Source organism: Streptomyces aureocirculatus (assembly GCF_000720475.1).
In the GTDB taxonomy this organism is placed as follows: Bacteria; Actinomycetota; Actinomycetes; order Streptomycetales; family Streptomycetaceae; genus Streptomyces; species Streptomyces aureocirculatus.
Genome location: NZ_JOAP01000007.1, coordinates 173015 through 288041, shown reverse-complemented (window position 1 = coordinate 288041; position 115027 = coordinate 173015). Strand labels below are relative to the sequence as shown.

At 72.9% G+C, this 115027-nt stretch carries 99 protein-coding genes and 4 pseudogenes (2 of these 103 cut by a window edge); 72 read left to right on the top strand and 31 right to left on the bottom strand.

The genetic code is table 11. The annotated features are described in order from the left end of the window. The 4 genes from IG78_RS0109340 to IG78_RS0109325 form a co-directional block, all read right to left on the bottom strand. Positions 1-580: the start of a protein meaA gene (locus IG78_RS0109340; RefSeq protein WP_030561048.1), read on the bottom strand. The gene continues 1472 nt to the left of window position 1, outside the view; the window shows 580 of its 2052 coding nt (coding positions 1-580); it begins with the start codon at positions 578-580; its stop codon lies beyond the left edge, outside the window. Positions 581-597: 17 nt separating this feature from the next. Then, positions 598-1935, bottom strand: coding sequence for a crotonyl-CoA carboxylase/reductase (ccrA, locus tag IG78_RS0109335; protein ID WP_030561046.1), 1338 nt, complete (start codon positions 1933-1935; stop codon positions 598-600). Positions 1936-2474: 539 nt separating this feature from the next. Further along, positions 2475-3299, bottom strand: coding sequence for a TetR family transcriptional regulator (locus tag IG78_RS0109330; protein WP_199813216.1), 825 nt, complete (start codon positions 3297-3299; stop codon positions 2475-2477). A gap of 118 nt (positions 3300-3417) precedes the next feature. Then, a complete protein-coding gene (locus tag IG78_RS0109325; RefSeq protein WP_030561042.1) occupies positions 3418-5208 on the bottom strand; it encodes a 3-hydroxyacyl-CoA dehydrogenase family protein in 1791 nt (596 codons plus the stop codon). A gap of 381 nt (positions 5209-5589) precedes the next feature. On the opposite strand from IG78_RS0109325, the gene IG78_RS0109320 reads away from it, so the two are divergent. Further along, on the top strand, positions 5590-6183 hold the full coding sequence (locus tag IG78_RS0109320) for a HEAT repeat domain-containing protein (RefSeq protein ID WP_030561040.1): 594 nt from the start codon (positions 5590-5592) through the stop codon (positions 6181-6183). A gap of 90 nt (positions 6184-6273) precedes the next feature. Here IG78_RS0109320 and IG78_RS0109315 read toward each other — a convergent pair whose 3' ends face one another. From IG78_RS0109315 to IG78_RS0109305, 3 genes are all read right to left on the bottom strand, one after another. Further along, positions 6274-6672, bottom strand: a complete 399-nt coding sequence (locus tag IG78_RS0109315) for a RidA family protein (RefSeq protein ID WP_030561038.1) — start codon at positions 6670-6672, stop codon at positions 6274-6276. Between the two features lie 148 nt (positions 6673-6820). Continuing rightward, positions 6821-8419, bottom strand: a complete 1599-nt coding sequence (locus IG78_RS0109310; protein WP_030561036.1) for an alpha/beta hydrolase — start codon at positions 8417-8419, stop codon at positions 6821-6823. 160 nt (positions 8420-8579) lie between these two features. Continuing rightward, complete coding sequence (locus tag IG78_RS0109305) at positions 8580-9611, bottom strand: Rv2578c family radical SAM protein (protein WP_030561034.1); 1032 nt, start codon at positions 9609-9611, stop codon at positions 8580-8582. 175 nt (positions 9612-9786) lie between these two features. Between IG78_RS0109305 and IG78_RS0109300 the strand changes: the two genes are divergently transcribed. The 3 genes from IG78_RS0109300 to IG78_RS0109290 all read left to right on the top strand — a co-directional run bounded on the left by IG78_RS0109300 (position 9787) and on the right by IG78_RS0109290 (position 15709). Continuing rightward, complete coding sequence (locus IG78_RS0109300; protein ID WP_030561032.1) at positions 9787-10230, top strand: SRPBCC family protein; 444 nt, start codon at positions 9787-9789, stop codon at positions 10228-10230. 304 nt (positions 10231-10534) lie between these two features. Beyond that, a complete protein-coding gene (locus tag IG78_RS0109295; protein ID WP_404827649.1) occupies positions 10535-13012 on the top strand; it encodes an MFS transporter in 2478 nt (825 codons plus the stop codon). A gap of 189 nt (positions 13013-13201) precedes the next feature. Continuing rightward, on the top strand, positions 13202-15709 hold the full coding sequence (locus tag IG78_RS0109290) for a SpoIIE family protein phosphatase (protein ID WP_030561027.1): 2508 nt from the start codon (positions 13202-13204) through the stop codon (positions 15707-15709). Positions 15710-15767: 58 nt separating this feature from the next. Here IG78_RS0109290 and IG78_RS0109285 read toward each other — a convergent pair whose 3' ends face one another. After that, on the bottom strand, positions 15768-16700 hold the full coding sequence (locus IG78_RS0109285) for an alpha/beta fold hydrolase (RefSeq protein WP_030561024.1): 933 nt from the start codon (positions 16698-16700) through the stop codon (positions 15768-15770). A 211-nt stretch (positions 16701-16911) separates the two neighbouring features. Between IG78_RS0109285 and IG78_RS0109280 the strand changes: the two genes are divergently transcribed. The 13 genes from IG78_RS0109280 (at position 16912) to IG78_RS0109220 (ending at position 32577) form a co-directional block, all read left to right on the top strand. After that, entirely contained in the window at positions 16912-17523 is a 612-nt protein-coding gene (locus IG78_RS0109280) for a TetR/AcrR family transcriptional regulator (RefSeq protein ID WP_030561022.1), read from the top strand. Positions 17524-17813: 290 nt separating this feature from the next. Beyond that, entirely contained in the window at positions 17814-18536 is a 723-nt protein-coding gene (locus IG78_RS0109275) for a class I SAM-dependent methyltransferase (protein WP_030561020.1), read from the top strand. Positions 18537-19048: 512 nt separating this feature from the next. Next, positions 19049-19738 carry a thioesterase II family protein gene (locus IG78_RS41840; protein WP_078964734.1) on the top strand — a complete coding sequence of 230 codons (690 nt, stop codon included), beginning with the start codon at positions 19049-19051 and terminating at the stop codon, positions 19736-19738. Then, positions 19735-21321, top strand: a complete 1587-nt coding sequence (locus tag IG78_RS0109265; protein WP_051852456.1) for an MFS transporter — start codon at positions 19735-19737, stop codon at positions 21319-21321. Before IG78_RS41840 ends, IG78_RS0109265 begins: the two co-directional genes overlap by 4 nt. Before the next feature lie 69 nt (positions 21322-21390). Further along, positions 21391-22224 (top strand): M55 family metallopeptidase, encoded by an 834-nt coding sequence (locus IG78_RS0109260; RefSeq protein WP_030561016.1) that lies wholly within the window; start codon positions 21391-21393, stop codon positions 22222-22224. Further along, positions 22217-23542 carry a M20/M25/M40 family metallo-hydrolase gene (locus tag IG78_RS0109255; RefSeq protein WP_030561014.1) on the top strand — a complete coding sequence of 442 codons (1326 nt, stop codon included), beginning with the start codon at positions 22217-22219 and terminating at the stop codon, positions 23540-23542. The genes IG78_RS0109260 and IG78_RS0109255 overlap by 8 nt, the downstream gene beginning before the upstream one ends. Before the next feature lie 38 nt (positions 23543-23580). Further along, on the top strand, positions 23581-25641 hold the full coding sequence (locus IG78_RS0109250; protein WP_030561013.1) for an LpqB family beta-propeller domain-containing protein: 2061 nt from the start codon (positions 23581-23583) through the stop codon (positions 25639-25641). After that, positions 25638-26582 (top strand): S66 peptidase family protein, encoded by a 945-nt coding sequence (locus IG78_RS0109245; RefSeq protein ID WP_030561011.1) that lies wholly within the window; start codon positions 25638-25640, stop codon positions 26580-26582. Before IG78_RS0109250 ends, IG78_RS0109245 begins: the two co-directional genes overlap by 4 nt. A gap of 95 nt (positions 26583-26677) precedes the next feature. Beyond that, positions 26678-28513 carry a CocE/NonD family hydrolase gene (locus tag IG78_RS0109240; RefSeq protein WP_225881930.1) on the top strand — a complete coding sequence of 612 codons (1836 nt, stop codon included), beginning with the start codon at positions 26678-26680 and terminating at the stop codon, positions 28511-28513. 216 nt (positions 28514-28729) lie between these two features. Continuing rightward, positions 28730-28990: a LapA family protein gene (locus IG78_RS0109235; RefSeq protein WP_030561007.1), complete on the top strand. Its 261-nt coding sequence runs from the start codon at positions 28730-28732 to the stop codon at positions 28988-28990. Between the two features lie 58 nt (positions 28991-29048). Then, positions 29049-29618 (top strand): GNAT family N-acetyltransferase, encoded by a 570-nt coding sequence (locus IG78_RS0109230; protein WP_030561006.1) that lies wholly within the window; start codon positions 29049-29051, stop codon positions 29616-29618. Between the two features lie 32 nt (positions 29619-29650). Beyond that, positions 29651-30547 carry an arginase family protein gene (locus IG78_RS0109225; RefSeq protein WP_030561004.1) on the top strand — a complete coding sequence of 299 codons (897 nt, stop codon included), beginning with the start codon at positions 29651-29653 and terminating at the stop codon, positions 30545-30547. Between the two features lie 71 nt (positions 30548-30618). Beyond that, complete coding sequence (locus IG78_RS0109220; protein WP_030561002.1) at positions 30619-32577, top strand: DUF5107 domain-containing protein; 1959 nt, start codon at positions 30619-30621, stop codon at positions 32575-32577. 92 nt (positions 32578-32669) lie between these two features. On the opposite strand, the gene IG78_RS0109215 is transcribed toward IG78_RS0109220, so the two are convergent. After that, a complete protein-coding gene (locus tag IG78_RS0109215) occupies positions 32670-33029 on the bottom strand; it encodes a VOC family protein (RefSeq protein ID WP_030561000.1) in 360 nt (119 codons plus the stop codon). 151 nt (positions 33030-33180) lie between these two features. Here IG78_RS0109215 and IG78_RS0109210 point away from each other — a divergent pair, with 151 nt between their 5' ends. Next, positions 33181-33816, top strand: coding sequence for a phage holin family protein (locus IG78_RS0109210; protein WP_051852455.1), 636 nt, complete (start codon positions 33181-33183; stop codon positions 33814-33816). A gap of 24 nt (positions 33817-33840) precedes the next feature. On the opposite strand, the gene IG78_RS0109205 is transcribed toward IG78_RS0109210, so the two are convergent. Then, entirely contained in the window at positions 33841-34452 is a 612-nt protein-coding gene (locus tag IG78_RS0109205) for an AAA family ATPase (protein ID WP_225881929.1), read from the bottom strand. A gap of 30 nt (positions 34453-34482) precedes the next feature. Further along, the gene (locus IG78_RS0109200) at positions 34483-35586 is read right to left on the bottom strand and encodes an enolase C-terminal domain-like protein (protein WP_030560994.1); all 1104 of its coding nucleotides are present in this window, start codon (positions 35584-35586) and stop codon (positions 34483-34485) included. Between the two features lie 332 nt (positions 35587-35918). On the opposite strand from IG78_RS0109200, the gene IG78_RS0109195 reads away from it, so the two are divergent. The 13 genes from IG78_RS0109195 to IG78_RS0109135 all read left to right on the top strand — a co-directional run bounded on the left by IG78_RS0109195 (position 35919) and on the right by IG78_RS0109135 (position 46268). Next, on the top strand, positions 35919-37370 hold the full coding sequence (locus tag IG78_RS0109195; RefSeq protein ID WP_051852473.1) for an NAD(P)/FAD-dependent oxidoreductase: 1452 nt from the start codon (positions 35919-35921) through the stop codon (positions 37368-37370). A 2-nt stretch (positions 37371-37372) separates the two neighbouring features. Then, positions 37373-39289, top strand: a complete 1917-nt coding sequence (locus IG78_RS0109190; protein ID WP_078964733.1) for a transketolase — start codon at positions 37373-37375, stop codon at positions 39287-39289. A gap of 19 nt (positions 39290-39308) precedes the next feature. Continuing rightward, a complete protein-coding gene (ligD, locus tag IG78_RS0109185) occupies positions 39309-40268 on the top strand; it encodes a non-homologous end-joining DNA ligase (RefSeq protein ID WP_030560989.1) in 960 nt (319 codons plus the stop codon). Between the two features lie 57 nt (positions 40269-40325). Then, positions 40326-40646: a gas vesicle protein GvpO gene (locus IG78_RS41835; protein WP_063760720.1), complete on the top strand. Its 321-nt coding sequence runs from the start codon at positions 40326-40328 to the stop codon at positions 40644-40646. 163 nt (positions 40647-40809) lie between these two features. After that, the gene (locus IG78_RS0109175) at positions 40810-41250 is read left to right on the top strand and encodes a gas vesicle structural protein GvpA (RefSeq protein ID WP_030560984.1); all 441 of its coding nucleotides are present in this window, start codon (positions 40810-40812) and stop codon (positions 41248-41250) included. Then, complete coding sequence (locus IG78_RS0109170; RefSeq protein WP_030560982.1) at positions 41247-42014, top strand: GvpL/GvpF family gas vesicle protein; 768 nt, start codon at positions 41247-41249, stop codon at positions 42012-42014. Before IG78_RS0109175 ends, IG78_RS0109170 begins: the two co-directional genes overlap by 4 nt. A 41-nt stretch (positions 42015-42055) precedes the next feature. After that, complete coding sequence (locus tag IG78_RS0109165; RefSeq protein ID WP_030560980.1) at positions 42056-42343, top strand: gas vesicle protein GvpG; 288 nt, start codon at positions 42056-42058, stop codon at positions 42341-42343. Then, on the top strand, positions 42340-43047 hold the full coding sequence (locus IG78_RS0109160) for a hypothetical protein (RefSeq protein WP_030560979.1): 708 nt from the start codon (positions 42340-42342) through the stop codon (positions 43045-43047). The genes IG78_RS0109165 and IG78_RS0109160 overlap by 4 nt, the downstream gene beginning before the upstream one ends. Beyond that, positions 43040-44383, top strand: a complete 1344-nt coding sequence (locus IG78_RS0109155; RefSeq protein WP_030560976.1) for an SRPBCC family protein — start codon at positions 43040-43042, stop codon at positions 44381-44383. Before IG78_RS0109160 ends, IG78_RS0109155 begins: the two co-directional genes overlap by 8 nt. Continuing rightward, complete coding sequence (locus tag IG78_RS0109150) at positions 44380-44784, top strand: gas vesicle protein (RefSeq protein ID WP_030560975.1); 405 nt, start codon at positions 44380-44382, stop codon at positions 44782-44784. The genes IG78_RS0109155 and IG78_RS0109150 overlap by 4 nt, the downstream gene beginning before the upstream one ends. Further along, positions 44774-45649 (top strand): GvpL/GvpF family gas vesicle protein, encoded by an 876-nt coding sequence (locus tag IG78_RS0109145; RefSeq protein ID WP_078964732.1) that lies wholly within the window; start codon positions 44774-44776, stop codon positions 45647-45649. Before IG78_RS0109150 ends, IG78_RS0109145 begins: the two co-directional genes overlap by 11 nt. Then, on the top strand, positions 45646-45906 hold the full coding sequence (locus IG78_RS0109140) for a gas vesicle protein (protein ID WP_051852453.1): 261 nt from the start codon (positions 45646-45648) through the stop codon (positions 45904-45906). Before IG78_RS0109145 ends, IG78_RS0109140 begins: the two co-directional genes overlap by 4 nt. A 98-nt stretch (positions 45907-46004) precedes the next feature. Next, complete coding sequence (locus IG78_RS0109135) at positions 46005-46268, top strand: gas vesicle protein K (RefSeq protein ID WP_030560969.1); 264 nt, start codon at positions 46005-46007, stop codon at positions 46266-46268. A 52-nt stretch (positions 46269-46320) separates the two neighbouring features. On the opposite strand, the gene IG78_RS0109130 is transcribed toward IG78_RS0109135, so the two are convergent. Beyond that, positions 46321-47145, bottom strand: a complete 825-nt coding sequence (locus tag IG78_RS0109130; RefSeq protein WP_030560967.1) for a methyltransferase domain-containing protein — start codon at positions 47143-47145, stop codon at positions 46321-46323. A gap of 97 nt (positions 47146-47242) precedes the next feature. Then, positions 47243-48673: a bifunctional phosphatase PAP2/diacylglycerol kinase family protein gene (locus IG78_RS0109125; protein WP_107054843.1), complete on the bottom strand. Its 1431-nt coding sequence runs from the start codon at positions 48671-48673 to the stop codon at positions 47243-47245. 274 nt (positions 48674-48947) lie between these two features. On the opposite strand from IG78_RS0109125, the gene IG78_RS0109120 reads away from it, so the two are divergent. Both IG78_RS0109120 and IG78_RS0109115 read left to right on the top strand, forming a co-directional pair. Next, entirely contained in the window at positions 48948-50594 is a 1647-nt protein-coding gene (locus IG78_RS0109120; RefSeq protein WP_030560963.1) for an ABC-F family ATP-binding cassette domain-containing protein, read from the top strand. Positions 50595-50711: 117 nt separating this feature from the next. Beyond that, positions 50712-51644, top strand: coding sequence for an AraC family transcriptional regulator (locus IG78_RS0109115; protein ID WP_051852452.1), 933 nt, complete (start codon positions 50712-50714; stop codon positions 51642-51644). 330 nt (positions 51645-51974) lie between these two features. On the opposite strand, the gene IG78_RS0109110 is transcribed toward IG78_RS0109115, so the two are convergent. The 4 genes from IG78_RS0109110 to IG78_RS0109095 are packed head-to-tail and all read right to left on the bottom strand — an operon-like array spanning position 51975 to position 55439. Continuing rightward, a complete protein-coding gene (locus tag IG78_RS0109110; RefSeq protein WP_030560959.1) occupies positions 51975-52553 on the bottom strand; it encodes a TIGR03086 family metal-binding protein in 579 nt (192 codons plus the stop codon). 42 nt (positions 52554-52595) lie between these two features. Continuing rightward, positions 52596-53141, bottom strand: a complete 546-nt coding sequence (locus tag IG78_RS0109105) for a type 1 glutamine amidotransferase domain-containing protein (protein WP_030560957.1) — start codon at positions 53139-53141, stop codon at positions 52596-52598. Positions 53142-53156: 15 nt separating this feature from the next. After that, a complete protein-coding gene (locus IG78_RS0109100; protein ID WP_030560956.1) occupies positions 53157-53588 on the bottom strand; it encodes a CBS domain-containing protein in 432 nt (143 codons plus the stop codon). Between the two features lie 51 nt (positions 53589-53639). Next, entirely contained in the window at positions 53640-55439 is a 1800-nt protein-coding gene (locus tag IG78_RS0109095) for a thiamine pyrophosphate-requiring protein (protein WP_030560954.1), read from the bottom strand. Between the two features lie 331 nt (positions 55440-55770). On the opposite strand from IG78_RS0109095, the gene IG78_RS0109090 reads away from it, so the two are divergent. Next, positions 55771-56811, top strand: coding sequence for an RNA polymerase sigma factor SigF (locus IG78_RS0109090; protein WP_078964730.1), 1041 nt, complete (start codon positions 55771-55773; stop codon positions 56809-56811). Here the strand turns inward: IG78_RS0109090 and IG78_RS0109085 are convergent. Beyond that, the gene (locus tag IG78_RS0109085; RefSeq protein ID WP_030560949.1) at positions 56792-57913 is read right to left on the bottom strand and encodes a PAS domain-containing protein; all 1122 of its coding nucleotides are present in this window, start codon (positions 57911-57913) and stop codon (positions 56792-56794) included. The two genes, IG78_RS0109090 and IG78_RS0109085, sit on opposite strands and share 20 nt — an antisense overlap. Positions 57914-58078: 165 nt before the next feature. On the opposite strand from IG78_RS0109085, the gene IG78_RS0109080 reads away from it, so the two are divergent. The 3 genes from IG78_RS0109080 to IG78_RS0109070 all read left to right on the top strand — a co-directional run bounded on the left by IG78_RS0109080 (position 58079) and on the right by IG78_RS0109070 (position 61154). Further along, the gene (locus IG78_RS0109080; RefSeq protein ID WP_030560947.1) at positions 58079-58780 is read left to right on the top strand and encodes an ANTAR domain-containing response regulator; all 702 of its coding nucleotides are present in this window, start codon (positions 58079-58081) and stop codon (positions 58778-58780) included. Positions 58781-58864: 84 nt separating this feature from the next. Beyond that, the gene (locus IG78_RS43930) at positions 58865-59797 is read left to right on the top strand and encodes a hypothetical protein (RefSeq protein ID WP_051852451.1); all 933 of its coding nucleotides are present in this window, start codon (positions 58865-58867) and stop codon (positions 59795-59797) included. 127 nt (positions 59798-59924) lie between these two features. After that, positions 59925-61154, top strand: coding sequence for an aminotransferase class I/II-fold pyridoxal phosphate-dependent enzyme (locus IG78_RS0109070; protein WP_030560943.1), 1230 nt, complete (start codon positions 59925-59927; stop codon positions 61152-61154). 67 nt (positions 61155-61221) lie between these two features. Here the strand turns inward: IG78_RS0109070 and IG78_RS0109065 are convergent, their stop codons facing one another. Next, positions 61222-61857 (bottom strand): DedA family protein, encoded by a 636-nt coding sequence (locus IG78_RS0109065; RefSeq protein WP_030560941.1) that lies wholly within the window; start codon positions 61855-61857, stop codon positions 61222-61224. Further along, on the bottom strand, positions 61854-62654 hold the full coding sequence (locus tag IG78_RS0109060; protein WP_030560939.1) for an MBL fold metallo-hydrolase: 801 nt from the start codon (positions 62652-62654) through the stop codon (positions 61854-61856). The genes IG78_RS0109065 and IG78_RS0109060 overlap by 4 nt, the downstream gene beginning before the upstream one ends. 99 nt (positions 62655-62753) lie before the next feature. Between IG78_RS0109060 and IG78_RS0109055 the strand changes: the two genes are divergently transcribed. The 5 genes from IG78_RS0109055 (at position 62754) to dnaK (ending at position 69956) form a co-directional block, all read left to right on the top strand. Beyond that, entirely contained in the window at positions 62754-63182 is a 429-nt protein-coding gene (locus tag IG78_RS0109055; protein ID WP_030560938.1) for a hypothetical protein, read from the top strand. Positions 63183-63406: 224 nt separating this feature from the next. Beyond that, positions 63407-65647, top strand: coding sequence for a phage holin family protein (locus IG78_RS0109050; RefSeq protein WP_030560936.1), 2241 nt, complete (start codon positions 63407-63409; stop codon positions 65645-65647). A gap of 88 nt (positions 65648-65735) precedes the next feature. Continuing rightward, positions 65736-67199 carry an amino acid permease gene (locus tag IG78_RS0109045; protein ID WP_030560934.1) on the top strand — a complete coding sequence of 488 codons (1464 nt, stop codon included), beginning with the start codon at positions 65736-65738 and terminating at the stop codon, positions 67197-67199. A gap of 79 nt (positions 67200-67278) precedes the next feature. Then, on the top strand, positions 67279-67704 hold the full coding sequence (locus tag IG78_RS0109040) for an OsmC family peroxiredoxin (RefSeq protein WP_030560932.1): 426 nt from the start codon (positions 67279-67281) through the stop codon (positions 67702-67704). 194 nt (positions 67705-67898) lie between these two features. Beyond that, complete coding sequence (gene dnaK, locus IG78_RS0109035; RefSeq protein WP_051852450.1) at positions 67899-69956, top strand: molecular chaperone DnaK; 2058 nt, start codon at positions 67899-67901, stop codon at positions 69954-69956. A gap of 25 nt (positions 69957-69981) precedes the next feature. On the opposite strand, the gene IG78_RS0109030 is transcribed toward dnaK, so the two are convergent. Beyond that, entirely contained in the window at positions 69982-70815 is an 834-nt protein-coding gene (locus IG78_RS0109030; protein ID WP_030560927.1) for a helix-turn-helix domain-containing protein, read from the bottom strand. 51 nt (positions 70816-70866) lie between these two features. Between IG78_RS0109030 and IG78_RS0109025 the strand changes: the two genes are divergently transcribed. The 4 genes from IG78_RS0109025 (at position 70867) to IG78_RS0109010 (ending at position 74377) form a co-directional block, all read left to right on the top strand. After that, positions 70867-71964: an ADP-ribosylglycohydrolase family protein gene (locus IG78_RS0109025; protein ID WP_030560926.1), complete on the top strand. Its 1098-nt coding sequence runs from the start codon at positions 70867-70869 to the stop codon at positions 71962-71964. A gap of 104 nt (positions 71965-72068) precedes the next feature. After that, positions 72069-72449 (top strand): 4a-hydroxytetrahydrobiopterin dehydratase, encoded by a 381-nt coding sequence (locus tag IG78_RS0109020; RefSeq protein ID WP_030560924.1) that lies wholly within the window; start codon positions 72069-72071, stop codon positions 72447-72449. Positions 72450-72498: 49 nt separating this feature from the next. Then, positions 72499-73245 carry a class I SAM-dependent methyltransferase gene (locus tag IG78_RS0109015; protein ID WP_030560922.1) on the top strand — a complete coding sequence of 249 codons (747 nt, stop codon included), beginning with the start codon at positions 72499-72501 and terminating at the stop codon, positions 73243-73245. A gap of 94 nt (positions 73246-73339) precedes the next feature. Then, positions 73340-74377, top strand: a complete 1038-nt coding sequence (locus IG78_RS0109010; RefSeq protein ID WP_078964729.1) for a class I SAM-dependent methyltransferase — start codon at positions 73340-73342, stop codon at positions 74375-74377. A gap of 21 nt (positions 74378-74398) precedes the next feature. Here the strand turns inward: IG78_RS0109010 and IG78_RS0109005 are convergent, their stop codons facing one another. Both IG78_RS0109005 and IG78_RS0109000 read right to left on the bottom strand, forming a co-directional pair. Then, positions 74399-75100 (bottom strand): bleomycin resistance protein, encoded by a 702-nt coding sequence (locus IG78_RS0109005; protein WP_030560917.1) that lies wholly within the window; start codon positions 75098-75100, stop codon positions 74399-74401. 148 nt (positions 75101-75248) lie between these two features. Next, positions 75249-76031 carry an aldo/keto reductase gene (locus IG78_RS0109000; protein WP_051852470.1) on the bottom strand — a complete coding sequence of 261 codons (783 nt, stop codon included), beginning with the start codon at positions 76029-76031 and terminating at the stop codon, positions 75249-75251. Positions 76032-76364: 333 nt separating this feature from the next. Between IG78_RS0109000 and pqqA the strand changes: the two genes are divergently transcribed. The 7 genes from pqqA to IG78_RS0108965 all read left to right on the top strand — a co-directional run bounded on the left by pqqA (position 76365) and on the right by IG78_RS0108965 (position 81865). Further along, positions 76365-76514, top strand: coding sequence for a pyrroloquinoline quinone precursor peptide PqqA (gene pqqA / locus IG78_RS47785; protein WP_107054842.1), 150 nt, complete (start codon positions 76365-76367; stop codon positions 76512-76514). 9 nt (positions 76515-76523) lie between these two features. After that, on the top strand, positions 76524-77435 hold the full coding sequence (gene pqqB, locus IG78_RS47780) for a pyrroloquinoline quinone biosynthesis protein PqqB (protein WP_030560913.1): 912 nt from the start codon (positions 76524-76526) through the stop codon (positions 77433-77435). Continuing rightward, the gene (gene pqqC, locus IG78_RS47775; protein WP_030560911.1) at positions 77432-78154 is read left to right on the top strand and encodes a pyrroloquinoline-quinone synthase PqqC; all 723 of its coding nucleotides are present in this window, start codon (positions 77432-77434) and stop codon (positions 78152-78154) included. Before pqqB ends, pqqC begins: the two co-directional genes overlap by 4 nt. Continuing rightward, on the top strand, positions 78147-78476 hold the full coding sequence (pqqD, locus tag IG78_RS0108980) for a pyrroloquinoline quinone biosynthesis peptide chaperone PqqD (protein WP_078964728.1): 330 nt from the start codon (positions 78147-78149) through the stop codon (positions 78474-78476). Before pqqC ends, pqqD begins: the two co-directional genes overlap by 8 nt. Positions 78477-78682: 206 nt before the next feature. Further along, a complete protein-coding gene (pqqE, locus tag IG78_RS0108975) occupies positions 78683-79822 on the top strand; it encodes a pyrroloquinoline quinone biosynthesis protein PqqE (RefSeq protein ID WP_030560907.1) in 1140 nt (379 codons plus the stop codon). Then, the gene (locus IG78_RS0108970; protein WP_030560905.1) at positions 79822-80670 is read left to right on the top strand and encodes a polysaccharide lyase family protein; all 849 of its coding nucleotides are present in this window, start codon (positions 79822-79824) and stop codon (positions 80668-80670) included. Before pqqE ends, IG78_RS0108970 begins: the two co-directional genes overlap by 1 nt. 79 nt (positions 80671-80749) lie before the next feature. Then, on the top strand, positions 80750-81865 hold the full coding sequence (locus IG78_RS0108965) for a PQQ-dependent sugar dehydrogenase (protein WP_030560903.1): 1116 nt from the start codon (positions 80750-80752) through the stop codon (positions 81863-81865). A gap of 153 nt (positions 81866-82018) precedes the next feature. Here the strand turns inward: IG78_RS0108965 and IG78_RS45430 are convergent. Beyond that, positions 82019-82120, bottom strand: a pseudogene (locus IG78_RS45430) (ABC transporter ATP-binding protein C-terminal domain-containing protein); the annotation flags it as partial. Between the two features lie 84 nt (positions 82121-82204). Between IG78_RS45430 and IG78_RS50515 the strand changes: the two are divergent. Then, positions 82205-82441, top strand: a complete 237-nt coding sequence (locus tag IG78_RS50515; protein ID WP_157855771.1) for a hypothetical protein — start codon at positions 82205-82207, stop codon at positions 82439-82441. Here the strand turns inward: IG78_RS50515 and IG78_RS0108955 are convergent. Together IG78_RS0108955 and IG78_RS0108950 are read right to left on the bottom strand one after the other, a co-directional pair. Then, positions 82429-84252: an AMP-dependent synthetase/ligase gene (locus IG78_RS0108955; protein WP_030560900.1), complete on the bottom strand. Its 1824-nt coding sequence runs from the start codon at positions 84250-84252 to the stop codon at positions 82429-82431. The genes IG78_RS50515 and IG78_RS0108955 overlap by 13 nt on opposite strands. A gap of 204 nt (positions 84253-84456) precedes the next feature. Next, positions 84457-85953 carry an MFS transporter gene (locus IG78_RS0108950; protein WP_030560899.1) on the bottom strand — a complete coding sequence of 499 codons (1497 nt, stop codon included), beginning with the start codon at positions 85951-85953 and terminating at the stop codon, positions 84457-84459. Between the two features lie 183 nt (positions 85954-86136). Here IG78_RS0108950 and IG78_RS0108945 point away from each other — a divergent pair, with 183 nt between their 5' ends. Next, positions 86137-87120, top strand: coding sequence for an Lrp/AsnC family transcriptional regulator (locus IG78_RS0108945; RefSeq protein WP_030560897.1), 984 nt, complete (start codon positions 86137-86139; stop codon positions 87118-87120). 158 nt (positions 87121-87278) lie between these two features. Here IG78_RS0108945 and IG78_RS0108940 read toward each other — a convergent pair whose 3' ends face one another. Then, positions 87279-88148, bottom strand: coding sequence for a LysR substrate-binding domain-containing protein (locus IG78_RS0108940; RefSeq protein ID WP_030560895.1), 870 nt, complete (start codon positions 88146-88148; stop codon positions 87279-87281). A 180-nt stretch (positions 88149-88328) separates the two neighbouring features. Here IG78_RS0108940 and IG78_RS0108935 point away from each other — a divergent pair, with 180 nt between their 5' ends. After that, a complete protein-coding gene (locus IG78_RS0108935) occupies positions 88329-89414 on the top strand; it encodes a bile acid:sodium symporter family protein (RefSeq protein WP_030560893.1) in 1086 nt (361 codons plus the stop codon). On the opposite strand, the gene IG78_RS0108930 is transcribed toward IG78_RS0108935, so the two are convergent. From IG78_RS0108930 to IG78_RS45425, 4 genes and pseudogenes are all read right to left on the bottom strand, one after another. Next, on the bottom strand, positions 89350-90612 hold the full coding sequence (locus IG78_RS0108930) for a DUF5005 domain-containing protein (protein WP_030560891.1): 1263 nt from the start codon (positions 90610-90612) through the stop codon (positions 89350-89352). The genes IG78_RS0108935 and IG78_RS0108930 overlap by 65 nt on opposite strands. A gap of 70 nt (positions 90613-90682) precedes the next feature. Then, positions 90683-92653: a sialidase family protein gene (locus tag IG78_RS0108925; protein ID WP_051852469.1), complete on the bottom strand. Its 1971-nt coding sequence runs from the start codon at positions 92651-92653 to the stop codon at positions 90683-90685. A gap of 325 nt (positions 92654-92978) precedes the next feature. Then, positions 92979-93848: a formate dehydrogenase accessory sulfurtransferase FdhD gene (fdhD, locus tag IG78_RS0108920; RefSeq protein ID WP_030560887.1), complete on the bottom strand. Its 870-nt coding sequence runs from the start codon at positions 93846-93848 to the stop codon at positions 92979-92981. Positions 93849-93853: 5 nt separating this feature from the next. Beyond that, positions 93854-93979 (bottom strand): annotated as a pseudogene (locus tag IG78_RS45425) (2Fe-2S iron-sulfur cluster-binding protein); the annotation flags it as partial. Positions 93980-94087: 108 nt separating this feature from the next. On the opposite strand from IG78_RS45425, the gene IG78_RS0108910 reads away from it, so the two are divergent. The 16 genes and pseudogenes from IG78_RS0108910 to IG78_RS0108835 form a co-directional block, all read left to right on the top strand. Continuing rightward, entirely contained in the window at positions 94088-95503 is a 1416-nt protein-coding gene (locus IG78_RS0108910) for an OFA family MFS transporter (protein WP_030560885.1), read from the top strand. Next, positions 95475-95624 carry an MFS transporter small subunit gene (locus tag IG78_RS50075; protein WP_169749680.1) on the top strand — a complete coding sequence of 50 codons (150 nt, stop codon included), beginning with the start codon at positions 95475-95477 and terminating at the stop codon, positions 95622-95624. The genes IG78_RS0108910 and IG78_RS50075 overlap by 29 nt, the downstream gene beginning before the upstream one ends. Positions 95625-95746: 122 nt before the next feature. Next, positions 95747-96694 carry a beta-ketoacyl-ACP synthase III gene (locus IG78_RS0108900; RefSeq protein WP_030560883.1) on the top strand — a complete coding sequence of 316 codons (948 nt, stop codon included), beginning with the start codon at positions 95747-95749 and terminating at the stop codon, positions 96692-96694. Positions 96695-96798: 104 nt separating this feature from the next. Further along, positions 96799-97476, top strand: a complete 678-nt coding sequence (locus tag IG78_RS0108895; RefSeq protein ID WP_030560880.1) for a GntR family transcriptional regulator — start codon at positions 96799-96801, stop codon at positions 97474-97476. A gap of 290 nt (positions 97477-97766) precedes the next feature. Next, positions 97767-98948: an ROK family transcriptional regulator gene (locus IG78_RS0108890; RefSeq protein WP_030560878.1), complete on the top strand. Its 1182-nt coding sequence runs from the start codon at positions 97767-97769 to the stop codon at positions 98946-98948. 116 nt (positions 98949-99064) lie between these two features. Continuing rightward, a complete protein-coding gene (locus IG78_RS0108885) occupies positions 99065-100735 on the top strand; it encodes a sugar ABC transporter ATP-binding protein (protein WP_404827647.1) in 1671 nt (556 codons plus the stop codon). Beyond that, positions 100732-101751 carry an ABC transporter permease gene (locus IG78_RS0108880; protein ID WP_030560874.1) on the top strand — a complete coding sequence of 340 codons (1020 nt, stop codon included), beginning with the start codon at positions 100732-100734 and terminating at the stop codon, positions 101749-101751. Before IG78_RS0108885 ends, IG78_RS0108880 begins: the two co-directional genes overlap by 4 nt. Before the next feature lie 84 nt (positions 101752-101835). Further along, positions 101836-102885: a substrate-binding domain-containing protein gene (locus tag IG78_RS0108875; RefSeq protein WP_030560872.1), complete on the top strand. Its 1050-nt coding sequence runs from the start codon at positions 101836-101838 to the stop codon at positions 102883-102885. 681 nt (positions 102886-103566) lie between these two features. After that, positions 103567-104898: a Gfo/Idh/MocA family protein gene (locus tag IG78_RS0108870; protein WP_225881936.1), complete on the top strand. Its 1332-nt coding sequence runs from the start codon at positions 103567-103569 to the stop codon at positions 104896-104898. Between the two features lie 12 nt (positions 104899-104910). Continuing rightward, positions 104911-105933, top strand: a complete 1023-nt coding sequence (locus IG78_RS0108865) for a sugar phosphate isomerase/epimerase family protein (protein WP_030560867.1) — start codon at positions 104911-104913, stop codon at positions 105931-105933. 315 nt (positions 105934-106248) lie between these two features. After that, a complete protein-coding gene (locus IG78_RS0108860; protein WP_030560865.1) occupies positions 106249-108732 on the top strand; it encodes a PQQ-dependent sugar dehydrogenase in 2484 nt (827 codons plus the stop codon). A gap of 15 nt (positions 108733-108747) precedes the next feature. Beyond that, positions 108748-110214, top strand: coding sequence for a ThuA domain-containing protein (locus tag IG78_RS0108855; RefSeq protein WP_030560863.1), 1467 nt, complete (start codon positions 108748-108750; stop codon positions 110212-110214). Between the two features lie 103 nt (positions 110215-110317). Continuing rightward, positions 110318-111487 carry an inositol-3-phosphate synthase gene (locus IG78_RS0108850; protein ID WP_051852449.1) on the top strand — a complete coding sequence of 390 codons (1170 nt, stop codon included), beginning with the start codon at positions 110318-110320 and terminating at the stop codon, positions 111485-111487. Between the two features lie 685 nt (positions 111488-112172). After that, positions 112173-112614 (top strand): annotated as a pseudogene (locus IG78_RS51145) (UbiA family prenyltransferase); the annotation flags it as partial. A gap of 1072 nt (positions 112615-113686) precedes the next feature. Beyond that, complete coding sequence (locus IG78_RS0108840) at positions 113687-114766, top strand: sugar phosphate isomerase/epimerase family protein (protein WP_225881925.1); 1080 nt, start codon at positions 113687-113689, stop codon at positions 114764-114766. Beyond that, positions 114763-115027 (top strand): annotated as a pseudogene (locus IG78_RS0108835) (EboA domain-containing protein); its annotated part runs 377 nt beyond the window's last position; the annotation flags it as partial. The gene IG78_RS0108840 and the pseudogene IG78_RS0108835, both read left to right, overlap by 4 nt.

Genomic DNA, 115027 nt, shown 5'->3' with positions numbered 1-115027 from the left:
CGAGCACCGCGACCGCCGTGCTCATCGCGTACGCGATCTCCTGCACCGGCGTGGCCCCGGCCTCCTGCAGGTGATAGCTGCAGATGTTGATCGGGTTCCACTTGGGGATGTGCGCCACCGTGTACGTGATCATGTCGGTGGTCAGGCGCAGGCTCGGTCCTGGCGGGAAGACGTGGGTGCCGCGCGACAGGTACTCCTTGACGATGTCGTTCTGCGTCGTCCCCTGGAGCCCGGCGATGTCGGCGCCCTGCTCCTCGGCGACGACCTGGTACAGCGCGAGCAGCCACATGGCGGTCGCGTTGATCGTCATGGAGGTGTTCATCTGCTCCAGGGGGATGTCCTGGAACAGCCGCCGCATGTCGCCGAGATGGGACACCGGGACGCCGACCCGGCCCACCTCTCCGCGCGCGAGGATGTGGTCCGGGTCGTACCCGGTCTGCGTCGGCAGGTCGAACGCGACCGAGAGACCGGTCTGCCCCTTGGCCAGGTTGCGCCGGTAGAGCTCGTTGGACGCCTCGGCCGTGGAGTGACCGGCATAGGTGCGCATCAGCCACGGCCGGTCCTTCTGACGCTCGGTCATGTGTGGGTCCCCGCCCCTCAGATGTCGCGGAACCGGTTGATGGCGTCGATGTGGAGGGCGCGCTTGTCGTGGTCGCGCACCCCGAGGCCCTCCTCGGGCGCGAGCGCGAGCACGCCGACCTTGCCCTGGTGCAGATTGCGGTGCACGTCGTAGGCGGCCTGCCCGGTGTCCTCAAGGGAGTACACCTTGGAGAGCGTCGGGTGGATCCTGCCCTTGGCGATCAGGCGGTTGGCCTCCCAGGCCTCGCGGTAGTTGGCGAAGTGCGAGCCGATGATGCGCTTCAGGGACATCCACAGATAGCGGTTGTCGTACTCGTGCATATAGCCCGAGGTCGAGGCACAGGTGGTGATGGTGCCGCCCTTGCGGGTGACGTACACGGAGGCGCCGAAGGTCTCGCGGCCGGGGTGTTCGAAGACGATGTCGATGTCCTCGCCGCCGGTGAGTTCGCGGATGCGCTTGCCGAAGCGCTTCCACTCCTTCGGGTCCTGGGTGCGCTCGTCCTTCCAGAACTTGTAGCCTTCGGCGTTGCGGTCGATGATCGCGTCGGCGCCCATGGCCCGGCAGATGTCGGCCTTCTGGGGGCTGCTCACCACACAGATGGGGTTGGCGCCGCCCGCGAGCGCGAACTGCGTGGCGTACGAACCGAGTCCGCCGCTCGCGCCCCAGATGAGCACGTTGTCGCCCTGCTTCATGCCGGCGCCGTTGCGGGAGACGAGCTGCCGGTAGGCGGTGGAGTTCACCAGGCCGGGAGCCGCCGCCTCCTCCCAGCTCAGGTGGTCCGGCTTCGGCATCAACTGGTTGGACTTCACCAGGGCGATCTCCGCGAGCCCGCCGAAGTTGGTCTCGAAGCCCCAGATGCGCTGCTCGGGGTCGAGCATCGTGTCGTTGTGGCCGTCGGAGGACTCGAGCTCCACCGAGAGGCAGTGCGCGACGACCTCGTCACCGGGGTGCCAGGCGTTCACGCCGGGGCCGGTGCGCAGCACGACGCCCGCGAGGTCGGAGCCGATGATGTGGTACGGCAGGTCGTGGCGCTTGGTGAGGTCGCTGAGCTTGCCGTAGCGCTCCAGGAAGCCGAAGGTCGACATCGGCTCGAAGATCGACGTCCACACCGAGTTGTAGTTCACGGAGGACGCCATCACGGCCACCAGGGCCTCGCCCGGGCCCAGTTCGGGCACCGGGACGTCGTCCAGGTGCAGCGACTTGCGCGGGTCCTTGTCGCGGGTGGGGAGCCCGGCGAACAGTTCCGTCTCGTCCTTGTGCACGGTCGCCGCGCGGTACGACTCGGGCAGCGGCAGTGCGGCGAAGTCGGCGGCCGAGGTGTCCGGCGACTGGATCGCGTCCAGGATTTCCTGCATGGGGTGCCTCCGGCGAAGGGCGCTTTCGGGGAGCGCTCTGAGGGGTACGTCGGGTGGTCCTTGAAGGGGGGTGTGCCGTCGGTTCGGCGGAGGTGGTGCTGTGGCGGCGCCGTGGTGGGGCGCGGGGTGCCTGTGACGCAGGCGTCCGGGCGCGCTTGCCTGAGGCTTGCGGGGACAGCCGGTGGGGGGAGGTTCTCCACCCGTCGGCCGCTCGGACAACATCAACGTATGACACCGCGTGCCAGTCGGCAAGACACTCAGTGCCAAGAGTTTGTCTCAGTTGTCAGTGGGGGGCTTCATCTGAGCGATGATCGATCATTGCAGGTCAGATGGGGTGCGGGTGCCCGTCCCTCGCGGGGCGCCCCAGACCCGCCCCTTCCCGAACCAGGGGCGCTGCGCCCCCTGGACCCCCGCTTCAACGGCGCTGCGCGCCTCGTCCTCAAGCGCCGGACGGGCTATTTAGAGCCCGTCCGGCGCTTGAGGACGAGGCGCGCAGCGCCGATATGGGGGAGAGGGGCGGGTGGGCGGGGGAGAGAAAGTCAGGCGCGGGTGCGGAGGGCCTTTTCGATGGTGCGCATGACTTCGTCGAGGGGCGCGTCGGTGCGGGCCACGGTCACGAGGACCTCACCCCCGTCGGAGACGGCCGCCGCCGAGGAGGACGCCGTGTCCCGCCCGGCGGGAATGCCGGTGCCGAAGGTCCGCCGGACGATGCCGAAGGCGTGGTCCAGGTGGGCCTCCACGTCCCCCTGCCCGCCGGCGCGCAGCCACCGCCGCAGGACGTGGTTGTGCGCCGTCACCACGGCGGACGCCGCCACCTCCGCGAGCAGCGGATCGTCGTTGCCGTGGTGGTGCGCCTGCTCGTCGAAGTGGCCGAGGAGATAGCGGGTGAAGAGCCGTTCGTAGCGCGCCACGGAGGCGATCTCGCGCTCGCGCAGCGTCGGGACCTCCCGCGTCAGGCGGTACCGCTCCACGGAGACGGCGGGCGAGGCCGCGTACATCTTCATGACTTCCTTGATGCCCCGGCACACGGTGTCGAGCGGGTGCTCGTGCGCGGGTGCCGCGTTCAGGACCGCCTCGGCGCGGATCAAGGTGTCGTCGTGGTCGGGGAAAATCGCCTCTTCCTTGGAGCGGAAGTGGCGGAAGAAGGTCCGCCGGGCCACCCCGGCCGCCGCGGCGATCTCGTCGACCGTCGTCGCCTCGTAGCCCTTGGAGGCGAACAGCTCCATGGCGGAGGCCGCCAGCTCGCGGCGCATCTTGAGCCTTTGGGCTGCGGCGCGGCTGCCCGCGGCGCTCTCCGGAGCGTCGGGCGTAGCTGTCGTACGAGAGGTCTTGGCGGCCTTGGGCATGCCCTGAACGTACTGCATGTGCGCAGGCGAGTGCGGATGCGGGACGGGGCCGCCCGAGGGTTCGAGCAGCCCGCCCCAGTCCGCGCGCTCGGCGCGCACCGCATCCTGTGCTCTGGGCCCGGGGTCCGCGCGCCGGTCAGCGCCGGGCATATTCGCGGAAGCCACGGCCCGTCTTGCGGCCGAGGCAGCCCGCGGCCACCAGGTGTTCGAGCAGCGGCGCGGGCGCGAGACCCGGCTCGCGGAACTCGCGGTGCAGCACCTTCTCGATGGCGAGGGAGACATCGAGACCGACGACGTCCAGGAGCTCGAAGGGGCCCATGGGGTAGCCGCCGCCCAGCTTCATCGCGGCGTCGATGTCGTCGAGGGACGCGTAGTGCTCCTCGACCATCTTGATCGCGTTGTTCAGGTACGGGAAGAGCAGCGCGTTCACGATGAACCCGGCCCGGTCGCCGCAGTCCACCGGGTGCTTCTTGATGGACGCGCACACCTCGCGGGCCGTGGCGTGCACATCGTCCTCGGTCAGGACCGTGCGCACGACCTCGACGAGCTTCATCGCCGGGGCCGGGTTGAAGAAGTGCAGGCCGATCACGTCGCCGGGCCGTGAGGTGGCGCGGGCGCAGGCGACGACCGGCAGCGAGGACGTGGTGGTGGCGAGGACCGCGCCCGGCTTGCAGACCTTGTCGAGCGTCGTGAAGAGCTGCCGCTTGACCTCCAGGTCCTCCGCGACCGCCTCCAGGGCGAGATCGACGTCGGCGAACGCCTCGTACGACCCGCTCGGCCGGACCCGGTCCAGGGTCTTGGCCGCCGCCTGTGACGTCATGCGCCCCTTGTCGACCGAGCGCGAGAGGGACTTGGCGATCCGGGCCCTGGCCGCCGCGGCCTTCTCCTCGCTGCGGGCGACGAGCACCACGTCGTACCCGGCCTTGGCGAAGACCTCCGCGATGCCGGACGCCATGGTGCCGGACCCGGCGACACCGACGGAGCGGACCTCGCGCCCGCGCGCCTGCCGCGTGCCCTCAAGGGGTGTCGCGGAGTCCCGCACCACCTCGCCGCCGCCCGACTCCGCGTACGTGTAGAAGCCGCGGCCCGACTTGCGCCCCGTCAGGCCCGCCTCGCTGAGCTGCTTGAGGATCGGGGCGGGCGCGTGCAGCCGGTCCCGCGACTCGGCGTACATCGCGTCGAGGACCGTACGGGCGGTGTCGACACCGATCAGGTCGAGCAGCGCGAGCGGGCCCATCGGCAGACCGCAGCCGAGCCGCATCGCGGCGTCGATGTCCTCCCGGCTCGCGTACTTCGCCTCGTACATCGCCGCCGCCTGGTTGAGGTAGCCGAAGAGCAGCCCGTCGGCGACGAAACCGGGGCGGTCGCCGACGGCCACGGGCTCCTTGCCGAGCGCGTGCGCCAGATCCGTGACGGCGGCGACCGCGGTCGGCGCGGTGAGCACGGACGAGACGACCTCGACGAGCTTCATCGCCGGGGCCGGGTTGAAGAAGTGCATGCCCAACACCCGCTCGGGGTGGGCCGATTCGGCCGCGAGGCGGGTCACCGAGAGCGCGTTGGTGCCGGTGGCGAGGATCGTGTCGGCCCTGACCACACCGTCGAGCTCACGGAAGATCTGCTGCTTGATCTCGTAGGACTCCGGGACGACCTCGACGACCAGGTCGGCATCGGCCGCGGCGCGCAGATCGGTGCAGGTGCGGAAGCGGGCGAGCGCGTCGTCGCGCTCGCGCTCGGTGAGGCGCTCCCGGCGCACGGCGCGCGCCGTGGAGGCCTCCAGGGAGGCGACGGCGTGGGCGGCGGCCCGCTCGCTGATGTCGATGCCGATGACCTCGCGGCCCGCACGGGCGAGGACTTCGGCGATACCCGTGCCCATCGTGCCCAGACCGACGACGGCGACCGTGTTGATGGGGTTGAGGGGAGCGTCCATGGGTGGACTCCAGGAAGTGAGTGACGACTGAGGGGCGCACGCGCACGGCGCGTGGCGAGGAGCACGCCGGGCACGGGACGCCCCGCTCGGGCGTGGTGACCACGCAAGCGGGCGTGAAGTGGCATACGGCGTGCGGAATGTGTGCGCAATGCGCACGAAGGAAGAACCGGCGGGCCCTGTCCCGGAGCCACACCGTCCTGCGGTACATGCGTACCGAACCGACAACACTCGCGACGGCTGCGTCACCAGGCCGTCATGAGTCGAGATGCTGAAAGCGAACTGCGTACGGGGAGTGTGCCCCGCTCACATGAGATTAACCCGTGAGTAACGAGCGCGCCAGCCCCCGGTGTCTGTGACCTCCGTCGCGACTAGGCTCACCGCATGGATGCGGAGTTGCGGACGGTGACGGATCGCTTACGACGCGAGGCAGCCGCGTCGGGAGCGCTGGATCTGTACGGGAGACTGCTGGCAGTCGGTGAGCCGGACGAGCTCGCGGAGGTCCTGCACGCTCCCGGACAGCCGCTGTGGGCGCGGGAGTTGGCGGCGGTCAGGCTGGGGCTCCTGGGGGACCGCAGGGCCTTCGAATCCCTTGTACTCCTGCTCAACCACCGGGATCCGCCGCGCTGCGCCGCCGCCGCGTACGCCCTGGCGCGCCTCGGCGATCCGCGTACCGCGCGCGCGGCGGCCGCCCTCGCGACGAACGAGCTGCGGGTCGCCTACGCCCTGCACCCGGTGCGGCTGCTCACGGAGCTGCGGGCCCCGGAGTCGGCGCCCGCGCTGATCGTCACGCTCCAGCGCCGCCTCACGCCCAACGACCCCTACGGCAAGGTCGCCCTCGCGTGCGTGGAAGGGCTCGGGGCGCTCGGGGACGCGCGGGCCATACCGGTGCTCACGGCCGCGTCCTCCAACCCCCGGCTCGCGGCGGCGGCCGCGGCGGCACTGGCGCGGGTGACGGTGCGGGCGCAGGGGTCCTGAGGGCGGCGCCGGGTTCCGCGTGCGGGGCGCAGGGGTTCAGGAGCGGCGCGGGCGGGCTGGGGTGCCGACCGGGGGCCGGTCCGGCGGGCGCTACTCGGGGACCACCGCCAACGCCTCTATCTCCATCAGGAATTCGGGCGACACCAGACCCGCGACCTGGACGGCCGAGGCGGCGGGCAGGCGGCCGGGGTCGAGGAAGGCGTCCCGTGCCGCACGGACCGCCGGCATGTACGCCGTGTCCGTGACGAAGTACGTCAGCTTGATCACGTCTTCGAAGCCCGCGCCCGCGGCGGCCAGACAGCGCCGCAGGTTCTCGAAGACCTGGCGTGCCTGCGCCGCCGGGTCGCCCGCGCCGACCAGCTCGCCCCGCTCGTCGAGGGCGAGCTGCCCGGAGACGGCGACGAGGCGGCCCGAGCCCGTCACCACGTGGGTGTACGCCGTCGCGGGGGCGACTCCGTCGGGGGCGTGGATGTGTGTCAGTCGGCTCATGATCCCCATGGTGGACCATGGCACTGACAACGCCCCCGGCGGAGCCCGCGGTCAGGGCCGGGGTCGCCTGACGTGGCGCCCGGGCCCGGACCGCGTACGTGCGGTGTCAGACCGCGTACGTGCCGTGTCAGACCGCGTACGTGCGGTGTCAGCCGCGGAACCCCACCAGGCCGTGCAGCTCCGTGCCCGGGCCGCCGCCCCGCGCACCCCGTGCCGCGCCCTTCGGCTCGGGCACGGGCAGCCGCTCGCACACCGCGTCGGCCTCGCCGGTCCCACCGGATCGGCGCGGCACCTCGCCGGACGTCAGATACGTCGCCAGATGCCGGTCGAGGCAGGCGTTCCCGCTGAGGGCGACGCCGTGGTTGCCGCCGCCCTGCTCCACGACCAGGCTCGATCCGCGCAGCTTCCGGTGCATGGTGACCGCACCCCCGTAGGGGGTCGCCGCGTCGTCGGTCGCCTGGAGCAGCAGCACCGGCGGCAGGGCGCGGTTCGACACGTCCACCGGGTCGAGCGAAGGCACCCGCCAGAACGCGCACGGAGCGTTGTACCAGGCGTTGTTCCAGGTCATGAAGGGTGACTTCGCGTGCGTCTGCCAGTTGTCACGGCTCCACCGCGCCCAGTCGCGCGGCCAGCCCGCGTCCCGGCAGGCCACGGCGGTGTAGACCGAGTAGCTGTTCTCGCCCGCGGCGTCCTGCGCGCCGGCCTTCTCGTACGCCCGCACGAGCGGAGTCGTCTTCTTGCCGTGCGCGTACGCCGAGAACACCTCGGCCAGGATCGGCCAGTAGCCGTCGAAGTAGGCGCCCGGCAGGAAGGTGTCCTCCAGCTCGGCCGCGCCGACCTTCCCGCCGGCCGGCTTCTCGGCGAGGGCGGCGCGCATGGCGTACCACTCCGACTCCACCCGCGCCGGGTCCGAGCCGAGCCGGTACTTCGCGTGGTGCTTGGCCGTCCAGGCCAGGAAGGCCTGGTGGCGGGCCTGGAAGGCGTGGTCCTGGCTGAGGTTGGCGTCGTACCAGACCTGGTGCGGGTCGACCACGGAGTCCAGGGCCATGCGGCGGACCCGCTCGGGGAACAGCTTCGCGTACACGGCGCCCAGGTAGGTGCCGTACGAGTACCCGAAGTAGCTGATCCGCCGCTCGCCGAGGCGTGCGCGGATCACGTCCAGGTCCCTGGCCGCGCTGACCGTGTCGATGAACGGCAGCACGTCCGCGTACTTGGAAGCGCACGCTCGGGCGAACGACCGCGCGCGGTCGACGTTGGCCCTCTCCAGGGAGTACGTGTACGGCACCGAGGCGGGCCGTACCGGGGTGAAGTGGCCGGGCCGGCAGTTCAGGGCGGGCTTGCTCCGGCCGACGCCGCGCGGGTCGAAGCCGATGACGTCGTAGCCGGCGGCCACCTTCTTGGGGAGCGACTTGGCGACGAAGCCGGCCATGGTCAGACCGCTGCCGCCGGGGCCGCCGGGGTTCACGAGGAGCGGGCCCCGGTAGTGCTTCGCGGTGTGCGGGATCCGCGAAAGGGCCAGCGTGATCTTCTTGCCGTGCGGCCGGTCGTGATCGAGTGGTACCTGTACGGACGCGCACTGGAGCTTGGGGTGGTTCTTCGTCGCGCACTTCTTCCACGCCAGGTGGGGCGGGGTGTGCGCGGCGCGGGGGGTGGCCACCGCGGTGGTGCCCGCGGCGGACGGGACCGCCGCGACCAGACCGGTCACCAGGACGGCGGCGCCGCACAGCGAGACGGCGGTTGCTCTCATCGAGCCTCCCAGGGTGGAGGGTTCGGGGCCGCGAGGCCCACGACCCCCGCGGCATCGTTCCGGAAAGCCCGCCCGGAAGACGCTGATCCATGGAGCAATAACCTGAAAGGAGCATGGCGAAGCCCGCGATGGCCCAGTGCCCCCTGTCGGCACCGGCACGTCACAGCAGCGTGAGCTGGGTGCCTTCCGGCGCGGGCGGTGCCTGCTTTGGCTCGGGTACGCGGCGTGCCGCGCCCGCGCGGGCGGGGCCGATGCCGAACTCGCGGGCCAGTTCGTGCACGTGGCGGGTGATCCGGCGCTGGTACCACTTCGGGGCGTAGGCGCCGTCGGCGTACAGGCGTTCGTACCGCCGCACCAGGTGCGGGTGTTCCTGGGCGAGCCAAGCCATGAACCACTCGCGTGCGCCGGGCCGCAGGTGCAGCGCGAGCGGTGTCACGGATGTCGCCCCGGCCTCGGCGATCGCCCGCACCGTGGCGCGCAACTGGTCCGGGTGGTCACCGAGGAACGGGATCACCGGTGCCATCAGGACACCGCAGCCGATGCCGTGCTCGCTCAGGGTGCGCACGACCTCCAGGCGGCGACCCGGTGCGGGGGTACCGGGCTCGACCGTGCGCCAGAGCTGTTCGTCCACGAAGCCGACGGACACCGAGATGCCCACGTCCGTGACGGCGGCGGCCTGCCGCAGCAGATCGAGGTCGCGCAGGATCAGCGTGCCCTTGGTGAGGATCGAGAACGGGTTGGCGTGGTCGCGCAGCGCCTCGATGATGCCCGGCATCAGCGCGTACCTGCCCTCCGCGCGCTGGTAGCAGTCGACGTTGGTGCCCATCGCGATGTGCTCGCCGTGCCAGCGGGGCGAGGCGAGCCGGTGGCGCAGCAGCTCGGGAGCGTTGACCTTGACCACGATCTGACTGTCGAAACCCAGGCCGGTGTCCAGGTCCAGATAGCTGTGTGTCTTGCGGGCGAAGCAGTACACGCACGCGTGCGTGCAGCCGCGGTAGGGGTTGACCGTCCACTCGAAGGGCATGCGCGAGGCCCCCGGCACCCGGTTCACGATCGACTTCGCCCGGATCTCGTGGAAGGTGATTCCGCGGAACCCGGGGGTGTCGGTCCGGGTGGTCACCGCGTCGGCGCCGAACAGCGCGGCGTCCGCTGCGGCCCCTCGCGGGCCGTCGGACAGATTCTCCCAGCGCATGGCGCTCCTTTCATGACAGCGACGAGCACCAGTGACGAGCACCCAGCACAGAATAGAACACATGTTCCCTTGATCGTGCGAACGTGGTCCGGACCCCGATTTGGGGCGCCGGTGTGCGGGGTGGTTGGCTGACCGTCCCACCCGCGAGACACCTACAACTGCTGGAGGAAACGCAATGGCGCAGGTCGAGGCGGTCACGGAGCGCATCATCGCGGCACGGCCGGAGGACGTCTTCGATGCGCTGGCCGACTACAGCGGCACCCGCGCGAAGATCCTTTCGGAGCACTTCAGTGAGTACGAGGTGCGCGAGGGCGGCGACGGCGAGGGCACGCTCGTCCACTGGAAGCTCCAGGCCACCAGCAAGCGGATCCGCGACTGTCTGCTCGACGTGAGCGAGCCCACCGACGGTGAGCTCGTCGAGAAGGACCGCAACTCGTCCATGGTGACCACCTGGCGGGTGACCCCGGCCGGCGAGGGCGCCGCGCGCGTCGTCGTCACCACGGTGTGGAACGGCGCGGGCGGCATCGGCGGCTTCTTCGAGAAGACCTTCGCGCCCAAGGGCCTCGCCCGGATCTACGACGCGGTGCTCGGCAGGCTCGCCGCCGAAGTCGAGAAGTAGCCCCACGCGGCGGGCCGGACGCTCCCGGCCCGCCGACTCGCGGCGCCTGGAGTGCTCCCGCTCGCCGAATCGCGGCGGGACGGGAACGCTCGGCCCGCCAACTCCCGTAACCCCTCAGGGTTGTTGTCACGCTCACCGTTTCGAGTGGTTTTCGCAACGGCCCAGTTGTCCACCGCAGGGCTCCCACCGGCGCGAACGCGCGCCGGTGCGCGCCCGGTGCGACTCGTCGCGCTTGCGCGCTTACTTCTATGTTGGCGCGTAATGCGAGAAATGGGCGGCGCGGGCGCGACGAGGGGAGCACCAGGTGGGCGGGACGACGCTGGCGACGGGCGCCGGGCACGGTGAACGGGGGGCCGCTCACCCCCCGGCGGGGGCACCGGGGCAGGACCTGTCGCGACAGCCGCCGTCACCGCCACCGGACGCCGCGCCGCAGACCCCGCAGGGGCTCAGCCCCGCCCGGGTCCGTATGGTCTTCTTCGCGCTGATGCTGGCCCTGCTGCTCGCCGCGCTCGAGCAGATGATCGTCGCCACCGCGCTGCCGAAGATCGTCGGCGAGCTGCACGGCCTGGACAAGATGTCCTGGGCGATCACCGCCTACCTGCTGACCTCGACCGTCGGCCTGCCCGTCTACGGCAAGCTCGGCGATCTCTACGGACGCAAGGGCGTCTTCCAGTTCGCCATCGTCGTCTTCGTCGTCGGCTCCGCGCTCGCCGGCTGGTCCCGCACGATGGACCAGCTCATCGCCTTCCGCGCCCTACAGGGCGTCGGCGCGGGCGGCCTCATGATCGGCGTCCAGGCGATCATCGCCGACATCGTGCCGCCGCGCGCGCGAGGCCGCTACATGGGCATGATCGGCGCCTCCTTCGGCCTGGCCTCCGTCGCCGGACCGCTGCTCGGCGGCTTCTTCACCGACCATGTCTCCTGGCGCTGGTGCTTCTACTTCAACGTGCCCTTCGGCCTGGTCACGCTCCTCGTCGTCGCCCTCGTCCTGAAGCTCCCGAAGCCCGCCGCCCGCGGCAGGTTCGACGTCCTCGGCGCGCTGCTCCTCGTCGCCGCCTCCACCTGCCTGGTCCTGCTGACCAGTTGGGGCGGCACCGAGTACGCCTGGGGTTCGCGCGTGGTCCTCGGGCTCGCCGCGGGCGCCGTCGTGTCCTGCCTGTTCTTCCTCCTCGTCGAACGCTTCGCGGCAGAACCGATCATCCCGCTGCGCCTGTTCCGTGATTCGGTCTTCAACATCACAGGTCTAGTAGGCTTCGTGGTGGGCGTCGCCCTCTTCGGAGCCGCCAGTTACCTGCCGACCTACCTACAGATGGTCGACGGGGCGAGCGCCACGGAGTCCGGCCTCCTGATGCTCCCGATGATGGGCGGAGTCGTCGGCGCGTCGATCATCGCGGGGCAACTCATCAGCCACACCGGTCGCTACCGGATCTACCCGGTCCTCGGCAGCGCCCTCTCCGTGGTCGGCATGTATCTCCTCTCCCGGCTCGAAGCGGACACGCCACGGCTGCAGTACAGCATCTGGATGGCCCTCCTCGGCGCCGGTGTCGGCCTGGTCATGCCGGTGCTCGTCCTCGCCGTGCAGAACGCCGCACCGCCCGCCGACCTCGGCACCGCGACCAGCGCCAACAACTACTTCCGGCAGGTCGGCGGAAGCGTCGGCGCCGCGGTCTTCGGCACCCTCTTCGCCGACCGCCTCACCGACGCCCTCGACGGGCGGCTGCCCGCGGGCGCCGAGCTGCCCGACGCCGAATCGATCACCCCGCAACTCGTCCACGCGCTGCCCGCCCCGCTGCGCGAGGGCTACATCCAGGCGTACGCGGACGCGATGCCGCGGATCTTCCTCTACCTGGTCCCCGTCCTCGTCCTCGGCCTGCTGCTCGCCTGCTTCCTCAAGGAGACCCCCCTCGTGTCCAGCGCCGTGTCGTCCACGACCCCGCAGCCGCCGCCGTCCCCGCACGCCCCGGGCACCGCGCGCGTGCCCTTCACCGAGGCCGCCGTCCCGCCCGCGCGCTCCGCGTACGCCGCAGGACTGCCCGTCTGCGGCACCGTGCAGCACCCGGACGGCACCGTCGTACCGCGCGCCGCCCTGACGCTCATCGACGTCACGGGCCGCCAGATCGGACGCGGCGCGAGCGGCGACGACGGGCGGTACGCCCTTTCGACGCCGGGGGCCGGGTCGTTCGTCCTGATCGCCGCGGCGGGCGGCCACCAGCCGCAGGCCGTCACGGTCACCGTCGGCGAACGCCCCGTGGAGCTCGACGTGGTCCTCGGCGGCGCGGGGCGGCTCGCGGGCAGCGTCGTCACCGCCGACGGCACGCCCGTGCGCGACGCCGCCGTGACCCTCACCGATGTGCGTGGCGAGGTCGTCGCCGCCACCCGCAGCGGGCGCGAGGGCGGCTATGTGATCACGGACCTGGTGGCGGGCGAGTACACCCTGGCCGCCAGCGCGCCCGCCTTCCGCCCGGCCGCGCTGCCCGTCAGCGTGCAGGCGTCACGGGAGACCCGCCAGGACATCGAACTCGCCGGGGGAGCGGTGCTGCGCGGCACCGTGCGCGCCGGGGGTGGACGGCCCGTCGAGGACGCGCGCGTGACGCTCCTGGACGCCGCGGGCAACGTCGTGGACACCCTCACCACCGGCCCCGAAGGCACCTTCCGCTTCATCGACCTGTCGTCCGGCGAGTACACCGTGATCGCGGCCGGATACCCGCCGGTCGCCACGGTCCTCCAGGTGGCGGGCGGCGGCAGGACGGAGCGGGACCTGCAACTGGGGCACGAGGACTGAAGATCCGGCGGAGCGGGAGGCGGCCGCCACGCGGAGGCGGGGTGCGGAGTCACGCTCCGGCGGCGCCCCGCCCCGGGGAATTCCCGGATAGCGCCGCACGGCAGGCCGCGATCGCCGTACGGTGGTCGGGGACGGACGGTGGCTGGGGACGACGCAGGTCTTGCCGCGCCGCGGGAAGGAGCCGAAGCCATGGAGCGTGGGAGCCCGGACGGTGGACCGGCCGCGCACAGCGGTGTGTCCGGCCGCGTCCCCCTGGCCGTGGTCGTCATCGACGGCGGTGGCCTGGTGTCCCACTGGAGCACCGGCGCGCGCCGCCTCTTCGGGTACGCCAAGGAGGAGGCCGTGGGCCGCCCCGCGGGCGACCTGCTGCCCGTCTCCGGAGCACTCCCGCAGGACGACGCCGCCTACGGGGACTACGACGACCTCGGCCCCGACCTCGGCAGCTCCCTGGACGGCCGCGTCTCCTACCCCGCCGCGGGCCGCGCCCGGCTGACCCCCGCACCGCACGGGCAGGGGCGCATCGACGTCCTGTGGTGGGCCTACCCCCTCGTGGGGCCGGGGCCCGAGCGGCTGCTCGTCCTCGCCGCCGACGCCGCCCGGCTGACCGCGGCGGGCGAGGCCGATGGCGCCCCCGCCGACCACATGGAGCGCATAGCGCCCGGCTTCGCACTGCACACCGACTTCCCCGGCGCCGACGAACTCGCCCACCGCCTCCCGGACATCCTGCCGAGCATGAGCGTCGGCGAGAGCGCCCGCATCGTCGCGCAAGTCCTCGAACTCGGCTATCCAGTCCTGGAGTTCAGCCAGCACGACCGCGTACCCGTCACCCCCGACTGGGGCGTGCCGCGGCGCGCCGAACGCCAGGCCCGCAAGCGGCGCGCCGAAGCCGCGGCCGCCGCCGGACTCGCCCCCGCCTCGGGCGCCCCTGCCCCGGGCGCCCTCGCACCGGACGCCCGCGGCGCGGACGACGAGGCCGAGGACGACGAGGGCGAGGACCTCGAATACGCGGCGGTCCGCGAGCACCTCGAATTCCTCAACGAGGTGAGCGGCCGCATCGGTTCCTCGCTCGACCTGGCCCGCACCATCCAGGAGGTCAGCAAGGCCGTCGTACCGCGCTTCACGGACGTCGCGGGCACCTATCTGCGCGAACAGGTCGTCGCGGGCGAGGGCTTCCCCGACGGGGTGCCCGACGAGACCACGATGTGGCACCGCGTCGCCGTCGAGCACACCGACGAGCCGGGCCGCTGGGACGACGTGGTGCCGGTCGGCGAGTCCATGCCGTTCCCCGCGCACACCCCGTTCTTCCAGTGCATGACCTCCGGCGACCCCGTCCTCGTACCGCGCATCACGGAGGAGATGGGCAACGCCATCGCCTCCCAGTTCGAGAAGCGCGACATCCGGCCGCTGATCAACCACCGGTCGATGCTGGTCGTGCCCCTGAAGGCACGCAACGTCGTCCTCGGCTTCATGATCCTGCTGCGCCACCGGGAGCGGCCCGTCTTCAACGACATGGACCGTGTCACCGGCGCCGAACTGGCCGCCCGCGCGGGCCTCGTCCTGGACAACGCCCGCATGTACACCTACCAGGAGTCGGTCGCCGACACCCTCCAGGACAGCATGCTGCCGCACATCGAACCCCGCATGTCAGGATGCGACATCGCCACCCGCTACCTCCCGGGCACCCTCCTCGGCCGGGTCGGCGGCGACTGGTTCGACTCGGTGAAACTGCCGGGGGCGCGCACCGCCCTGGTTGTCGGCGACGTCATGGGGCACGGCCTCAACTCCGCCGCGATGATGGGCCAGTTGCGTACGGCCGTACAGACCATGGCGGCCCTCGACCTGCCGCCCGCCCAGCTCCTGCGCAACCTCGACGACCTGGCACAGCGACTCGGCGAGCATTATCTGGCGACCTGTCTGTACGCGGTGTACGACCCGATCGCCGGTGAATTGCACCTGGCCAACGCGGGCCACATCCCGCCCGTCCTGGTACGCGCCCTGGACGGCCGCAGCGAACTGCTCCACCTGCCCACCGGAGCGCCCATCGGCGTCGGCGGCGTGCCGTTCGAGTCCGTACGGGTCCGGGTCGCCCCCGGTGACCGGCTCCTGATGTGCACCGACGGCCTGGTCGAGGTGCGCGGCGAGGACATCGGGGTCGGCCTCGCCACCCTCGTCGAGTCGGCGGCCCACCCGGCGGCGTCCATGGACGACGCCTGCGACACCATCATCCGGGCCCTCGCCGCGACCTTCTCCGAAGCAGGTCGCGGCGGCCGCAAGGACGACGTGGCCCTCCTGATGGCCAGGCTCAACGGCGTGGCCTCCACGGACGTCGGGCACTGGCGGCTCGCCCCCGACCCCAGCGAGGTCAGCAGGGCCCGCGACCTGGTCCGCGCCCAACTGCGGGACTGGGGCCTCGACGACCTCGCCGACACCACGGTGCTGCTCGTCGGCGAACTCGTCACCAATGCCGTACGGCACACGCACGGCGGCCGCATCGGGCTGCGTCTGGTGCGCTCCGGGCGCCTCCTGTGCGAGGTCGAGGACGACGACGCGACGCTGCCCACGCTGCTCAGCGCGGGGCCCGGCGACGAGTTCGGGCGCGGCCTGCGCATCGTCACCAGCCTCGCCAAGGAGTGGGGCACCAGCAGGACCACCGGCGGCAAGACCGTGTGGTTCGAACTGCCGCTGCCACGCCGCTAGGGCGATCCCGTCGGGGATCGGACGGACGAGTACGCAGACCGCGCAGGCATGGCCGGGGTCAGTCGCTTGCGGCGATGAAAGCGGCTACGGCGGCGGCGACGGCGGCGGGTTGTTCGTCCGGGATGAAGTGGCCCGCGTCCGGCACGACGACCCCGGTGATGTCGTCGGCCCACGGCCTGATGGAAGCCGCCATGTCACGGATGGAACCGTGGCTGCTGGAGATCCCGAGAACGGGTACCGTCAGGTGGCGCTGTTCAAGGGCCTCGTGGTTCTTCCGCGCCGATTCGGGGGCGTCCCGGTAGTAGGCCAGGGAAGCGCGGAGTCCGCCGTCAACGGCAACGGCCGCGGCGTACTGCTCGATCTCGGCGTCGTCAAAGGTGTCGGGAGCAAGGGCCTTGGCCTTCAGGAACCAGCCGACGTACTCGCGTTCACGGCCTGCGAGCAGTGTTTCGGGCAGGTCGGGCACGAGATGGAAGGCGAAGTGCCAAGTCTTCCACGCCACTTCGGGGTCCGTCGGGACGGCGTCGGGGAGGGTGATGCCCGGGATGCCGGCGTCGAGCAGTACGAGGCCGTGCAACCGGCTCTCGTACTTCAGGGCGAGGGAGAAGGCGACCCAGGCACCGATGTCGTGGGCGGCCAGCCAGTATGTCGACACCCCGAGCGCTTGCACCGCGGCGTGGACGTACGCGGCGACCGTGTGCGTGTCGTAGCCGCCGTCCGGGCGTTCGGAGTGGCCCTGGCCCGGCAGGTCGATCGCGATGACGCGGAACCGGTCGGCCAGGCCGGGCATCACCTCTCGCCATGCCCACCAGGTCTGCGGGAAGCCGGCGAGCAGCACGACGGCCGGGCCGTTCGGCCGACCGCCCTCGACCGCGTGCAGCCGGACACCGCACGCGTCGACCCAGCGGTGGGTGAATCCGGCCAGGTCCCGCAGTGGCAGGTCGCGGACCGGGCTGCCGGGGACGCGGACGGTGGTTCCCGGGTCAGTCATGGTCTTCCTCCATCGATACCGGGCGTACTGGTTCGGCATGCCGGCCGGGGCGGGACCCGCGAGCGCGGTGGACGCGACGGGAGCGGCGCCCGTGTGCACGCTTCCGAGCCCACGCTAACCATCCTGGATCGATCGGTCAAAGATAGATTGACCGATCGATCCAGGATGCGGGTAGGCTCACAGCGGGGACGTACAGAAGGAGGTGGGCGCTGTGTCCGGCCGGAAGCAGTTCGACATCAGCGCGGCCCTGGACCAGGCCATGAGGGTGTTCTGGCAGCGCGGCTATGCGGACGCCTCACTCGATGCTCTCGGTTCGGCCACCGGCCTCGGCCGCGGCTCCCTCTACGGCACCTTCGGCAACAAGGAGACCCTGTTCGGCAAGTGCCTGGACCGCTACGCGTCGATCTACGGTACGCAGTACGAGCAGGCGCTCGCGGCACACCCCGGTGACCCGGCGCGGGCCGTCGAGGCCTTCTTCGACGTCGCCCTCCGCCGTATCGCCGACCCCTCGGTCCCCGTGGGGTGCCTCGTCGCCCAGTCCGCCGCGCAGTCACCGACGCTGAAGGAGGAGAACGGCATGCAGGTGCGTGGCCTGCTCGACCTGCAGCGCCAGCGGGTACGTGCGGCACTTGCGGGCTCCTCGGCCGACAGCCGCACGCTCGACGAACTCGCCACGTTCGTCGTCGCCGTTAACCAGTCGCTGGCCGTACTGAGCCGTGCCGGCACCTCGGACGCCGAACTGCGCTCCGTGGCCCGACTCGCATGCACAACGGTGGCGGACACCATCGCCCGGGCGGCATCCGAAGACGTCGGCCAAGGCTGACGGACACCAACCGCGCCGGGACTCGCCTTCTGCCACCCGGCATGCCCACGGGTACTGCTGCCGATGCCATGCCATGCCATGCCATGCCATGCCATGCCGAGACGGTCGGCGTTCGCGCGGACGGAGTGCTCAAGGGGCGACAGACCCTGGGCCACGCGCGCGCCGGGCGAGCGCGGGTCGAAAGCGCGGTGAAGGTGTGCGCCGGGTGACTTGTCGGGCGCCCCCGCGAGCGGTAGACCGATCTTGTCGCCGGCCTCGGCGACGCCAGTCGCATCTCCGGGGAGTTGGGCATGGGCGTCACTAGTCGGTACCAGGAGGCGTGGGAGGGGTTCTGGAGCGAGGCGCCCCCGGAGGCGGGCGCCGTCTTCTGGGACTCCGAGCCCGCCCTCGCCGCGGGCCGCCACCTGGCCCTGTTCAAGCCGTACATGACCGCCCCGGGGCTGCCCCTGGTGGACCTCGGCTGTGGCAACGGCACCCAGACCCGCTTCCTTGCCGACCGCTTCCCGCGGGTGCTCGGCGTGGACCTGTCGGCCGCCGCCGTCGCCCACGCCAGGGCGGCGGACCCGGCGGGTCAGGCCGAGTTCCGCCAGCTCGACGCCGCCGAGCGGAGCGAGGTCGAGCAGTTGCACGCCGAACTGGGCGACGTGAACGTGTACATGCGCGGCGTCCTGCACCAGTGCGAGCCCGCCGACCGGCAGCCGCTCCTGGACTGCATCGCGGTGCTCCTCGGCGAGCGCGGCCGGGCCTGCGCCGTGGAACTCGCCGAGGCCGCGGGCCCCGTCCTGCGCGGCCTGGTCCAGGGCGCCGGGGGACCGCCGCCCAAGCTGGTCCCCGTCTTCGCCCACGGCCTCACGCCGGGCGAAGTGGCCGACGCGGACGTCCCCGCGTTCGTCCGCGAGGCGGGCCTGACGGTGTTCGCGAGCGGTGAGCTGCCGCTCCTGACGACCGAGTTCGCGGCGGACGGCAGCCGCATCGAGCTGCCGTCCAGGTGGCTGGTCACAGGGCGGTCATAGGGCGGTCATAGGGCACCACCAGTGACAGCACCGAGGCTGGTCCGGGGGTGTCGGAGAACAGTGACTGGTCAGCGCTGACAGCAGTACGGCGTGCGTGCGGTACGGCGTGCGTGCGTCACGCGGCGCGTGCGGTACGACGTGCGTGCGGTACGACGTGCATGTGTCACGGCGTGCGTGCGTCACGACGTGCATACGGCCGAGACCATCTGGCCGACCGGGTTCACTCCTTGTGCTTCGCCTCTCCGCGTTCCGCTCTTGCAGGATCGATCCTGCACAGGCGTGGTGCGCAAGCTGGCTGCCGTCGTGTGTCCAGCAGAGCTCGCGCGGCGGGCCCTGCCCAGGATCGGCCGTACGACCACCCCCTGACCTCACCCCTGCCCCCTGCACGAACGACCTTTCGAGGAGAGTCATGACCGCGACACTCATCGACCCGGCAGGACCGGCGCTGACGGTGCTCGCGCCCAGGCCGGCGGCGCCGGTCAGGCTGTACTGCTTCCCGCCCGCCGGCCGGGGTGCCGGTTACTACACACCCTGGGTTCCGCTGCTGCCGGACGACGTGGAGCTGTGCGCCGTGCAACTGCCGGGGGCGAGGCCCGCTGGCTCAGCAACCCGCGCTCACCGATCCCGCCGCGCTGTTCGCCGCGCTGGCCGCGCTGGTGGCCACCGAGAACGACGGGCGTCCGTACGCGTTCTTCGGGCACTCCTTCGGTGCGCTCTGTGCCTTCGAGACCGCGCGCGTGCTGCGCCGGGGGGAGGAGACGCTCCCGGCCCTGCTGGGCATCTCGGCAGCCGCGGCACCGCAGACCTCAGCCTTCCGGGAGCTGGTCGGGGTGGGCATGGCGGCAGGGCCCGAGGCGCTGACGATGATCACCGGGCCGATCTCGGAGAAGTTGTTGCGAGACCCGCTGCTGCTCGCCGACGCCTACACCCCCTTGCTGGCCGACCTCGTCGCGATGCTCCAGTACCGGCACGGCCACGAACCCGCCCTCCAGGTCCCCGTCGCCGTCTTCGGCGGTGACGCCGACGCGGTGGCGAGCGCCGGGCAACTGGCGCAGTGGGGCGAGCTGTTGGCCGAGCCCCGCACACCCCGGCTGTTCCCCGGCGACCACCACTACGTCGTGGCACGCCCCGAACCCGTGGTCGAGGAGCTCATGACGGCGTTGCGCGCCGCGCTGCCGAGCACCGCTGTGCGGGCTTCGTGACGCGCGGACGGGTTCAGGGCACCGCTCCGCACGGGCCCTGGGCGGCGACCGCCGTGGTGTGCCTGGGTCTCTTCCTGCTCGGCATGGACCTCACCGTCCTCAACGTCGCCGTGCCAGGACTGCAGAGCCAACTGTCCGCCTCCATCACGGAAATCCACTGGATCGTCGACGGCTACGCACTCGTCCTCGGCGGCACCGTGCTGGCCTCCGGCTCGGCCACGGACCGCATGGGCAGGCGACGGGCGTTCACCTGCGGTCTCGCGGTCTGCGCGGCCGCATCGGTGCTCGGCGGGCTCGCACAGACGCCTTGGCAGGTGATCGCCTCCCGCTGCGGCATGGGCGCGGGCGCCGCGCTGCTCATGCCCGCCACGCTCTCGCTCATCAGCAACCTCTTCCCCGAGCCACGGCTGCGGCGGCGCGCGATCGCCGCGTGGACCGCCGTCGCGGGCGCGGGAGGGCTGACGGGCCCCGTCATCGGCGGCCTCCTGGTAGAGCACTTCTCCTGGCGCGCCGCCTTCTGGCTCAACCTCCCCCTGGCCGCCCTCACGATCGCCCTCGCCTTCCTCCTGGTACCCGAGTCCCGCGCGCCGCAGACCGAGAAGACCGACGTACGCGGAGCCTGCCTGTCGGCAGTTGGGCTGCTCACCCTGGTGTGGGCGATCATCGAGGGCCCCGCCAGGGGCTGGACGAGCCGGCCCGTACTGGGCGCGTTCGCTCTCGCGGGCCTGCTGCTCGCGCTGTTCGCACTCCAGCAGCGCCACTGCCCCCACCCGATGCTGCCGCTGAGGTTGCTGCGCGACGCCCGTGTCCCCATGGGCGCCGTCGCGCTGGCACTGACGTCCTTCGCCCTGTTCGGCACGCTGTTCGTGCTCACCCTCTACTTGCAGGGCGTCCTCGGCCACACGCCCTGGGAGGCGGGGGTACGCACGCTGCCGCTGCCCGCGGCGCTGGCGGCCGGCGCGGGAGCGGGGCAGTTCCTCACCGGCACCAAAGGGGAAAAAGCAACGATCGTGCTCGGCCTCGGACTGCTCACGGCCGCCTTCCTCTTCCTCACCAGCACCGAGCCCGGCTCGGACTACGCACACCTCGTCGTCTTCCAGGTCGCCGCGGGCGTGGGCGCGGGGATGGTGGCCCTCGCGGGAACGGTGGCCGTCATGGACGCCATGCCCGCCGCACGCGCCGGTCTCGGCTCGGCCGTCAACGACGCGACCCGGCAGGTCGGTTCCGCGCTGGGCGTCGCGGTACAGGGATCGCTGCTGGCCACCGTCTACACCGACAGGTTCCGCGACTCGCTCGTGGGGGTCGGACTGCCCGCGCGGCTGCGCGAAGCCGGGCAGGACAACGTGCTGGCAGCAGCGGCTCTCGCGCCACGGGTGCCCCCTGTCCAGCGGGCCCGGCTGACGGCGGCCGTCGAGGACGCGTTCGTCAGCGGCATGACGTGCACGGCGTTCGTCTCCGCCGGGGTGATGCTGGGCACGGCGGCGGCCGTGTGCCGCTGGTTCCCGGGCCGCGTTTCCGCCCGCCCGGCGGACCGCCCGGCGGACAGTGCACGGACCCTGGGCGCCCCGGCTCTGCGGCGGTGAGGCCTGCGGGAGTACGACCCGTGAAACCGCGAGGCTAGAGTGAACCTGCCTGCTGGTAGGGAGAGACACGTGAAGATCCTGATCAGCGCCGACATGGAGGGCGCCACCGGTGTGACCTGGCCGGCCGACGTGCTGCCGGGCACACCGCAGTGGGAGCGGTGCCGGTCGATGTTCACCTCCGACGTGAACGCCGCCGTGCTCGGCTTCTTCGACGGGGGCGCCGACGAGGTGCTCATCAACGAGGCGCACTGGACCATGCGCAATCTGCTCCTCGAACAGCTCGACGAGCGGGCCGAGATGCTCACCGGGCGGCACAAGTCGCTCTCCATGGTCGAGGGCGCGCAGCACGCGGACGTCGACGGCATCGCCTTCGTCGGCTACCACGCGGGCGCCGGCATGGAGGGCGTCCTCGCGCACACCTATCTCGCCAACCAGATCACCGGTGTGTGGCTCAACGGTGTCCGGGCCAGCGAGGGGCTTCTGAACTCCCATGTCGTCGCGGAGTACGGGGTGCCCGTCGTCCTCGTCACCGGCGACGACCTGGCCTGCGAGGACGCCCTGGGCTACGCGCCCGGCGCCCTGAAGGTCGCCGTCAAGGACCATGTGTCGCGGTACGCGGCGATCTGCCGCACCCCGGCCCGCACGGCGGCCGGCATCCGGGCCGCCGCCAGGGACGCGGCGGCCCTCGCCGTGCGGCACGAACCGGTGGCCGGCGGGCCCTTCACGGTGGAGGTCGAGTTCGACGCGGAGCACCTGTCGATGGCGGTGACGGTCGTCCCGGGCGTGCGGCGCGTGGCGGAGCGGAAGGTCGCGTACACGAGCGACACCATGTACGAAGGCATTCGCACGTTCAAGGCGGTCACCACGATCGCCTGCGCCGCCGTCGAGGAGCAGTATGGCTGACCAGATCGACCAGCGAGCACTGGACGAAGTCGTCCGGTTCACCTCCGAGCTCATCCGCATCGACACCACCAACCACGGTGACGGCGCCTGTCGCGAACGCCCCGCCGCCGAGTACGCCGCGGCACGGCTCGTCGAGGCCGGTCTCGCACCGAAGCTCCTGGAACGCACCCCGGGCCGCACCAACGTCGTCGCCCGCATAGAGGGCACCGACCCCGGCGCGGACGCGCTCCTGGTCCACGGCCACCTCGACGTCGTCCCCGCCGAGCCCGCCGACTGGAGCGTGCACCCCCTGTCCGGGGAGATCCGCGACGGCGTCGTGTGGGGGCGCGGCGCCATCGACATGAAGAACATGGACGCGATGATCCTCGCGGTCGTCCGGAGCTGGGCGCGGGCCGCAGTGCGGCCACGCCGGGACATCGTGATCGCGTTCACCGCCGACGAGGAGGCCAGCGCGCTAGACGGCTCCGGCTTCCTCGCCGACAAGCACGCCGAGCTGTTCGATGGCTGCACGGAAGGCATCAGCGAGTCCGGCGCTTTCACCTTCCACGACGGTCGCGGCAACCAGCTCTACCCGATCGCGGCGGGCGAGCGCGGCACCGGCTGGCTCAAGCTCACCGCCCGCGGCACGGCGGGACACGGCTCGAAGGTGAACCGCGCCAACGCGGTCAGCCGGATCGCCGCCGCCGTCGCCCGCATCGGCGAACACCGCTGGCCGGTGCGGCTCACCCCGACGGTACGTGCGGCCCTGGTCGCACTCGCCGAACTGTACGGTCTGGAGGCGGACCCGGAGGCGCCCGGCTTCGACGTCGACGCCTTCATGGAGAAGCTCGGCCCCACCGCCGCGCTCGTCGAGCCCACGGTCCGCAACAGCGCCAACCCGACCATGCTGACGTCCGGCTACAAGGTCAACGTGGTCCCGGGGGAGGCCACCGCCTATGTGGACGGCCGATATCTGCCGGGCGGCGAGGAAGAGTTCCGCATCACCCTTGACCGGCTCACCGGACCGGACGTCGACTGGGAGTTCCATCACCGGGAGGTGGCCCTTCAGGCGCCGGTGGACACGCCCACGTTCGCCGGGATGCGGGCGGCCGTCCAGGAGTTCGCGCCGGAGGGCCACGTCCTTCCGTACTGCATGTCGGGAGGCACCGACGCCAAGCAGTTCTCGCGGCTCGGCATCCGCGGCTACGGCTTCTCGCCGCTGCGGACGCCCGAGGGCTTCGACTACCAGGCGCTCTTCCACGGCGTCGACGAGCGGGTGCCGGTGGCAGCGCTGCACTTCGGCACCCGCGTACTCGACCGTTTTCTGCGTACGGCTTGACCGCGTTCAGCGCACGGCCCGACCGACCCCTGGGGGAGATGGACGACATGGCTCAGACCAAGCCCTACGGCTCGTGGCTGTCCCCGATCGACGCCGCGCTCGCCGCGGCCCACGACGGCAGTCCCGCATTCGTCGGTTTCGTGGGGGACGAGGCGTGGTGGACGGAGCCACGCCCCACCGAGGGCGGCCGGCGGGCCCTGGTGCGGCGCCGCCCCGACGGCCGCGAGGAGTCGGTGCTCCCCGCCCCGTGGGACGTCCGCAGCCGTGTCATCGAGTACGGCGGCCTGCCCTGGGCGGCGGACGCCCGCGCGGGCGATGCGCGCGGGCCGCTGCTCGTCTTCGCCGACTACGCCGACCAGCGCCTCTACGCGTACGAACCGGACGTACCCGAGAGCGAACCCAGACCCCTGACGCCGCTGTCCGCCATCGGTGGGGGGCTGCGCTTCGCCGATCTGCGCCTGCACGGGGACCGCGGCGAAGTGTGGTGCGTCCTGGAGGAGTTCACCGGTGAGCGGCCTACGGACGTCCGCCGGGTGGTGGCCGCCGTGCCCCTCGACGGCTCGGCCGCCGACGACCGGCCGGCCGTGCGGGAGCTGTCCGACGGTCGGCACCGCTTCGTCACGGGACCGCGGCTCGCACCGGACGGGACCCGGGTCGCCTGGATCGCCTGGGACCATCCCCGGATGCCGTGGGACGGCACGGAACTCCTGGTCGCCGACGTCCGCGGGGACGGCACCTTCGACACCCCCCGGGTGCTCGCGGGCGGCCCCGAGGAGTCCGTCGTCCAGGCCGAATGGGACCGGCAGGGACGGCTGTTGTTCGTCAGCGACCGCACCGGCTGGTGGAACCTGTACCGCGCGGCACCCGACGGCGCGGCGCCCCACAGCGCGGCGCCCCACAGCGCGGCACCCGACAGCGCGGCACCCGACGGCACGGCGCTCGCGCTGTGCCCGCGCGAGGAGGAGTTCGGCGGACCGCTGTGGCAGCTCGGCCTGAGCTGGTTCGCGCCCCTGGACAGCGGCCTGATCGCCGTCGTGCACGGCACCGGCGCCACCGCGCTCGGCATACTCGACCCCGAGACCGGCGAGGTCGTCGACGCGGCCGGGCCCTGGTCGGAGTGGTCGGCCTCGCTCGCCGCCCACGGCACCCGGGTCGCCGGGATCGCCGCGAGCCCCCGCAGCGCCTACGAGGTCGTGGAGCTGGACACCCGCACCGGGCGGGCCCGCGTCATCGGCGCCGCACACGACGATCCCGTCGACCCCACGTACTACCCCGAACCGCAGATCCGCACCTTCCTCGGCCCCGAAGGACGCGAGATCCACGCCCACATCTACCCGCCGCACCACCCCGGCCACCTCGCGCCCGGCGACGAACTGCCGCCGTACGTGGTGTGGGCGCACGGCGGCCCCACCGGCCGCGCCCCCCTCGTCCTCGACCTGGCCATCGCGTACTTCACCTCACGCGGCATCGGCGTCGCCGAGGTCAACTACGGCGGCTCCACGGGATACGGCCGCGCCTACCGCAACCGGCTCCGGGAGCAGTGGGGCGTCGTCGACGTCGACGACTGCGCGGCCGTCGCGCTCGCCCTGGCCGACGAGGGCACCGCCGACCGCGCGCGGCTCGCGATCCGCGGGGGCAGCGCGGGCGGCTGGACGAGCGCGGCGTCGCTGGCGACCACGGACGTGTACGCCTGCGGCACGATCCTCTATCCCGTCCTCGACCTGGACTCCTGGCGCGACGGGGGCACCCACGACTTCGAGTCGCAGTATCCGGAGACCCTCATCGGCCCCTACGCCGAGGTGCCGAGCCGGTACGAGGAGCGGTCGCCCGCCCGCCACGCCGACCGGATCACCGCTCCGTTCCTGCTGCTCCAGGGCCTGGACGACGTGATCTGTCCGCCCGCCCAGTGCGAGCTGCTCCTGGAGCGCATGGAGCGGCGCGGCGTGCCGCACGCGTACATCGCCTTCGAGGGGGAGGGGCACGGATTCCGGCGGGCGGAGACCGTCATCCGGGTCCTGGAGGCGGAGCTGTCCCTGTACGCGCAGGTGTTCCGCCTCGACCCGGCGGGCGGGACGCCGACGCTGGAGCTGGCCAAGTGAACAACGCCGCCCCCACGGCCCCCCTGGCCCGGCCCCCGCGTCTCCTGCCGGGCGCGCGGGTCGCGGTCGTCGCCCCGAGCGGGCCCGTACCCGAGGACCGGCTACAGGCGGGGCTCGACCTCCTGCGCGGCTGGGACCTGGACCCGGTCGTCGCCCCGCACGTCCTGGACCCGCACCCGGAGTTCGGCTACCTCGCGGGCACCGACGCCGACCGGGCCCGGGACCTGGAGCGGGCCTGGTGCGACCCGTCGGTGTCGGCGGTGTTCTGCGCGCGCGGCGGATACGGCGCCGCGCGGATGGTGGAGCTCGTGGACTGGAACGCCCTGCGCGCGGCCGGGCCCAAGGTGTTCCTCGGGTTCAGCGACGTCACCACGCTGCACGAGGCGTTCGCGCTCCGGCTCGGCCTCGTGACCCTGCACGGGCCGATGGTCGCGGGCGCCGACTTCCTCAAGAACGCGCAGGCCCAGGAACACCTGCGCCGCACGCTTTTCGAACCCGAGGCGGTCCAGGTCATCGCCTCCCCCGGCCGCACCCTGGTGGGCGGCAGGGCACGCGGGGTCACACTCGGCGGCTGCCTCTCGCTGCTCTCTGCCGACTTGGGGGTGCCCGCGGCGCGGCGGTCCGCGCGGGGCGGGCTGCTGTTCATCGAGGACACGGGGGAGGAGCCGTACCGGCTCGACCGCTGTGTGACGCAGCTCCTTCGCGCCGGATGGCTGGAGGGGGTCGCGGGGATCGCCCTCGGCTCCTGGGAGGAGTGCGGTCCGTACGACGCCGTGCGCGCCGTCCTGCTCGACCGGCTCGGCGATCTGGGCGTACCGCTCGTGGAGGACTTCGGCTTCGGGCACTGCGACGGGGCGCTCACGGTGCCGTTCGGCGTGCCGGGCGAGCTGGACGCGGACACGGGAATGCTCCGACTGGACGTGCCCGCGCTCGCCGCGTGAGCCCCGAGCCGACACCTACCCGGCGGTAGGCGGTTGTCCTCTGCGTGAAGGTCCTCGCATTCCGTGTATCCCGAGCAACCCGAGCGATTCCCGGGGTGGGCCCGACCCGCCGCAGGTGGCGTGCCCTGCGCCGCGGGCTCACCGCACTGGCCGGGGCAGCGCTGCTCGCACCGCTCGTGCTCGCCGCCCCCGTCGCCGGGGCCCACGAGGACGGGCGGACCGCCGCACGGACGGGCACCGGCGGGTACAGCGTCACGCCGCTGAGGTTCACCGTCCCCGCCGGTGGCCGGAACTGCACCGTCGACGCCGACCTGTACCGGCCCGCGGGCGTCGACCGCGCCCACCCCGCGCCCGCCGTCCTCGCGACCAACGGGTTCGGCGGCAACAAGTCGGACGTCCCCACCGCCGCCCTCGGCAAGGCGGTCGCCGGACAGGGTTACGTCGGACTCGTCTACTCCGGGCTCGGCTTCGGCGCCTCGGGGTGCCTGATCTCCCTGGACGACCCGGAGATCGACGGCCGCGCGGCCTCCGGGCTGCTCGACTTCCTCGCCGGAGCACGCGCCGCCGACGACGGCACCGTGGCCGACTTCGTCACCCGGGACGGCCGGGGCGACCCGCGCGTCGGCATGCTCGGCGCGTCCTACGGCGGAGCCGTCCAACTGGCCACGGCCGCCGTGGACCACCGCGTCGACGCCCTGGTCCCGCTGATCACCTGGCACGACCTGGCGTACTCGCTCGCGCCCAACAGCGCCGTCGAGCCCGCGGGGGCGGGCCGGGAGGCACCGGGGGCGGCGAAGTGGCAGTGGATCAACGGCTTCCACGCGACGGGCGAGGGCCAGCCGCTCGCCGTGCCGGGCCTGGACCCGACCCGTTTCAACGCCCTTGACTGCCTCCACTTCGTCACCCAGGCGTGCACGGCCTTCCGCACCCTCAACTCCGGCCGCTACCCGGCAGCCGAGACCCGCCGCGTGCTGGACTACTTGCGCAGCGTGTCACCCGTCTCCTACCTGCCGAAGGTCGAGGCCCCCACCCTGCTCGTCCAGGGCCAGGCCGACACGCTCTTCAACCTCAACGAGGCCGCGGCGACGTACCGGACCCTCAAGCGGCAGGGCACCCCCGCCAAGATGATCTGGCAGGCCTGGGGCCACAGCCGCGGCATGGACACACCACCGGCAGGGGAACTCGACCTCGGCGACGGCACCCTCGACACGAGCTACGTCGGCAGGCGCATCCTCGCCTGGTTCGAGAGGTACCTGCGCCACGACCGGCGCGCCGGCACCGGCCCCGACTTCGCCTACCACCAGGACTGGATCGACGACCCGGCCCGCACCTACGCCACCGCGCCCGCCGTCCCCACGCCCACAAGGACCCTGCACCTGTCCGGCGACGGCAAGCTCGTGGACCGTCCCGGCGATGTGGTTCCCGGCAGCCGCACATACCGCAACCTGCCGATGCCCACCAGTCACTCGGAGAGTTCGCTCGCAGGCCTGATCGGTCTGACCGACCCGCCGCCGCACGACACCACGAACACCTACTTGAGCTGGACGACCGCGCCGCTGACCGCACCCCTCGACGTCGTCGGCGCGCCCCGCGCGACACTCCGGGTCCACTCACCGGCGACCCAACGCGTGCAGGGCTCGACGGACGCCGCCGACAGACTGGTCCTCTTCGCCAAGCTGTACGACGTCGCACCGAACGGCGCCAGGACGCTGGTGCGACGCCTCGTCGCCCCGGTGCGGGTGCCCGATGTGCGCGAGGCATTCACGCTGACGCTGCCCGGGACGGTGCACCGGTACGACACGGGGCACCGGCTGCAGTTCGTGATCGCGGCCGGCGACGCGGCGTACATCGGGAACCGGGGCGTGAAGCCGGTGACGGTGACGAACGGACGGGGGGAGCCGGGCGAGCTGCGGCTGCCCGTCGTGCGGTGAGCCGGAGCGGCGGACCGCCATCCGGACGGCCTGCGATGGACCGTCACCCGGACGGCCTGCGATGGGCCGTCACCCGGACGCCCCGGGGCGGGCCGTCACCCGGACGGCCCACCACGCCCCGCGTCCGGCGACACCCACCGCGCGGGATCCCGTACGGCTGCCCATGCTGGACCCGGGGGTGCGGCCGGCGCTCCGACGGAACGGAAGGGTCCACACATGAGCCCCAAGAGCTCCAAGGGCGGTTCGCAGGGGCCGTCCACGGCACGGCAGGGCGGCATCGGCGAGCTGATGACGCCAGGCCGGGTGGCCGTCGCGGTGATCGCGGTCCTCACTCTGGTCTTCATCTTCGAGAACACCCGCAGCACCAAGATCCGGCTGCTCATCCCCGAAGTCACCATGCCGCTGTGGATGGCGCTCCTCGGCACCGGCCTGATCGGCGCCCTGTGCGGGGCGTTCTTCCTCAACCGCCGCCGGTGACCGCGGTCACGCGCGGGCGACCGGCGTGAGGGCCCGCACCGACGGGTAGCGTGGCCGGATGCTGCGCATGCACCCCGTCATCCTCGCCGAAGGACCCCGCGTGGGCATACGCCCGTACACCCGCGCCGACGGCGTCGAGTTCACCCGGCGGGCACGGGAGAGCCGCGCCCTGCACCGGCCCTGGCTGTTCCCGCCGACCACCGTCGAGAAGTACGCCGTCTACGCGGACGGGCTCATCGAGGACCCCGCCAAGGCCGGGTTCCTCGTGTATGAACGGGCGGGCGGCGCCCTCGCGGGGTTCATCAACATCAACAACATCGTCGAGGGCGGCTTCCGCAGCGGCGCCCTCGGCTACGGCGCCTTCGCGCACGCCGCCGGGCGCGGCTTCATGCGGGAAGGGCTCGGGCTCGTGGTGCGGTACGCGTTCGGGGAGCTGCGGCTGCACCGTCTGGAAATCAACGTGCAGCCGGGCAACGCCGCCTCCATCGCGCTCGCCCGCGGCGCCGGGTTCCGTCTTGAGGGCTTCTCACCCGAGTTCCTCTTCATCGACGGCGCGTGGCGCGACCACCAGCGGTGGGCTCTCACCACCGGGATGACGGCCCGCCAGGCGGCCGGGAAAGGGCGTTGAGGGAGCCGGTGCCGGTCGCGGAGGATGGCGGCATGCGAAACACCGTGCTCATCGACGCCCCCTCCAATCTGGGCCTGCGCCCGCCCGCCCCCGGAACCGTCCCCGGCTGCTACAAACTCGCAGGCGCCCTGCGCGAACGGGGCATCCTGCGCCGTCTGAACGCCGTGGAGGGCGGCGTCGTGGTGCCGCCGCGCTACGACCGCGGCGACTGGAAGGAGGGCGACGGCGTCTTCAACGCGGCCGCCATCGCCGCCTACACACCGCGCATCGCCGACCGCGTCGAACGGCATGTGCGCGCCGGTGACCTGCCCGTCGTCCTCGGCGGCGACTGCTCCATCCAGCTTGGCGCGTCCCTGGCGCTGCGCCGCATCGGACGGTACGGGCTCGCCGCGATCGACGCGTCCGCCGACTTCCGCCACCCGGGCAACTCCGAGCACGTGGGCGCCGCGGGCGGCGAGGAGCTGGCACTCGCCACCGGGCGCGGCCAGGACGACCTCACCGACATCGAAGGCCTGCGCCCCTACCTGCGCGACGAGGACGTGCGCCTCTTCGGGATGCGCGACGAGGACGAGGACCGGGGTGAGCTCGGCGCCCTGCGGATACCCACGGTCACGGTCGGCGAACTGCGCCAGTGGGGTGCCGCCGACGTGGCCCGCGAAGCGCTCAAGAGCCTGGAGCACACCGCCCTCGACGGCTTCTGGGTGCACCTCGACGCCGATGTCCTCGACCCCTCCGTGATGCCGGCCGTCGACAGCCCCGACGCGGACGGCCTGCACCCCGACGAACTCCTCGCACTGCTGCGCCCGCTGGTGCGCTCCCCGCGCTGCGTCGGCCTCAACGTCACGATCTACGACCCCGACCTCGACCCTGACGGCGCCGCGGGCGACGTGCTCACCGACGTCGTCGTGGCGGCCTTCGCACCGTCCTGACCGGCAGGCGGCCTGGCCGGGGCGGCGCCGAACGTGTTCCATGGCACCATCCGTGAACCGAGGAGGGCGCCTTGGCGACGACCGTACGCCGTGACGTACTGACCCTGCCGGCAGCCCGGTTGGGGGCGGACAACCCGCTGCCGCCGCTGAAGCCGCCTGCCCGGGTGCACCGCGTCGACGACCGGGAGAGGGAGGCGCTGCCGCGCGACATGGCGCGGCAGCTCGCGTACGAACCGCTGCGGTCCGTGCTGCCCGCACGCATACGCGACGGCTACGGCCGCGAGCGCACCCCCACGGACTTCGAGACGATCGTCATCGAGAACGAGCGGCTGCGCGTCACCGTGCTCCCCGGCCTCGGCGGCCGGATCCACTCCCTCTTCCACAAGGCGACAGGGCGCGAACTGTTCTACCGCAACCCGGTGTTCCAGCCGGCGCACTTCGCGCTCAACGGCGCCTGGTACTCCGGCGGCGTCGAGTGGAACATCGGCGCCACCGGCCACACCGCGCTGTCCTGCGCACCGCTGCACGCCGCCAGGGTGAGCGCGCCCGACGGCGGCGAGATGGTGCGCCTGTGGGAGTGGGAGCGGCTGCGGGACACCCCCTTCCAGGTCGACCTGTGGCTGCCCGCGGACTCCGACTTCCTGTACGTCGGCGTGCGGATCCGCAATCCGCACGAGAAGCCGGTGCCCGTCTACTGGTGGTCCAACACCGCCGTGCCCGAGGACCGCAGGGTGCTCGCTCCCGCCGACGAGGCCTGGCACTACGGCTACGCGCACACCCTGCGCAAGGTTCCGGTCCCCGAGCACGAAGGCGTGGACCGCACCCATCCCACGCGCGGCGAGTTCTCCGCCGACTACTTCTACGACGTGCCCGAGGGGACGCGCCCCTGGATCGCCGCCGTCGGCGCGGACGGACACGGCCTCGTGCAGACGTCCACGCCCCTGCTGCGCGGACGCAAGCTCTTCGTGTGGGGGAGCGGACCCGGCGGGCGGCGCTGGCAGGAGTGGCTGACCGAGCCGGGCACCGGCGGCTACGCCGAGATCCAGGCCGGTCTCGCCCGCACCCAGCAGGAGCATGTACGGCTCGACGCGGAGAGCGAGTTCGCGTGGATCGAGGCGTACGGCCCGCTGTCCGTGGCACCGGACACCGCGTACGGCGACGACTGGGCGGCGGCCAGGAGCGAGGTGGGCGCCCGGCTCGCCGAAGCTCTGCCCGCGCGGACGGTGGCCACCGCGTACGAGCGGTGGCGGCCGTACGCCGACACCGAACCCGGCGAAGTCCTCGCCACCGGCTCGGGCTGGGGCGCACTCGAAGTGCTGCGCGCCCGGTACGAGCTGCCCGGCACACCGTTCCCCGAGGCCACGCTCGGGCCCGAGCAGGAGCCGTGGCTCGAACTGCTGCACAGCGGCGCCGTGCCCGAGCCCCGGCGGGTCGCGCCACCGGGCCCCACCCTCGTCGCCCGGCACTGGCGGGACATGCTGGAGACCGCGCCCGCACAGCCGCACGCCGAGTACCACCTCGGTGTGGCGCAGTGGCACGCCGGGGACCTGGGGCAGGCGGTGCGCAGTTGGGAGCGCGGGCTCGCGCTCGCGCCGTCCCGCTGGCCGCTGCTGCGCTGCCTGGCCGTCGCGGACCGGGAGTCCGGGAACGGGGAGCGGGCCGCCGACCGGTACGCGGAGGCCTTCGACGACCTGTGTGCGGAGCGGCGTGACGACGGGGCCGTGTGGGTCGCGGCGACCGCGGCGCTCGGCCGTGAGGCCCTCGACGCGCTCCTCGCCGTGGGGCGCCACGAGGCGGCCCGCGCCGTGTGGGCACGGCTGCACCCCGGCACGCGGGCGACGGGGCGCTTCCGCCTCATCGAGGCGCGGCTGCTGCTCGCGGAGGGTGAGGCCGCCGCGGCGCTCGCCGTCTTCACCGACGGCTTCGAGATCGCGGACCTGCGGGAGGGCGAGGAGACCATCGGCCAGGTGTGGGCGGCCCTGTCGGACGACCCGCTGCCGGGCAGGTACGACTTCCGCAGGCGCCCCTAGGGCCCATCGGGAGGTCCCATCGGGAGGTCCCATCGGGTCCCGGGCACGCCCGGCGACCCGCCCCCGGGCGGGGCGGGTCGCCGGGCGGGAGGTCAGGGCGTCGGGGTCACGTTGCGGTCGACGTACTCGAAGACGGCGCCGTCGGGGTGCATCGCGATGAGGTTGCGCCCGGCGGGCGTGGGCACGGGCCCGGCGACGATGTGCGCCCCGGACGCGCTGAGCGTCGCGAGCGCCTCGTCGACGTCCTTGACGGCGATCGTCGCGGCGACCTTGCGCAGGACTTCGAGCTCCGCCTCGGGTCCGCTCATGAGCAGAAAACAGCCGACCGAGGCCACGGACACGCCGCCCCGCTCGAAACGCATCGCTGTGCTGCCCGTCAGCCGTTCGTAGAACGCGACGGACGCCTCCAAGTCCCTGACGCAGACACGCAGCACGGTTCCCAGGATCTCCATGAGGACGAGCCTAGTTGGCGTCGCGGCACCAGGAGATCCATTCCGCCCACCTCGCGCCGGCCGCGACAGCGGGGCGGGCGCCACCCGTTACGCACCGCAAGCGGCGGGTACTCGGGGGGTCTTGACAGCTCCGTACAGGAAGGACGAGAACATGCCGGTCCAGGACCAGAACGTACCGCTGCAGGACAGGACGTTGGGCGACGTGCTGTCGCAGGTCGTCCGCGACGCGGTGCACGAGTCCCTGCGCCAGACGCTGCGTGACGAACTCCGCGACGAGCTGCGCGCGGAGCTGTCCCACGCCGCGGCCAAACAGCGCCGCAAGGCCGCGCTGTACGCCACCTCCGGCGCCCTCACCCTGTACGCCGGTGCCGCGGCCGCCCTAACCGTCGGCCTGGCGCTCGCGCTCGGCCTGCCCAACTGGGCCGCCGCGCTGATCGTGACCGTGCTGCTCGCCGGTGCCGCCGTGCTGACGCGCAACGCGGCCCGGCCGTCCCCGAAGGGCTCCCGGGCGACCGCACCGCCGGTCCCGGCCGGAGACCCGGCGGCCACCCACGGCACACCCGCTGCTCCTCCCGTGCCCGCGGCGCCCATGCCCGCCGCGACCGCCGCGACGGCGGCAGCTCCCGCGATGCCCGCGACTCCCGCCGCTCCCGTGACCCCTGCGGCTCCCGCGGCTCCCGCGACGCCTCCCGCCGCCGCCCCCACCGGCGGCATCGCGGGCTTCCCCTCGGTGCCGTCGGACGGCGCCCCGCAGCAGCCCGACTCCTCCGGCACGCGGACACGGTGACGCGGACGCGCAACGCGGCGCCGGTCAGGGCGTGAAGCCCGCCCGCGCGATCACCTCGGCCGCGATGTCACCCACCGGTCTGCCGTCCGTCGGCACCCGGTGGGTGCCGGGCGTCACCGAGGCGTCGAGGTGCCGGGCCATATACGCGCTGCGGCGAAGCTGCTGATCGAGTTCCGAGCCCAACTCGCGGCCCCTGAGGCGCTGTTCGACGGTGGCGTCGGTGGCCGTGAGCAGTACCCGGACCAGTCGGGGGCGGCCGAGGGCCTCGGTGAACAGCCACTCCTCGGACGGCAGGACGGCGGCGGTGTTGGTGTAGACGAGGCGGCGGCAGCCGAGGGCCGCGTAGTTCGCCCAGAGCGCGGCGAGGTTGCGGCAGGTGAGCAGGGAACGGTGCGGATCGTCCGGTGGCGCCGGGTGCACGGTGTCGAGCAGATCGCCCTCGATCAGGGCGTGCCCCAGGTCGGCGGCCCGCAGTCGCGCCGAAATCTCCCAGCCCACCGATGACTTGCCCACGCCCGAGCGCCCGCCGATCAGGAGGACGTCGGGTGGGTGTCCGTCGTCAGGGACGTCGGCGTGCTCGGTGTGACTGGCGTGCTCGGTGTGACTGGCGCGCTCGGCGCGACGGTTGGCTTCCATGGTGTGCGAGCGTGCCGGGACCGGGCCCATTCACGCGACCCGATATTCCTTCACGTCCGACGTGCGCAGCACCAGGCCGTGGCCCGTGCCGCCGTCCGGACGGACGGTGCCGCCGGTGGGGTCGAGGGCGCCGTCGAAGAACATCGACTCGATCCGGACGTGGTCGTGGAACCACTCCACGTGCCGCAGGTTCGGCACACACGCGGCGACCGCGACATGTGCGTGCGGTGCGCCGCGGGCCGAAAGCTCCAGGCCGTGCGCCTGGGCGAGCGCGGCGGCGCGCAGCCAGCCGGTGAGGCCGCCGCAGCGCGTCGCGTCGGCCTGGAGGCAGTCGACGGCCGGGACCGTGCGGGCGAAGTACGGCAGGTCGGAGCCGCGTCCGCCCGCCACCACGTCACTGACGAGCGCGTCGCGCACCAGCGTCAGTCCGTGCAGGTCGTCCGCCGCCACCGGCTCCTCGAACCAGCCCACGCCGTGCTCGGCGAGCACCCGCCCGACCCGCACGGCCTGCTTGCGCGTGTACGCGCCGCCCGCGTCGACGTACAGTTCGGCCTGTCTGCCGACGACCTCACGCGCCGTGCGCACCCGGGCCACGTCACGGGCGGCGGCCCGCCCCCAGCCCTCCCCGATCTTGATCTTGACGCGCGGGATGCGCTGCCCGTGCACCCAGCCGTTGAGCTGGGCCGCGAGATGGGTGTCGTGGTACGTGGTGAAGCCGCCGCTGCCGTAGACGGGGACCTCATCGCGGGCCGCGCCGACGAGACGTACCAGCGGCACTTCGAGCAGCCGGGCCTTGAGGTCCCACAGGGCGATGTCGAGTGCCGATATCGCCCGGCACGCGAGGCCCTGGGGGCCGGTGTCGCGCACCGCCTTGACCAGCGCGTCGTGCGCCGCGGGGATGGCGAAGGCGTCACGGCCCCTGAGCACGGGGGAGAGGACTTCCTGGACCAGGCCGACGGTGGCGGCGGGCGCGTACGTCCAGCCGGTGCCGGTGGCGCCGCCTCCGGTCACCTCCACCACGACGATCGTCGTGGCGTCCCACGCGAACGTGCCGTCGGCCTCCGGCGCGTCCGCCGGGATCGTGTACGCCGACACGGCGGGGGCCTCCACGCGGACGGGTCCGGAGTCGGGCATGGGCGGCCTTTCGCCTGGAGCTGCCTGGGGCTGGCTGGGGCTGAACCGGGATTGACCTTGGGCCGAACTGGAATTGGCTGGGGTGAACTGGGACTGACCTGGGACTGGGGGTGCGCAAGGGGTCGGCCGGGTCCCGGCGAGACCTCCGCGGCCTCGCGGGGACGGCCTACCACCCGGGTAGCCCGAAGGCGTGGCGGCAAACGGCGGTGTGTTTCACAGCCGTGCACCAGGGCACGCGGGAAGCTCGCGCCGGAGCACACCGGACGTACCGGACAACGCCGGAGGACTTTGTGAGCCGAACTTTCAGTCGCACCGCGGGCCGCCCCCACGTCGTGATCGTCGGCGCCGGGTTCGCGGGGTTCCAGGCCGCCCGCACCCTGTCCCGGCTGACCCGACGCCGCGTCGACATCACCTTGCTCAACCCCACCGACTACTTCCTGTACCTGCCGCTGCTTCCCCAGGTCGCCGCCGGTGTCCTCGAACCGCGCCGGGTCACCGTGTCGCTCGCCGGGACCCTGCGCCACGTACGCCTGGTGCTCGGTGAGGCCGATGGCATCGACCTGGACCGGCGCACCGTGCGCTACACCGGACCCGAGGGCGACGCCGACGAGCTGAGCTACGACCGGCTCGTCCTCGCCGTGGGCAGTGTCAACAAGCTCCTTCCGGTGCCGGGTGTCGCCGAGAACGCCCACGGCTTCCGCGGGCTGCCCGAGGCGCTGTATCTGCGCGACCATGTGACCCGGCAGATCGAACTCGCCGCGGCCGCGGACGACGCCGAGACCTGCCGCTCGCGCTGCACGTTCGTGGTGGTGGGCGCCGGTTACACCGGCGTCGAAGTCGCCGCGCACGGCCAGTTGTTCACCCAGTCCCTGGTGCGCCGCCAACCCTTGCGGGCGGGCATCCGGCCCCGCTGGGTGCTGCTCGACATCGCCGAGCGCGTGCTGCCCGAGCTCGACCGGCGGCTTTCCGACACCGCGGACCGCGTGTTGCGGCGGCGCGGTGTGGACGTCCGTACCGGCACGTCCGTGAAGGAGGCCACGCGCGACGGCGTCCTGCTCGACGACGGCGACTTCGTGCCCACCCGCACCCTCGTGTGGTGCGTGGGCGTGCGGCCCGACCCGCTGGTCGCGTCGGTCGGCAAGCCGCTGGAGCGGGGCCGCCTCGTCGTCGACCCGTTCCTGAATGTGCCTGAGCACCCGGAGGTGTTCGCGTGCGGCGACGCGGCCGCCGTGCCCGACCTCGCCAAGCCGGGCCAGTACACGGCGATGACCGCCCAGCACGCCTGGCGGCAGGGCAAGGTCGCGGGCACCAACGTCGCCGCCTCGCTCGGTATCGGCGAGCGCCGCTCCTACCGCCACCACGACCTCGGCTTCACCGTCGACCTGGGCGGCGTGAGCGGCGCCGCCAACCCCCTTGGCGTACCGCTGTCCGGGCCGCTCGCCGGGGCCGTGACCCGCGGGTACCACCTGGCCGCGATGCCGGGGAACCGGGTGCGGGTCGCCGCCGACTGGCTCCTGGACGCGGCCCTGCCCCGCCAGGGCGTGCAACTGGGCCTCGTGCGGTCCTGGTCCGTGCCGCTCGAATCGTCGTCCCCGGAACTCGCCCGCGTACCGGCGCCGGACAAGGACACGGCGAAGAACCAGAAAGACCAGAAGGACGCGAAGGACCAGAAGGACGCGAAGGGAGCGCAGGGCGCGAAGGGAGCGCAGGGCGCGCAGGACACGAAGGACTCAAAGGACACGAAGGACCCGAAAGACCCGAAAGACCCGAAGAACGAGGAGTGACGATGGCGGACAGCTCGACCTACGGCGGCGATCCGGAAGGACCCGGAGGCGCGGAGACCCGTGTGACCGCCACCGACCCCGACGAGCAGCTCCACGAGCTGGCACAGCAACTGCGCGTCGACTCCGTGCGGGCCGCGGCCGCCGCGAACTCCGGACACCCGACCTCGTCCATGTCGGCGGCCGACGTGATGGCGGTGCTGCTCGCCCGGCACTTCCAGTACGACTTCGCCCGCCCCGACCACCCCGCCAACGACCGCTTCGTCCTGTCCAAGGGGCATGCCTCGCCGCTGCTCTACGCCGCGTACAAGGCGGCCGGCGCCCTCACCGACGAGGAACTGCTCACCTACCGCGCCCAGGGCAGTCGCCTGGAGGGCCACCCCACGCCCCGGCGGCTCCCATGGGTGGAGGTCGCCACCGGTTCGCTCGGGCAGGGCCTCGGGATCGGCGTCGGCATGGCGCTGTCCGGCAAGCGGCTCGACCGGAACCCGTACCGGGTGTGGGTGCTGTGCGGCGACAGCGAGCTGGCCGAGGGCTCGGTGTGGGAGGCCGCCGAGCAGGCCTCGTACGAACGGCTCGACAACCTCACTCTCGTCGTCGACGTGAACCGGCTCGGCCAGCGCGGACCCACCCGCCACGAGTGGGACCTCGACGCCTACGAACGCCGCTTCGCCGCCTTCGGCTGGCACGTCGTCCAGGCCGACGGACACGACATCCAGGCCGTCGACGACGCCTGCAAGGAGGCCCGCGCCACCACCGGACGGCCCACCGTGATCCTCGCCCGCACCGTCAAGGGCAAGGGCGTCGCCGCCGCCGAGAACCGCGAGGGACTGCACGGCAAGCCCCTGTCCGACGCGGAGGCGGCGGTGCGCGAACTCGGCGGCAGCAGGCGGCTGCGCGTCGACGTCAAGGCGCCCCCGGCGGCCCGCTCCCCACGCGCCGTGCGCAGCGGGCACCTGGAGCTGCCCCGCTACGCCGTCGGCGACGAGGTCGCGACGCGGGACGCCTTCGGCCAGGCGCTGACCGCGCTCGGCTCGGCGCGCGGCGACGTGGTGGTCCTGGACGGCGAGGTCGGCGACTCCACCCGCGCCGAGTACTTCGCGAAGGAGCACCCTGAGCGGTACGTCGAGTGCTACATCGCCGAGCAGCAGCTCGTCGGTGCCGCCGTCGGGTTCGCGGCCCGCGGCTGGGTGCCGTACGCGTCGTCGTTCGCGGCGTTCCTCACCCGCGCCCACGACTTCGTGCGGATGGCGGCGGTGAGCGGCGCGGACATCAACCTCGTCGGCTCGCACGCCGGAGTCGCCATCGGCCAGGACGGGCCCTCCCAGATGGGCCTGGAGGACCTCGCGATGTTCCGGGCCGTGCACGGCTCGACGGTCCTCCATCCGTGCGACGCCCCACAGACCGCGCGCCTCGTCGCCGCCATGGCCGACCTGGACGGCGTGCGCTACCTGCGGACCTCGCGCGGCGCCACGCCCGTCCTGTACGGGCCCGACGAGGAGTTCCCGGTCGGCGGGTCCAAGGTCCTGCGGTCCTCCGACGCCGACCAGCTCACCGTGGTCGCCGCCGGGATCACCGTGCACGAGGCCCTGACCGCCGCGGACACCCTCGCGCGGGCGGGCATCCCCGTCCGCGTGATCGACCTGTACTCCGTCAAACCCGTCGACCGGCGCACCCTGCGCGAGGCCGCCGAGAGCACCGGCTGTCTCCTCACCGTCGAGGACCACCGCCAGGAGGGCGGCATCGGCGACGCCGTCCTCGACGCGTTCTGCGACGGCGGCCCCGTGCCCCGTCTGGCGCGGCTCGCCGTGACCACCATGCCCGGCTCGGCGTCGCCCGCCGAGCAGTTGCGTGCCGCCGGCATCGACGCGGAGTCCATCGCCGCGGCGGTGCGGCTCCTCGTCGAGCACGTGGTGCGCTGAGAGCGAGTCAGGAGACGTCATGGCCACCACGACACGCAAGGTGCGCGCCGGTCGGCGCACGGTGGAGGTGCACCGGCCCGAGAAGGTGCTGCTGCCCCTGAACGGGGGCGAAGGGGGCGGGGACGGAGGGCCCGGCATCACCAAGGGCGACCTCGTCGACTACTACCGGTCCGTCGCCCCCTTCATGCTGCCCCATCTGCGGGGCCGGCCGCTGATGCTGGAGCGGCACCCCGACGGCGTACCGGGCCCCATGTTCATGCAGAAGGACACCCCCGACCACTACCCGGACTGGATCACCCGTGCCGAGGTCGCCAAGGAGGACGGGACGGTCACGCACACCGTGTGCGACGACAGCGCCACCCTGGTCTACCTCGCCGACCAGGCCTGCGTGACCCTGCACCGGTGGCTGTCCCGCGCCGACCGCCCCGAGCGGCCCGACCGCCTCGTGTTCGACCTGGACCCGCCCAAGGACGGCGGTCCCGCGGACGTGTTCGGCACGGTGCGCGATGCGGCCCGGCAGTTGGGCGACGTCCTCGATCAGGTGGGCCTGCCGTCGGCCCTGATGACGACCGGGTCGCGCGGCCTGCATGTGATTGTGCCGCTCACCGGCCGCGACCACGTCGACGACGTACGCGACTTCGCCAAGGAGGTCTCCGCGCTGCTCGCCGACGCCGACCCCGACCGGCTGACCACAGCGGTGCGCAAGAAGGACCGCGGCGACCGCCTCTACCTCGACGTGCAGCGCAACGCCTACGCGCAGACCGCCGTCGCCCCGTTCTCGGTACGGGCCAAGCCCGGCGCGCCCGTCGCCGTGCCGCTCGGCTGGGACCAGCTCGACGACCCCGGCACGCACGCCGCGCGCTGGACCGTCGCCGACGCGGTGGAGCAGGCTCGCGCCGATCCCTGGGCCGGGCTGCTGCGCTCACCCCGCGCCCTCGGCCCGGCACGCCGCAAGCTACGGGCCCTGCGCGGCGCGTGAAGCACACCCCCTGGGTTTGAGCGGCGAATGCGGGGTCACCCGAAGAAGGAGGTGACCATGACGCAGACGCCCAGCAACCAGAGCAAGAAGAAGTCCGAATCCGAGGAACTTCCCGGCCCCGTCGTGGTGCTGCGCGCCGCGCGTGAGCAACTGGCGGAACTCACCGGCATGACCGCCGAGTCCGTGTCGTCCTTCGAACGCACCGATGACGGCTGGGAATTGGCCGTCGAAGTGCTCGAACTTGAGCGCGTGCCGGACACGATGAGCCTGCTCGCGACCTACGCCGTGACCCTCGACCCGCACGGTGAGCTGACCGGTTACAAGCGCGTGCGGCGCTATGAGCGCGGCCGCGCGGACCCGTCACGGCCCGGCGGCTGAGCCGCTCCTGATCGGCCGTGGCCGAGCCGCTCGTACACCCATACGCATATAAAGCGCGTTTCGGAGCAGTACCAGAGCAACAGGGCAATACCGAAGCAATAGCAGAGCAATTCGGCGATACAACACATACACCAAACACCCAAGGCAAGGAGGGCTGGCCGGCATGACCGTCGTCCCAGCACAGCAGTCCGGCGGTGCAGGTGGTACCAGTGGCCTGTACGACGTCATCGAACTCATCCTGGACCGGGGCCTCGTGATCGACGCCTTCGTCCGGGTCTCGCTCGTCGGCATCGAGATCCTGAAGATCGACGTACGAGTCGTCGTGGCGAGCGTCGACACGTATCTGCGGTTCGCAGAGGCCTGCAACCGCCTCGACCTGGAAGCGGGCCCGCACAAGAACCCCGGCCTGCCCGACCTCGTCGGCGAGGTCACCGAGTCCGGCGCGCGCGGCAAGTCCAAGGGCGCGCTCTCGGGCGCCGCGGAGACCATATCCGACGCCTTCAGCCAGGCCCGTGACGAAGGCCGCTCCAAGGAAAAGGAAGAGGCCCGCCCGCGCGCCCGGCGCTCGACGTCGTCCCGCAGCCGGAAGGAGGAGCAGGAGTGACCACGTACATCTACGGCATCGCGGCCGCGACCCACCCGGCGCTGCCGGAGGGCATGGGCGGCATCGGCGAACCGGCACGCAAGATACGCGTCGTGCGGCAGGGCAACCTCGCCGCCATCGTCTCCGACAGCCCCGAGGACCTGCGCCCCAAGCGGCGCGACCTGCTCGCCCACCAGAGCGTCCTGGACGAGGCGGGTGCGAGCGGCGCCGTCCTGCCGATGCGCTTCGGCAGCCTCGCGGACGACGACGAAGCCGTCGTCGCGGTGCTCGCCGAACTCGCCGACCACTACGAGGAGCGGCTGCGCGCGCTCGACGGCAGGGCCGAGTACAACGTCAAGGCCGCCCACGACGAGCAGGCCGTGCTGCACCAGGTGCTCGCCGAGAACCCCGAGCTGCGCGCCATGGTCGAGAACAACCGGCGCGCCGGTGGCGGCAACTACGAGCAGAAGCTGCAACTCGGCGAGCAGGTGACCAACGCCGTGCGGGCCCGTGAGGTCAGCGACGGCATCGAGGTGCGCCGCGCCCTCGAACCGTGCGCGGAGGCCGTGAGCGAGGGCCCGGAGGGTTCCGGCTGGCTGGCCAACGTGTCGTTCCTGGTACGGCGGGAGACGGCCGACGGCTTCGTCGCCGCGGTCGAGGAGCTGCGCAAGAGCCAGCCCCACCTGGAACTGCGGGTGCACGGGCCGCTGCCTCCCTACAGCTTCGTCGACGAGGGCCCCGCGCAGCAGGCCGACGCCGCCAACAGCACGACCGGGGTGCGCTGAGCACGGCGGTCGTGCGACGAGTAAGGAGGTGAGCTCCGCCCATGGGACTCATCGGTGAACTCCTCGCCCTGCCGCTCGCTCCCGCCCGCGGCACCATGTGGGTGCTCCAGCGGGTGGTCGACGAGGCGGAGCGGCAGTACTACGACCCTTCGGCCGTCCGCAAGGAACTCGCTCAGCTCACCGAGCGCCTGGAAGCAGGCGAGATCGACGAAAGCGAATTCGACCGTCGCGAGGACGAACTCCTCGCCCGCCTCGGCCATGGGCCAGTCGGCGACGTGGCCCAGGCGGATGACCCGACAGCCGGCACAGGCAGGACAGTGACGTCATGAACCGACTGGCAGTGGGCCTCGCCGTAGGGGCGGGGTATCTCCTCGGACGCACGAAGAAGGCGAAGTTCGCCTTCGCCGTGGGCACGATGGTGGCAGGCCGCAAGATGCAGCTCGGCCCCGCCGGGATAGCCCGCGCGGTGTCGCAGCAGATGGAGAAGAACCCGCAGTTCAAGGAGATCGGCGACCAGCTCAGGCAGGATCTGCGGGGTGTCGGCAAGGCGGCGACGGGATCGCTGCTCGACCGGCGGATCGAAGGCCTCGCCGACCGGCTGCACGAGCGCACCCTGGACGTGCGCGACCGGCTCTCGGGGGCTGTGCCCGACGAGGTCCCCGATGCCGACGAGTCGGCCGACAAGGCGCGTGACGCGGGCGAGAGCACGGGCGCGGCCGCGAAGCCGGGCACCCGCAAGACGGGCTCGGCGACGAAGAAGGCCACGTCCGCCGCCCGCGGCGCCACGAAGAAGAGCACCACGTCGCGCAGTCGGAAGCGGACCGAGGACAGCGCGGCCAGCGCCGACCGCGCGGCCAGCGCCGACGACGAGCCCGAGCAGCAGAGCACGCAGCGCCCCCAGCGCAAGCGCGCTCCGGCGGGCAAGGCGCAGAGCGCGCGCGGCAGTCAGAAGCGGAGCACGCAGGCCCGCTCCACGCAGCAGCGGAGCGGCGCGAAGAAGACGGCCCGCGCGAAGGGAGGCAACGATGGCTGACACACGCCAGGACTCCCGCGAGGACTCCGGCTCGGCGAATCCGCTGAGCGCCGCCGTCAACAGTCAGGCGGCGGACCGCCTGAAGGACGAGGCCAGGGCCTATCTGATGGCGCAGGCCGAACGCGCCCTCGTCGGTGTGGGCCGCAAGCTCGGGCAGACCACCGTCAAGCTCAACGACATCGCGGACGGCAAGAGCCCCGGCTTCGGCAAGCTCGCCCTGGAGGGCGGCCGCAAGCTCGCCGACGGCAAGGGCCCGCTGCGCAGCGCCGTGGAGGTCGGCGGCAGCCGCCTGAAGGACTCCGTCAAGGGCGCCCTGAAGAACGCCACCGGCGGACGTAAGAAAAGTGGCGGCGGCCAGAAGCCCACCGTCATCCTGGAGTACGTCGACGTCGGTGTGCCGGTGCGTGCGGCCTACGACCAGTGGACGCAGCTCCAGGAGTTCTCCACCTTCGCCAAGGGCGTCAAGAGCGCCACCCCGGCGGGTGACACGGACTCGGACTGGCAGCTCAAGGTGTTCTGGTCCAGCAGGAGCTGGCGGGCCCATGTGACCGAGCAGGTCCCTGACCAGCGCATCTCCTGGACGTCGGAGGGTGCGAAGGGCTCCACCAAGGGCGTGGTGACCTTCCATCCGCTCGGCGACCAACTGACCCGGGTGCTGCTGATCATCGAGTACTACCCGAAGGGGCTGTTCGAGAAGACCGGCAACATCTGGCGCGCCCAGGGCCGCCGGGCCCGGCTCGACCTCAAGCACTTCGCACGGCACATCACGATGCGCGGCGAGGCGAGCGACGGCTGGCGCGCCGAGATCCGCGACGGCGAGGTCGTGCGCAGCCACGACGAGGTGACCGCCGAGGAAGAGGACGCCGAGGGCGCCGAAGGCGCTGAGAACGCCGAGGGCGCCGAGGACGGCGACGAGGTGCGCGGCGGCGACGCGGACCGCGAGGGCGACGAGGCGCCGTACGAGGACGAGGTCGACGCCGACGACGCCGACGAGACGGACGAGCCCGCGGAGACCGACGAGGACGACGAGCCTCGCGCCGACGCCGACGAGCCGCACGACGACGTCCAGTCCGCCGATGACGAGCCCGCCGATGACGAGGACGACATCGACGAGGACGAGCCGCGTGCCGAGGACGACCCCGACGAGGCCCCCTACGAAGATGAGGCCGAGGAGGACGCCCCGTACGAGGACGAGGTCGAGGACGAAGCCGAGGACGAGGCCCCGTACGAGGACGACGAGGAGGAGCGCTACGAGAAGGAGGGCGCGGAGCCCGAGGCCGAGGACGAGCCGCGGGGCGAGCACGCCTCGGCGGGTGGCCGCCGGAGCCGTCGATGACCACCGCGAGCCGTATGCCGTCGTCGTCCCTCCAGGGCGCCCCCCAGGGCGGCGCCAACCTCGCCGACATCCTTGAGCGTGTCCTGGACAAGGGCATCGTCATCGCCGGTGACATCAAGATCAACCTGCTGGACATCGAGCTCCTCACGATCAAACTCCGGCTCGTCGTCGCCTCGGTCGAACGCGCCAAGGAGATGGGCATCGACTGGTGGGAGGACGACCCGGCGCTGTCCAGCGGCGCGCGCCGCACGGAGCTCGCGCGCGAGAACGAGGAACTGCGCCGCCGTGTGGAGCAACTGGAACAGGGCACAAGGGTGGACGGCGGCGCTCTTGGCCCCGGAACGGGGGAGGAGCGGGGTAAGAAGGCCGACGGCCGAGGAGAACGCGAACGTGACCGATGAACTGCGCTATGTGTACGCCGTGTGCCGCCCCCTTGACGCGCCGCTGCACGCCGATCTGACCGGCGTCGGCGGCGCGCCGCCGCGGCAGCTCGTGCACGAGGGCCTGGTGGCCGTCCTCAGCCCGGTCCCCGAGCGGGACTTCGGGCGGGAACAGTTGCACGCGCATCTGGAGGACCTCGACTGGCTGGCGGCGACGGCCCGCGCCCATCAGCGCGTCGTGGCCGCGCTGACCACCCTGACCTGCCCGCTGCCGCTGCGGCTCGGCACCGTCTTCCGTGACGACAGCGGCGTGCGCGCCATGCTGCAGGACGAGTCCGAGCGGCTGCGCCGGATCCTCGACCGCATCGACGGCCACGTGGAGTGGGGCGTGAAGGTGTGGCTCGGCGAGGAGAGCGCGGCCGAGGCCGCCGCTCCGCAGCCGTCGGGCGCGCCGGAGTCGGGGCGGGACTACCTGCGGCGGCGCCGGGCCGGCAACGCGGCGCGGGAGGAGTCCGCGGCGCGGGCCGAGGCGTTCGCCCGGCAACTGCACGAGGACCTCGCCCGGTACGCGTCCGACGCGCGGCTGCACCCCCCGCAGAGCGGGCCGCTCACGGAAGCGGGCTCCGGCCGCAACATCCTCAACTCCGCCTATCTGGTGCCGCGCGCCCGGTCCGAGGAGTTCCTGGAGCTGGTCGGCAGGGCGGAGGGCACCCGGCCGGGGCTACAGGTGGAGGTGACAGGGCCGTGGGCCGCGTACTCCTTCACGGACGACCCCGAGCCCGATGCGCCCCTGAACGGCACAGCAGGCACAGCAGGCACAGCAGGCACAGCGGGCACAGCAGGCACTGCGGGCGCGGCGAGCCAGGACACCGGCGAGGCGTCATGAGCGGCGCGGGCGACCCGTTCGCCCAACGGGAGATCGCACTCGTGGACCTGCTCGACCGGTTGCTCGCCGGCGGAGTGGTCCTCGCGGGTGACATCACCCTGCGCATCGCGGACGTCGACCTCGTCCGCATCGATCTGAAGGCGCTGATCAGCTCGGTCAACGCGCAGGTGCAGGCACCGTGGCCCGACGCGGACGAGCAGAGCGGCCTTCGTGAGCTCGACGAGAGGGACGAGAGGGACGAGAGGGAGGCGTCATGACCGCGGACATGAAGAAGCCGACGCAGACGACGCAGACGCCCCGGACGACGCAGACGACCCAGACGACCCAGACGACCCAGACGGCGCAGACCACGAAGCTGGACCTCGAACCCGACACCGTGGAACGGGACCTCGTCGCCCTCGTCCTCACCGTCGTCGAGCTGCTGCGCCAGCTCATGGAGCGGCAGGCGATCCGCCGCTTCGACACCGGTGAGCTGACGGAGGACCAGGAGGAGCGGGTCGGTATGACGCTGATGCTCCTGGAGGACCGGATGAAGCGCCTCCGCGAGCGGTACGGGCTGCGGCCCGAGGACCTGAACCTGGACCTCGGCCCGCTGGGACCGCTGCTTCCCAGGGACTGACGGCCGTTCCCGCGGGACCGACCGCCGCTTCCCAGGGACCGACCGCTGACGTTCAGGCCCGGCACAGCACCTCACCGTGCAGGACCACGAACCAGCCGTCCTCCGCGCGCCCCCATTCCCGCCAGGCGGCGGCGATCGCCGCGAGGCCCTCCGCGTCCGTGTGTCCCTGCGTGGCGCGCCCGGCGTACGCGGACGCCACCGTGCGGTCCGCCCACAGCTCGCTCCACCAGGCCCGTTCCTCGGGCGTGCTGTAACACCAGGTGCCCGCGCCCGCCGTGACGTCCGCGAAACCGGCCTGGCGGGCCCAGGCCTTCAGGCGCCGCCCGGCGTCCGGCTCGCCGCCGTTGGCGCGGGCCACGCGCCGGTACAGGGCGAGCCAGTCGTCGAGTCCGGCCACCTGCGGGTACCAGGTCATCGCCGCGTAGTCGCTGTCGCGTACGGCGACGATCCCGCCAGGCCTGCACACCCGGCGCAGCTCGCGCAGGGCGTGGACCGGGTCGCCCACGTGCTGGAGCACCTGATGGGCGTGCACGACGTCGAAGGAGTCGTCGGGGTGGTCGAGGGCGTGCACGTCACCGGTGGTGAACGTGACGTTGTCCAGGGCGCGTGCGGCGGCGGTCGCGCGGGCCTGCTCCAGGACACCGGGGGCGCGGTCGATGCCCGTGACGTGTCCTTCCGGGACCAGGGCGGCCAGGTCGGCGGTGATGGTGCCGGGCCCGCAGCCGACGTCCAGGACCCGCCAGTGCGGCTTCAACGCGTCCAGAAGGTAGGCCGCCGAGTTGGCGGCGGTACGCCAGGTGTGCGAGCGCAGGACGGACTCGTGGTGCCCGTGGGTGTAGACGGCGGTCTCGGCGCGGGGCTGCTGTGATGGCGTCATGGCCGCACTGTAAGCAGCACGTACCGCATCATGAGACCCCCATCTCATGATGCGGTCAGTTCCTCGATGGGTTCGGACGGGGTTCAGCTCGACGGGATCAGGACGGCTGCGCCGGCCGGTAGACGGTCAGCGCCTCCGGCAGCTTGTCGAGCACCAGGTCGCCCTCGGCTTCGGAGAGTTCACCGTCGTGCGCGATCTTCGTGCCGGGTGCGAGTCCGGACAGGCGCAGGCGGTTCGGGCGGACCGCGCTCTGGACGGGGGAGCGCTCCACCGGCGAGGTCAGGGCGGCCGCGAGCAGACGGGCGCCGGGCCGGCGGCCACCGTGCACGACGCGTACGTCGAGCAGCCCGTCGGCGAGGTCGAAGCGCCGTGCGGGCGCCAGGCCCAGCCGGTTGTACAGGCAGTTCCCGGCGAAGAGGAGCCACAGCGGCCGCCGGCTGCCACCGATCTCGGCGTGCAGCGGCTGCTGGTCGGAGCGCAGGACGTGGGCCGCGGCCAGGACACCCGCGGCCCAGCCGCCGACGCGGTGCGACCAGCGCTCGCGTTCGCGGGCAAGCTCCGGGTGGACACCGAGGCTGAACGTGTTGAGGAAGTGCCCCTCCCCGGCCGCCGAGCGGAACCGGCCCACGTCCACGGCTATCGCGTCCCCCGTCTCCACAGCCGACGCCAGGTCCGCGGCCTCCTCCACGCCGAGGTCGTACGCGAAGTGGTTGAGCGTGCCGCCGGGCAGCACGGCGAGGGGCACGCCGTGACGCAGGGCCGCGGCGGCCGCCGCGTTGACGGTGCCGTCGCCGCCGCACACACCGAGGGCGCGGGCGCGGGCCGCCGCCTTGTCCAGCTCGTCCGGCAGGTCGTCGGGCCCGCAAGTCACCACTTCGGCGTGCGGCAGCGCGTCGAGCAGGTCGTGCACCCGGCCCGATGTCCTCGCGCCGCTGTCGGTGACCACGACGAGGCCGCGGCCACCGGGCAGGGCGGGCGCCTCGGCGCGCGGGCGGCCCGGCGGCGGCAGTTGCGAGCGGGTGGGCACGAGCCCGCGGACCGCGAACGCGGCACCGGCGCCGAGGGCGGCACCGACGAGCACGTCACTAGGAAAGTGCACCCCGGTGTAGACGCGGGACAGCGCGACGGCGCCCGCCAGCGGGGCGACGGCCGCACCGAGCCGGGGTGACTCCAGGGCCACACCGGCGGCGAAGGCCGCGGCGGACGCGGCGTGCCCGGACGGGAAGGACGTGGTGATCGGCTGCCGTTTGAGCCTGCGCACCATCGGCACGGTGTCGAGGACAGGGCGCGCCCGCCGCACCGTCCGCTTGCCGAGGGTGTTGATGGTCGCGGAGGCGAGGGCCAGGGACGCCACGCCGCGGACGGCGGCCCGCCGCGCCCGCGGGCGCCGGGTCGCGGCGAGCCCCGCCGCCACGCCGAACCACAGCCGCCCGTGGTTCGCGGCCCTGCTCAGTTGGGGCAGCAGCTCGTCGGCGCCGGGCCAGTGCTGGGCGGCCACCGCGTCGAACACCCGGCGGTCGAGCGCCATGAGGCGGTTCCCGGGCCTGCCGGACGGGGACGCGAGGAACGGCGCGGGCACCGAGGACACCGAGGACGTCGACAGGGCCCGGGCGGCCAGCGAGGACAGGGGAGGAGCGGCATCAGAGGTCATACCGGCCGCGTACCCCCGCCTCGCCGTCCGCAACGGCCCGGCGGCACGGCTCACGGCCCGCGGCGCGCGGCACGGCGCACGCCCCGCCACACCGAGCACGGCCCCGCAAACCGTTTGCCCGTCCCGGGCCCGTCCCCGGACAATCGCCCGCATGGGACATCTGGAAGCAGCGCACATCGAGTACTACCTGCCGGACGGGCGAGCCCTGCTCGGTGATGTGTCGTTCCGCGTCGGCGAGGGCGCGTCGGTGGCGCTCGTGGGGGCGAACGGCGCGGGCAAGACGACGCTGCTCAAGCTGATCGCGGGGGAGCTGCAGCCGCACGGCGGCACGGTCACGGTGTCCGGCGGTCTCGCGGTGATGCCCCAGTTCGTGGGCTCCGTACGGGACGAGACCACCGTCCGCGACCTGCTTGTGGCCGTCGCGCAGCCCCGTATCAGGGAGGCCGCGCGCGCCGTCGACAAGGCGGAGCACGCCATCATGACCGTCGACGACGAGGCGGCCCAGCTCCAGTACGCGCAGGCCCTGTCGGACTGGGCGGAGGCGCGGGGGTACGAGGCGGAGACGCTGTGGGACATCTGCACCACGGCCGCGCTCGGCGTCCCCTACGACAAGGCCCAGTGGCGCGAGGTGCGCACGCTCTCCGGCGGCGAGCAGAAACGCCTGGTCCTCGAAGCCCTGCTGCGCGGCACCGACGAGGTCCTGCTCCTGGACGAGCCGGACAACTACCTGGACGTGCCGGGGAAGCGCTGGCTGGAGGAGCGGCTGAAGGAGACCCGCAAGACCGTCCTGTTCGTCAGCCACGACAGGGAGCTCCTGGCCCGCGCCGCCGAGAAGATCGTCAGCGTGGAGCCGAGCCCCGGCGGCTCCGAGGTGTGGGTGCACGGCGCGGGCTTCGCGACGTACCACGAGGCCCGCCAGGAGCGCTTCGCGCGCTTCGAGGAGCTGCGCCGCCGCTGGGACGAGAAGCACGCCCAGCTCAAGCGCCTGGTCCTGGACATGCAGCAGTACGCCGCGCGCAGCGACGAGATGGCCTCGCGCTACCAGGCGGCGAAGACCCGGCTGCGCAAGTTCGAGGAGGCGGGCCCGCCGCCGGAGCCGCCGCGCAAGCAGGACATCACGATGCGACTGCACGGCGGGCGCACGGGGGTGCGGGCGGTCACCTGCAAGGGCCTTGAGCTGACCGGCCTGATGAAACCCTTCGACCTGGAGGTCTTCTACGGCGAACGGGTCGCCGTGCTCGGCTCGAACGGCTCGGGCAAGTCGCACTTCCTGCGCCTGCTCGCGCACGGCTTCGAGGACGGTGAGAACGCCGAGAACCCGGTGCGGCACACCGGCGAGTGGAAGCTCGGCGCGCGCGTCGTGCCGGGACACTTCGCACAGACGCACGCCCACCCCGAGCTGTTCGGCCGCACCCTCCTCGACATCCTGTGGCGCGAGCACGCCCAGGCCCGCGGCGCGGCGATGTCCCGGCTGCGCCGCTATGAACTGACGGGCCAGGCCGAGCAGCGCTTCGAGCGCCTCTCTGGCGGACAGCAGGCCCGTTTCCAGATCCTGCTCCTCGAACTGCAGGGCTCCACCGCCCTGCTGCTCGACGAGCCCACCGACAACCTCGACCTGGAGTCGGCCGAGGCGCTGCAGGAGGGCCTGGAGGCGTACGAGGGCACGGTGCTCGCGGTCACCCACGACCGCTGGTTCGCCCGGTCGTTCGACCGCTATCTGGTCTTCGGCGCCGACGGCCGGGTCAGGGAGACCCCCGAGCCCGTATGGGACGAGCGAAGAGTGGCGCGGGCCAGGTAGCACGGGCGGTAGCGTGGCGCGAACCGGGCGGAACGGGCGGTAGCGTGGCGGAACCACGCCGTACGCTGCGCAGTTGGAGAGACCGTGGTGGTGAGGACGTCCTTCGGGACTAGTGATGTGGATGAGGCGCGGGACCTGCTCGGGACCGCGTACTACAGCAATTTCATGGATGTGATCGAGGGCCCGCGCCCCTTCCTCGCGGACTTCACCATCGGGCAGCTCGGCGTACTCACCATCGGGGACCTGCACTGCGGCGCGGATGTGCGCATGCGCTTCGGCGAGCTCGGGTCGTACCACGTGAACGTGCCGCTCGGCGGGCACATGGCCTGGCGCCAGGGCCCCCGTCCCACCGTGATCCGCACCGGGCCGCAGCGCGCCGCCGTCCTGCAGCCCCGCGGTGACACCTACCTCGACCGGTGGACGGGGGACTGCCGGGTGCTCGCCGTCAAGGTCGACCGGGCCGCCCTGGAGGAGAACCTGGAGCGGCTCATCGGCAGACCCGCCCACGGCCCGGTGCAGTTCGCCCCCGAGTTCGACACCTCCAGTGGGCCGGGCCTCGGCTGGTCCCGCCTCGTGCGCACCGTCGCGGACGACCTGCGCGAGGAGTCCGCGACGCTGAGCAGCCCGCTGGTGGCCGCACCGCTCCAGGAGGCGCTCCTCAACGGCGTGCTGCTGGCCGCCGGGCACCGCTACCGCGACCAGCTCGAAGGGCCCGCCCCCAAGTTGCGGCCCGCCCCCGTCAAGCGCGCCATGGCCGCCGTGCAGGAGCGGCCCGAGCACCCCTTCACCACCACGGAACTCGCCGCCGAGGCGCGGGTCGGCGTGCGCTGGCTCCAGGAGGCCTTCAAGCGGTACGTGGGCATGACGCCGATGGCGTACGTACGCGATGTACGGCTGGCCCGGGTGCGGGACGAACTGCGGGCGGCGGGGCCCGGCGAGCGCGGTGTCAGCGAGGTCGCCTTCCGTTGGGGCTTCACCCATCTGGGGCGTTTCGCCGAGCAGTACCGGGCGCGGTTCGGGGAGCTGCCCTCGCAGACCCTGCGGGGCTGAAGGGGGTGGGCCAGGATGGCGCAGGCCTGGCGTCCGGAATCCGGAACCGCTGCGCTATCCGGACAGCGGACGCGCTCAGCGGATCGCCGCCCGGCTCGGCCTCCGCCTATGGTGGCGCTGGCGCCGGATGGACCGGTCGTCGTCGCGGAGGTCTTCTTCCGGGGCGCCGACCGTGGACGGATCTCCGGCGCCTCCGGCCCGGCCACGTCCGGCGGGCCGGCATTCGGGTCGCGGGCCCGTGATCCCCTTCCGGCAACCCCCCGTGCCGGCCGGGCCCGCCACTTCCGGCCCGCACGCAACTACGCCCGGCCGTCTCGTGACGTTCAGGCGCTAAGGCGTGCGGCCCAGCAGGCACAGCAGCTCCGTCTGCGCGTCGGCTCCCGGCGGGGGCTCCACGGCGGGGGCGAAGAGGCCGCTCCTGCTCAAGTCGGCCGCGTACGGCCGCACTTCGTGCAGGGCGGCCGTGACGAGCTCGTCCGGCAGGTGCTCGTCGGCGCCGATCGCCCGCGCCAGGTCCCAACTGTGCACGACCAGGTCGGTGATCATCTGCGCGCAGTAGTCGCGTGCCGGGGTGTCGCCGTAGGAGAGGTGCACCGTGCGGTCCAGGGCACCGGACTCGGCGAACGCGGCACGGGCCGCGTCCGCCGCGGTGTCCCAGGAGGCGACGGGGTCGGGGCCGGTCATGTCGCCCTCGAAGGAGTCGCCGACCTCGTCCATGGTGGCGCCGTCCCGCACAAGGGGCGGCACCCAGAGCTGTTCGACGACGAGGTGCTGGACGAGGTCCCGCACCGTCCACTCGGCGCAGGGCGTCGGCGCGCCCCACCGGTCCTGTCCCACGCCGTGCACCCGCTCGGTGAACAGGTCGAGTGCCTGGCCGTGCCGCCGCAGGAATGTGTCCGCCGAGCTCATACCCGCCCGTCCCGTCGTTCCGTTCCGTCCTGTGCTGACCGTCTACTGGTCCGCGGCGCGCGTGAACTCCTTCATGAACGCCTCGCAGAACGCCTTGAGGTCGTCCGGCTTGCGGCTGGTGACCAGCGTGTTGGAGCCGCCGTCGCAGACCTTCACCTGCTCGTCCACCCAGGAGCCGCCGGCGTTGCGGATGTCGGTGCGCAGACTCGGCCACGACGTCAGCGTGCGGTCCCGCACCACGTCCGCCTCCACCAGCGTCCAGGGCGCGTGACAGATCGCCGCGACCGGCCGGCCCAGCTCGAAGAACGCGCGGACGAACGCCACCGCGTCCTCGTCGGTGCGCAGCAGGTCCGGATTGGCGACACCGCCCGGAAGGACGAGGCCCGCGAACTCGTCCGCCGAGACCTCGCCGACCACCTGGTCGACGGGGAACGTGTCGGCCTTGTCGAGATGGTTGAAGCCCTGCACCGAACCGGCCTCGGTGGACACCAGGACGGGCTCGCCGCCGCCGTCCACCACGGCCTGCCAGGGCTCGGTCAGCTCCACTTGTTCGACGCCTTCGGGGGCGACCAGGAATGCGATGCGCATGTGTCGATGTGCCTTTCAGTGGTTCGGGTGGTGCCCGGCCTCGGCCCGGCTGATCTCGGCCAGTGCGGACGAGGGGTCCTGGTGGAGGGCGAGGTCGCCGATGCTCACCATGCCGACCGGGGTGCCGTCCTCGACGACGGGCAGCCGGCGCACCGCGTGGGTACGCATCAACTGCACGGCCTCCGACACGGTGTCGTCGGGGGCCACCACGACCGGGTCCGGCGTGCACACGGAATGGACACTGACCGTCAACGGGTCCGCGCCGTCGGCGACGGCGCGCAGGGTGATGTCCCGGTCGGTCAGGACACCGATGATCTGACCGCCGCCCGTGACTATGACATCACCGATGTCCTGGGCGCGCATCAGTTGTGCCGCTTCGACCAGCGAGGCGTCGGGGCGGACCGCGACGACCGCCGGTGTCATGACTTCCCGCACGTACTCCGCCATGGTGCTGAGACCTCTCTCTTCCTTCGGTCCTGGTTGCCCGATCAGTCCCGATCAATCCTTCTTGCTCCCGAAGAACTCCTGAGCCTTCGCCTTGAGCCCCTGCTTCACCATCGCGGTACGGTCCGTGTCACCCTTGAGGACGGCGGCCGCGGTCGACTCGAGCTGGTCCCAGGTGGCGTGCGGCGGGATCGGCGGCACCGCGGGGTCCGTCAGGAACTCGACGACCGCGGGGCCCTCCGCAGCGAGAGCGGCACGCCAGGCCTCCGTCACGTCGTCGGGGTGCTCCACGCGGATGCCCGTCAGGCCGATCGAGCGGGCGAATTCCGCGTACGGCACATCGGGCAGGGACTGCGCGGGCAGGAAGGCGGGCGCGCCGCCCATCGACCGCATCTCCCACGTCACCTGGTTCAGGTCCTGGTTGTTCCACACGCCGACGACCAGACGGGGGTCGTCCCAGCGGTGCCGGTACTTGGCCGCCGTGATCAGCTCCGCCATCCCGTTCATCTGCATCGCGCCGTCCCCGACGAGCGCCACCACGGGCCGGTTCGGGTGGGCGAACTTCGCGCCGATCGCGTACGGCACCCCGCAGCCCATGGAGGCGAGCGTCCCCGACAGGGAGGCCCGCATGTCACCCCGCATCGTCAGATGGCGCGCGAACCAGTTGGCGGTCGAACCCGAGTCGCAGGTGACGATCGCGTCGTCGGGGAGCAGCGGGTCGAGCGCACGGGCCACGAACTCGGGGTTCACGGGGTCGGCGGCAAGCTCCGCCCTGCGCTCCAGGACACCCCGCCAGCGCTCCACGTTCGCGCAGATCTCCCTCTGCCACTCGCGGCCCGTCTCCCTGCGCTCCTTCGAGATCATCGGGATCAGTTGGCGCAGCGTGGCACGGGCGTCGCCGACCAGGTTCACCTCGTACGGATAGCGCATCCCGATCATGTGCGGGTCGATGTCGATCTGCACACCGCGCGCGCTGCCGAATTCCGGCAGGAACTGCGCGTACGGAAAGCTGGAACCGATGGTCAGGAGCGTGTCGCAGTCACGCATCAGCTCGTACGAGGGGCGGGTGCCGAGCAGTCCGATCGCGCCCGTGACATGGGGGAGCTCGTCGCTCAGGACGTCCTTGCCGAGCAGCGCCTTGGCGACGCCCGCACCGAGCAGGTCCGCGATCTCCTCGACCTCGGCGCGAGCACCCCCCGCGCCCTGGCCGACGAGCAGGGCCGCCTTGTCGCCGGAGTTGAGGACGTCGGCGGCGCGCCGCAGGGCGGTCGGTGAGGGCAGCGCGGTCCACGCGCTGCGGTCCAGGCTCGAAGGCACCATCTTGAACTCGTGCGTGGGCGGGCTGTAGTCGAGTTCCTGCACGTCACCGGGGACGATCACGGCCGTCGGGCAGCGGCGCGCGTACGCGGTGCGGATGGCCCGGTCGATGACGTTCGGCAGTTGCTCGGGAACCGTCACCGTCTCCACGAAATCCCCGGCCACGTCCTTGTACAGGGTGTGCAGGTCGACTTCCTGCTGGTACGAGCCGCCCATGGCGCTGCGGTCCGTCTGACCGACGATGGCGAGGACCGGCACATGGTCAAGCTTGGCGTCGTACAGGCCGTTGAGGAGGTGGATCGCGCCAGGACCCGACGTCGCCACGCACACACCGAGACGGTGCCCGAACTTGGCGTAGCCGACCGCCTCGAACGCGGCCGTCTCCTCGTGCCGGGCCTGGATGAAACGGGGCCGGTCGTCGGCCCTGCCCCAGGCGGCGAGCAGGCCGTTGATGCCGTCCCCCGGATAGCCGAAGACGCAACTGACGTCCCAGGCCCGAAGCCGTTCGAGGATGTGATCGGCGACCTTCGCGGTCATGCGGTGTCCTCCAGGTTGGCTGGGGCCCTCCGGGGGCGAACGAGCACGCGCTGCTGTGGACCGGTCGAGCGCGCGTTGCTGTGGACCGGGTGTCCAGCGGGCCGGGCGGGAAACACCCGGACGGGTCGCGTGTGCGCAGGGGTTTGTTTGCAGCCCCGGGCCGGGGGCAGGCGGAGGAACAGTGCTTCGGACCGGAGGCACGTCCGTGGGAGCGGCTTCGCTCATCCCCGGGTGTGCCCAGGTACAACAGGTGCACGCCATGCGCTTCCGTACGCCCTCCCACGGTGACTTTTCCACTCCAGGCACCGGCACCAAGGGAGTTGCACGCATCATGCGATCTGATGCAGCACGAACTGATGCAGCACGATGTGAGGACACGGCCCGGCACGACGGCACCGCCCACCCCGCGCGGCCCGAGCGGCCCGAGCACTCCGAGGGGGCAGGGGCTCCCCTCATCCCCCGGCCGCGACGCTCCGCGCGGCACCCGCACGACGACGCCCCCGACACCGCCGAGGCCTTCCGGCGGATCTGCGCCCTCCCGCACGGCCCCGAGCGGGACGCGCTGCGCGAGGAGATCGTGCGGGCCTGGCTCCCCATGGCCGAGCGCCTCGCGGGACGCTTCCGCGGCCGCGGCGAGGCACTCGACGACCTGCGGCAGGTCGCGGCCCTCGGCCTGGTGAAGGCCGTCGACCGCTACGACCCCGAGCGCGGCAACGCCTTCGAGAGCTACGCCGTACCGACCGTCACCGGCGAGATCAAACGTCACTTCCGTGACCACATGTGGACCCTGCACGTGCCGCGCCGGGTCCAGGACCTGCGCAACCGCGTGCGGTTCGCCTGCCAGGACCTGTCCCAGACGGTGTCGGGGCGCGCGCCCACCCTCGCCGAGATCGCCGAGCGGGCCCGGATGACGGAGGAGGAAGCCGCCACCGGCCTGGAGGCCCTCGACAGCTTCACCGCGCTGTCCCTGGACGCCGAGCTGCCCGGCAGCGACGACGGCTACGCGCTGCGGGACACCCTCGGCGGCCCCGACCCCGCTCTCGACACCGTTGTCGACCGCGAGGCCGTCAAGCCGTGCCTGGCCCGGCTTCCCGAACGCGAGCGGGACATCCTCTACATGCGGTTCTTCCGCGACATGACGCAGAGCCGCATCGCCGAGCACCTCGGCATCTCCCAGATGCACGTGTCCCGCCTGATCAGCCGCTGCTGCGGACGGATGCGCGAGGAAGTCCTGCGCGAGGCGGCCCGCCAGGAACTCCCCGACAGCGCGGACAGTGCGGACAGCGCGGGCGCCGGGACCGTCGAGTCCGTCCGGTTCGGCCGCGGCGCCGACGCCGCCCGGTCCGCCGAGGTCACGACGAACGCCGCATAGCCAGCGCGACATGGCGTGACATGACGTCCACGGCGCGCGCCTCCGCCATCGAGAAGGCGAGGCGCGCGCCGGTGCGGAACAGGCTGAGGACGCCCTCCACCGGCCCGTTCGTGCGCGCCGCGAGCGGCACGCACAGCAGGGACGTGACGTTCGCGCGGACCAGGATCGGGGCGCCGCCCGCGTCCCGCCCGAAGCCCTCCGGCGGATCGGGCCGCACCTGTAGCGTGGGGGCGCCGCAGCGAGCCGCGTCGCGCACCAGCGGACAGTCGGCCGGGTCCTGCGCGAGGACGTCCGCGACCGGTCCTCCCTCGGGGCCGAGCACACGGCGGCGCCGAGGACGGACCACCCCCTCGTCGGCGATCACCCAGTCCGCGAACCGGCCGTGCAGGACCTCGGCGACCCGGCCGAGCACCGCTGACGGGTCCCCGGCGGGCGCCGTGAGCAGCGAGATCGTCACGGCGTCCGTCAGCTCCAGGAGCTCGGCGTGCCGGGTCGCCTCCGTCAGGTCGGGGGTGCGGCCCCGGACGCCGCGGGGCAGGGGTTCGCGCGGGCCCGGGGGCTGCAGCACGACGAGGACCACCGGGCGGGGCTCGGTGCCGGGACGCAGCGCCGTCAGGGTCGCCCGTACGGGCAGCTCGGGGCGGTGCTGAAGGCGCACCGTCAGGCTCCGGTCGCCCTCGCCGCGCGCGACCGCCGCGGCCTGCGAGCGGAAGGCGGGCCGGTCGGCCGGGGTCAGGAAGACGGTGAGCGGGCGGCCCGTCGCGTACCCGCCGCGCATCCCGGTGAGGTCCGTGGCCGCCGGGTTCATGCGCCGCACCACGGTGTCGCCGTCGACCAGCGTGACCGGGAGCGGGAACCGCTGGAAGACGGCGCGCAGCAGCCGCTGCTCGTCACGGGTGGCCGACGCACCGGCCGCGGGGCCGTCGGCGGTCAGCCGCTCCAGGCCCGGCCACAACTGCTCCACCGCGTGTTCCAGTTCGAACAGGGCCGCGTCCAGCATGGTGCCCAGATCTCCGGAAGGGACGGCGCGGGACGCCTTCAACTCCGCGACACGGCGCATGAAATCAGCGAGGTCCTCGCCGAAACGATCGGTCTCCGCCATGCGTCGAACGTATCGGTTGCCACCGTTTTCCGGGGCCGACGCCGGGAATTCGAACGGGGAGGGTACCCGCGGGGCTCCGAAGGCCCGCGCGGGGCCGCACGGGATCGCACGGCACGACCCCCGGCCGGAAGGAACCGGAAGGAACCGGAAGGAAGGCACATCATGATGCCGACACTTCGAGGAACGGACGGTCCGGAATCCGCCCAGCCGGCCCGCAGGCTCTCGGAACTCGCCGAGCAGGCCGTGCGCTGCACCGCCGGGTGCTGCGGCGCGGGCACCACCGTCACCGACGGCGGCACGGAGCAGCCGGCCGCCGTCACCCACCCGGACCTCGCGCGCCTGGTCGCCGTGCAGCTTCGCTCCGGCGACGGGCCGATCCCGGCCGCCCGCGAGCGCGGCGCCCCCGTGGACACGGAGGACCTGCTGCACGACGAGCGGTGGCCGGAGTACCGCGCGCTCGCCCTGGACTCCGGGGTCCGCGCGAGCGTCACCCTGCCCTTCCGGCGGTCCGGGCTCACCCTGACGCTCAGCCTGTTCAGCTTCCGCCCCGGCGCCCTGGACGACGCGGGCTGCGGCCCCGCGCAGGCACTCGGGGACTTCGCGACGGCGGGCCTGGTCCGCGACCGGCACTACCGCGCGGCGCTCACGGAACTCGACCACCTGGGCGAGGCCCTGCGCACCCGCCCCGTCGTGGACCAGGCGTGCGGCATCATCATGCACGTCGTGACCTGCGACGCCGACCGCGCCTTCACCCTGCTGCGCCGCGTCTCCCAGCAGACCAACCGCAAACTGGCCGAGGTGGCGGCGGCGCTGGTGGAGACCAAGGGGCGGGGTCTGGAGCGGGAACTGAAGTCGGTGGCGGAGTGAACCCGCCCGGGGCGCGGGGCGGACCGCTCACCCGCCCGGAGGCCACACCGCGCGGATGACGCGGGCCCACGCTCGAATGGCCTCATGCGCTTTTCTGTCCCGCACTTCGCCCTGACCCTCACCACGGCCGCTCTGTGCGCCCTCGCCGCGACCTCGCCCGCGTACGCGGAGAACTCCGCCACCGCCGAGGTGACGCCCCGGCACGCTTCCCCCGGGCAGCACGTCACGGTCGCGGTCACCTGCCCGGCCGTCGGAGGCAACGCGCCCGCCACCATGGACGGCCACTCCCAGGCCTTCGACCGGGGCACCGTCCGCCTCGAACGCGTCACGCACCACCAGAACCAGCAGCACCACCAGAACAACCGGAACGGTGAAAACGACCCGATGGGGGTCCCCGGCCCCGGGAAGGCGTCCGCGAACGACCTGGAGCCCGCCGACGAGACCACTCCCGGGGACGGGGCGGACACCTCGTACGGAACCGGTACGGAGACCGAGACCGAAACCGAGACGGACACCTGGACCGAGACCGAGACCGAGACGGACACCTGGACTGAGACCGAGACCGGCACAGGGACCCGGACCGAGACCGGCACAGGGACCCGGACCGAGACCGGGACCGAGACCGGGACCGAGACCGGGACCGAGACCGGGACCGAGACCGGGACCGAGACCGGGACCGGAACCGGGAGCGCCGGAACCGTGTACCGGGGTACGGCCCGCATCGCCGCCGCCTCGGCCTTCGAGGGCGGCGGACCGAACGCCGTGGGCCCGGAGTCGGAGTGGGCCGTCGACGGCACCTGCCACGGCGACGGCCAGTGGAAGGCGACATTCACCGTCACCCGTACCGCCCACACCGCCACCCATACGGCCCCCGCCGTCTCCCGCGGTGTCCACGCGGGCCGCACCGGCGGCTTCAGCGACTCGACGCCCGCCCTGGCCGCGGGCGTACTCCTCGTCGTCGTGGCCCTCGGCGCCGCCGTGCACCGGCTGCGCCGCGACCGCCGGTTCGGCCGCTGACCGAGGGCAGGTCGAGGGCAGGTCGATGGCAGTCGAACCACCGGCCACCCGGATACGGGCGGCGCCGCCGCGGGTACGCAGACATCCGACGGCACCAGGACGGCCACGGAAGCGCACGGAGGTACCCATGCGGCGGACGGACCACGAGGGCCGCGGCCCCGTCCGGTACGGCCCGCCGCCGCCGGAGCCGGGCCTCCCGGTACTCCCGGAGCTGTCCGAGGTGCTGACCTCCGCCGCCGGCCGGGTCGACGCCCAGCCGCCCGGCGGCGACCGCGGCCTCCTGGACGCCGCCTGCGGCTACTGGTCCCGGCGTGGCCTGCCCGCCGGACCCGGACAGGTGGCCGCCGCACCCGGCGCCGCGCCGCTGCTGCTCGCGCTCGCCGCGGCGGTCGGCGGCGACGTCCTGCTGCCGCGCCCCTGCGCCGCCTGGTGGGAACCCCAGATGCGGCTGCTCGGCAAGTCCGTGTACCACGTGCCGACGCCCGCCGAGTGCGGCGGCGTGCCCGATCCGTACGCCCTGCTCGAAACCGTCCGCCGGGTCCGCGCCGAGGGCGGCGCCCCGCGGCTGCTCGTCCTCTCGGTGGCCGACGATCCCACGGCCACCGTGCCGCCGCCGGAGGTCGTGCACGAGGCCGTCGAGGCCGCGGCCGCGGAGGGGCTGCACGTCGTCAGCGACGAGACCTGGCGCGACACGCTGCACCGGCCGCACGAGACCGTGCTCGTCGGCCCCGCCGAGATGGCCCCCGCACAGGTCACCGTCGTCTGCGACCTGTCCGGCGCGTTCCTGCCGTCAGGACTGCCCGCCGCGATCGCCCGCTTCCCGGCGACCGGCCCCGCCACGGCGCTGCGCGCCCGCGTCCTCGACGTGCTCGCCGCGCTCGGCGCCACACCGACCGCGCCGGTCGCCGCCGCGGCCGCGTACGTGCTCGCCGAACCGGACGAGGTCACCGGCCGCCGCACCGCGGCGGTGCAACTGCACGCGCGCCTCGCCGCCGGGGTGCGGGAGCGGGTGACCGCGGCGGGCGGTCTCGTACGGCCGCCGCGAGCGGGCCGCCATCTGTACGCCGACCTGGGGCCCTTGCGGTCCGCTCTCGCCGCGCGCGGCGCCACCGACGCACAGGAGCTCGAGGACCACCTCCAGGAACGCCTCGGCATGCCCGCGCCCGGCGGCCACCGCTTCGGCGACGACATCGCCGCGTTGCGCGTACGGCTGTCCACGGGGCCGTTCCTCGGTACGGACCCGTGGTGCCGCCTCGCCGCGCTGGACGCCGCCGACCCGCTGGGGCTCCCGCAGGTGGAACGGGCTTTGGCAGAGTTCGGTTCGGCCTTGGACGAACTCCACGCAGACGGGGGCTGAGGTTCTGTCGCGCTTGCGCGCTCGTCCTCAAACGCCGGACGGGCTTATTGCGCTTGCGCGCTCGTCCTCAAGCGCCGGACGGGCTTTTTTGGCTCCGCAGGTGTCTCCACAGTGTCGGGGCGACGCTGATGACGACCGTCAGGCCCACCGCCAGGGCCACGCCCTGCCAGGGTTCCGGGAACAGGGAGCCGCCCAGGATGCCGATGAGCTGGTACGTCACCGCCCAGGCGAGGCAGGCGGGGAGGTTGCCGCGGGCGAAGCGGCGTACCGGCATCTGCGCGAGGAGGCACGCCAGCATGACCGGGAGCCGGCCCGCGGGGACGAGGCGGGACAGGACGAGGACGAGCACGCCGTGGTCGTCGAGCTTGTCCTGGGCCTGCCGCAGACGTTCCTCGGGGGCGCGGTCGCGGATGGCCGCCAGCCAGCGCGAACCGTTCCTGGAGCGCATGCCGCGCCGCCCGAGCCAGTACAGACCCATGTCACCGGCGAACGCGGCGAGCGAGGCCACGCCGAACACGATGAGCAGCGCGAACGGCGAGGTGTCGGTCCGGTGCAGGGCCACCACGGCCGCCGAGCTCACCAGGGCACCGGTCGGCACCACGGGCACGAGCGCGCCGACCACCACGAGCAGGAACAACGACGGATAGGCCACCGCCTGCTGTGTGGACTCCGGCGTCACCTGCGCCGCCGCGGTGAGGATCATCTCGTTGCCTCGGGGCGCACCGACTCGCCGTGCCCGAGCAGGTGCACGGCGACGTCCGGGGCGCGGCGGGCGGCCTGCCGTACGAACTCCTCGCCCGGGCCGTGGAATTCGTGCGGCCGCACCGCGTCCATGCCGATCGGCCAGTACGTCCCGTAGTGCACCGGGACCGCGCCGCGCGGCGCGAGCCTGGCCAGGGCCTCGGCGGCGCGGGCCGGGTCGAGGTGGCCGTGGCCGAGGCAGGGGCCCCAGCCGCCGACCGGCAGCAGCGCCACGTCCACGTCCCCGACCTCCGCGGCCATCGAGTCGAAGAGCCCGGTGTCCCCGGCGAAGTACGTACGGGCCCGGCCCTCGACGACATAGCCGAGGGCGGGGGAGCGGTGCGGGCCGATCGGCAGGCGGCGGCCGTCGTGCAGGGCAGGTACGACGCGTACGACCACACTGCCGCCACCGCCGGAGCCGTCGCCCACCGCCACCTCGTCGCCGGGCGCTACCTCCGTGAACCGCAGGTGGGACAGCCTGCGCAGGCCCCGTACCGAGCGGGGAGCGCCGCGCGGGACCAGGACGCGGGTGCCGGGGGCGACGCGGGCCAGGGAGGGCACGTGCAGATGGTCGGCGTGCAGATGCGAGAGGAGGACGACGTCCGCGGCGGCCGCCCGCGCCGGCGGGAGCGCGCCCCGGCGGCGGCGCAGGTGCGCGAGCCGGCGCACGAACAGCGGATCGGTCAGTACACGGATGCCCGAGTCCTCGACCGTGCAGGTGGCGTGCCCCCACCAGGTGACCGTGACGTCCGGTTGCACCCGTTCCTCCTTCGTGTGACTGTCTCCGAGCCTACGGCCAGGAGTAGTGTCGACGGCCGGCACCCGGGGCGGGCCGACGCCGGAGGTGAGGGGGACGTCATGGGACATGCGGGCACAGCCACCGCGCGCGCGGTGCGGGTCGCGGCGATCGCCAGCCTCACGCCCCTGGAGGAGCTGGACGCCGACCCCTTCCTCGTGGACTCGCGCAGCCAGCACGCCATGTGTGCGCGGTGGGCCGCGGACCAGGGGTATGTGGTGACGCGCGAGTTGGTCGTCCACCGCCTGCGCAGCGACCACGCCGTCCTGTGGAACGACGTGGACGCCGGACTCGTCGACCTCTTCGTGGTGCCGTGCCGACGGGTCCTTGAGCGGGCGCTGCGGTCACCCGAGGAGTTCACCGCGGAGTGCGCGCGGCGGGGGGTGCGGGTCGAGACCGCGGGGCTGGCCGAACCGGCGTACGACGCCCATATGAAGGCGCGCGTGCACCGGCGCCTCTCCATGCCGACCGCCGGGTACGACGGCTGCTGACCCCGGCCGCTCCGCGCCGAACCCCCACGCGCCCGTCGCCCCGGGCGGTTCCCGTCCACGGCGGGCCCGCGGCCTGTGGCACGCTGAGGGCCAGGTCGACAGGCGTGAGGCGGTTGGGTGCGGTGCGGGACGGGCGAAGGTGGCGGGCGGGCCGCACGGCATGGCGGACAGTGGGCCGCACCGCGTGGCGGATCGTCGCCGTGTGGGCGGTCAGCACGCTCACGATGCTCGTGCTCGCCGGCCTCCTGCCGGACTTCAAGCTCCAGTCGGACGACGGTGACAGCGCCACCCGCATCGCGGTCACCGCGGCCCTCGGCGCCGGCGCCTTCGGCCTCCTCTCGGCCCTGGTGTGGCCGCTCCTCGTACGCGCGCTGCTCCTCGTACCCGCCCTGGTCCTCGGCCTGCTCACGTTCTTCCTGAACGGCTCCGTGCTGCTGCTCGCCCTGCGCCTCATCCCGGACGGCCGCGGCGACGCCAACGCCGAGACCGCGGTGGTCGTCGCGGCCGTGATGTCGGCCGTCGCGTCGGCGACCGGCGGGGCCCTCGCCGTCCGCGACGACGACGCCTACCGCCGCCGCCTGTACCGCCTCGCCGACCGCAGACGCCGCCGCGCCGAAGGACCGTACGGCCCGAGCACCCCGGGCATCCTGTTCCTCCAGCTCGACGGCGTCGGACACGAGGTACTTGCCGACGCCGTGGGCGAGGGGGTCATGCCAACCGTCGCCCGCTGGCTCGGGGCGGCACCCGGGTCCGGGGGCGGGTCAGGTCCCGTACCCACCCACCGTCTCGTCCCCTGGCGCACCGACTGGTCGAGCCAGACCGGTGCCAGCCAGCTCGCCATCCTGCACGGCAGCAACCACGACGTCCCCGCCTTCCGCTGGTACGAGAAGGACACCGGCGAGGTCATGGTCTCCAACCGGCCCGCCTCCGCCGCCGAACTGGAGCGCCGCGCCGTCGCCCGCACCGGTGACCCCGGCCTGCTCGCCGACGGCGGCGCGAGCCGCGGCAACCTGTTCGGCGGGGGCGCCGACCAGTTGGCCCTCGTCCTGTCGGTGGCCGCGAGGCGCGGCCGGAAGAACCGCTCCCGCGCCGGTTACTTCGCCTATTTCTCCGACCCCGCCAACGCCGTCCGCACCGCCCTGTCCTTCGTCGCCGAGGTCGGCCGTGAGATCGCCGAGTCGACCCGGGCCCGCCTTCGCCGGCGCCGCCCGCGCGTCCGCCGCGGCGGCCTCTACCCCTTCATCCGCGCCTTCGCCACCGTCGTGGAGCGCGACGTCGTGGTCGCCGCCGTCATAGGGGACATGCTCGCCGGGCGCGCCGCCGTCTACGCCGACCTGGTCGCCTACGACGAGGTCGCCCACCACTCGGGGCCCACGAGCGGCGACGCGCGGAAGGTCCTGCGCCGCCTGGACCGGTCCCTCGCCCTGATCGAGCAGGTCGCCGACCACGCGCCCCGGCCGTACCGCATCGTGCTGCTGTCCGACCACGGCCAGAGCCCCGGCGAGACCTTCCGCGCCCGCTACGGCCTCACCCTGGCCGACCTGGTGCGCGCGGGCTCCGGGCTGCCGGTGCCCCGTCGCGCCGGGCGCACCCACAGCGGCGCCGAGGCCCGTTCGGCCGTGCGGGCCGCGCTGCGCAGGCCCGTCGAGGAGGGCGCGGGCGAGCACCATCCGCGGCGGCACGCGGAACCCGTCGTCCTGGCGTCGGGCAACCTCGGCCTGGTGTCCTTCCCCGACGTGCCGCACCGCATGAACCGCGAGGAGATCGACCGCCGCCACCCGGCGCTCCTGGCGACCCTCGCCAACCACCCGGGCATCGGTTTCCTGCTCGTACGCAGCGCGGAGCACGGGGCGCTCGTGCTCGGGGCACGGGGCGCCGAGATCCGTCTGGACGGCGACCTCGCGGGCCCCGAGGACCTGGGGCCCCTCGCCGACTTCGGGCCCGGCGCCGCCGACGCCGTGCGGCGCACCGACTCCTTCCCGCACACGGCCGACATCATGGTCAACTCCTGGTACGACCCGCAGGACGGGGAAGTCCTCGCCTTCGAGGAGCAGATCGGCTCGCACGGCGGCCTCGGCGGCGCCCAGTCCCGGCCGTTCCTGCTCGCACCGCTCGCGCTGTCCCCGGCCGTCGAGGACGGCGGTGAACTCGTCGGCGCGGAGGCGGTGCACGCCGTGCTGCGCCGCTGGCGGGAGGAGGAGCACGGGCGCACGCCCGTTCCCGCCGCGGCTCCCGCAGCCCCGGCCGCTCCCGCAGCCCCGGCCGCTCCCGCAGCCCCGGCGGGTCCGGCAGCCCCGGCGGGTCCGGCAGCCCCGGCGGCTCCCGCAGCCCCGGCCGCTCCCGCAGCGCCCGCCACACCCGCCGCCGTGGCACCCGCCGCCCCCGCGGACATTCGCCGCCCGGACAGTGGCCGCCCGACAGCTTTTACGGCCGCCGACCACGCCGCACCGGACAAAACACACTGATTTTGCGCAGCGTGGGCCGTGCCCGACCATGGCCGTGCGCTCGGCGATCCCGGGCGCGCGTACGGCACGACGAGAGGCGCACCACCCCATGCACGACACCGGAACCGTTTCCCCGTCGGCTCCGGCCCCCCACCAGGGAGAATCCCCGGGTTCCCCCGAATTCCCGAAGTCCGGTCCGACCCCGCGCACCGGTGCCGATGACGGTGCTGGTGCTGGTGCCGGTGCCGGTGACGACAGCAGGCACGCACGGCGCTTCGGGCTTCCCGTCGCCACCTGCCTGGTCATGGGCAACATCATCGGCGGCGGCATCTTCCTGCTGCCCGCCTCCGTCGCGCCGTTCGGCACCATCAGCCTGGTCGCGTTCGCCGTCCTGACGGCGGGCGCCGTCGCGCTCGCCCTCGTCTTCGGGCGGCTCGCGCACCGCGACCCGCGCACCGGCGGACCGTATGTGTACGCGCGCGCCGCGTTCGGCGACTTCGCGGGCTTCCTCGCCGCCTGGTCGTACTGGATCACCACCTGGGTGTCGAACGCGGCCCTCGCCGTCGCCGCCGTGGGCTACCTCGACGTACTGATACCCGTGGCCGACCACCGGTGGACCGCCTGCCTCGCCGCGCTCACCCTGCAACTCCTGCCCGCCCTCGCCAACCTGGCCGGTACGCGCTACGTCGGCGCCGTCCAACTCGTCGCCACCGTCCTGAAGTTCCTGCCGCTGCTGCTCGTCGCCTTCGGAGGGCTCCTCTTCTTCGACAGCGGCAACATGGGGCCGTTCCGGGCGAGCGACGAGAGCCCCGTCGGGGCCGTGTCCGCGTCCGCCGCCATCCTGCTCTTCTCCTACCTGGGCGTGGAGTCCGCCGCCGTCAGCGCGGGCGAGGTGCGCGACCCGCGGCGCAACGTCGGACGCGCCACCGTCCTCGGCACCCTCGGCGCGGCCCTCGTCTATCTGCTCGGCACCCTGGCCGTCTTCGGCACCGTCGCGCACGACAAGCTCGTCGACTCCACGGCGCCGTTCTCGGACGCGGTGAACGCGATGTTCGGCGGGTCCTGGGGCGGCACGGCCGTGGCGGTCGCCGCGCTCGTCTCCATGGTCGGCGCGCTCAACGGCTGGACGCTGCTGAGCGCCCAGGCCCCGTACGCCGCCGCCCGTGACGGTCTGTTCCCGAGCGCGTTCGCCAAGAAGCGGCGCGGTGTGCCCACCGTCGGCGTCCTGGTCACGGTGGTCCTCGCCTCGCTGCTCACCGTCTACAACTACACGGCGGGCTCCGCGGGCGTCTTCGAAGTCCTCGTTCTCGTGACGACGTTCACCGCCACCGTGCCGTATCTGCTCGCCACCGCCGCGCAGATCTACTTCCTCGCCTCCGGCCAGGGCGAGCGCGTGGACCGGGGCCGCCTCGTGCGTGACTCGGTGCTCGCCGCGCTCGCGTTCGGCTTCTCGATGTGGCTCGTCGCGGGCGCCGGGTACGCGGCGGTCTACCAGGGCGTCCTCTTCCTCTTCGTGGGCGTGCTCCTCTACGCGTGGATGGCGGCCCGCAAGCAGCGGGCCGCCACCCGGTGACCCCCGGGTACGCGCGCCGTTTCCCCCCGGAGTGTGATCGGATGTACCCCTAGGTACTTCATCGAAGGGATTTGGCATCGTGGCTACCACGCGCTCCGCACACACGGTCTGGGAAGGCAGCCTGACCGAGGGCTCCGGCACCGTGACCTTCGACTCCTCGGGGATCGGGCAGCAGGCCGTCTCCTGGCCCTCCCGCGCCGAGCAGGCGAACGGGAAGACCAGCCCGGAGGAGCTCATCGCCGCCGCGCACTCGAGCTGCTTCTCCATGGCGCTTTCCCACGGCCTCACCGGCGCGGGCACCCCGCCCACCAAGCTCGTCACCTCCGCCGACGTGACCTTCAAGCCGGGCACCGGCATCACCGGCATCCACCTCACCGTCGAGGGCGAGGTCCCGGGCATCGACGAGGCCGCCTTCACCGCGGCCGCCGAGAACGCCAAGGCCAACTGCCCCGTCAGCCAGGCGCTGACGGGTACGACGATCACCCTCTCGGCCAAGCTGGCCTGACGCCCCGCGCGAAGCCGCCGACCCGCACGACCGGTCGGCGGCTTCGTCGTGTCAGGGGGCCGGTGCGTCCGGGGTCCTGGTGTCCGGACGTCGGTGGGTCCGAGGCGGTGGGTGCGCAGGCGGCATTGACAACAGGCCGCTCAAGTTTTGTGCTGGAGAGTGCAGAAGCACCGCGTCGGAAGGGGTTGTTGAACATGGCACGAGCGGTCGGTATCGATCTCGGGACGACGAACTCGGTGGTGGCGGTCCTCGAGGGCGGTGAGCCCACCGTCATCGCGAACGCGGAAGGGGCCCGCACCACTCCGTCCGTCGTCGCGTTCGCCAAGAGCGGCGACGTCCTCGTCGGCGAGGTCGCCAAGCGCCAGGCGGTCACGAACGTGGAGCGCACCGCGCGCTCCGTCAAACGCCACATGGGCGACGGCGGTTGGCGCTTCCCCGAGTCCGAGCCCGGGACCGGGGCGGGCGCCGGCGGCGCCACCGGCGCCACCGGCGCCACCGTCGACGGAGCCCGCTACACCGCGCAGGAGCTGTCCGCCCGCGTACTGCAGAAGCTGAAGCGGGACGCCGAGTCCTACCTGGGCGAGGACGTCACCGACGCGGTCATCACCGTGCCCGCGTACTTCGACGACGCCCAGCGCCAGGCCACGAAGGAGGCCGGGGAGATCGCGGGCCTGAAGGTCCTGCGGATCATCAACGAGCCGACGGCCGCCGCCCTCGCCTACGGCCTCGACAAGGGCGACGACCAGACCGTCCTGGTCTTCGACCTGGGCGGCGGCACCTTCGACGTGTCGCTCCTTGAGATGGGCGACGGCGTCATCGAGGTCAAGGCCACCAACGGCGACACCCGGCTCGGCGGCGACGACTGGGACCAGCGGATCGTCGAGCACCTCGTACGGCAGTTCAAGAACGGGCACGGCATCGACCTCGGCAAGGACAAGATGGCCGTGCAGCGGCTGCGCGAGGGCGCCGAGAAAGCGAAGATCGAGCTGTCGTCGTCCAGTGAGACCGACATCAACCTGCCCTACGTCACCGCGTCCGCGGACGGCCCCCTGCACCTGACGGAGAAGCTCACCCGGGCCCAGTTCCAGGAGTTGACCGCCGACCTCCTCGACCGCTGCAAGGGCCCCTTCCACCAGGCGGTCAAGGACGCGGGCGTGCAGCTCTCCGCGATCGACCACGTCATCCTCGTCGGCGGCTCCACGCGGATGCCCGCAGTCGGCGACCTGGTGAAGGAACTCACCGGCAGGGAACCGCACAAGGGCGTCAACCCCGACGAGGTCGTCGCCCTCGGCGCCACCCTGCAAGCCGGCGTCATCCGCGGCGACGTGAAGGACGTGCTGCTGCTCGACGTGACGCCGCTGTCGCTCGGCATCGAGACCAAGGGCGGCATCATGACCAAGCTCATCGAGCGCAACACCACCATCCCCACGCGCCGTTCGGAGACCTTCTCCACCGCCGAGGACAACCAGCCCTCGGTGGGCATCCAGGTCTTCCAGGGCGAGCGGGAGATCGCCGCGTACAACAAGAAGCTCGGCGTGTTCGACCTCACCGGGCTGCCGCCCGCGCCGCGCGGCGTACCGAAGATCGAGGTCACCTTCGACATCGACGCCAACGGCATCATGCACGTGTCGGCGAAGGACGAGGCCACGGGGCGCGAGCAGCGCATGACCGTCACCGGTGGCTCGGCGCTGCCCAAGGACGACATCGACCGCATGGTCCGGGAGGCGGAGCAGTACGCGGAGGAGGACCGCAAGCGCCGCGAGGCCGCCGAGACCCGCAACCAGGCCGAGCAGCTCCTCTACCAGACCGAGCGGTTCCTGCGCGACAACGGCGGCGACGGCGGCGACAGCGGCGACAGCGGCGACGGCGGGACACCGGCCGGAGGCGGCCGCATCCCCGCCGACCTCAGGGCCGAGGTGGAGGCGGCGGCGGCCGAGTTGAAGCCGCTGCTCGACGGCGGCGACACCGCCGCCATCCGGGCCGCCGCCGAAAAACTCGCCGCCGTCAGCCAGCGGATGGGCCAGGCGATGTACGAGTCCGCGGGGGCCGCCCAGGACAGCGGCGGCGCCGCGGACACGCCACCGCAGGAAGCGTCGGCGGGGGCGCCGGGCAGCGGTGACGACGGCGTCGTGGACGCGGAACTCGTCGACGAGGACGCCGAGGACCACGGGGGTGCCGGGGGCGCCGAAGGAGCGAAGGGCACGGAGGACGGCGGGCAGGGCGGCGGTGGCGGGCAGGGGAGCGGCCGGTAGCCGCGACCGGGTGGGTGCGTGCGGGTCACGCCCGTGACTGGAGGTACTTGACCGTCGCCGGGTCCGCGGGGAGCAGGGTCTCGACGGCCAGCTCGGCGACGGTCACGTCCATCGGCGTGTTGAACGTCGAGATCGACGAGACGAAGGAGAGCACCCGGCCCTCGTGCTCGATCCTGCACGGCAGCGCGAAGTGGTGGACCTGTCCGTCCGCGGCCGTGTCCTCGCCGGGGTCCGCCACCGGGTAGGCCGCCACCTCCTCGTGCAGCGCCCGCAGGGTGGGCGACCGGTGCAGCGCGATCTGCCGCTCCATCTGGTGCAGCAGATGCCTGCGCCACTCGCCCAGATTGCGGATCCGCGAGGCGAGACCCCGCGGGTGCAGGGTGATCCGCATGGCGTTGAGCGGCGGTTCGAGCAGGTCCTCCGGCAGGCCGTCGAGGAGCATCGCGATGCCCCGGTTCGCGGCGACCACCTGGTACGTGGCGTCGACGACCAGCGCCGGATACGGCTCGAAGCCCTGGAGGAGCTGTTCGAGGCCGGCCCGCAGCCCGTCCATCGCCGGGTCGTCGAGCGGGGTCTGCGGGAAGCGGGGCGCGTACCCGGCCGCGAGCAGCAGCGCGTTGCGCTCGCGCACCGGCACGTCGAGGCGCTCCGCCAGCTTGAGCACGAACTCCTCGCTCGGCTTGGAGCGGCCCGTCTCGACGAAACTGATGTGCCGTGCCGAGGAGTCCGCGCGCAGCGCGAGCTCCAGTTGGCTGACGCGGCGCTCCTCGCGCCAGGCGCGCAGCAGGGCGCCCACCTCGGAGGGGGCCTGCGCGGGGCTGTCTTTGCTGTTCCGGCGGACGGGCGCGACAGTGGTCATGTTCAGAAGGTAGTTCAGAGGAGGGCGCAGAAGGTGTTCGATGAGGGGTGCATGTCCAATCCGTGGGACGCGCTGTCGTGGGAGGCGGCCGTGGCCTACCGGGCCCGGGTGCGCGGCTGTCTGCTGGGCGGGGCGGTCGGTGACGCGCTCGGTTACGCGATCGAGTTCAGCTCCCTCGACGGCATCCGGGCCGTGCACGGGCCCCGCGGGGTGCGGGGGCCGCTGCCGGACGCGGCAGGTGTCTGCCGGATCAGCGACGACACCCAGATGACCCTGTTCACGGTCGAGGCACTGACGGCCGCGCACGCCCGTGAGCGCCGCCACCGTGGACAGGCCGTCGGCGGCGCGGCCCCGCGGCTCGTCCTTGAGGCGTATCTGCGCTGGCTGGACACGCAGACGAAGCCCGCGCCCGCTCCGAGCGCCGCACCCTCCGGCCATCTCGTCCCCGCGGGCCTGGGCGCGCAGGCCTGGCTGTACGCCCAGCGGGCCCCGGGCAACGCCTGCCTCAGCGGCCTCGCCCAGGCGTACGCCCCCGATCCACTGGTCGAGCTCGGCCCGCACGGCCGGGTGAACCCCGAGTCCAAGGGCTGCGGCACGGTGATGCGCTCGGCGCCCTTCGGCCTCACCCGCGCGTCCGCCGGGAGCGCCTTCGAACTCGCGGCCCGCTGCGCGCAGATCACCCACGGCCATCCGACGGGCTACTACGCGGCGGGCGCCCTCGCCGCGATCGTCACGCACCTCGTCGCGGGCGACTCCCTGGAGGGCGCGGTCCTGCGCACCCTGCGGCTGCTCGCCCGGTACGCCGGGCACGAGGAGACGTCCGCCGCGCTGAGCGCCGCCGTCGACCTCGCCGCGGCCGGCGAGCCGACCGCCGAGCGGGTGGAGTCCCTCGGCGCGGGCTGGATCGCCGAGGAGGCCCTCGCCATCGGCGTGTACGCGGCCCTTGCCGCACCGGACACCGAGGAGGCACTCCTCCTCGCCGTGAACCACTCGGGCGACAGCGACTCCACGGGATCCGTCTGCGGCAACCTCCTCGGCGCCCTGCACGGCGACCACGAACTGCCGCGCGAGTGGGTGCGGTTGACGGAGGGACGCGAGGTGATCGCCGCGGTGGCGGACGATCTGGCGGGGGAGTGCGGCGGGCGCTGACGCGGAGTGTTCGCCGGGCGACGGCGATAAGTGGGCTCCTCGGTACGCGGCTGCTGTGGCACGCTGACAGCCCACCCCCCATAGAGGCAGACAGGAGCGCGGCCATGCCTGGAGAACCGCTGTCGCAGAAGGAGATCGAGGACCGGCTCGCCGAACTTCCCGGCTGGACGCTCACCACGGACGGCACGGGCGGCACGGGCACCGCGGACGGCACGGGCACGGGCACCGCGGCCGCGGCGGGCGGTGCCGCCGCCCCGAAGCTGACCCGCACCTACCGCCTGGCCTCGCACTTCGCCGCGACCGCTGTCGTCGTCCACATCGCCCAGGTGCAGGAGGAGCTCCAGCACCACTCCGAGCTGACCCTCGGCTACGACACCGTCCGTCTGGCCGTGTCCACCCACAGCGCGGGCGGCGCCCTCACCGACCTGGACTTCGCACTGGCCGGTGCCGTCGAGGTCCTTGCGGCGGGGCACGGGGCGCTGTGACGCACGGCGTGGTCACGGCCCGCCCGTGGCGGCGCGGAGCGGGGGCCTGATGCTCGACTACGGCAAGGAAGCCATCCGGTACGACGCGTCGCGCGGCGGTGAACCGCGTGCTGTCGCCGCCGCCGACGCGGTGCTCTCGCTGCTGCCCCCGGGCACCGCCTCGCTGCTCGACGTCGCCTGCGGCACCGGCCTCGTCACCCGGCGGTTCGCCGCCCGGCGGGGACTGCGGGTGACGGGCGTCGACGCGGCGTACGGCATGGCGCGGATGGCGGTCGACCGGGTGCCCGGCGCCGTCGTCATCGGGGACAGCAGGCAACTGCCGTTCCCCGACGGCACCTTCGACGCCGCGTCGGCGGTGTGGCTGCTGCACCTGCTGCCGGACCCCGACGAGGCGTCGGCCGTCGTCGGGGAGTGCGCGCGGGTGCTGCGGCCCGGCGGGGTCTTCGTCACCACCGTTGACAAGGCCACCTCGCACGACGTGGGCAGCGACGTCGACGCGGCGCTCGCGGGCCGCCCGATCCGCAGGGCCGTGGACGCCGCGGTCCGCGTCGGACAGTACGCGGCCGCGCACGGCCTCACCCCCGCGGGCCGCGCCCGCTTCCGCGGCCACGGCCAGGGCCGCAGCCCGCGCGGCACCGTCGCCGACGTGTACCGGGGCTGGTTCACGGGCATCCCGCCCGACAGCGCGTCCGCCGGGCGGTACGCGGCGCGCCTCGCGGCACTCCCGGACCAGGACGTCCCGCGCCCCGACCCGGAGTTCACGCTGCACGCCTTCCGCAAGCCACCGCACGCCTGAGGCGACCTCTTCCGCCGAGGCGACGCCTTTTGCCGAAACGGCAACGCGGCTGGCTGAAAGCGGGGACGCGGAGGCACGCTGGCAGCGTTCCCAGATGAGAATCCGAGAGGCGGCGACGATGACGGTGACAGGGCACGGGCCAGGCAGCGGCGACGGTGGCGGCGAGGGAGTGACCCACGGCGACGGGGGCGGTCACGGGCACGGCGGCGGCCACAGCCACGGGAGCCACGGGAGCCACGGGCACGGTGACATCGACTGGGCCGTCATGGCCCCCGTACTGGAGCAGAACGCGGAGGTCACGGCCCCCGTCTACCGGGAGGTGGCGGCCTGGCTGCGCGACGTCCGCACGGTGCACGGCGGCGAGGGCGCGGCGGAGCCGGGCGGTGACCCGGCGCTGATCGTCGACGCGGGCAGTGGCCCCGGCGTGGTGTCCTGTCTGCTCGCCGAGGCCTTCCCCGCGTCCCGGGTGATCGCGGCGGACCCCGAGGAGGCGCTGCTCGCCCGCGCGGCCGCCCGCGCGACCCGCCTCGGCCTCGCCGGGCGCGTCGGCACGCACCGCGCGGAACTCCCCGACGGACTCGGTGAGCTGGCGCCCGCCGACCTCATCTGGGCGGCACGCTCCGTGCACCACGTGGGCGACCAGGTGGCCGCTCTCACGGCGCTCGCGGACCGCCTCGCGCCCGGCGGTGTGCTCGCGATCCTCGAAGGCGGCCTGGCTCCGCGCAGCCTGCCGCGCGACTTCGGCGTCGGCCGCCCCGGGTTGCAGGCCCGCCTGGACGCCGCCAACGAGCAGTGGTTCGCACGGATGCGGGCGGAGCTGCCGGGCGCCAAGGAGACGACGGAGCACTGGCCCGCGCTGCTCACGGCGGCCGGTCTGCGGCACGTGGCGACGCGCAGCTTCCTGCTCGACCTGCCCGCGCCCCTCGACGACGCGGCCCGCGCCCATGTCGTCGCCACGTTCGAGCGCTACCGTGACCTCGTCGCCGCCACCGACACCACCGCGGCCCTCGCCCCCGAGGACCTCGCCACCCTGGACCGCCTCCTCGACCCGCGGGACGAGGAGAGCCTGCACCGCCGCGCCGACCTGTACCTCCTCACGGCCCACACGGTCCACGTGGCGACGACCCCCTGACGCGGCCACCACCCGCCGGCGCTACCCTCGCAACTCCTCGAGCCGCACCAGCGCGTCCCGCGCCACCTCCCGCTCCTCCTCCGTGAGCGCGATGCCCGCGGCCCGGTCGAGGAACCGGGCAGCGAGGGCGTCGTCGCCGAGGCGCTGGGCGATGTCCCCGCGCAGCACGAGCAGCCGCACGTGCTGCGCGGGGGTGGGGTGTTCGTCCTCCAGACCGAGAGCGCGGTCGATGACCTTCGCGGCGCCCGGCAGGTCCTCCTTGGAGTCCACGAAGAGGTCCGCGAAGTGCAGAGCCCGCGCGAAGGTCTCCTTCGGAGCGGTCCTGTGCTCCTGGTTGTCGCTGATCGGCTGCCCGATGCGGATGCTGTTCCCGCCCGGGTCGGTCATGAGGAACTGCCGTACCCCGTACGACATGTCCTTCAGCGGCCCGATGCGCGGCAGCCCCCGGCGCGGGATCTTCCCGTACGCCTGCTTCAGCCCCGCCCGGAAGTCGGCGTACAGCGTCTCCACGTCGTCCGTGAGGACGTAGCAGCCCGAGAAGGACCCGGCGGGGTCGTACTCCTTCATCCCGAAGAACTGCAGTTCCACGGTGCCGCGTTCGACGACGGCGTACGCGTACGGACTCTTCTGGAGGTACGTGGTCTCGAACCCGAGCGCGGTGTAGAAGTCGACGACCGGCTGGACGGTCCGGCAGGGCAACAAGGGGATGGTTTTCTCAGCCATGCCGCCATTCTAGTCAAAGTTGAATAGCTCCCGCTGTCGAATGAGTCGAACGAGTCGAACGAGGGTGATCGCAGGCCGCCGAAAAGACCGACCGGCCCGTGCCGGCCCCCGTGGGGGCCCGCGCGGGCCGGTCGTCGAGCGGGCGGGACTACATGTCCGCGGGATCGTCCCCGAGGCGCCGGTCCTCGTTCAGTGCGCTGATAGCCGCCATGTCCTCCGGGTCGAGCCCGAAGCCGAAGACGTCGATGTTCTCCTTGATGCGCGACGGGGTCACCGACTTGGGGATGACCACGTTCCCGAGCTGGAGGTGCCAGCGCAGCACGATCTGCGCGGGCGTGCGCCCGTGCTTCTGGGCGATGGCGACGATCGCCGGGACCTCCAGGAGGCCCTTGCCCTGGCCGAGCGGCGACCAGGCCTCCGTGGCGATGCCCTGCTGCGCGTGGTACTCACGCGAGGCGCGCTGCTGGAGGTGGGGGTGCAGCTCGATCTGGTTCACCGCGGGGATGACGGACGTGGCGTCGATGAGGCGCTCCAGGTGTTCCGGCAGGAAGTTGGAGACACCGATCGACTTGGCGCGACCGTCGGCGAGGATCTTCTCGAAGGCCTTGTACGTGTCGATGTACCTGTCCTCGGACGGCACCGGCCAGTGGATCAGGTACAGATCCACGTAGTCCAGGCCCAGCTTGGCGAGCGAGGCGTCGAACGCGCGCAGGGTCGAGTCGTACCCCTGCTCGGTGTTCCAGAGCTTCGTCGTGACGAACAGCTCTTCGCGGGCGACGCCGGAGCCCGCGATGCCCTTGCCGGTGCCCTCTTCGTTCTCGTAGACGGCCGCGGTGTCGATGCTGCGGTACCCGGACTCCAGGGCCGTCGCCACGGCCCGCTCCGCCTCGTCGTCCGGCACCTGCCACACGCCGAAGCCGAGCTGCGGCATCTCGATGCCGTTGTTCAGGATGATCGGGGGGACCTTGCTCACGAGCTCTCGATCCTTATACGTCGTCGGGTGGTACGTCCATGGTCAACGATCGGACGCGAAGACGCATTCCTGGCGTGGCGTTCCCGCTGCGGGGCCCTCGGAGAATGGCTGGATATAGCTCCGACGTTATCGGTCCGAACCATTGACCGCGTCCCGGCATGGCGCAACTCTGTTGCACGTCACTGAACACAGGCCACCTATGTGAACAGCCTGCGCATCCCGCGCATCCGTGTGGCACTTCGTCCCAGTGGCTCCTGAACCCCCACTTTTTCAGGAAGGCAGGACACGCACATGAACACTCAGGAGAAGGAGACCCCGGAGGCCGTCCCCGTCGGCTCCGCGGCCCCGGAAGGTGCCTCCGGTACGGGCTGGCAGTCGCCCGGGTACACGGTCGTCGAGACCTCGCTCGAGGTCACGGCCTACCGCCTCGCCGACCGGTAGACCGGCCCCATGCTGCTGCAGGTGCTCGGCACCGCGGCGGGCGGCGGGCTCCCCCAGTGGAACTGCGCGTGTCCCGGCTGTGCCGGGGCACGCGCCCACCCCGAACGCCGCCGCCGGCACGCGTCCCTCGCCCTTCGCGCGGACCAGGACCGCTGGTACGTCGTCAACGCCACCCCCGACATCGGCGAGCAGATCGAAGGGTGCCCCGACCTCCTGCCGCCCTCGGGACCCGCGGCCGACACCCGCCGCTCCCCGCTCGCGGGCGTCGTCCTCACGGACGCCGAACTCGACCACACCCTCGGCCTCGCCCGACTGCGCGAGGCCCGCGACGGCTTCGACGTGCTCGCGACCGCCCCGGTGGCCGCCGCCGTCCGGGACCACCTCGGCCTCGGCGCCGTGCTCGGCCCCTACACGAAGGTGCGCTGGCGCGCGCTCACCGGCGCGGCGCAGGAACTGGACGACGGCTCGACGGTAACGGTGTCCGCCGTTCCGGTTTCGGCCAAACGGCCCCGCTACGCCGTCGGCACCGGCCCCGACGCGCCCACCTGGTCCGTCGCCCTGCGCCTGCACGACACCGGCAGCGGCCGCACCGTCCTGTACGCCCCGGCGCTCGCCGCCTGGACCGACGCCTTCGAAGCGGCCGCGCGCGAAGCCGACGTCCTGTTCGTCGACGGCACCTTCTGGGACGACGAGGAACCCCGGCGGTCAGGTGTCAGCACGCGCACGGCCACCGGCATGGGCCATCTGCCCGTCACGGGCCCCGGCGGCACCGCCGACCGCCTCGCCCGGCTTCCCGGGCGGTGCCTCTACACCCACCTGAACAACACCAACCCGCTCGGCGACCCGCGCGCCGAGCAGCACGAGCAGCTCGCCGAGCGGGGGCTCGAAGTCGCACGGGACCGGATGGTGATCGAGCTGTGAGCACGACCGTCGACACCACCGCGGCCCCAGGGGCCCCCTGGACCCCCGACGAGCTCACCGAGCGGCTGCGCGCGGTCTCCGCCGAGCGCTACCACGACCGCCACCCCTTCAACGTACGCATGCACGAAGGCACCCTGACCCGTGCCGAGCTGCGCCGCTGGATCGCCAACCGCTTCCACTACCAGCGCCACATCCCCGTCAAGGACGCCCTGATCCTCGCCAAGTTCGACGATCCCGCGCTGCGCCGCAGTTGGTCGCGGCGGATCAGGGACCACGACGGGGAACGGCCCGGCGAGGGCGGCATCGAGCGCTGGCTGCGGCTCGGCGAGGCGGCGGGCATCGCGCGCGAGGAGCTTCTCGACACCTCCCGGGTGCTGCCCGGGGTACGGCTCGCCGTGGACGGATACGTCAACTTCTGCCGGCTGCGGCCCGCGCTCGACGCCGTCGCGGCCTCCCTCACCGAACTGTCCGCGCCTGACCTGATGCGGACCCGCATCGCCGCGTTCGAGCGGCACTACCCGTGGATCGACGCCGAGGGCCTCACCTACTTCCGGGGCCGGGTCGGCCAGGGCGGCAGGGACGGGCAGGAGGCTCTCGCGCTGGTGCGGGCGTGGGCCCGTACCCGGGAGGAGCAGGGGCGGGCCGTGGCGGCGCTCGCCTTCAAGTGCGATGTGCTGTGGTCGCTCCTCGACGCCGTGGCCGGGGGCGGCCATGCGTGAGACGGCGCCGCGGGACCGCGGCACGGTGGCTGCCGCCCGGGACGCGGCGCCGGGCGACCGTGTGCCCCCCGAGTGGCGGCCGGTGCGCGCCCGCTCGGTGGTCTTCCGGCACGACCGGGTGCGTGGCGTCGACCTGTTGCTGCTGCCGGAGCGGGTCGTGGTGCTGCGCGGGGCGGCCGGCAGCATCGTGGCACTGTGCGACGGCGAGCGCGACGTGACCGCCATCGTCGCGGAACTCGCGCGCCGCCACCCGGAGGCACCCGTGGACGCGGAAGTCCCGGCGTTCCTGGACCGGTTGCGCGAGGAGGGGTGGCTACGGTGACCGGGCTGCCGCCGGTGGCCGGACCGCCCCGCGTGACCGAGCTGCCGCCGGTGGCCGGGCCGCCGCCCGTGACTGAGCCGCCGCCCGTGGCCGGGCCGCCGCCCGTGACTGAGCCGCCGCCCGTGGCCGGGCCGCCGCCCGTGACTGAGCCGCCGCTCGTGACCGAGCCACCCCGTACAGCCGCCCCCGAGCTCGCACCCCCCGGCCTGACCACGCCGCCGGAGCCGGAGCCGCCCTGGGCGCTGCTCGCCGAGCTGACCCATGGCTGCCCGCTGCGCTGCGCGTACTGCTCCAACCCGATCGAACTGAACAGTCGGTCAGCGGAGCTGACGGGGGACGAGTGGGCGGACGTGCTGCGGCAGGCCGCCGGTCTCGGAGTCGTGCAGACGCATCTGTCGGGCGGCGAGCCGCTGTTGCGCCGGGATCTGGAGCGGATCGTGGCGGCCGCGGACGAGGTGGGCGTCCACACCCAGCTCGTCACCAGCGGTGTCGGGCTGCACGAGGCGCGGCTCGCCGGGCTCGTCGAGGCGGGGCTGCGCAGCGTCCAGTTGTCCGTGCAGCACCCCGACCCCGACCGCGCGGCTCTCATCGCGGGTGCCCGCGCGAGCAGGGCGAAGGAGCGCGCCGCCCGGCTCGTCCGCGAGGCGGGACTGCCGCTCGGCCTGAACGCCGTACTGCACCGCGCCAACCTCGACGCCCTCGACGCCCTGGTGGACCTCGGCCTGGCCTGGGGCGCCGACCGGATCGAGCTGGCCAACACCCAGTTCTACGGCTGGGCCCTGCGCAACCGCGACGCGCTGCTCCCCGACCCGGAACAGGTGGCCCGCGCCCGGCGCACCCTGGAACGCCGACGGGCCGAACTCGCCGGGCGGATGGAGCTCGTCTGGGTCGCGCCGGACTACGTCGACGCCACCGCCAAGCCGTGCATGGGCGGTTGGGGCGCGATCTCCCTGACCGTGACCCCCGACGGCACGGCGCTGCCCTGCCCGGCCGCCGCCGAACTCCTCGGCGCCGACGCCCCGAACGTACGCGAGCAGCCGCTCGGCCGGATCTGGCGGTCCTCACCCGCGTTCACCCGCTACCGCGGCGAGGACTGGATGCGCGAGCCCTGCCGCTCCTGCGAGCTGCGGTCCGTCGACTTCGGCGGCTGCCGCTGCCAGGCCTTCGCCCTGACGGGCGACGCGGCCCGCACGGACCCCGTCTGCCACCGCTCGCCCGACCACGGCCTGGTGCGCGAGCTCGTCGAGGCCGCCCGCGACCCGGCACCGGCAGGCGCCTACGTCTACCGCGGCCCAGCACCCTCCGATCGGACACGAGCGCCCCAGAAAGCAGAGGTGAGCGAGTGATGACGCCCTCCCGAAGGACCGTGCTCGCCGCGGCACTGGGCACCGGCGCGTCCGCGGCGGTGACGGCCGCCGGGCTGCCCGTCGCGGCGGCGTCGACACCGGGAGCTCCGGGCACGGCCGCCGCCCCGGCGGGACCGGCGCCCCCGGCCGCCCCCGCCGCCTGGCAGCTCCGCTGGTCCCCGTCCGCCCGCGACGTCGGCCTGCGTGCCTTCGAGACGCTGGAGGACGACCGCGCCCACTCCCACCCGTCGGCGGGCCCGCACATCACCACGGACGGCGACAACTTCCGCTTCACCATGCACACCGTCGACCGCGACACCCACGAAGACCGGCAGCGCCAGGAGGTCACCGGCTGCCGCACCGGCGACTCCTTCCTGAAGTGGCACAAGGGCCAGACCTGGCGGATCACCTACCGCATGTTCCTGCCGAGCTCGCTGCGGGCTACGACGAGCTTCACGCACATCATGCAGATGAAGCAGCCGGGCCCCGGCACCTCTCCGCTCGTGGTGCAGTCGCTGCGCCGGGTCGACGGCAGACAGACGATCGAGCTGAAGGTCTTCGGCGGGGACATCCTGGTCGGCCGCACCGACCTGGAGCCGCTGCACGACACCTGGACCGACGTCGACTTCCGGATCAAGATCGGTGACGGCTCCTCGGGGTCCGTGCGCTGGATCCTCAAGAGCGGCGGAGCGACCGTCGTCGACAAGTCACGCACGGGCGTGGACACCTTCCTCGCCGACCGCGTACGGCCCAAATGGGGCATCTACCGCTCCCTCGGCGACACCTCGGGCTCCCTGAAGAACACGTACCTGCTCCTCACGGCCCTGCGCGGCTACCAACTCGGCTGAGCGCAGCCCGGTGAGCCCACCGAGGCGGTGGCTCACCGGGCGGGCCGACACCCCCCACCCGGAACACCCGGAGGTACTCATGCACGGCTCCAAGCGAAGCACGCGCCCGGCCCGAAGGACGGCTGTCGCCGTGACCGCCGCGCTGGCGGCGGGACTCGTGGCGTACGTCCCGTCGGCGTCCGGAGCGGCGGCTGCCCCGCCCGCCCCCGCCGGTGAGCCCACCGACATCACGACGATATCGACCGGCTGGACCATTCCCTGGGGCACCGCCTGGCTGCCCGACGGCAAGTCCGCCCTCGTCACCGAGCGCGACGGCTTCGGGGTCTCGTCGGTCGCCGCCGACGGCTCGGCGAAGAAGCTGGTCGGCAAGGTGCCCGAGTCCCAGACCACGGGCGGCGAAGGCGGCCTGATGGGTGTCGCCGTCGACCCCCAGTGGGCCGACAACCACCACGTGTACTTCATGCACACCGCGGCCGAAGGCAACCGCATCGCGCGCATGACGTACGACGGTTCGTCCCTCAGCGGCTACACGGTCCTGCTCAAGGGCATCAAGAAGGCCAGGTACCACAACGGCGGCCGCCTCGCCTTCGGCCCCGACGGATACCTCTACGCCACCACCGGCGACGCCCAGGACCGCCCCCTCGCACAGGACAGGAACTCCCTGAACGGCAAGATCCTGCGCATGACGAAGGACGGGAAGCCCGCCCCCGGCAACCCCTTCGGCAACCACGTGTACAGCCTCGGCCACCGCAATCCCCAAGGCATCGCCTTCGACCCGCAGGGCCGCCTGTGGGAGGCCGAGCTCGGCGACGCCACCCGCGACGAGCTGAACATCATCAAGCCCGGCAGGAACTACGGCTGGCCCACCTGCGAGGGCACTTGCAACGTCGCGGGGATGACCAACCCGAAGACCACCTGGGGCGTGGCACAGGCCTCCCCGAGCGGTGTGGCCGTGGTGGACGGCGCGGTCTACATGGCGGCCCTCAAGGGGCAGCGCCTGTGGCGCATCCCGATCAACGCCGACAATGAGAACGTCGGCACGCCCAAGGCGTTCTACGTCGGGCAGTACGGCAGGCTGCGCGCCGTGACCGCCGTGCCCGGCGCCGACGCGCTGTGGCTGTCGACGACCAACGCGGACAACCCCGGCGGGCAGCCGGACGGCGTGGACAAGATCTTCCGCGTGAACATCGGATAACCGCCGGGGCGAACCACCTGGCCACGGCGGAGACCGTGCCCGCCCGCGCGCTCCGGGGTTCCCGAGCCGGTGGAGCCAGGGGGTGTCCCGGGCGGTCCTGTCGTCCGCCGGTGGGCCGCCGGGCCGTTGGGGCGGCCCGGCGGTGGAGCCGAGGTACGCGTCGCGCACGCGCGTGTCGGCGCGTACCTCGGTCGCCGTGCCTTCGGCGAGCACCCGCCCGCGGTCGAGCACGACGACCCGCGCGCACAGCTCCATCAAGGCCGCTCAGGACGAGGCCCAGCAGGTCCGACACCGGCGGCGGCCCTCAGCGGAAGGGGATCGGTTCGTAGCAGGTGAAGGGTGACGCCACCCCTCGCCCGCTGCTCTCCTGATGTCCTCCTTGAACCGCCGCACGTCCGCGCTGTGGTGCTCGAACAACTGGAACGTCAGCAGCACATGCACCCCGTCCAGTGCCTCGCGCGTCGCGCTCTTGGCGAGCAGGCCCGGGTCGTAGTCCCGCTCGGCACCGAGGTCGCGGGCACCACCGACTTCGCGTACGTCACCTCGAAACCGGCGGCGCCGCCTCAGCCCTGGTAGAGCGCGTCCACCTCGGCCGCGTAGGCCTGCTCGATGGCCTTCCGCTTGAGTTTCAGGGACGGCGTGAGCAGCCCGTGCTCCTCGGTGAACCGGTGGGCCAGTATCCGGAAGGTGCGGATCGACTCGGCCTGGGAGACCAGGGTGTTCGCGGCGACCACGGCGCGGCGCACCTCGGTCTCCAGGTCGGGGTCGTGGACGAGTTCGCGCGCCCCCATCGGTGGCTTGTTGCGCATCGTGAGCCAGTGCTCGACGGCCTCCGCGTCCAGGGTGACGAGCGCGGCGATGTAGGGCCGGTCGTTGCCGACCACGATGCACTGCGCGACCAGCGGATGGTCCCGCACCCGCTCCTCCAGTTGCACGGGCGAGACGCTCTTGCCGCCGGAGGTCACCAGGATCTCCTTCTTGCGCCCGGTGATGGTGAGATAGCCGTCCTCGTCCAGGGAGCCCAGGTCGCCGGTGGCGAGCCAGCCGTCCAGGAGGGTGGCGTCGGTCGCCTTGGGGTCGTTGAGGTAGCCCTGGAAGACATGGTCGCCGCGCAGCCACACCTCGCCGTCCTCGGCGATGCGCACGGTGGTGCCGGGAATGGCTTGGCCGACGGTGCCGTAGCGGGTGCGCTCGGGCGGGTTGGCGGTCGCGGCGGCGCTCGACTCCGTCAGACCGTACCCCTCGAAGATCGTCACGCCCGCCCCCGCGAAGAACAGGCCGAGCCTGCGGTCCATGGCGGAGCCGCCGGACATCGCGTGCCGCACCCGGCCGCCCATGGCCTCGCGGACCTTGGCGTAGACGAGCTTGTCGAAGACCTGGTGCTGCATGCGCAGGGCCGTGGAGGGGCCGGGCCCGGTGCCGAAGGCCTTGGCCTCCATGGCGTCGGCGTAGCGCACCGCGGCTTCCACGGCCTTGTCGAAAGGACCCGTCCTGCCGTCCCGCTCGGCCTTGCGGCGGGCCGCGTTGAACACCTTCTCGAAGATGTACGGCACGGCGAGCACGAACGTCGGCCGGAACGCCGCGAGGTCGGGGATCAGGGCGGCGGCGTTGAGGCTCGGCTGGTGGCCGAACTTCACCCGGGCCCGCACTGCCGCGATCTGCACCATCCGGCCGAAGACATGCGCGAGCGGCAGGAACAGCAGGGTCGATGGCTCGTCGCCGCGCCGGGAGCGGAACACCGGCTCCCAGCGCTCGACGAGCGTGTCCACCTCGAACATGAAGTTCGCGTGGCTGAGCACACAGCCCTTGGGGCGCCCCGTGGTGCCCGAGGTGTAGATGACGGTGGCGACGGAGTCCGGCGTCACCGCGCGGCGGTGCCGGTGCACCACCTCGTCGTCCAGGTCGCGCCCGGCCCGGGCGAGCTCACCCACCGCGTCGGCGTCGAGCTGCCACAGGCGCCGCAGGTGCGGCAGTTGGTCGACGACCGAGCCGATCGTCATCGCGTGGTCCTCGTGCTCGACCATCGCCGCCGTCACCTGCGCGTCGTGCAGCATCCAGAGGACCTGGTCCGCCGACGACGTCGGATACACGGGCACGACCTGCGCGCCCACGGTCCACAGGGCGAAGTCGAACAGCGTCCACTCGTAGCGGGTGCGGCTCATGATGGCGACGCGGTCGCCGAACCGGACGCCCTGGGCGAGCAGTCCCTTGGCGAGCGCCAGGACCTGGTCGCGGAACTCGGCGGAGGTCACGTCCTGCCAGACACCGTCGTGCTTGCGGCCGAGGACGACCCGGACCGGGTCCTCGACGGCATGGTCGAACACGACGTCGGCAAGGCCGCCCACCCGTGGCGCCGACGCCATGGGAGGGTTCGTGAACTCGCGCAATGGTGCTCCTTGTGGCGCTCCGCACAGCGCGGGTGACGGTACCCCACCCCGGTCCCGTCCGGGAGGGGGGTGGGAAGCCCCCTTACGGGGACGATCGTCACAGGTCAGCGGTCTAAATGCGGCCACAAGGGTAAGGGACGGACACATTACTGACGGCTGAGTAAGTTTCGGTGCCGTGATCTCCACCGAATCTGTACGCGGCGGTCACCCCTGGAGTTGCTTCTCGGCGGCCCGTCCCGCGGGCGCCGAGGGTGTCTGACCTGCGACGGGCGCCGATTTGGTCCGGACCATCAAGAGGACGGCGAGGCCCGCCGCGAGCCCCACCGCGCCGGCCGTGAGCGAGGCCCCGTTGAGCCCGGCCGCGAACGCCTCCCGCACGTCGTGCCCGGACACCGTGCCCCGCAGCGCGGCCGCCCCGCCCCCGGCCGCGGTGTGCGCCGCGTCATGGCCGATCGCGTCCTGCATCCGCGAGGTCAGGACCGTACCGAACCCGGCGACACCGAGGGCGTAGCCGAGCTGCCTGAAGGCGTTCACCGCGCCGCCCGCCATGCCCGCGTTCTCGTGCGGCACCGCGGCGAGGGCCGCGCCCGCGAGCCCCGGCGAGACAAGGCCCGTACCGATACCCGCGAGCGTCAGGCCCGGTATCACCGCGGTCCACGACGACCCGGCGTCGAGTACCGCCGTCGCCAGGCAGCCCGCGCCGATCAGGAGCAGACCGATCCCGATGACGTACCGCGCGGAGACGCCGTGCAGCAGCCGCCCGCCGACCGCCGCCACCACGAACGCCGTCGCCGCCAGCGGAAGCAGCACCAGGCTGCCGCGCACCGGGCTCATCCCGAGCACCGTCTGGAGCCAGATCGAGAAGTACGGGATCACGCCGAAGGCCGCCGCGTTGTAGCCGATCGCGCCGAGCAGCACGCCCGTGAACGCGGGCTTGCGCAGCAGCCGCAGATCGAGGAGCGGATGCGCGGCGCGCCGTTCGACGACCACGAAGGCGAGCAGCGCGAGCGCCGCCACCGCGAGCGTCACACCGGTGCGCGCCGAGGTCCAGCCCACGGTCGACGCCCGCACCCCCGCATACGTCAGCGCCCCCGCGAACAGGGCGAACGTCACCGTGCCCGCCCAGTCCACGCGCCGCGCCGCAGGCCCCTTGGACTCCGGCACCACCCGCAGCGTCAGCCACACCGAGACCACGCTCACCGGCAGATTCACGAAGAAGATCCACCGCCAGCCGGGACCGGCGGTGAGCAGCCCGCCGACGATCGGCCCGAGTGCCGCCGCGCCGCCGCTGACCGCGCCCCACACGCCGAGCGCGGTCGAGCGCCGCCTGCCCTGGTAGGCGGCGCCGAGCAGCGGCAGCGTCGTCGCGAACATCGCGGCCGCGCCGAGGCCCTGGACGGCGCGCGCCGCCACCAGGACCTCCGCGTTCGACGCGAGCCCGCAGCCGAGGGACGCGAGCGCGAACACCACCGTGCCCGCCACCTGCGTCCGCCGCCGCCCGAGGACGTCGGCGGCGGCGCCGACGCCGAGCAGCAGCGCGGCGAGCGCCAGCGCGTAGCCGTCGATGACCCACTGCAGATCGCTCAGCGACGCGTCGAGGGCGCGCGCCATGTCGGGCAGCGCCACCACCACGATCGTCACGTCCAGCAGCAGCATGAAAGTGCCCAGGCACACCGCGGTCAGCGGCCCCCATGTACGCATGCTCGTTCTCCTTCTCCGGCCTCGCAGAGACCTCGTCGAGTGCTTCGTCGAGGGCTCGTCGGTTGTTTCGTCGGATGCTTCGTCGGGTTTTCGTTCGACGTCGTACGATCCGTCGGGGGCGGACGATCGCGGTGGCTGTCGGGCCACTACCGTCCGAATCCGACATCGGAAGGGCGGCTCGCGATGGAAAACCACACCCACGGCCCGGGGGACGACCTCGATCTGAAGCTGCTCCAGGCCCTGGAGACCGACGGGCGCGCCTCCTTCAGCAGGCTCGGCGCGGTGCTCGGTGTGTCCGACCAGACCATCGCCCGCCGCTACCGGCGGCTCACCGCCGAAGGGGGTCTGCGCGTGGTGGGTATGCGCAACGCCGAGCGCCTGGGCCGCGACCACTGGATGCTGCGGCTGCGCTGTGCGCCCGACGGCGCCACGACCATCGCGAACGCGCTCGCCCGCCGCCCGGACACCTTCTGGGTGGGGCTGACGTCCGGCGGCACCGAAGTGGTCTGCCTGACCCGGCCCCGTACCCCCGGCGACCACGAGGACCTGCTCCTCGGCAAGCTGCCGCGAACCCCGAGCATCGTCGAGATCCGCGCCCACCAGCTCCTGCACACCTTCTTCGGCGGGCCGCGCGGCTGGCTCGGCAAGCTGGCGCCGCTGACCGGGGAGCAGCGTGCGGCCCTGACCCCGGACACCCCGCGGCCGGGGGCGGGCCCGGCCCGGATCACGCCGCGGGACGAGCCCCTCGTGGCCGCCCTCGAAGCGGACGGCCGCGCCACCTACCCGCAGCTCCAGCGCGCCACCGGCCTTTCCGAGTCCTCCGTGAAGCGGCGGCTCGGGGCGCTGCTCGCCTCGGGGGCGGTCTTCGTCGACATCGAGTACACGCCCGAGATGCTCGGGTACCGCAGCGCCGCCGTCCTGTGGATCACGACCGCGCCGGGCGCGCTGCACTCCGTGGGGCAGGCGCTCGCCGAGCACTTCGAGATCGCCTTCGCCGCGGCTACCGCGGGGCCGTCCAACCTTGTCGCGACGGCCGTCGCTGCGGACACCTCAGGGCTGTACGCCTACATCAGCGGGAAGCTGGGGCACCTCGACGGGGTCCAGCACGTGGAGACCGCGCCGTTCCTGCGCCGGGTGAAGCAGTTGACGTACCGGCCCCGGCGCTGACGGGACGCCGACGGTGCCCCGTAAGGGGCGCGGGGAACTGCGCGACCAGCCACGAAGAAGCCGCAGCCGCGTCTGCACAGTTGCTCAGCAGACGCGTCTGCGGCTCTTCGCGCGCTGAGCGCGCAGTTCCCCGCGCCCCTGGCAGGGCCCCCGGCCCGTCACCCCCGGCCGCGCTGCAAGCGATCCCCACCGGTGAGGATCGCCGCCGCGAGGGCGTCGGAGGCGCCCCGTGCCGCCGTATCGCGGTCGCCGTGCCGCAGTACGAAGTCCACCGAGCCGAGCTCGGGGAGTCCCGCCCGGTCCGGGAGCCGTTCAAGGCCCTGGGGGATCAGGCCACGGGAGTGCGCCATCACGCCGAGCCCCGCACGGGCCGCCGCCACCAGGCCGTTCAGGCTGCCGCTCGTGCAGGCGACGCGCCAGGGGCGCCCCTCGCGGTCCAGGGCCTCCATGGCCACCGCGCGGGTGATGCCCGGCGGCGGGTACACGATGAGCGGCACCGGCAGTTCGGGGTCCAGGCGCAGTTGGGGCGCGCCGATCCACACCAGGTCGTCGCGCCAGACCAGTTCGCCGCGCGGATCCTTCGGGCGCCGCTTGGCGAGGACCAGGTCGAGCTTGCCCGCGTCGAGACGCTCGTGCAGCGTGCCGGACAGTTCGACGGTCAGCTCCAGGTCCACCTCGGGGTGGCCGCGGCGGAAGGACTGAAGGATGTCGGTGAGCCGGGTCAGGACGAAGTCCTCGGAGGCGCCGAAGCGAAGGCGGCCGCCCGGGCGCGCCCCGGTGAAGTACGCCGCGGCCTGCTCGTGCACCTCCAGGATGCGGCGGGCGAAACCGAGCATCGCCTCGCCCGCCTCCGTCAGCTCCACCCGGTGCGTGTCACGGGCGAACAGCGGGCGGCCCGTCGCGTCCTCCAGGCGGCGCACGTGCTGGCTCACCGTCGACTGGCGCAGTCCGAGACGCCGCGCGGCCTGCGTGAAACTCAGCGTCTGGGCCACCGCGAGAAAGGTGCGGAGCTGTGCGGGGTCGTACACACCCGCCAGGTTATCGCGGAACGTGATGACAGTCAGAGCGGTGTACGGGATTCCCGATCGCGCCCGGAAGGAGGAGCATGGAGAGGGCACGTATCGTCCCGGCCCCGTACCGGCCCGGCCCGCGGGGCACCCCGTACCGGCTCGACCGCCGGACACCGCACTTCGAGCGCATGGAGCACTGTGAAACGCCCGTCCTGGCCGTCCTGGATGCCGATCGACCCCTATATAGCGGCGCTGCTCGGCACCGTGGGCCTCGCCGCGCTGCTGCCCGCCAGGGACACCGCGGCGGATGTGGCGTCCGGGGCCTCGACCACGGCGGTCGCGCTCCTGTTCTTCCTCTACGGGGCGCGGCTCTCCACCCGGGAGGCGCTCGAAGGACTGCGGCACTGGCGGCTCCACCTCGCCGTGCTGCTCTGCACGTTCACGCTCTTCCCGCTGCTCGGCCTCGCCGCCGAGGGACTCGTGCCGTACGTCCTGACGCCCGCGCTCTACAGCGGCTTCCTGTTCCTGACCCTGGTGCCCTCGACGATCCAGTCGTCGATCGCCTTCACGTCCATGGCGCGCGGCAACGTCCCCGCGGCGATCTGCGCCGGTTCGTTCTCCTCCCTGGCAGGCATCGTGCTCACCCCGCTGCTCGCGGCCGGGCTGCTCGGTCACAGCGCGGGCGGGTTCTCCGCGGACTCGCTCCTGAAGATCGTGCTGCAACTGCTCGTGCCGTTCCTCGCCGGGCAGTTCCTGCGCCGGTGGGTCGGCCCCTTCGTCGCGCGCCACAAGAGGGTGCTCGGCCTCGTCGACCGGGGCTCGATCCTGCTCGTCGTCTACACCGCGTTCAGCCAGGGCATGGTGCAGGGCATCTGGCACCAGGTCAGCCCGGCGCGGCTCGGGGCGCTGCTCGGCGTCGAGGCGGTGCTGCTCACCGTGATGCTGACACTGACCTGGTACGGCGCGAAGTGGCTCGGGTTCGGGCGCGCGGACCGGGTGGCCATCCAGTTCGCGGGGTCGAAGAAGTCCCTCGCCGCGGGACTGCCCATGGCCAGCGTCCTGTTCGGGGCCGAGGCCTCGCTCGCCGTGCTGCCCCTGATGCTGTTCCACCAGATGCAGCTCATGGTCGGCGCGGTCATCGCCAAGCGCCGCTCCCGCGAACCGGCGGCGCTCGGGACGGCCGATGAGGAGCCCGGCGCGACGGCCGCGGCGGGGCCGGTCAGCCCTCCCGCTCGAACCGCAGCGACACGAACCGCGGCCGGTACAGCTCGACGTTCCGGTTGATGTTCGCCTGCGCGTTCGCGGCGGCCGGGTCCAGCCAGTTCACGTCGTAGCTCACCACCAGCCGCCCCGGGCGGCTGACGGCCGGGTGCGCCTGCGGGTTGTAGGGTGCCGCGGCGGCCGTGCCCGACGGGTCGTTCGCGCCGGCGCCGCCCGCGGCGTCCTTCGGCAGCGGCGGCGCGAAGGCCTCGGCGGGTCCGTGCCAGGGCCCGGTGGGGGAGCAGGACCAGTAGGACGTGACCTGCGCCAGGCCCTCGGTGCCCGCGGCCATGGTGAGCAGGACGTACGTCCCGCCGGTGCGGACCACGGTGAAGGCGCTGCCCACGCCCTTGCGGTCGCCGTTGCCGAGCACCGGGCGGGGCTTGCCCGTACGGGTGAAGTCGGAGCCGTTCCAGTACTCCCAGGCGGCGGGGTCCGCGAGGCCCCCGCGCGGGACGCGGGCGACGTAGGCGTGCGAGGTGGGGCGGGCGTTGGCCTGGGCGTCGGTGCCGCCGAAGACGTAGGTCCACTCGCCCTCGTCGGCGGTCGTCGTGCCGTAGAGGACGCGCTGCTCGGGGTCGGCGACACCGCGCTGGTCCGAGATCTGCGTGATGCCCTCGACGCGCAGGTCGGGCAGCGTGAGCGTGGCGACCTCGGTGGCGGCGGGCACGCCGTAGATCCACGGCCCGGTGCCCGTGGCCCGGGTCCACAGCAGCACCCGCAGCACGTCCTCGTCGCCGCCCGGCGTCCGCGGCTCGACCTTCGCGGCGACCGGCCAGCGCCACTGCCCCGGCGCCGGGTCGGCGAACAGCGGGGTGGGCAGCGTGCGCTCCAGGGCCCCCGAACGGTCCATCACCACGCCGGAGTTGCGCACCATCGGCGCGCTGCCGTCCCGCCACGCGTGCGGCTGACCCTGCGGGTTGGGCGGCGCGTGCACCCGGCCGAGGAAGGTGTCGGAGAACAGCCACAGGACCCGTCCGTCCGGCAGCCGCACCGAGTGCGTGCCGTCGCCGCCCGTCCAGTCGTCGCTGCGGGCGCCGTCGTCGCCGTACGCGCCGAACGCGCCGGTGAGCCGCGCGTCCGCGGTCGCGGTCCGCACGGTGGTCGCCGCGCACGCCGGACCGCTCTCCCGGTCGTCCTCGCCGTCGGGGAGAGCGGTCAGGAACACGGCCGCGCAGGCCAGGGCGAGCAGCAGGACGATCACGGTCCCGCGCACGCCCAGGCCGCCCGGCGGCCCGCCCGGGGTGGACGGGTCCGTGTGAGGCTGTGTGGCTGCGGACACGCCCGGGACGCTAGTTGCCCGCGCGCACCCGGTCCATGGGCAGTCGGGTGACGGTGTCCCACGTCACAGCGGACGACGGTCCGCGGCCGGAGCCGAGGCGCTCCACCTCGCCGTCCGACAGGGCCCGTCCGAACACCGCGACGTCGTCGATGGCGCCGTCGAAGTGGGCCCGGCTGTCCATGCGCTGCCCGATGTGCACGCCGAACGGCGAGTTGCGGCTGACGCTGCCCGGGATGTCGTCCCGCGACAGCGGGGTGCCGTCGAGGAACAGCGTGAGCCTGCCGTCGCCGCGGCGCAGCGCGAGATGGTGCCACCGGTCGTCGTTGTGCGCCCCGGCGGTGTCGAGCGACACCGTGCGTGGCGGGCTTCCGCCGTCCCGGGTGGTGATCAGGCCCCGCACGCGGTCGTTGGCCGGTTCGGCGCGCAGCCACACCTGCGGCTGGCTGTTGCCGACGCCGCCCATCCACAGCAGCGGCTGCTCGCCCTCCCGCGCCGAGTACCGGAACCACAGCGACGCCGTGAAGTCCTTCGTACCGAGCGGCAGCCGGGAGCTGTAGGGCAGCCGCACCGCGTCGTCCTGGCCGTCGAAGGCCATCGCCCGGCCGCCGAAGACGCCGTCCGTGGTGTTCGCGCCGCCGAGCACCGCGGCGTCCCTGGCACCGCGCGCCCGGTCGTCGGTCCGGGGGTCGGGTCCGCGGCGCGGCTTCAGCCAGTCCTGAGTGAATCGCGCGAACCGGATCTCGTCGCGGGCGTCGACCGTGCCGCCCTCGTACAGCAGGCCCGCCCGCTCCTCGTCGACCGCCACCATGTCGGAGTAGCCGGACCAGTCGGTGGTGACGACGGTGCCGCGGTCGACGCTGTCCCAGGTGCGGCCGCCGTCGTAGGAGGAGCGGATCATCATGGTCCTGCGGCGGTCGGGGTCGCCGGGGCAGGCGAGCAGGAGCCGGTCGCCGAACGGCAGCGTCGAGCCCTGCACCTGGGGTGTGTACAGGTCGGGGGCGGCCGAGAAGGGGGCGGTGAAGCTCTCGCCGCCGTCACGGCTTACGGCGTGGTCGCGATGGCCGAGGTCGGTGCCGTCCTGCTCGCGTCCGCTCACATAGACCGAGCCGTCACGGCGCTCGGTGAGCGTCATCTCCGAGGGCTTCTGCCGGAACGTGCCCTCGCGTGCGGAGATCGGGTACGTGTCCGTCGCGCCGATCCGCCAGTTGGCGCCGCCGTCGTCGCTGATGGCGAGCGCCGCGTGGTTCTCGGTGACCCGGCTGCCGTTCCACGTCTCGGCGTTGACCGTGAAGACCAGGCGCCCCTTGTGCCGGCCCTTGGTCAACTGGATGCCGTGCACGGGTCCGGTGGCGTACCAGGAGTTCCAGCTCTCGGGCAGGATCTCCTCGCTCAGGTCCCGGGGCGTCGACCAGCTCTCGCCGTCGTTGTCGCTGTACTGCAGATAGGGCGTGCGCTCGCACGGCACCTCGCAGTTCTTGCCGTCGGTGCGGCCCGGGTTGTAGGTCTCCGCGAGGAGGATGCGGCCCGTCCTGCGGTCGACGACCGGCGCGGGGTTGCCGTGCGTGTCGCCACCGCCCTCGTTGATGACCCGCATCGGGCCCCAGGTGCGGCCGCCGTCCTCGCTGCGCTTGAGGACCAGGTCGATGTCACCGGCGTCGCTGCAGTCGTTGACGCGTCCTTCGGCGAAGGCGAGCAGCGTGCCCTTCACCGTCTTCACGATCGCTGGTATCCGGAAGCACGAGTAGCCGGGATCCTGGGAAGCCTTGAACAGGACCTGCTGGTCGAACGGAGCCCTCTGCGCCTCACCCGCCGCCCGGGCCGTGGAGCCGAGCGCCGGTGGCAGCGCCAGGGCGGCGAGGGCGGCGGCGGTCAGGGCCGCGAGGGAGCGCGGCCGGGGGGCGGTGCGTGCCCGGAGTGCGGCGGGGGGCCACAGCCGGGGGGAGTGCGGCGATCTGAGGCGTACACGGAGTCTCGACGGCATCGTGTGGCCCTTCATGTCGACCGGACATTCGGACATCCCACGTCCAACGTGCGCGTCACCGAAGCTACTTGGGGGCCTTGGAGCAACACAAGAAGCGTGCGCGTAACGGAATCCCGGCCGGGGCCGGGCGCGGACCTGCCCAGATTAGGGGATAAGTAGGATTTGTCCGGTGTTGACGCGCGGCACGATTGCCCTGTGTGCGGACGGCCGGGAGGGAGCGGGGTCGGGGAACGGAGGCAGGTGGGGCGGCGCACAGGCCCGGCCGGCGCAGGGGGCGCTCCCCGCCGGGCCGGGGCCCCGTCGCCGTGCCGCGGCGGGAGCGCCGTCAGGTCCGGGCGGCCGCGGTCCGCAGGGCCACGCGGTGCTCGCCCGCGTACACGTTCATGGAGGACCCGCGCAGGAACCCGATCAGGGTCAGACCGGTCTCGGCGGCGAGGTCGACGGCCAGGGACGAGGGCGCGGAGACCGCGGCGAGCACCGGGATGCCCGCCATCACGGCCTTCTGCGCCAGCTCGAAGGAGGCGCGCCCCGACACCATCAGGACGGTGCGGGCCAGCGGCAGCCTGCCGTCCTGCAGCGCCCGCCCGACGATCTTGTCCACGGCGTTGTGGCGGCCCACGTCCTCACGGATGTCGATGAGATCGCCGTCCTCGGTGAACAGCGCGGCCGCGTGCAGCCCCCCGGTTCGGTCGAAGACCCGCTGGCCCGCCCGCAGTTGGTCGGGGAGGCGGGCGAGCAGCTCGGGCGTCAGCAGGACCGGGGGAGTGCCGGGCGCGCCGCCGCACGTGTCGTCGATGGGGTTGCGGGCGGTGGTGCGGACCGCGTCCAGGCTGGCCTTGCCGCACAGGCCGCAGGACGACGTCGTGTAGACGTTGCGCTCCAGGGTGATGTCCGGGACGGCGACACCGGGGGCGGTGGTCACGTCCACCACGTTGTACGTGTTGGAGCCGTCCGCGGTCGCCCCCGCGCAGTAGACGATGTTCCGCAGCTCGTCCGCGTCGCCGAGCACGCCCTCGCTGACGAGGAAACCGGCGGCCAGGGCGAAGTCGTCGCCGGGGGTGCGCATGGTGATCGCCAGCGGCTTGCCGTTGAGCCGGATCTCCAGCGGTTCCTCGGCGACGAGGGTGTCCGCCCGCTCGCTGACCGCGCCGTCGCGGATGCGGATGACCCGGCGGCGCTCCGTGACTCGTCCCATGTCGATCAGTCCCGGTTCTGTACGTGCTGGTAGCCGAAGCGGCCCTGGAAGCAGAGGTTGCCGTGGGCCACCGGGCTTTCGTGCGGCGAGGTGACCTTGACGATGTCATTGTCCTGCACGTGCGGAGTGACGGCGGTCGGGGTGCTACCCCGTTACCCACCCCGTACATCGCATACCGTCGACGAAAATCGTGTCCGACCCCTTCCCAACGGTCGTTCGGATTTCTACCGTTCGGGATCATGAGGCCCCCCGTAGCGCCACCCGGCTGGAGCCGATGGCTCGTACCCCCCGCCGCCCTCTCGGTGCATCTCTCGATCGGCCAGGCCTACGCCTGGAGCGTCTTCAAGCCACCCCTCGAATCCGCCCTCGACCTCAGCGGCACCCAGAGCGCGTTGCCGTTCCAGCTCGGCATCGTGATGCTCGGCCTGTCCGCCGCCTTCGGCGGCACCCTCGTGGAGCGCAACGGTCCGCGCTGGGCGATGTCCGTCGCACTCGTCTGCTTCACCTCCGGTTTCCTGCTCGCCGCGGTCGGCGCCGAGACCCGCCAGTACTGGCTGATCGTGTTCGGCTACGGCTTCGTCGGCGGCATCGGACTCGGCATCGGCTACATCTCCCCGGTGTCCACCCTCATCAAGTGGTTCCCCGACCGCCCCGGCATGGCCACCGGCATCGCGATCATGGGCTTCGGGGGCGGCGCGCTGATCGCCTCGCCGTGGTCGGCGCGGATGCTGGAGTCGTTCGGCGCGGACTCCTCCGGCATCGCGCTCGCGTTCCTGGTGCACGGACTCTCGTACGCCGTGTTCATGGCACTCGGGGTGGTGCTTGTGCGGGTGCCGGGGCCGGAAGGGGCAGCGGAGGTGTCCGGGGCTTCTGGGGTGCCCGGGGCTTCCGGGGTGTCCGGGACCGCCGAGAGGCCCGGGGCTGCCGGGGCGGAGGCCGCGGGGACGTCGAGTGCACCGGCCCCGGGCCCGCAGGTCTCGGCCCGGCAGGCCGTGCGCACTCCGCAGTTCTGGTGCCTGTGGGTGGTCCTCTGCATGAACGTGACCGCGGGCATCGGCATCCTGGAGAAGGCCGCGCCGATGATCACCGACTTCTTCGCGGACACCTCCGCACCCGTCTCGGCGTCGGCTGCCGCGGGCTTCGTCGCGCTGCTCTCGGCCGCGAACATGGCGGGCCGCATCGGCTGGTCGTCCGCGTCCGACCTGGTGGGACGCAAGAACGTGTACCGCCTCTACCTGGGCGCGGGCGCGCTGATGTATCTGCTCATCGCCCTGTTCGGGGACGAGTCGAAACCGCTGTTCGTGGTCTGCGCCCTGGTCGTCCTCTCCTTCTACGGCGGCGGCTTCGCGACGGTCCCCGCCTATCTGAAGGACCTCTTCGGCACCTACCAGGTCGGCGCGATCCACGGGCGGCTGCTCACCGCCTGGTCGCTCGCCGGGGTCCTCGGCCCGCTGATCGTCAACTGGGTGGCCGACCGCCAGGAGGAGGCGGGCAAGCACGGCTCCGACCGCTACGGCGTCTCCCTGTCCATCATGATCGGCCTGCTGGTCATCGGTTTCGTCGCCAACGAGCTGGTACGCCCCGTGCACCCCCGCCACCACGTCCTCGCCCGGAAGGAGCCCGCCGATGACGCCACCGCCTCCCCGGCCCGGTGACCAGGCGTCCCCGCCACGCCGCCGCCCGCTGATCGCCGGGGCCTGGCTGTGGGTGGGAGCGCCCCTCGCCTACGGCCTCTATGAACTCGTACACAAGGCCAAACAGCTCTTCACCGGGTGACACGATGTGGTGAAGCATCCAAACCAGACGCCCCAATACTGTCGCTTCACGTCACCTCGTACCCGTGAGTCGCTGAGCAGACTGGACGGTCACGCACGTCCGGCACCACGAGGGGAACGTCCATGCCCGGCTCACGCATCGCCGCCGTCGGCCATTACCAGCCCGCCAAGGTACTCACCAACGAGGACCTGGCGGACATGGTCGACACCAGCGACGAGTGGATCCGCTCCCGGGTCGGCATCCGCACCCGCCACATCGCGGGGCCCGACGAGCCCGTCGACGAGCTCGCCGCGCACGCCGCCGCCAAGGCGCTCGCCGCCGCGGGCCTGGCGCACACCTCCGTCGACCTCGTCGTGGTCGCCACGTCCACGGCCGTCGACCGCTCGCCCAACATGGCCGCACGGGTGGCCGCCCGCCTCGGCCTCGGCTCGCCCGCCGCGTTGGACGTCAACGTCGTGTGCGCGGGCTTCACGCACGCGCTCGCCACCGCCGACCACGCCCTGCGGGCCGGGGCGGCGGAGCGGGCCCTGGTGATCGGCGCCGACAAGATGTCCGCCGTCGTGGACTGGTCCGACCGCACCACCTGTGTGCTCGTCGGCGACGGCGCGGGCGCGGCGGTCGTGGAGCCGTGCGGGGACGGCGAGGAGGCCGGGATCAGCCCGGTCCTGTGGGGTTCCGTGCCGGAGATGGGGCACGCGGTACGCATCGAGGGGGAGCCGGCGCGGTTCGCGCAGGAGGGCCAGAGCGTCTACCGCTGGGCCACCACCCAGTTGCCGCCGCTGGCCCGCGCGACCTGCGAGCGGGCGGGGCTCGTCCCGGCCGACCTCGCCGCGGTCGTGCTGCACCAGGCGAACCTGCGCATCGTCGAGCCGCTCGCGGAGCGCATCGGCGCCGTGAACGCCGTCATCGCCCGCGACGTCGTCGACTCCGGCAACACCTCGGCCGCGTCCGTGCCGCTCGCCCTGTCCAAGCTGGTGGAGCGGGGAGAGATCAGCAAGGGGGACCCCGTGCTGCTCTTCGGCTTCGGCGGCAATCTGTCGTACGCGGGACAGGTCGTGCGCTGCCCGTGACCCCGATCTCCCCCAACTACCCCTGGCTCTAACCCCAGCGCTCGGTAAACTGTAGACAAAAGCCAATTCAAATCCGGCTGTTGTCGCCCAGGAGGGGGACCGCGATGTTGTCCACAGGACTGCCGCAGGGCACGGTGCCCAAGCTGGAGCGGCCGGGACCGCTGCGCGAGCGGGTCTACGAGGCGCTGCTCGAACTCATCACCACCCGGGCCCTCCGTCCCGGCCAGCACCTGGTGGAGAGCGAGCTGGCCGGTCACCTCGGAGTGTCGCGGCAGCCGGTCCGTGAGGCGTTGCAGCGGCTCAACACCGAGGGATGGGTCGATCTGCGGCCCGCGCAGGGCGCGTTCGTGCACGAGCCGACGGAGGAGGAGGCGGACCAACTGCTCACGGTCCGCACCCTCCTGGAGGCCGAGGCCGCACGGCTCGCCGCCGCGCACGCCGGGACGGCCGGCATCACCGCCCTCGAAGAGCTGTGCGCCAAGGGCGAGTCGGCCGTCGCCGACGGCGACGTCGACCTCGTCGTGGCCACGAACGCGGCGTTCCATGCCAAGGTCATGGAGCTCGCGGGGAACGTCGTCCTCGCCGAACTGGCCGGTCAGGTCGACCGGCGGGTGCGGTGGTACTACACGCCGGTGGCCCGGCAGCGCGGGATCCAGTCGTGGATCGAGCACCGCGAACTCATCGCCGCGATCGTCGCCCGTGACGGGGCGCGGGCGACGGAGGTCATGCGGGCGCACACGGAGCACACGCGCAAGACGTACCACGAACGGGCTCTTTCCTAGCCCGTCCGGCGTTTGAGGACGAGGCGCGAAGCGCCGACAAGGCTGGGGTCCAGGGGGCGCAGCGCCCCTGCCCGCGGCGGAGCCGCTGATTGCCGCAGCGGTGAAGGGGCGGGCCTGGGGCGCCCCGCGAAGGCCCAACCTCCCGCACCTTTGTCCTGTGACTGGAGAAAGTCATGGGTAATTCGCGCTCAACTTCTTCCCAGTCCCGGCACGCGCTGCTACGTTCCCCTCCAAAGCCCAGCGAACACACGGGATTCGGCCGAAGAGGCGGGGAGGGGCGCGTGAGACGCATGACTGCTCGACCCGCCAACGCGCACCAGGCGCGACTACTGCGGCTGTTGCGCGACGGAGGCCCCAACTCCCGGGCCCAACTGGGCGACCAGGTCGACCTCTCCCGGTCCAAGCTGGCCGTGGAGGTGGACCGCCTCCTGGAAACCGGACTAGTGGTGGCCGACGGCCTCGCCGCGTCCCGCGGCGGCCGCCGTTCCCACAACATCCGCCTGGCCCCTGCCCTCCGCTTTCTCGGCGTGGACATCGGCGCGACCTCGATCGACGTCGCCGTCACCAACGCCGAGCTGGAGGTCCTCGGGCACATCAACCAGCCCATGGACGTGCGCGAGGGCCCCGTGGCCGTCTTCGAGCAGGTCCTGGCCATGGCAGCCAAGTTGCGAGCCTCGGGGCTCGCGGAGGGTTTCGACGGCGCCGGCATCGGCGTACCGGGCCCCGTCCGCTTCCCCGAGGGCGTCCCGGTGGCGCCGCCGATCATGCCCGGCTGGGACGGCTTCCCCGTACGGGAGGCGCTCAGCCAGGACCTCGGCTGCCCGGTCATGGTCGACAACGACGTGAACCTGATGGCGATGGGGGAGCAGCACGCGGGCGTGGCCCGCTCCGTGGGCGACTTCCTCTGCGTCAAGATCGGCACCGGCATCGGCTGCGGCATCGTTGTCGGCGGCGACGTGTACCGCGGTACGACCGGCAGCGCCGGTGACATCGGCCACATCCAGGTCGAACCGGACGGCCGCGCCTGCGCCTGCGGCAACAAGGGCTGCCTGGAGGCGTACTTCAGCGGCGCCGCCCTCGCCCGCGACGCCGAGGAGGCCGCCCACCACGGGCGCTCGCCGGAGCTCAGCACCCGCTTCGAGGGCTCGGGACGGCTCACCGCCGTCGACGTCGCGGCGGCCGCGGCCGCGGGCGACGCCACCGCGCTCGACCTGATCCGCGCCGGCGGCAACCGCACCGGCCAGGTCATCGCGGGCCTCGTCAGCTTCTTCAACCCCGGTCTCGTGGTGATCGGCGGCGGTGTCACCGGCCTCGGCCACACACTGCTCGCCGCGATCCGCACCCAGGTCTACCGCCAGTCGCTGCCCCTCGCGACCGGCAACCTCCCCATCGTCCTCGGTGAACTGGGCCCCACCGCCGGAGTCATCGGCGGCGCCCGGCTCATCAGCGACCACCTGTTCTCACCGGCGTAGACCGGCGGAACAGTTGTACGCGTACCCGGCGTCACGCGGCGCCGTGAGTCACCTTGTCATGCCCTGTACAGCCTTGCCCTGCCCTGAACCCGGCCGCACCCCCCGAGGGAACCGTCATGGCACCAGAACCACCCCTGCTCACCATGTCCGGCATCACCAAGTCGTTCCCGGGCGTCCGCGCCCTCGACGGCGTCGACCTGCGCGTCCAGGCCGGTGAGGTGCACTGTCTGCTCGGCCAGAACGGCGCGGGCAAGTCCACGCTCATCAAGGTCCTCGCGGGTGCCCACCAGCCCGACGGCGGCACCATCGCCTGGCGCGGCGACGAGGTCACGCTGCGCTCCCCGATCGCCGCCATGCGCCTCGGCATCGCCACCATCTACCAGGAACTCGACCTGGTGGAGGGCCTGTCCGTCGCCGAGAACGTCTTCCTCGGGCACGAGCCCACGACGGCCGGGTTCGTGGTGCGCGGCCGCGACGCGCGGGCGGCGGCCGGGGCGCTGCTCAAGCGGCTCGGGCACGGCGAGATCGACCCGGCACGGCTCGTCGGCGACCTCTCCGCGGCCCAGCAGCAGATCGTGTCCATGGCACGGGCGCTCTCCCACGAGGTGCGGCTGATCGTCATGGACGAGCCGTCCGCCGCGCTCGACCCCGACGAGGTCGACAACCTCTTCAGGATCGTGGGCGATCTGACGGCCGACGGTGTCGCCGTCGTCTACATCTCGCACCGCCTGGAGGAGATCCGCCGCATCGGCGATCGCGTCACCGTACTCAAGGACGGACGTGCCGTCGCCGTCGGACTGCCCGCGAAGGAGACCCCGACGCGTGCGGTCATCGCGCTGATGACGGGGCGCAACGTCGAGTACGTCTTCCCCGACCGGCCGAAACCCCCCGCGAGGCCGCCCGCGCCTGTCCTCGTCGTACAAGGACTTGCCAGGGAAGGAGAGTTCGAGCCGCTCGACCTCGAACTGCGGCCCGGCGAGATCGTCGGGCTCGCCGGACTCGTCGGATCGGGGCGCTCCGAGATCCTGGAGACCATCTACGGCGCCCGGAAGCCGACGCGGGGCCAAGTCCGCCTGGAGGGCCGGGTGCTGCGGCCCGGCAGCGTGCGGGCGGCCGTGCGCGCCGGTCTTGGGCTCGCCCCCGAGGAGCGCAAGGCGCAGGGCCTGCTGATGCTGGAGTCCGTCACCCGCAACGTGTCGGTGTCCTCCATGTCCCGCTTCTCGTACGGGGGATGGGTGGACCGGGGCAAGGAGCTGCGGGCCGCTCGCGAGGCCACCCGGGAGCTCTCGCTGCGGCCCGACAACCCCGCCGTACCGGTGCGCACCCTCTCCGGCGGCAACCAGCAGAAGGCCGTCCTCGCCCGCTGGCTGCTGCGCGGCTGCCGCGTGCTGCTCCTGGACGAGCCGACGCGCGGCGTCGACGTCGGCGCCCGCGCGGAGCTGTACACCGTCATCCGGCGGCTCGCCGACGAAGGCCTCGCCGTGCTCCTCGTGTCGAGCGAGGTGCCGGAGGTCCTCGGCCTCGCCGACCGCGTCCTCGTCCTGCGCGAAGGCCGTGTCGTGCACACGGCGCCCGCCGAGGACCTCGACGAACACCGCGTACTCGACCTCGTCCTGGCCTCCGGCCGGCACGGGCCCGAGCCCGCGGACCTCGCGAGCACGGGTTCCGCGAGCACGGGTCCCGCGAGCACGGGTCCCGGAACCACGGGCCCCGGAACCACGGACCCCGGAACCACGGACCCCGAGACCACGGACCCCGCGACCACCGAAGGGAGCCCGGCGTCATGACGCAGCCCGCATCGCCCGCCCGGCCCGTCACCGAGAAGAGCGCGCCGGCGGACGGCGACCCGGGCCCGTGGCGGTCCCTGGCCGCCCGGGTCGACGTGCGGACGCTCTCGCTGCTCGGCGTCCTCGCCGCCCTCGTCGTCATCGGCGGCGTCACCGAGCCCGAGGCGTTCCTCGACACCGACAATCTGCAGTTGATCCTCACCCAGGCCTCCGTCATCGGCGTCGTCACCGTCGGCATGACCTTCGTCATCATCTCCGGCGGTATCGACCTGTCGGTCGGCGCGATCGTCGCGCTCGCGTCCGTGTGGGCGACGACGGTGGCCACCCAGGACTACGGCTTCGCGGGCATCCTCTTCACCGCCGTCGTCGTCGGACTCGGCTGCGGCCTGGTGAACGGCCTGCTCATCGCCTACGGCGGCATGGTGCCGTTCATCGCGACGCTCGCCATGCTCGCCTCCGGGCGCGGACTCGCCCTGGAGATCACCGACGGCAAGACGCAGATGGTCACCGTCGACGGCGTCCTGAAGCTCGGCGAGCGCGACTCCTACGTCCTCGGCATCCCGCCGCTCGTCCTCGTCTTCGCCGCCGTCACCGCCGTCGGCTGGCTGCTGCTCAACCGCACCACCTTCGGGCGGCGGTCCGTCGCCGTCGGCGGCAACGCGGAAGCGGCGCGCCTGGCCGGTATCGACGTCCGCAGGCAGCGGCTCTACCTGTATCTGCTGTCCGGCCTGTGCTGCGGTATCGCCGCCTTCCTGCTGATCATCCTGGCCGGGTCGGGCCAGAACACCAACGGCAATCTGTACGAACTCGACGCCATCGCGGCCGCGATCATCGGCGGCACCCTGCTCAGCGGCGGACGCGGCACCATCACCGGCTCCGTGCTCGGCGTCCTGATCTTCACCACGATCACCAACATCTTCGCGCTCAACAACCTGGAGACCGCGGTCCAGCAGATCGCCAAGGGCGCGATCATCGTCGCCGCGGTCCTGGTCCAGCGGCGTTCGGCCACCACCTGAGGCGTACTTACGGCCATCACCTGAGGCGTACTTACGGCCATCACCTGAGGCGTACGTACGGCCATCACCTAAGGGGTTCATGTCATGCCAGAGTTCACGAGCCGCAGAGGACTGCTCTTCGGAGCGGCCGCCGTGTCCGCGGGAGCCGTGCTGACCGGCTGCACCAGCAACGAGTCCAAGGACTCCGAGGGGGACACCTCCGGGGACAACAAGCAGGCCGTCGCCGACGACAAGCCCGGCAAGCGGGTCACCATCGGCTTCGCGGGCCCGCAGGCCGACCACGGCTGGCTCAACGCCATCAACGACAACGCCAAGTCGCGGGCCAAGAAGTACAAGGACGTCACCCTGGAGGCCACCGAGGGCTCCAACGACACCGCCGCGCAGATCGGCCAGGTCGAGACCCTCATCAACAAGAAGGTCGACGTCCTGGTCATCCTGCCCGCCGACGGCAAGGCGCTCACCCAGGTCGGCCTGAAGGCCATGCGGGCCGGGATCCCCGTGGTCAACCTCGACCGGATCTTCGCCTCCGCGCAGGCCTACCGCTGCTGGATCGGCGGCGACAACTACGGCATGGGCCTGAACGCCGGGCACTACATCGGCGAGAAGCTGAAGGACAAGAAGAACGCGAAGGTCGTGGAGCTCGCCGGGCTCGACAACCTGGAGCTGACCAAGCAGCGCACGAAGGGCTTCGACGACGCCCTGAAGAACTACTCGAACATCGAGAAGGTCGCCCGGCAGGCGGCCGAGTTCACCGTCGAGTCCGGGCAGTCGAAGATGTCGCAACTGCTGCAGGCGCAGAAGAACTTCGACGCCCTGTGGAACCACGACGACGACCAGGGCGTGGGTGCCCTGCGCGCCATCAAGCAGGCGGGCCGCGACGACTTCATGATGGTCGGCGGCGCGGGCGCGCTCTCCGCCTTCGAGGAGATCAAGCAGGACCGGGGCGTCCTGAAGGCCACCGTCCTGTACCCGCCGACGATGGCGGCCTCCGCGATCGACCTGGCCCGCGCGCTCGGCCAGGGCAAGGGCATCGGCGGCATGGCCGAGTTCGAGATCCCGGCGTCCCTGACGCTCTACTCGGCCGTCGTCGACAAGGACAACGTCGACCAGTACATGCCCACCGGCTTCAAGTGACCCGGCCCGCCCCGCAGCAGGCACGGGAGCGCTCCCGTGCCGGGCACACCGAGCCGAGCGAGTTGAGTCGACGTGTCGACGAGGAGGAGTTACCGCATGAGTGAGACGGAGCACGAGGACGGTCCTGCGGGCGGGCCCGCGGTCGGCCCGGTGGCTGGGGTTGCGGCCGGGCACGCAGCCGGGGCGGCGGGTGGGCCCCTGGGCGGGTCCGCGGCGGGGTCCGCGGGTCCCGTTGCCGGGGTTGAGGTGGAGCCCGTGGCTGGGTCCGTTGCCGGGGTTGCGGCGGGGTCTGCGGGTCCCGTTGCCGGGGTTGAGGCGGGGCCTGCGGGCCCCGTGGCCGGGGTTGAGGTGGAGCCCGTGGCCGGGTTCGTGGCCGAGGTTGCGGCGGGGTCCGCGGGTGGGTCCGTTGCCGGGGTTGCGGCGGGGCCTGCGGGTGGGTCCGTGGCCGGGGTTGCGGTGGAGTCTGTGGCCGGGTCCGCTGCCGGAACTGTGGCCGGGCCCGCAGCCGGGGCTGCGGTGGAGCCCGCGGGCGGGGCCGCTGCCCGGTCGGTGGGTGCGTCGCCCTCGGCGGGTGACCTCGGCCCCGGCGGTGATCGGGGCCCGGCGGGTGCCCCGCCTTCGCGTGCGGCGGAGGCCGGAGTGCGGCATGCGGAGCCCGGGGCGCGGCAGACGGAGGCCGGAGTGCGGCACGCCGATGCCGGGGCGCGGCCCGGGGGCGCGGGGGTGCGGCAGGCGGTGGGTGTCGGCATGGTCGGCTACGCGTTCATGGGCGCCGCCCACTCCCAGGGGTGGCGGACCGTGGGCCGCGTCTTCGACCTGCCGGTCGACGCACGCCTCGCCGCGGTGTGCGGCCGCGACGGCACCGCCGTGCGCGCCGCCGCCGACCGGCTCGGCTGGGCCTCCGCCGAAACCGACTGGCGCACCCTCATCGCCCGCGACGACATCGACCTCGTCGACATCTGCACCCCCGGCGACAGCCACGCGGAGATCGCCGTCGCCGCCCTCGACGCGGGCAAGCACGTGCTGTGCGAGAAGCCGCTCGCCAACACCGTCGAGGAGGCGGAGGCCATGGCGGCCGCCGCCGCCCGCGCCGCAGCCCGCGGCCAGGTGGCGATGGTCGGCTTCAACTACCGCCGGGTCCCGGCGCTCGCGCTCGCCCGCCGCATGGTCGCCGAGGGGCGCGTCGGCACGCTGCGGCACGTCCGCCTCACCTACCTCCAGGACTGGCTCGTCGACCCCTCCTTCCCGCTGACCTGGCGGCTGCGCAAGGACCGCGCTGGCTCCGGCGCGCTCGGCGACCTCGGCGCGCACATCGTGGACCTCGCGCAGTACCTGACCGGTGAGGGCATCGCGGGCGTCTCGGCCCTGACGGAGACCTTCGTACGCGAACGCCCGCTCCCCGACGCCGGCGCCGGAGCGATCTCCGCGGGCGGCGCCGGGGCGGGGCGGGTACGGACGGAGACCGGGCAGGTCACCGTCGACGACGCGGCCGTCTTCACGGCGCGCTTCCCCTCCGGCGCGCTCGCCTCCTTCGAGGCCACCCGCTTCGCCGCGGGACGCAAGAACGCCCTCCGCGTCGAACTCAACGGCTCCGACGGCTCGCTCGCCTTCGACCTGGAGCGGCTGAACGAACTGTCCTTCCACGACCACACCGAACCCGCCGTCTCGTCCGGCTTCCGCCGCATCCTCGTCACCGAACCAGGCCACCCCTACCTGGAGGCCTGGTGGCCGCCCGGCCACGGACTCGGCTACGAGCACACCTTCGTGCACCAGGCCCGCGACCTGCTCCACGCCGTCGCCACGGGCAGCACGCCCGAGCCCTCCTTCGCGGACGGGCTCTCCGTGCAGCGGGTGCTCGCCGCGGTGGAGGAGAGCGCCGCGAAGAACGCCGTGTACACCCCCGTCGGCACGCCGGCCGGCACTCCCGCCGGTCCGTCCGTCAGCACCCCCGCCCACGCCGGGCCCGCCGCCGACGCCCCCACCGGGCTCGACGCCGGGGCCACGGCAGTCTGAGGAGGCCCCCCGATGCCCCGCTCGTTCACCCTCTTCACCGGCCAGTGGGCGGACCTGCCCCTCGAAGAGGTCTGTGCCCTGGCCCGCGACTTCGGCTACGACGGCCTGGAACTCGCCTGCTGGGGCGACCACTTCGAGGTCGACAAGGCCCTCGCCGACCCCGCGTACGTCCAGGGGCGGCACGCGCTGCTCGACAAGTACGGCCTGAAGTGCTGGGCCGTCTCCAACCACCTGGTCGGCCAGGCGGTCTGCGACGCGATCATCGACGAGCGCCACCAGGCGATCCTGCCGGCCCGCATCTGGGGCGACGGCGACGCGGAGGGCGTACGGCAGCGCGCCGCGGCCGAGATGGCGGACACCGCGCGCGCCGCAGCGAAGTTCGGTGTGGACACCGTCGTCGGCTTCACGGGCTCGTCGATCTGGCACCTGGTGGCGATGTTCCCGCCCGCCCCGGAGGCAATGATCGAGCGGGGCTACGAGGACTTCGCCGAGCGCTGGAACCCGATCCTGGACGTCTTCGACGAGCAGGGCGTCCGGTTCGCCCACGAGGTGCACCCCTCGGAGATCGCGTACGACTACTGGACCACGCACAAGGCCTTGGCGGTCGTCGGCCACCGGCCCGCCTTCGGCCTGAACTTCGACCCCTCCCACTTCGTCTGGCAGGACCTCGACCCCGTCGGCTTCCTGCTCGACTTCAAGGACCGCATCTACCACGTCGACTGCAAGGAGGCCCGGCGCCGTCTCGACGGGCGCAACGGACGGCTCGGCTCCCATCTGCCGTGGGGCGACCCGCGCCGCGGCTGGGACTTCGTCTCGGCGGGACATGGCGACGTCCCTTGGGAGGACGTGTTCCGGATGCTGCGCTCCATCGGCTACGAGGGCCCCGTATCGGTGGAGTGGGAGGACGCGGGGATGGACCGCCTTCAGGGCGCACCGGAAGCCCTGCGGCACCTCAAGGCGTACGACTTCGAGCCACCGACGGCGTCCTTCGACGCGGCGTTCGGCACCGACAAGCAGCTCCCCGGGGGCGAGTAGCTCCGCGGGGGCAGGCAGCTCCCTGGGGGCAGGCAGTTCCCCGGGGCCGGGCAGCTCCCCGGGGACGAGCAGTTTCCCGCGGCGTACCGCGGAGCGCACCGGTGGCGTTCCGCGGTGCCCCGGGTCGCCCGAGCCCGGGTTTGTCCACCCACGGGAAAAAGTCCAACTAAAGCGTTGCGCAAGGTCTTTCCGCCAAGGACAAACCTGGCTACCGTCCCTGATGTGTACAGGACATAGACCCCTCCCGGGGTGACGGCGCACCCCGGGCGCCAGCCACGCACCCCCACAGCGAACGGCCCCCGACCGGAGGACCCCGTGCACAGACTCCGCCCACCCCACCGCAGAGGCCTCGCCCTGCTCACCGGAACCCTGCTCACCGCCGCCACCCTCACCTTCGCCGCGCCCCACGCGGGAGCCCGGACCGAGCCGCAGGCCCGGCCCGAGGCCGCCCCTGGGACCGGCGCGCAGCCGAAGGCCGAGAACTTCCAGCAGGTCACCCTCGCCAAGGGCGAGCCGGAGATGGGCGAGCCCATGACGCTCGCCGTGCTCCCGGACCGCTCGGTCCTGCACACATCCCGCGACGGCACGGTCCGCCTGACGGACGCCGCGGGGGAGACCAAGGTCGCCGGGAAGATCCCGGTCTACACCCACGACGAGGAGGGCCTCCAGGGCATCGCCGTCGACCCGGGCTTCAAGAAGAACCGGGCCGTCTACCTCTACTACGCCCCGCCCCTGAACACTCCCGCGGGCGACGCCCCCAACGAGGGCACGGCGGCCGACTTCAAGAAGTTCGACGGCGTGAACCGACTGTCCCGCTTCGTCCTGAAGGCCGACGGCACCCTGGACACGGCCGGCGAGAAGAAGGTCCTCGACGTCCCGGCGAGCCGCGGCATCTGCTGCCACGTCGGCGGCGACATCGACTTCGACAAGGCGGGCAACCTCTATCTGTCGACGGGCGACGACTCCAACCCCTTCGCCTCCGACGGCTTCACCCCCATCGACGAGCGCCCGGACCGCAACCCGGCGTACGACGCCCAGCGCACCTCCGCCAACACCAACGACCTGCGCGGAAAGATCCTGCGCATCAAGGTGAAGCCGGACGGCTCGTACTCCGTGCCCCGGGGCAACCTCTTCGCCAAGGGCACCAAGAAGACCCGCCCCGAGATCTACGCCATGGGCTTCCGCAACCCCTTCAGGATGAGCGTCGACAAGCCCACCGGCATCGTGTACGTCGGCGACTACGGCCCCGACGCGGGCGCGGCCGACCCCAAGCGCGGCCCTGCGGGCCAGGTCGAGTTCGCCCGCGTCACCAAGCCAGGCAACTACGGCTGGCCGTACTGCACCGGCAAGAACGACGCGTACGTGGACTACGACTTCGCCACCAGGACCTCCGGCCCGGCCTTCGACTGCGCCGCACCGAAGAACACCTCGCCGCACAACACCGGCAGGGCCGACCTGCCCGCCGCGCAGCCCGCCTGGATCCCCTACGACGGCGGATCCGTCCCCGAGTTCGGCACCGGCTCGGAGTCGCCGATGGGCGGCCCGGTCTACCGCTACGACGCGCAGCTCGACTCCCCGGTCAAGTTCCCGCAGGCCTACGACGGGAACTTCTTCGCCGGTGAGTTCGGCCGCCGCTGGATCAAGCGCATCGACCAGGGCGTCGACGGCACCGTGAAGTCCGTCAACGCCTTCCCCTGGGCGGGCACGCAGGTCATGGACATGGAATTCGGCCCGGACGGCGCGCTGTACGTCCTCGACTACGGCACCGGCTACTTCAACGGCGACCAGAACTCCGCCCTGTACCGCATCGAGAACGCCACCGGCGGGCACTCTCCGGTCGTGGAGGCATCGGCATCCGTGACCAGTGGCCAAGCCCCCCTTCAGACCCAGTTCACGGCCAAGGGGACGGACGCCGACGGCGACGCCCTGACGTACGCCTGGGACTTCGGCGACGGCGCCACATCCACCCAGCAGAACCCCGCGCACACCTACGACGAGAACGGCACGTACACCGCGACCGTCACCGCCAAGGACCCCTCCGGGCGCACCGGCACCTCCAGCGCCCACATCACCGTCGGCAACACCGCTCCCACCGTCAAGCTGGAACTCCCCGGCGACGGGCAGTTGTTCACCTTCGGCGACAAGGTGCCCTTCAAGGTCACAGTGAGCGACCCCGAGGACGGGGCCGTCGACTGCTCCAAGGTCAAGGTCACCCACATCCTCGGCCACGACAGCCACGGCCACCCGGTCACCACCGCCAACGGCTGTGAAGGCACCTTGCAGACGTCCGCGGACGGCGAGCACGACCCGAACGCGAACATCTTCGGGGTCTTCGACGCCGAGTACACCGACAAGGGCGCGAACGGACAGCCCGCGCTGACCACCCACGACCAGAGCGTCACCCAGACCCGGCACCGCCAGGGCGAGCACTACGGCGACTCCAAAGGCGTGTCGATCATCAACCACACCCCGGCGCACGGCGGCAGGACCGTTGGTGACATCCACAACGGCGACTGGGTCTCCTTCAAGCCCTACATCCTGAGCAATGCCACGAAGCTGACCGCACGCGTCGCCTCCGCGGGCTCCGGCGGCACCCTCGAGGTGCGCAGCGGCTCCGCCGAAGGACCGCTGCTCGGCAGCGCGAAGGTCGACCCCACCGGGTCGTGGGAGACGTACACGGACGTCAGCACCGCCATCACCGGAGCACCCGCCGGGACGACGACGCTGTTCCTCGTCTTCAAGGGAGAGGGCACGGGCGCGCTCTACGACGTCGACGACTTCACCTTCACCACAAGCTGAGAAAGGGGGCACCCCATGCGCGCACGAGCACGTCTGATCACCGCGACGGCGGCCGCAGCCCTGCTGATCGGCTGCGTGTCGGGGCCGGCCGCGTCCGATCCCGACTCCACACCTCCGGCCGGTGAGCGCGACCGGGGCGGTGAGCGTGACCGGAGTGGTGACCGTGACCGGGGTGGCGAGCGTGACCGGGGTGGTGAGCGTGACCGGGGTGGTGAACGGGTCCTGGTCTTCTCCAAGACCGCCGGTTTCCGCCACGACTCCATCCCCGAGGGCATCGCCGCCGTACGGGACCTCGGCGCGGCCCACGGCTTCACGGTCGACGCGACCGAGAACGCCGCCGCCTTCACCACCAAGAACCTCGCCCGCTACGACGCCGTCATCTGGCTCTCTACCACCGGCGACGTCCTGAACGGCAAGCAGCAGTCCGCCTTCGAGCAGTACATCCGCGCGGGCGGCGGCTACGTCGGCGTGCACGCCGCCGCCGACACCGAGTACGACTGGCCCTTCTACGGCCGCCTCGCCGGCGCCTACTTCCAGTCGCATCCCGCGATACAGGCCGCCGACGTCGAGGTCGAGGACCACGCGCACCCCGCCACCGCCCACCTCGGCCCTGTGTGGGAACGCACCGACGAGTGGTACAACTACCGCTCCAACCCGCGCGACCGTGCCCGCGTCCTCGCCTCCCTCGACGAGTCCTCCTACAGCGGTGGCTCGATGGGCGGCGACCATCCGATCGCCTGGTGCCAGGGCGCCGTCGACGGCACCCCCGGCCGCTCCTTCTACACCGGCGGCGGCCACACCAAGGAGTCCTTCACCGACCCCGCCTTCCGCCGTCACCTCGGGGGCGGCATCCGCTACGCGATGGGCACGGCCCAGGCCGACTGCCGCCCCGAACAGGGCTACAAGCCGCTGTTCGACGGCAGCACGCAGTCCCTCGCGCGGTGGCGGCAGGCAGGGCCGGGTTCCTTCGCACGCAAGGACGACGGGACCATCACCTCCGTGGGAGGCATGGGCCTGCTCTGGTACGCACCCGAGCAGTTCGGCGCGTACTCCCTGAAGCTCGACTGGAAGATGACCGGCACCGACAAGGACGACAACTCCGGGATCTTCGTGGGCTTCCCACCGTCGGACGACCCCTGGACGGCGGTGAACAACGGCTACGAGATCCAGATCGACGCCACCGACGTCCCCGAGAAGACCACCGGCTCGGTCTACGGCTTCAAGTCCGCCGACCTCGCCGCCCGCGACCGGGCCCTGAACCCGCCGGGGGAGTGGAACACCTATGAACTGCGCGTCGAGGGCGAGCGCCTGCGGATCTGGCTCAACGGCGTGCAGATCAACGACTTCACCAACACCGATCCGGCGCGGAGCCTGCGGGACGGCCACATCGGCATCCAGAACCACGGTGCCGACGACCAGGTCACCTTCCGCGACATCCGGGTGAAGGAACTGGCCGCCGCCGAGGAGGCGGACGGCCGATAGACGGCGGTGGGCGGAGGACGCCGGACCTCCGCCCACCGTCTTGCCCGCCGTGCACCCCGGCGCGCGGGTGACGACCGTATGTGCGTGACGACAGGAGGCAGCCGTGTCCACCGAGTCCCCTTCCGCTACCGAGGGCCCGAACGTTTCCGGCGCAGGACCCACCGGGGTGTGGCTGATCGGAGCGCGCGGCTCCGTCGCCACGACGGCCGTCGCGGGCTGCGCGGCGATGTCGGCGGGACTGCACCCGCCGACCGGCCTTGTCACCGAGACCCCGCCCTTCTCCGGCACCGGAATCCCGGCGCTCTCCTCCCTCGTCTTCGGCGGGCACGACACCCTGGAGTGCCCGCTGCCCAAACGCGCCGAACAGCTCGCCGCCGGCGGCGTACTGCCACACGGGCTGCCCGCCGCCGTGCGCGCCGAACTGGCCGCCGCAGACACCGAGATCCGCACCGGCGGCCCACTGCCCGGCGACACCCGCGGCGACGACGAACTCATCGCCGCCTTCGCCGCCGAGATCCTCGACTTCGCCCACCGCCACCACCTCGCCCGCGTGGTCGTCATCAACGTCGCCTCCACCGAACCCACCCCCTTCCCCGGCCTCGACGACCGGCTGCCACCCAGCTCCCTCTACGCCGCCGCCGCCCTGCGCGCCGGCGCGCCCTACGCCAACTTCACGCCCTCCGCGGGGCTGCACCACCCCGCCCTCGCAGCCCTCGCCGCCGACGCCCCACTGCCGTTCGCCGGACGCGACGGCAAGACCGGCCAGACCCTGCTGCGCTCCGTGCTGGGGCCGATGTTCGCCCAGCGCGCCCTGGCCGTCCGCGCCTGGTCCGGCACCAACCTCCTGGGCGGCGGTGACGGCGCCGCCCTCGCCGACCCCGCCGCGGCCGCCGCCAAGAACGCCGGCAAGGAACGCGTCCTCGCCGACACCCTCGGCGCCGCCCCCGAGGGTGAGGTCCACATCGACGACGTCCCCGCACTCGGCGACTGGAAGACCGCCTGGGACCACATCGCCTTCGACGGCTTCCTCGGCACCCGCATGACCCTCCAGACCACCTGGCAGGGCTGCGACTCGGCGCTCGCCGCCCCCCTGATCCTCGACCTGGCCCGCCTCCTCGCCCGCGCCCACGAAACCGGCCTCACCGGCCCCCGCCCCGAACTGGCCTTCTACTTCAAGGACCCCGACCCAGCCGCCTCCTCCGCCCTACCCGACCAACACCACACCCTCCTCACCTTCGCCACCCGCCTCCGGGACCGGGGGGTGGGGGCATGAGGGGGGACGGGCCCGGGGTGACGGGGGCTGACCTCGGCCTGGCGGGACCTGGTCTCGGGCTGCGGGGGCCTGGCCTCGGGTTGGCGGGGCCTGGCGTCGGGTTGGCGGGGCCTGGCGTCGGGTTGGCGGGACCTGGCCTCCGGTTGGCGGGACCTGGTCTCGGGCTGCGGGGGCCTGGCCTCGGGTTGGCGGGGCCTGGCCTCAAGCTGCGGGGGTCGCGCCTCGGGCTGGCGGGGGTCGCCCTCGCGCGGGCGGCGACCGGGTGCCTGCCTGCGCCTGTGCCTGTGCCCGCGTCACAGGGCGCCGTGCCACGGGCCACCGCGCCACGTGCCGCCGTGCCACGGGCCACCGCGCCACGTGCCGCCGTGCCGCCGTCCGCCGTGCCGTTGGCTTCCGCGTCGCCGTCCGTTGAGCCGCCTTCCGTCGTGCTATTGGCTTCCGCGTCGCCGACCACCGCACCGTTGGCTGCCGTGTCGCCGTCCGCCGTGCCCCTGGCCACTGTGTCGTCGGCCGCCGTGCCACGGGCAGTCGTGTCACCGTGCTCCGTGTCCCTGTGGCTCGGGCCGACCTGGGGCTCCCTCGCGTGGGCGGCGGCCGACTGCCTGCCCGCGCCCGCGCCGATTGGCGCCGTGCCACGGTCCACCCCGCCCCCGTACACCGTGACCCCCCGGCTCGGGGAGGCCGCATGAACCTCCGCGCCTGGGCGGAACTCCTCCGCCTCCCCGCCCTGTTCACCGTCCCCGGCGACGCCCTCGCGGGGGCCGCGGCAACCGGCCTGCGCCCCGGCCGTGGCACCTTCCTCGCCATCGGTTCCTCCCTCTGCCTGTACGAAGCCGGCATGGCCCTCAACGACTGGGCCGACCGCGCCGAGGACGCCGTGGACCGCCCCCAACGCCCCATCCCCTCGGGACGCGTCACCCCCACCGCCGCACTCACGGCCGCCGTCGCGTTCACCGCGGGCGGCCTGGCCCTGGCCGCCCGCGCCGGCCGTCCCGCCCTGGCCACCGCCACCGCCCTGGCCGGCACGGTCTGGGCCTACGACCTGGGCCTGAAACGCACCCCCGCGGGGCCCGCAGCCATGGCCGCGGCACGTGGCCTCGACCTGCTCCTCGGAGCCGTGGCCACGAGCACCGCCCCCTCGGCGACCACGCGCCCCAGACAGCACACGCCCCCGACCGCCCCACCCGCGAGGGACCCGCACCCGAACAACTCGGACCTGCCCCCGACCCGGCCGGATCCGCATGCGTCCCGGACGAGCCCGGGCCCGTCCTGGTCAGGTCCGGGGTCGTCGGGGACCGGCCCCTACTTGCCCCAGACGGGCTCGCACCCGTCCCGTCCCGGCCCGGAGCCGACTCGGACGGGTCCCCACCGGCCCCGCACGGCCTCGAACCCGACACGTACGGGCCCGCACCCAAGCCGGACCGGAACTCTCCCGTCCCAGCCGGGACCGTGGCCACCCCAGAGGGGGCCGGACGGCACGGGCGCCCACGTCACGGGCGCCCGGGGCGGCACAGGTGCCCGCGGCACGGGAGTTCACGGCACCGGCGTCCCCCGCACGGGAGCCCGCGGCACCGGCGTCCCCCGCACGGGAGGCCGCGGCACCATCACCCCTCGTCCAGGCGGCAACCACACCGCCACCCACCCCCCGGGAGGCCCCCTCCTCCAGGGCGCCATGGCGGCTGTCCGGGCGGCCTTGCCCGCCGCCGCCACCCTCGCCGCGCACACCCTGGCCGTGACCACCGTCTCCCGCAACGAGACGCAGGGCGGTTCGACCGGAGCCCCGCTAGGTGCTCTCGTCACGACCCTGGCCCTCGGCCGTGCCGTGGTGTCGTCCACCCCCTGGCCCCCGGCAGGGGGACGCACCCTCGCCACCGCTGCCCTGCCGGGCACCACCGTCGCCCTCACCACGGCCTACGCCGGCACCGCCGCCCGGCCCTATCTCCACGCGACCCTGAACCCCTCACCTCCTCTGACCCAACGCGCCGTCGGTGGCGGCATCCGCGCACTGATCCCCCTCCAGGCCGCCCTCGCCGCCCGCTCCGGCTCCCTCGGCACCGCCCTGCTCACCGCGGCCCTCGCCCCTGCGGCCCGCCGCTTCGCCCGCAAGGTGAGTGTCACGTGAGCGACGGCGGCGGCGCGGTGCCGCGCGCAGGAGGGTCGTCCACGCCGGCCTCGGAGCCAGGTGCTGCCGCCGCGGGGATGGCCCCCGTATCCGTGGGGCCGGGAGACTCGGGTCCCGAGACGAGCGTCCACGCCCCCAGGGCGGTTGTCCCCGGCCCCGGCCGGGTGCGGCCCCCCGCTCAGGCGGTCGCGGTCGCACCGGCACCAGCACCGGCACCGGCACCGGCACTTGCACCAGCACTGGCGGACACGGACACCCCCGCCGCCCCCCTCCGCTTCGGCTACGGCACCAACGGCCTCACCGACCTGCGGCTCGACGACGCCCTCGGGCTGCTCGCCGACCTCGGATACTCCGGTGTCGGACTCACCCTCGACCACATGCACCTCGACCCCCTCGCGCCCGACCTGGCCGCCCGCACCCGTCAGGTGGCCCGGCGCCTCGACCAGCTCGGCCTCACCGCCACCGTCGAGACCGGCGCCCGCTATGTCCTCGACCCCCGTCACAAACACGGCCCCTCCCTCCTCGATCCCGACCCCGAACGCCGCGCCGAACGCGTGCGTCTCCTCGTTCGCGCCGTGCGGGTCGCGGCAGACCTGGGCGCCCACGCCGTGCACTGCTTCAGCGGCATCACCCCCGACGGCACCACCGAGGCCACGGCCTGGCGACGCCTGAGCGATGCGCTCGCCCCCGTCCTCGACGCCGCCTCCGCCGCCCACATGCCGCTGGCCGTCGAACCCGAACCCGGACACCTCCTCGCCACCCTCGCCGACTTCCACCACCTCCGTGATCTGCTCGGCGACCCCGAACCCCTCGGCCTCACCCTCGACATCGGCCACTGCCAGTGCCTGGAACCACAGTCACCCGCCGACTGCGTCCGCGCCGCCGCTCCCTGGCTCCGGCACGTCCAGATCGAAGACATGCGCCGCGGCGTCCATGAACACCTCCCCTTCGGTGACGGCGAGATCGACTTCCCGCCCGTCCTGCGCGCCCTGTCCGCCACCGGCTACCAGGGACTGACCGTCGTCGAACTGCCCCGCCACTCCCATGCGGGCCCCCAACTCGCCTCCCACTCCATAGAGTTCCTGCGGCGAGCTGCCCGCCTCGCCGCGTCCCCGCCGTCGGCCGGCGACGCCCCGCCCCAAGGAGGAACGCCGTGACCGCCGCCCCCTCCGTCTCCGAGCTCCGCTCGCGCCTCGAAGCCGTCCTCGGCGGTGCCGCCCGCGCCTGGCTCGACCAGGCCACCGCCGAAGCCACCGCCAACCCCGCCGCGGACACGAGCCCCTCCGCCCGGCTGCCTTCCCCCGGCCTCGCCGCCCCCGTATGGGAGCTGCGCTTCGCCGAAGCCGGCCGCCGCTGCGGGCCCGACCACGCCGACGCCGCCCGACTCGTCCTGCTGCACGCAGCCCGCGCCGACACCA

Coding starts and splice junctions, on each gene's coding strand:
- IG78_RS0109000 (WP_051852470.1), bottom strand. CDS start 76,031: ATGCCGCAGCTCGGCTTCGGCGTGTGGCAGGTGCCGGACGACGAGGCG.
- IG78_RS0108865 (WP_030560867.1), top strand. CDS start 104,911: ATGCCCCGCTCGTTCACCCTCTTCACCGGCCAGTGGGCGGACCTGCCC.
- IG78_RS0109315 (WP_030561038.1), bottom strand. CDS start 6,672: ATGAGCCGACTGACACACATCCACGCCCCCGACGGAGTCGCCCCCGCG.
- IG78_RS0109160 (WP_030560979.1), top strand. CDS start 42,340: ATGAACCGACTGGCAGTGGGCCTCGCCGTAGGGGCGGGGTATCTCCTC.
- IG78_RS0109010 (WP_078964729.1), top strand. CDS start 73,340: ATGAGAATCCGAGAGGCGGCGACGATGACGGTGACAGGGCACGGGCCA.
- IG78_RS0109320 (WP_030561040.1), top strand. CDS start 5,590: ATGGATGCGGAGTTGCGGACGGTGACGGATCGCTTACGACGCGAGGCA.
- IG78_RS0109210 (WP_051852455.1), top strand. CDS start 33,181: ATGCCGGTCCAGGACCAGAACGTACCGCTGCAGGACAGGACGTTGGGC.
- IG78_RS0109175 (WP_030560984.1), top strand. CDS start 40,810: ATGACCGTCGTCCCAGCACAGCAGTCCGGCGGTGCAGGTGGTACCAGT.
- IG78_RS0109050 (WP_030560936.1), top strand. CDS start 63,407: ATGCTCGTGCTCGCCGGCCTCCTGCCGGACTTCAAGCTCCAGTCGGAC.
- IG78_RS0109080 (WP_030560947.1), top strand. CDS start 58,079: ATGCCGACACTTCGAGGAACGGACGGTCCGGAATCCGCCCAGCCGGCC.
- IG78_RS0109225 (WP_030561004.1), top strand. CDS start 29,651: ATGCGAAACACCGTGCTCATCGACGCCCCCTCCAATCTGGGCCTGCGC.
- IG78_RS0109055 (WP_030560938.1), top strand. CDS start 62,754: ATGGGACATGCGGGCACAGCCACCGCGCGCGCGGTGCGGGTCGCGGCG.
- IG78_RS0108895 (WP_030560880.1), top strand. CDS start 96,799: ATGTTGTCCACAGGACTGCCGCAGGGCACGGTGCCCAAGCTGGAGCGG.
- IG78_RS0109165 (WP_030560980.1), top strand. CDS start 42,056: ATGGGACTCATCGGTGAACTCCTCGCCCTGCCGCTCGCTCCCGCCCGC.
- IG78_RS0109255 (WP_030561014.1), top strand. CDS start 22,217: ATGGCTGACCAGATCGACCAGCGAGCACTGGACGAAGTCGTCCGGTTC.
- IG78_RS0109325 (WP_030561042.1), bottom strand. CDS start 5,208: ATGGACGCTCCCCTCAACCCCATCAACACGGTCGCCGTCGTCGGTCTG.
- IG78_RS0109285 (WP_030561024.1), bottom strand. CDS start 16,700: ATGACTGACCCGGGAACCACCGTCCGCGTCCCCGGCAGCCCGGTCCGC.
- IG78_RS0109275 (WP_030561020.1), top strand. CDS start 17,814: ATGGGCGTCACTAGTCGGTACCAGGAGGCGTGGGAGGGGTTCTGGAGC.
- IG78_RS0109070 (WP_030560943.1), top strand. CDS start 59,925: ATGCGGCGGACGGACCACGAGGGCCGCGGCCCCGTCCGGTACGGCCCG.
- IG78_RS0108965 (WP_030560903.1), top strand. CDS start 80,750: ATGCACGGCTCCAAGCGAAGCACGCGCCCGGCCCGAAGGACGGCTGTC.
- IG78_RS0108880 (WP_030560874.1), top strand. CDS start 100,732: ATGACGCAGCCCGCATCGCCCGCCCGGCCCGTCACCGAGAAGAGCGCG.
- IG78_RS0109095 (WP_030560954.1), bottom strand. CDS start 55,439: ATGACCGCGAAGGTCGCCGATCACATCCTCGAACGGCTTCGGGCCTGG.
- IG78_RS0109215 (WP_030561000.1), bottom strand. CDS start 33,029: ATGGAGATCCTGGGAACCGTGCTGCGTGTCTGCGTCAGGGACTTGGAG.
- IG78_RS0109230 (WP_030561006.1), top strand. CDS start 29,049: ATGCTGCGCATGCACCCCGTCATCCTCGCCGAAGGACCCCGCGTGGGC.
- pqqB (WP_030560913.1), top strand. CDS start 76,524: ATGCTGCTGCAGGTGCTCGGCACCGCGGCGGGCGGCGGGCTCCCCCAG.
- IG78_RS0109235 (WP_030561007.1), top strand. CDS start 28,730: ATGAGCCCCAAGAGCTCCAAGGGCGGTTCGCAGGGGCCGTCCACGGCA.
- IG78_RS0109330 (WP_199813216.1), bottom strand. CDS start 3,299: ATGCAGTACGTTCAGGGCATGCCCAAGGCCGCCAAGACCTCTCGTACG.
- IG78_RS0108945 (WP_030560897.1), top strand. CDS start 86,137: ATGGAAAACCACACCCACGGCCCGGGGGACGACCTCGATCTGAAGCTG.
- IG78_RS0108890 (WP_030560878.1), top strand. CDS start 97,767: ATGACTGCTCGACCCGCCAACGCGCACCAGGCGCGACTACTGCGGCTG.
- IG78_RS0109045 (WP_030560934.1), top strand. CDS start 65,736: ATGCACGACACCGGAACCGTTTCCCCGTCGGCTCCGGCCCCCCACCAG.
- IG78_RS0108970 (WP_030560905.1), top strand. CDS start 79,822: ATGACGCCCTCCCGAAGGACCGTGCTCGCCGCGGCACTGGGCACCGGC.
- IG78_RS0109155 (WP_030560976.1), top strand. CDS start 43,040: ATGGCTGACACACGCCAGGACTCCCGCGAGGACTCCGGCTCGGCGAAT.
- IG78_RS0109205 (WP_225881929.1), bottom strand. CDS start 34,452: ATGGAAGCCAACCGTCGCGCCGAGCGCGCCAGTCACACCGAGCACGCC.
- IG78_RS0109085 (WP_030560949.1), bottom strand. CDS start 57,913: ATGGCGGAGACCGATCGTTTCGGCGAGGACCTCGCTGATTTCATGCGC.
- IG78_RS0109030 (WP_030560927.1), bottom strand. CDS start 70,815: ATGACCACTGTCGCGCCCGTCCGCCGGAACAGCAAAGACAGCCCCGCG.
- IG78_RS0109200 (WP_030560994.1), bottom strand. CDS start 35,586: ATGCCCGACTCCGGACCCGTCCGCGTGGAGGCCCCCGCCGTGTCGGCG.
- IG78_RS0109140 (WP_051852453.1), top strand. CDS start 45,646: ATGAGCGGCGCGGGCGACCCGTTCGCCCAACGGGAGATCGCACTCGTG.
- pqqA (WP_107054842.1), top strand. CDS start 76,365: ATGAACACTCAGGAGAAGGAGACCCCGGAGGCCGTCCCCGTCGGCTCC.
- IG78_RS0108950 (WP_030560899.1), bottom strand. CDS start 85,953: ATGCGTACATGGGGGCCGCTGACCGCGGTGTGCCTGGGCACTTTCATG.
- IG78_RS0109025 (WP_030560926.1), top strand. CDS start 70,867: ATGTCCAATCCGTGGGACGCGCTGTCGTGGGAGGCGGCCGTGGCCTAC.
- IG78_RS0109015 (WP_030560922.1), top strand. CDS start 72,499: ATGCTCGACTACGGCAAGGAAGCCATCCGGTACGACGCGTCGCGCGGC.
- IG78_RS41835 (WP_063760720.1), top strand. CDS start 40,326: ATGACGCAGACGCCCAGCAACCAGAGCAAGAAGAAGTCCGAATCCGAG.
- pqqD (WP_078964728.1), top strand. CDS start 78,147: ATGCGTGAGACGGCGCCGCGGGACCGCGGCACGGTGGCTGCCGCCCGG.
- IG78_RS0108910 (WP_030560885.1), top strand. CDS start 94,088: ATGAGGCCCCCCGTAGCGCCACCCGGCTGGAGCCGATGGCTCGTACCC.
- IG78_RS0109300 (WP_030561032.1), top strand. CDS start 9,787: ATGGCGCAGGTCGAGGCGGTCACGGAGCGCATCATCGCGGCACGGCCG.
- IG78_RS43930 (WP_051852451.1), top strand. CDS start 58,865: ATGCGCTTTTCTGTCCCGCACTTCGCCCTGACCCTCACCACGGCCGCT.
- IG78_RS0109110 (WP_030560959.1), bottom strand. CDS start 52,553: ATGAGCTCGGCGGACACATTCCTGCGGCGGCACGGCCAGGCACTCGAC.
- IG78_RS0109310 (WP_030561036.1), bottom strand. CDS start 8,419: ATGAGAGCAACCGCCGTCTCGCTGTGCGGCGCCGCCGTCCTGGTGACC.
- IG78_RS0109100 (WP_030560956.1), bottom strand. CDS start 53,588: ATGGCGGAGTACGTGCGGGAAGTCATGACACCGGCGGTCGTCGCGGTC.
- IG78_RS0108840 (WP_225881925.1), top strand. CDS start 113,687: ATGGCCCCCGTATCCGTGGGGCCGGGAGACTCGGGTCCCGAGACGAGC.
- IG78_RS0109250 (WP_030561013.1), top strand. CDS start 23,581: ATGGACGACATGGCTCAGACCAAGCCCTACGGCTCGTGGCTGTCCCCG.
- IG78_RS0109090 (WP_078964730.1), top strand. CDS start 55,771: ATGCGATCTGATGCAGCACGAACTGATGCAGCACGATGTGAGGACACG.
- ccrA (WP_030561046.1), bottom strand. CDS start 1,935: ATGCAGGAAATCCTGGACGCGATCCAGTCGCCGGACACCTCGGCCGCC.
- fdhD (WP_030560887.1), bottom strand. CDS start 93,848: ATGGGACGAGTCACGGAGCGCCGCCGGGTCATCCGCATCCGCGACGGC.
- IG78_RS0108900 (WP_030560883.1), top strand. CDS start 95,747: ATGCCCGGCTCACGCATCGCCGCCGTCGGCCATTACCAGCCCGCCAAG.
- IG78_RS0109130 (WP_030560967.1), bottom strand. CDS start 47,145: ATGACGCCATCACAGCAGCCCCGCGCCGAGACCGCCGTCTACACCCAC.
- IG78_RS0109120 (WP_030560963.1), top strand. CDS start 48,948: ATGGGACATCTGGAAGCAGCGCACATCGAGTACTACCTGCCGGACGGG.
- IG78_RS0109105 (WP_030560957.1), bottom strand. CDS start 53,141: ATGCGCATCGCATTCCTGGTCGCCCCCGAAGGCGTCGAACAAGTGGAG.
- ligD (WP_030560989.1), top strand. CDS start 39,309: ATGGCCACCACGACACGCAAGGTGCGCGCCGGTCGGCGCACGGTGGAG.
- IG78_RS0109150 (WP_030560975.1), top strand. CDS start 44,380: ATGACCACCGCGAGCCGTATGCCGTCGTCGTCCCTCCAGGGCGCCCCC.
- IG78_RS0109190 (WP_078964733.1), top strand. CDS start 37,373: ATGGCGGACAGCTCGACCTACGGCGGCGATCCGGAAGGACCCGGAGGC.
- IG78_RS0109005 (WP_030560917.1), bottom strand. CDS start 75,100: ATGGCTGAGAAAACCATCCCCTTGTTGCCCTGCCGGACCGTCCAGCCG.
- IG78_RS0109065 (WP_030560941.1), bottom strand. CDS start 61,857: ATGATCCTCACCGCGGCGGCGCAGGTGACGCCGGAGTCCACACAGCAG.
- IG78_RS0108885 (WP_404827647.1), top strand. CDS start 99,065: ATGGCACCAGAACCACCCCTGCTCACCATGTCCGGCATCACCAAGTCG.
- IG78_RS0108855 (WP_030560863.1), top strand. CDS start 108,748: ATGCGCGCACGAGCACGTCTGATCACCGCGACGGCGGCCGCAGCCCTG.
- IG78_RS0109305 (WP_030561034.1), bottom strand. CDS start 9,611: ATGCGCTGGGAGAATCTGTCCGACGGCCCGCGAGGGGCCGCAGCGGAC.
- IG78_RS50075 (WP_169749680.1), top strand. CDS start 95,475: ATGACGCCACCGCCTCCCCGGCCCGGTGACCAGGCGTCCCCGCCACGC.
- IG78_RS0109020 (WP_030560924.1), top strand. CDS start 72,069: ATGCCTGGAGAACCGCTGTCGCAGAAGGAGATCGAGGACCGGCTCGCC.
- IG78_RS0109290 (WP_030561027.1), top strand. CDS start 13,202: ATGGAGCGTGGGAGCCCGGACGGTGGACCGGCCGCGCACAGCGGTGTG.
- IG78_RS0108925 (WP_051852469.1), bottom strand. CDS start 92,653: ATGCCGTCGAGACTCCGTGTACGCCTCAGATCGCCGCACTCCCCCCGG.
- dnaK (WP_051852450.1), top strand. CDS start 67,899: ATGGCACGAGCGGTCGGTATCGATCTCGGGACGACGAACTCGGTGGTG.
- IG78_RS0109125 (WP_107054843.1), bottom strand. CDS start 48,673: ATGGCGCTCGACCGCCGGGTGTTCGACGCGGTGGCCGCCCAGCACTGG.
- IG78_RS0108875 (WP_030560872.1), top strand. CDS start 101,836: ATGCCAGAGTTCACGAGCCGCAGAGGACTGCTCTTCGGAGCGGCCGCC.